The organism is Nocardia sp. NPDC004860, from assembly GCF_040609015.1.
In the GTDB taxonomy this organism is placed as follows: Bacteria; Actinomycetota; Actinomycetes; order Mycobacteriales; family Mycobacteriaceae; genus Nocardia.
In genome coordinates this window covers 170,447-285,789 of the sequence record NZ_JBEXJI010000001.1, presented here as the reverse complement: position 1 = coordinate 285,789, position 115,343 = coordinate 170,447, and the positions used below count along the sequence as shown (strand labels likewise).

98 protein-coding genes (2 of these 98 running past the window's edge) are annotated in these 115,343 nt (G+C 67.8%); 63 read left to right on the top strand and 35 right to left on the bottom strand.

The window, feature by feature from the left end; all coding sequences use genetic code 11:
* From ABZV44_RS01285 to ABZV44_RS01270, 4 genes are all read right to left on the bottom strand, one after another.
* A protein-coding gene (locus tag ABZV44_RS01285) for an ADP-ribosyltransferase (protein WP_354830449.1) crosses the window boundary here: on the bottom strand, positions 1-4,181 show its beginning. The gene continues 4,684 nt to the left of window position 1, outside the view; the window shows 4,181 of its 8,865 coding nt (coding positions 1-4,181); the start codon lies at positions 4,179-4,181; its stop codon lies off the left edge, out of view.
* 3 nt (positions 4,182-4,184) lie between these two features.
* A complete protein-coding gene (locus ABZV44_RS01280; protein ID WP_354830447.1) occupies positions 4,185-4,694 on the bottom strand; it encodes a YbaB/EbfC family nucleoid-associated protein in 510 nt (169 codons plus the stop codon).
* Positions 4,695-4,710: 16 nt separating this feature from the next.
* Positions 4,711-5,031 carry a type VII secretion target gene (locus tag ABZV44_RS01275; RefSeq protein WP_354830445.1) on the bottom strand — a complete coding sequence of 107 codons (321 nt, stop codon included), beginning with the start codon at positions 5,029-5,031 and terminating at the stop codon, positions 4,711-4,713.
* An 83-nt stretch (positions 5,032-5,114) separates the two neighbouring features.
* Entirely contained in the window at positions 5,115-6,254 is a 1,140-nt protein-coding gene (locus ABZV44_RS01270) for a hypothetical protein (protein ID WP_354830444.1), read from the bottom strand.
* Positions 6,255-6,425: 171 nt separating this feature from the next.
* Between ABZV44_RS01270 and ABZV44_RS01265 the strand changes: the two genes are divergently transcribed.
* The 16 genes from ABZV44_RS01265 (at position 6,426) to ABZV44_RS01190 (ending at position 22,645) form a co-directional block, all read left to right on the top strand.
* Positions 6,426-7,634, top strand: coding sequence for a hypothetical protein (locus ABZV44_RS01265; protein WP_354830443.1), 1,209 nt, complete (start codon positions 6,426-6,428; stop codon positions 7,632-7,634).
* 125 nt (positions 7,635-7,759) lie between these two features.
* Positions 7,760-9,568 (top strand): hypothetical protein, encoded by a 1,809-nt coding sequence (locus tag ABZV44_RS01260; RefSeq protein WP_354830442.1) that lies wholly within the window; start codon positions 7,760-7,762, stop codon positions 9,566-9,568.
* Positions 9,565-10,356: an ESX secretion-associated protein EspG gene (locus ABZV44_RS01255; RefSeq protein WP_354830440.1), complete on the top strand. Its 792-nt coding sequence runs from the start codon at positions 9,565-9,567 to the stop codon at positions 10,354-10,356. Before ABZV44_RS01260 ends, ABZV44_RS01255 begins: the two co-directional genes overlap by 4 nt.
* 111 nt (positions 10,357-10,467) lie before the next feature.
* Positions 10,468-10,833, top strand: a complete 366-nt coding sequence (locus tag ABZV44_RS01250) for a hypothetical protein (protein ID WP_354830439.1) — start codon at positions 10,468-10,470, stop codon at positions 10,831-10,833.
* Between the two features lie 23 nt (positions 10,834-10,856).
* Complete coding sequence (locus ABZV44_RS01245; RefSeq protein WP_354830437.1) at positions 10,857-11,144, top strand: YbaB/EbfC family nucleoid-associated protein; 288 nt, start codon at positions 10,857-10,859, stop codon at positions 11,142-11,144.
* A 110-nt stretch (positions 11,145-11,254) separates the two neighbouring features.
* Entirely contained in the window at positions 11,255-11,569 is a 315-nt protein-coding gene (locus ABZV44_RS01240; RefSeq protein WP_354830435.1) for a hypothetical protein, read from the top strand.
* A complete protein-coding gene (locus ABZV44_RS01235; RefSeq protein WP_354830433.1) occupies positions 11,566-12,900 on the top strand; it encodes a hypothetical protein in 1,335 nt (444 codons plus the stop codon). Before ABZV44_RS01240 ends, ABZV44_RS01235 begins: the two co-directional genes overlap by 4 nt.
* Positions 12,901-12,933: 33 nt before the next feature.
* The gene (locus ABZV44_RS01230; RefSeq protein WP_354830432.1) at positions 12,934-13,248 is read left to right on the top strand and encodes a PE family protein; all 315 of its coding nucleotides are present in this window, start codon (positions 12,934-12,936) and stop codon (positions 13,246-13,248) included.
* 18 nt (positions 13,249-13,266) lie between these two features.
* Entirely contained in the window at positions 13,267-14,295 is a 1,029-nt protein-coding gene (locus ABZV44_RS01225; protein WP_354830430.1) for a PPE domain-containing protein, read from the top strand.
* Positions 14,292-15,080, top strand: coding sequence for an ESX secretion-associated protein EspG (locus ABZV44_RS01220; protein WP_354830428.1), 789 nt, complete (start codon positions 14,292-14,294; stop codon positions 15,078-15,080). Before ABZV44_RS01225 ends, ABZV44_RS01220 begins: the two co-directional genes overlap by 4 nt.
* Before the next feature lie 92 nt (positions 15,081-15,172).
* The gene (locus tag ABZV44_RS01215; RefSeq protein WP_354830426.1) at positions 15,173-15,484 is read left to right on the top strand and encodes a WXG100 family type VII secretion target; all 312 of its coding nucleotides are present in this window, start codon (positions 15,173-15,175) and stop codon (positions 15,482-15,484) included.
* 46 nt (positions 15,485-15,530) lie between these two features.
* Entirely contained in the window at positions 15,531-15,863 is a 333-nt protein-coding gene (locus ABZV44_RS01210; RefSeq protein WP_354830425.1) for a hypothetical protein, read from the top strand.
* Positions 15,864-15,981: 118 nt separating this feature from the next.
* Positions 15,982-17,493, top strand: coding sequence for a type VII secretion protein EccB (eccB, locus tag ABZV44_RS01205; RefSeq protein WP_354830423.1), 1,512 nt, complete (start codon positions 15,982-15,984; stop codon positions 17,491-17,493).
* Positions 17,494-17,655: 162 nt separating this feature from the next.
* Complete coding sequence (locus ABZV44_RS01200) at positions 17,656-18,846, top strand: hypothetical protein (protein WP_354830421.1); 1,191 nt, start codon at positions 17,656-17,658, stop codon at positions 18,844-18,846.
* Positions 18,843-20,720, top strand: a complete 1,878-nt coding sequence (locus tag ABZV44_RS01195) for a serine/threonine-protein kinase (RefSeq protein WP_354830419.1) — start codon at positions 18,843-18,845, stop codon at positions 20,718-20,720. The genes ABZV44_RS01200 and ABZV44_RS01195 overlap by 4 nt, the downstream gene beginning before the upstream one ends.
* Positions 20,720-22,645, top strand: coding sequence for a serine/threonine-protein kinase (locus tag ABZV44_RS01190; protein WP_354830417.1), 1,926 nt, complete (start codon positions 20,720-20,722; stop codon positions 22,643-22,645). The genes ABZV44_RS01195 and ABZV44_RS01190 overlap by 1 nt, the downstream gene beginning before the upstream one ends.
* 60 nt (positions 22,646-22,705) lie before the next feature.
* Here the strand turns inward: ABZV44_RS01190 and ABZV44_RS01185 are convergent, their stop codons facing one another.
* The 7 genes from ABZV44_RS01185 to eccA form a co-directional block, all read right to left on the bottom strand.
* Positions 22,706-22,912 (bottom strand): DUF397 domain-containing protein, encoded by a 207-nt coding sequence (locus ABZV44_RS01185; RefSeq protein WP_354830415.1) that lies wholly within the window; start codon positions 22,910-22,912, stop codon positions 22,706-22,708.
* Positions 22,905-23,147: a hypothetical protein gene (locus tag ABZV44_RS01180; protein ID WP_354830414.1), complete on the bottom strand. Its 243-nt coding sequence runs from the start codon at positions 23,145-23,147 to the stop codon at positions 22,905-22,907. The genes ABZV44_RS01185 and ABZV44_RS01180 overlap by 8 nt, the downstream gene beginning before the upstream one ends.
* Positions 23,148-23,472: 325 nt before the next feature.
* A complete protein-coding gene (locus tag ABZV44_RS01175; protein WP_354830412.1) occupies positions 23,473-23,799 on the bottom strand; it encodes a hypothetical protein in 327 nt (108 codons plus the stop codon).
* The gene (locus ABZV44_RS01170) at positions 23,792-24,091 is read right to left on the bottom strand and encodes a hypothetical protein (RefSeq protein WP_354830411.1); all 300 of its coding nucleotides are present in this window, start codon (positions 24,089-24,091) and stop codon (positions 23,792-23,794) included. The genes ABZV44_RS01175 and ABZV44_RS01170 overlap by 8 nt, the downstream gene beginning before the upstream one ends.
* A gap of 146 nt (positions 24,092-24,237) precedes the next feature.
* Complete coding sequence (locus ABZV44_RS01165) at positions 24,238-25,815, bottom strand: ATP-binding protein (protein ID WP_354830409.1); 1,578 nt, start codon at positions 25,813-25,815, stop codon at positions 24,238-24,240.
* Positions 25,816-25,897: 82 nt separating this feature from the next.
* Positions 25,898-28,045 carry a type VII secretion protein EccE gene (eccE, locus tag ABZV44_RS01160; protein WP_354830407.1) on the bottom strand — a complete coding sequence of 716 codons (2,148 nt, stop codon included), beginning with the start codon at positions 28,043-28,045 and terminating at the stop codon, positions 25,898-25,900.
* Positions 28,046-28,059: 14 nt separating this feature from the next.
* Entirely contained in the window at positions 28,060-29,895 is a 1,836-nt protein-coding gene (eccA, locus tag ABZV44_RS01155; RefSeq protein ID WP_354830406.1) for a type VII secretion AAA-ATPase EccA, read from the bottom strand.
* Between the two features lie 210 nt (positions 29,896-30,105).
* On the opposite strand from eccA, the gene eccD (ABZV44_RS01150) reads away from it, so the two are divergent.
* The 4 genes from eccD (ABZV44_RS01150) to ABZV44_RS01135 are packed head-to-tail and all read left to right on the top strand — an operon-like array spanning position 30,106 to position 37,351.
* Positions 30,106-31,527, top strand: a complete 1,422-nt coding sequence (gene eccD, locus ABZV44_RS01150) for a type VII secretion integral membrane protein EccD (RefSeq protein ID WP_354830405.1) — start codon at positions 30,106-30,108, stop codon at positions 31,525-31,527.
* Positions 31,524-32,996, top strand: coding sequence for a type VII secretion-associated serine protease mycosin (gene mycP, locus ABZV44_RS01145; RefSeq protein WP_354830404.1), 1,473 nt, complete (start codon positions 31,524-31,526; stop codon positions 32,994-32,996). The genes eccD (ABZV44_RS01150) and mycP (ABZV44_RS01145) overlap by 4 nt, the downstream gene beginning before the upstream one ends.
* Before the next feature lie 17 nt (positions 32,997-33,013).
* Complete coding sequence (gene eccCa / locus ABZV44_RS01140; RefSeq protein WP_354830402.1) at positions 33,014-37,036, top strand: type VII secretion protein EccCa; 4,023 nt, start codon at positions 33,014-33,016, stop codon at positions 37,034-37,036.
* A gap of 24 nt (positions 37,037-37,060) precedes the next feature.
* Positions 37,061-37,351, top strand: a complete 291-nt coding sequence (locus tag ABZV44_RS01135; RefSeq protein WP_354830400.1) for a hypothetical protein — start codon at positions 37,061-37,063, stop codon at positions 37,349-37,351.
* A 19-nt stretch (positions 37,352-37,370) separates the two neighbouring features.
* Here ABZV44_RS01135 and ABZV44_RS01130 read toward each other — a convergent pair whose 3' ends face one another.
* Positions 37,371-38,054: a GNAT family N-acetyltransferase gene (locus tag ABZV44_RS01130; RefSeq protein WP_354830398.1), complete on the bottom strand. Its 684-nt coding sequence runs from the start codon at positions 38,052-38,054 to the stop codon at positions 37,371-37,373.
* Entirely contained in the window at positions 38,051-38,890 is an 840-nt protein-coding gene (locus tag ABZV44_RS01125) for a GntR family transcriptional regulator (RefSeq protein ID WP_354830397.1), read from the bottom strand. Before ABZV44_RS01125 ends, ABZV44_RS01130 begins: the two co-directional genes overlap by 4 nt.
* Before the next feature lie 331 nt (positions 38,891-39,221).
* Here ABZV44_RS01125 and ABZV44_RS01120 point away from each other — a divergent pair, with 331 nt between their 5' ends.
* Complete coding sequence (locus tag ABZV44_RS01120; RefSeq protein ID WP_354830395.1) at positions 39,222-39,575, top strand: DUF4254 domain-containing protein; 354 nt, start codon at positions 39,222-39,224, stop codon at positions 39,573-39,575.
* Positions 39,576-39,669: 94 nt separating this feature from the next.
* On the opposite strand, the gene ABZV44_RS01115 is transcribed toward ABZV44_RS01120, so the two are convergent.
* The 3 genes from ABZV44_RS01115 to ABZV44_RS01105 form a co-directional block, all read right to left on the bottom strand.
* The gene (locus tag ABZV44_RS01115) at positions 39,670-41,499 is read right to left on the bottom strand and encodes a serine/threonine-protein kinase (RefSeq protein WP_354830394.1); all 1,830 of its coding nucleotides are present in this window, start codon (positions 41,497-41,499) and stop codon (positions 39,670-39,672) included.
* Positions 41,496-42,632 carry a hypothetical protein gene (locus ABZV44_RS01110; protein WP_354830392.1) on the bottom strand — a complete coding sequence of 379 codons (1,137 nt, stop codon included), beginning with the start codon at positions 42,630-42,632 and terminating at the stop codon, positions 41,496-41,498. Before ABZV44_RS01110 ends, ABZV44_RS01115 begins: the two co-directional genes overlap by 4 nt.
* A gap of 221 nt (positions 42,633-42,853) precedes the next feature.
* Positions 42,854-46,582: an AAA family ATPase gene (locus ABZV44_RS01105; protein WP_354830391.1), complete on the bottom strand. Its 3,729-nt coding sequence runs from the start codon at positions 46,580-46,582 to the stop codon at positions 42,854-42,856.
* A gap of 369 nt (positions 46,583-46,951) precedes the next feature.
* Here ABZV44_RS01105 and infA point away from each other — a divergent pair, with 369 nt between their 5' ends.
* From infA to ABZV44_RS01035, 14 genes are all read left to right on the top strand, one after another.
* Positions 46,952-47,173: a translation initiation factor IF-1 gene (infA, locus tag ABZV44_RS01100; RefSeq protein ID WP_040804562.1), complete on the top strand. Its 222-nt coding sequence runs from the start codon at positions 46,952-46,954 to the stop codon at positions 47,171-47,173.
* A gap of 118 nt (positions 47,174-47,291) precedes the next feature.
* Positions 47,292-47,405, top strand: a complete 114-nt coding sequence (gene rpmJ / locus ABZV44_RS01095) for a 50S ribosomal protein L36 (protein ID WP_033085975.1) — start codon at positions 47,292-47,294, stop codon at positions 47,403-47,405.
* 236 nt (positions 47,406-47,641) lie between these two features.
* Entirely contained in the window at positions 47,642-48,013 is a 372-nt protein-coding gene (gene rpsM / locus ABZV44_RS01090) for a 30S ribosomal protein S13 (RefSeq protein ID WP_354830389.1), read from the top strand.
* 9 nt (positions 48,014-48,022) lie between these two features.
* Positions 48,023-48,436, top strand: a complete 414-nt coding sequence (rpsK, locus tag ABZV44_RS01085) for a 30S ribosomal protein S11 (RefSeq protein WP_040855472.1) — start codon at positions 48,023-48,025, stop codon at positions 48,434-48,436.
* Between the two features lie 22 nt (positions 48,437-48,458).
* The gene (rpsD, locus tag ABZV44_RS01080) at positions 48,459-49,064 is read left to right on the top strand and encodes a 30S ribosomal protein S4 (protein WP_040855473.1); all 606 of its coding nucleotides are present in this window, start codon (positions 48,459-48,461) and stop codon (positions 49,062-49,064) included.
* 106 nt (positions 49,065-49,170) lie between these two features.
* On the top strand, positions 49,171-50,229 hold the full coding sequence (locus ABZV44_RS01075) for a DNA-directed RNA polymerase subunit alpha (protein WP_040855475.1): 1,059 nt from the start codon (positions 49,171-49,173) through the stop codon (positions 50,227-50,229).
* 53 nt (positions 50,230-50,282) lie between these two features.
* Positions 50,283-50,783 carry a 50S ribosomal protein L17 gene (rplQ, locus tag ABZV44_RS01070; protein ID WP_354830387.1) on the top strand — a complete coding sequence of 167 codons (501 nt, stop codon included), beginning with the start codon at positions 50,283-50,285 and terminating at the stop codon, positions 50,781-50,783.
* A gap of 66 nt (positions 50,784-50,849) precedes the next feature.
* Positions 50,850-51,764: a tRNA pseudouridine(38-40) synthase TruA gene (gene truA, locus ABZV44_RS01065; RefSeq protein WP_354830385.1), complete on the top strand. Its 915-nt coding sequence runs from the start codon at positions 50,850-50,852 to the stop codon at positions 51,762-51,764.
* A gap of 306 nt (positions 51,765-52,070) precedes the next feature.
* Positions 52,071-53,027 (top strand): hypothetical protein, encoded by a 957-nt coding sequence (locus tag ABZV44_RS01060; RefSeq protein WP_354830383.1) that lies wholly within the window; start codon positions 52,071-52,073, stop codon positions 53,025-53,027.
* Between the two features lie 113 nt (positions 53,028-53,140).
* The gene (locus ABZV44_RS01055) at positions 53,141-54,106 is read left to right on the top strand and encodes a helix-turn-helix domain-containing protein (protein WP_354830381.1); all 966 of its coding nucleotides are present in this window, start codon (positions 53,141-53,143) and stop codon (positions 54,104-54,106) included.
* A 249-nt stretch (positions 54,107-54,355) separates the two neighbouring features.
* On the top strand, positions 54,356-55,336 hold the full coding sequence (locus ABZV44_RS01050) for an AraC family transcriptional regulator (RefSeq protein WP_354830379.1): 981 nt from the start codon (positions 54,356-54,358) through the stop codon (positions 55,334-55,336).
* A gap of 83 nt (positions 55,337-55,419) precedes the next feature.
* Positions 55,420-56,274 (top strand): nitrilase-related carbon-nitrogen hydrolase, encoded by an 855-nt coding sequence (locus ABZV44_RS01045; protein ID WP_354830377.1) that lies wholly within the window; start codon positions 55,420-55,422, stop codon positions 56,272-56,274.
* 111 nt (positions 56,275-56,385) lie between these two features.
* Positions 56,386-57,348, top strand: coding sequence for a helix-turn-helix domain-containing protein (locus ABZV44_RS01040; RefSeq protein ID WP_354830375.1), 963 nt, complete (start codon positions 56,386-56,388; stop codon positions 57,346-57,348).
* Between the two features lie 79 nt (positions 57,349-57,427).
* Complete coding sequence (locus ABZV44_RS01035) at positions 57,428-58,387, top strand: nitrilase-related carbon-nitrogen hydrolase (RefSeq protein ID WP_354830373.1); 960 nt, start codon at positions 57,428-57,430, stop codon at positions 58,385-58,387.
* Positions 58,388-58,390: 3 nt separating this feature from the next.
* Here ABZV44_RS01035 and ABZV44_RS01030 read toward each other — a convergent pair whose 3' ends face one another.
* Positions 58,391-58,660, bottom strand: a complete 270-nt coding sequence (locus tag ABZV44_RS01030) for a metal-sensitive transcriptional regulator (RefSeq protein ID WP_354831600.1) — start codon at positions 58,658-58,660, stop codon at positions 58,391-58,393.
* 183 nt (positions 58,661-58,843) lie between these two features.
* Between ABZV44_RS01030 and ABZV44_RS01025 the strand changes: the two genes are divergently transcribed.
* The 3 genes from ABZV44_RS01025 (at position 58,844) to ABZV44_RS01015 (ending at position 61,733) form a co-directional block, all read left to right on the top strand.
* Positions 58,844-59,659: an S-methyl-5'-thioadenosine phosphorylase gene (locus ABZV44_RS01025; protein ID WP_354830371.1), complete on the top strand. Its 816-nt coding sequence runs from the start codon at positions 58,844-58,846 to the stop codon at positions 59,657-59,659.
* Positions 59,660-59,909: 250 nt separating this feature from the next.
* A complete protein-coding gene (locus ABZV44_RS01020) occupies positions 59,910-61,145 on the top strand; it encodes an NAD-dependent epimerase/dehydratase family protein (protein ID WP_354831597.1) in 1,236 nt (411 codons plus the stop codon).
* A 24-nt stretch (positions 61,146-61,169) separates the two neighbouring features.
* Complete coding sequence (locus tag ABZV44_RS01015; RefSeq protein ID WP_354830369.1) at positions 61,170-61,733, top strand: NAD(P)H-dependent oxidoreductase; 564 nt, start codon at positions 61,170-61,172, stop codon at positions 61,731-61,733.
* On the opposite strand, the gene eccE (ABZV44_RS01010) is transcribed toward ABZV44_RS01015, so the two are convergent.
* On the bottom strand, positions 61,730-63,370 hold the full coding sequence (gene eccE, locus ABZV44_RS01010) for a type VII secretion protein EccE (RefSeq protein ID WP_354831595.1): 1,641 nt from the start codon (positions 63,368-63,370) through the stop codon (positions 61,730-61,732). The genes ABZV44_RS01015 and eccE (ABZV44_RS01010) overlap by 4 nt on opposite strands.
* A gap of 134 nt (positions 63,371-63,504) precedes the next feature.
* Between eccE (ABZV44_RS01010) and eccB (ABZV44_RS01005) the strand changes: the two genes are divergently transcribed.
* Positions 63,505-64,992 (top strand): type VII secretion protein EccB, encoded by a 1,488-nt coding sequence (gene eccB, locus ABZV44_RS01005; protein WP_354830367.1) that lies wholly within the window; start codon positions 63,505-63,507, stop codon positions 64,990-64,992.
* A 31-nt stretch (positions 64,993-65,023) separates the two neighbouring features.
* Here the strand turns inward: eccB (ABZV44_RS01005) and mycP (ABZV44_RS01000) are convergent, their stop codons facing one another.
* Together mycP (ABZV44_RS01000) and eccD (ABZV44_RS00995) are read right to left on the bottom strand one after the other, a co-directional pair.
* Positions 65,024-66,493: a type VII secretion-associated serine protease mycosin gene (mycP, locus tag ABZV44_RS01000; RefSeq protein WP_354830365.1), complete on the bottom strand. Its 1,470-nt coding sequence runs from the start codon at positions 66,491-66,493 to the stop codon at positions 65,024-65,026.
* Positions 66,494-66,504: 11 nt separating this feature from the next.
* On the bottom strand, positions 66,505-67,965 hold the full coding sequence (gene eccD / locus ABZV44_RS00995; RefSeq protein ID WP_354830364.1) for a type VII secretion integral membrane protein EccD: 1,461 nt from the start codon (positions 67,963-67,965) through the stop codon (positions 66,505-66,507).
* Between the two features lie 79 nt (positions 67,966-68,044).
* On the opposite strand from eccD (ABZV44_RS00995), the gene eccCa (ABZV44_RS00990) reads away from it, so the two are divergent.
* Positions 68,045-72,100 (top strand): type VII secretion protein EccCa, encoded by a 4,056-nt coding sequence (eccCa, locus tag ABZV44_RS00990; RefSeq protein WP_354830363.1) that lies wholly within the window; start codon positions 68,045-68,047, stop codon positions 72,098-72,100.
* A gap of 77 nt (positions 72,101-72,177) precedes the next feature.
* Complete coding sequence (locus tag ABZV44_RS00985) at positions 72,178-74,484, top strand: serine/threonine-protein kinase (protein WP_354830362.1); 2,307 nt, start codon at positions 72,178-72,180, stop codon at positions 74,482-74,484.
* A gap of 126 nt (positions 74,485-74,610) precedes the next feature.
* On the opposite strand, the gene ABZV44_RS00980 is transcribed toward ABZV44_RS00985, so the two are convergent.
* The 5 genes from ABZV44_RS00980 to ABZV44_RS00960 all read right to left on the bottom strand — a co-directional run bounded on the left by ABZV44_RS00980 (position 74,611) and on the right by ABZV44_RS00960 (position 79,490).
* Positions 74,611-74,913, bottom strand: coding sequence for a WXG100 family type VII secretion target (locus tag ABZV44_RS00980; protein WP_354830360.1), 303 nt, complete (start codon positions 74,911-74,913; stop codon positions 74,611-74,613).
* 49 nt (positions 74,914-74,962) lie between these two features.
* A complete protein-coding gene (locus ABZV44_RS00975) occupies positions 74,963-75,292 on the bottom strand; it encodes a WXG100 family type VII secretion target (protein ID WP_354830358.1) in 330 nt (109 codons plus the stop codon).
* Positions 75,293-75,391: 99 nt separating this feature from the next.
* Positions 75,392-76,594, bottom strand: a complete 1,203-nt coding sequence (locus tag ABZV44_RS00970; RefSeq protein ID WP_354830357.1) for a hypothetical protein — start codon at positions 76,592-76,594, stop codon at positions 75,392-75,394.
* A 36-nt stretch (positions 76,595-76,630) separates the two neighbouring features.
* Positions 76,631-77,866 (bottom strand): hypothetical protein, encoded by a 1,236-nt coding sequence (locus ABZV44_RS00965; protein WP_354830355.1) that lies wholly within the window; start codon positions 77,864-77,866, stop codon positions 76,631-76,633.
* A gap of 49 nt (positions 77,867-77,915) precedes the next feature.
* Entirely contained in the window at positions 77,916-79,490 is a 1,575-nt protein-coding gene (locus ABZV44_RS00960; protein WP_354830353.1) for a serine/threonine-protein kinase, read from the bottom strand.
* Between the two features lie 269 nt (positions 79,491-79,759).
* Between ABZV44_RS00960 and ABZV44_RS00955 the strand changes: the two genes are divergently transcribed.
* The gene (locus ABZV44_RS00955; protein ID WP_354830352.1) at positions 79,760-81,103 is read left to right on the top strand and encodes an FHA domain-containing protein; all 1,344 of its coding nucleotides are present in this window, start codon (positions 79,760-79,762) and stop codon (positions 81,101-81,103) included.
* Positions 81,104-81,272: 169 nt separating this feature from the next.
* Here ABZV44_RS00955 and ABZV44_RS00950 read toward each other — a convergent pair whose 3' ends face one another.
* Positions 81,273-82,712 (bottom strand): metallopeptidase, encoded by a 1,440-nt coding sequence (locus ABZV44_RS00950; protein WP_354831593.1) that lies wholly within the window; start codon positions 82,710-82,712, stop codon positions 81,273-81,275.
* A gap of 148 nt (positions 82,713-82,860) precedes the next feature.
* Here ABZV44_RS00950 and ABZV44_RS00945 point away from each other — a divergent pair, with 148 nt between their 5' ends.
* Both ABZV44_RS00945 and ABZV44_RS00940 read left to right on the top strand, forming a co-directional pair.
* Positions 82,861-85,590 (top strand): ATP-binding cassette domain-containing protein, encoded by a 2,730-nt coding sequence (locus ABZV44_RS00945; protein WP_354830351.1) that lies wholly within the window; start codon positions 82,861-82,863, stop codon positions 85,588-85,590.
* Positions 85,591-85,669: 79 nt separating this feature from the next.
* A complete protein-coding gene (locus ABZV44_RS00940) occupies positions 85,670-88,258 on the top strand; it encodes a hypothetical protein (RefSeq protein WP_354830349.1) in 2,589 nt (862 codons plus the stop codon).
* Here the strand turns inward: ABZV44_RS00940 and ABZV44_RS00935 are convergent.
* Positions 88,175-88,804, bottom strand: coding sequence for a hypothetical protein (locus ABZV44_RS00935; protein WP_354830348.1), 630 nt, complete (start codon positions 88,802-88,804; stop codon positions 88,175-88,177). The genes ABZV44_RS00940 and ABZV44_RS00935 overlap by 84 nt on opposite strands.
* A 302-nt stretch (positions 88,805-89,106) precedes the next feature.
* On the opposite strand from ABZV44_RS00935, the gene rplM reads away from it, so the two are divergent.
* The 3 genes from rplM to glmM all read left to right on the top strand — a co-directional run bounded on the left by rplM (position 89,107) and on the right by glmM (position 91,667).
* A complete protein-coding gene (gene rplM, locus ABZV44_RS00930; protein WP_326309446.1) occupies positions 89,107-89,550 on the top strand; it encodes a 50S ribosomal protein L13 in 444 nt (147 codons plus the stop codon).
* The gene (gene rpsI, locus ABZV44_RS00925; protein ID WP_354830346.1) at positions 89,547-90,062 is read left to right on the top strand and encodes a 30S ribosomal protein S9; all 516 of its coding nucleotides are present in this window, start codon (positions 89,547-89,549) and stop codon (positions 90,060-90,062) included. The genes rplM and rpsI overlap by 4 nt, the downstream gene beginning before the upstream one ends.
* A 228-nt stretch (positions 90,063-90,290) precedes the next feature.
* Complete coding sequence (glmM, locus tag ABZV44_RS00920) at positions 90,291-91,667, top strand: phosphoglucosamine mutase (protein ID WP_354830344.1); 1,377 nt, start codon at positions 90,291-90,293, stop codon at positions 91,665-91,667.
* Between the two features lie 48 nt (positions 91,668-91,715).
* Here glmM and ABZV44_RS00915 read toward each other — a convergent pair whose 3' ends face one another.
* Positions 91,716-93,359: an ABC-F family ATP-binding cassette domain-containing protein gene (locus ABZV44_RS00915; protein ID WP_354830342.1), complete on the bottom strand. Its 1,644-nt coding sequence runs from the start codon at positions 93,357-93,359 to the stop codon at positions 91,716-91,718.
* A gap of 117 nt (positions 93,360-93,476) precedes the next feature.
* Here ABZV44_RS00915 and ABZV44_RS00910 point away from each other — a divergent pair, with 117 nt between their 5' ends.
* The 4 genes from ABZV44_RS00910 to ABZV44_RS00895 all read left to right on the top strand — a co-directional run bounded on the left by ABZV44_RS00910 (position 93,477) and on the right by ABZV44_RS00895 (position 96,380).
* The gene (locus ABZV44_RS00910; RefSeq protein WP_354830341.1) at positions 93,477-93,683 is read left to right on the top strand and encodes a PspC domain-containing protein; all 207 of its coding nucleotides are present in this window, start codon (positions 93,477-93,479) and stop codon (positions 93,681-93,683) included.
* A gap of 105 nt (positions 93,684-93,788) precedes the next feature.
* The gene (locus ABZV44_RS00905; protein ID WP_354830339.1) at positions 93,789-94,100 is read left to right on the top strand and encodes a DUF6802 family protein; all 312 of its coding nucleotides are present in this window, start codon (positions 93,789-93,791) and stop codon (positions 94,098-94,100) included.
* A gap of 46 nt (positions 94,101-94,146) precedes the next feature.
* Complete coding sequence (locus tag ABZV44_RS00900) at positions 94,147-94,467, top strand: hypothetical protein (protein WP_354830338.1); 321 nt, start codon at positions 94,147-94,149, stop codon at positions 94,465-94,467.
* Entirely contained in the window at positions 94,464-96,380 is a 1,917-nt protein-coding gene (locus ABZV44_RS00895; protein WP_354830336.1) for a hypothetical protein, read from the top strand. The genes ABZV44_RS00900 and ABZV44_RS00895 overlap by 4 nt, the downstream gene beginning before the upstream one ends.
* Positions 96,381-96,608: 228 nt before the next feature.
* Here ABZV44_RS00895 and ABZV44_RS00890 read toward each other — a convergent pair whose 3' ends face one another.
* On the bottom strand, positions 96,609-97,472 hold the full coding sequence (locus tag ABZV44_RS00890) for a dienelactone hydrolase family protein (protein ID WP_354830335.1): 864 nt from the start codon (positions 97,470-97,472) through the stop codon (positions 96,609-96,611).
* A 96-nt stretch (positions 97,473-97,568) separates the two neighbouring features.
* Between ABZV44_RS00890 and glmS the strand changes: the two genes are divergently transcribed.
* On the top strand, positions 97,569-99,437 hold the full coding sequence (gene glmS / locus ABZV44_RS00885) for a glutamine--fructose-6-phosphate transaminase (isomerizing) (RefSeq protein ID WP_354830334.1): 1,869 nt from the start codon (positions 97,569-97,571) through the stop codon (positions 99,435-99,437).
* Between the two features lie 8 nt (positions 99,438-99,445).
* On the opposite strand, the gene ABZV44_RS00880 is transcribed toward glmS, so the two are convergent.
* Positions 99,446-99,871, bottom strand: coding sequence for a plastocyanin/azurin family copper-binding protein (locus tag ABZV44_RS00880; RefSeq protein ID WP_354830333.1), 426 nt, complete (start codon positions 99,869-99,871; stop codon positions 99,446-99,448).
* Between the two features lie 131 nt (positions 99,872-100,002).
* Between ABZV44_RS00880 and ABZV44_RS00875 the strand changes: the two genes are divergently transcribed.
* Entirely contained in the window at positions 100,003-101,535 is a 1,533-nt protein-coding gene (locus tag ABZV44_RS00875; protein WP_354831591.1) for an NAD(P)H-hydrate dehydratase, read from the top strand.
* Between the two features lie 82 nt (positions 101,536-101,617).
* On the opposite strand, the gene ABZV44_RS00870 is transcribed toward ABZV44_RS00875, so the two are convergent.
* Positions 101,618-102,493, bottom strand: a complete 876-nt coding sequence (locus ABZV44_RS00870; RefSeq protein WP_354830332.1) for a LysR substrate-binding domain-containing protein — start codon at positions 102,491-102,493, stop codon at positions 101,618-101,620.
* A 34-nt stretch (positions 102,494-102,527) separates the two neighbouring features.
* Here ABZV44_RS00870 and dapA point away from each other — a divergent pair, with 34 nt between their 5' ends.
* The 6 genes from dapA (at position 102,528) to tsaD (ending at position 107,516) form a co-directional block, all read left to right on the top strand.
* Entirely contained in the window at positions 102,528-103,469 is a 942-nt protein-coding gene (dapA, locus tag ABZV44_RS00865) for a 4-hydroxy-tetrahydrodipicolinate synthase (RefSeq protein ID WP_354830331.1), read from the top strand.
* A 128-nt stretch (positions 103,470-103,597) separates the two neighbouring features.
* The gene (gene alr, locus ABZV44_RS00860) at positions 103,598-104,734 is read left to right on the top strand and encodes an alanine racemase (protein ID WP_354830329.1); all 1,137 of its coding nucleotides are present in this window, start codon (positions 103,598-103,600) and stop codon (positions 104,732-104,734) included.
* Between the two features lie 11 nt (positions 104,735-104,745).
* Positions 104,746-105,177: a tRNA (adenosine(37)-N6)-threonylcarbamoyltransferase complex ATPase subunit type 1 TsaE gene (tsaE, locus tag ABZV44_RS00855; protein ID WP_354831590.1), complete on the top strand. Its 432-nt coding sequence runs from the start codon at positions 104,746-104,748 to the stop codon at positions 105,175-105,177.
* A 94-nt stretch (positions 105,178-105,271) separates the two neighbouring features.
* A complete protein-coding gene (gene tsaB, locus ABZV44_RS00850; protein WP_354830328.1) occupies positions 105,272-105,982 on the top strand; it encodes a tRNA (adenosine(37)-N6)-threonylcarbamoyltransferase complex dimerization subunit type 1 TsaB in 711 nt (236 codons plus the stop codon).
* Positions 105,979-106,488 (top strand): ribosomal protein S18-alanine N-acetyltransferase, encoded by a 510-nt coding sequence (rimI, locus tag ABZV44_RS00845; RefSeq protein WP_354830326.1) that lies wholly within the window; start codon positions 105,979-105,981, stop codon positions 106,486-106,488. The genes tsaB and rimI overlap by 4 nt, the downstream gene beginning before the upstream one ends.
* Positions 106,485-107,516 (top strand): tRNA (adenosine(37)-N6)-threonylcarbamoyltransferase complex transferase subunit TsaD, encoded by a 1,032-nt coding sequence (tsaD, locus tag ABZV44_RS00840; RefSeq protein WP_354830324.1) that lies wholly within the window; start codon positions 106,485-106,487, stop codon positions 107,514-107,516. The genes rimI and tsaD overlap by 4 nt, the downstream gene beginning before the upstream one ends.
* 144 nt (positions 107,517-107,660) lie before the next feature.
* Here the strand turns inward: tsaD and ABZV44_RS00835 are convergent, their stop codons facing one another.
* Complete coding sequence (locus ABZV44_RS00835) at positions 107,661-109,052, bottom strand: Hsp70 family protein (protein ID WP_354830322.1); 1,392 nt, start codon at positions 109,050-109,052, stop codon at positions 107,661-107,663.
* 635 nt (positions 109,053-109,687) lie between these two features.
* Between ABZV44_RS00835 and groES the strand changes: the two genes are divergently transcribed.
* Together groES and groL are read left to right on the top strand one after the other, a co-directional pair.
* A complete protein-coding gene (groES, locus tag ABZV44_RS00830; protein ID WP_040855536.1) occupies positions 109,688-109,990 on the top strand; it encodes a co-chaperone GroES in 303 nt (100 codons plus the stop codon).
* Between the two features lie 141 nt (positions 109,991-110,131).
* A complete protein-coding gene (groL, locus tag ABZV44_RS00825; RefSeq protein WP_354830320.1) occupies positions 110,132-111,739 on the top strand; it encodes a chaperonin GroEL in 1,608 nt (535 codons plus the stop codon).
* A 375-nt stretch (positions 111,740-112,114) separates the two neighbouring features.
* Here groL and ABZV44_RS00820 read toward each other — a convergent pair whose 3' ends face one another.
* Entirely contained in the window at positions 112,115-112,354 is a 240-nt protein-coding gene (locus tag ABZV44_RS00820; protein ID WP_354830319.1) for a hypothetical protein, read from the bottom strand.
* Between the two features lie 159 nt (positions 112,355-112,513).
* Between ABZV44_RS00820 and ABZV44_RS00815 the strand changes: the two genes are divergently transcribed.
* Complete coding sequence (locus tag ABZV44_RS00815) at positions 112,514-112,819, top strand: hypothetical protein (protein WP_354830317.1); 306 nt, start codon at positions 112,514-112,516, stop codon at positions 112,817-112,819.
* On the opposite strand, the gene ABZV44_RS00810 is transcribed toward ABZV44_RS00815, so the two are convergent.
* Both ABZV44_RS00810 and ABZV44_RS00805 read right to left on the bottom strand, forming a co-directional pair.
* A complete protein-coding gene (locus tag ABZV44_RS00810) occupies positions 112,794-113,333 on the bottom strand; it encodes a sigma-70 family RNA polymerase sigma factor (protein WP_354831587.1) in 540 nt (179 codons plus the stop codon). The genes ABZV44_RS00815 and ABZV44_RS00810 overlap by 26 nt on opposite strands.
* A gap of 423 nt (positions 113,334-113,756) precedes the next feature.
* Positions 113,757-114,050, bottom strand: a complete 294-nt coding sequence (locus ABZV44_RS00805; RefSeq protein ID WP_040855647.1) for a WhiB family transcriptional regulator — start codon at positions 114,048-114,050, stop codon at positions 113,757-113,759.
* Positions 114,051-114,660: 610 nt separating this feature from the next.
* On the opposite strand from ABZV44_RS00805, the gene ABZV44_RS00800 reads away from it, so the two are divergent.
* On the top strand, positions 114,661-115,343 hold the 5' portion of the coding sequence (locus tag ABZV44_RS00800) for a hypothetical protein (RefSeq protein WP_354830315.1). It continues 262 nt past the right edge of the window; only the first 683 of its 945 coding nucleotides appear in the window; it begins with the start codon at positions 114,661-114,663; the stop codon falls past the right edge of the window.

Here is a 115,343-nt window from a genome sequence, read left to right as displayed (position 1 = left end):
TTGTAGTGCGACGCCATTTCCCGGCTGTCTTCGCCGTGTGAAGCGGTATCCGGCTGGTGCGCTTCAGGATCCGACCTGCTGACCGCCGGTGAAGCTTGGTCAGGATCCTTCGCGACACCGTGGTTTTTGGGAGCGCTGGCCACATGTTCGCCAGGCTGGTCTTTGGCGACGCTCGTTGCCTGTCGGGATTGCTTGGTTACCGTCGCCATTTCAGGCCTCCGGGCCGACGGGGTGTCCGGTTGGCCGCGTGTCTCTTTCGCAGGCTGAATAGGCTCGGCCGAATTGTGAGAAGCGCTGCGTTCTTCGACCTCGGTTGTCAGACCGGTCGACTGCTGCTCGGTCTCCTTCTGGTTCTTGGCCGACGATTCATGAGTCTCGAGCTCCGGTTCGTGGGGAGACGGACGTTCCCGCGACTCGACGTGATCGCCTGCGCGATCATGCAACTCAGATCTGCCGTCTTCACGGAGGAGGTCAGCCCCGCGCTCGGATTCGTCTAGTACTTGTGGATCAGGTGTGCGGGCCAGATCCCGTTCTTCCGGTTGGCGACCACCCAACCCATCGCCTGGCTTGCTGGTTCCGGCATCCCCTCCACGTTCGTCCGAGCGTGGAGGGTTTCCTTGTTCACGATCAGCTGGAGTTCCGTGGTCGGCGCCGGGGGTTCGGTCAGAGACTCCGCGGTCACCCGGTATTCGATCTCGGTCTGATCCTCCCGCGTCCGTTGGATGTTCAGCTTCCACCGGTGCGGGTAGATCTGTCCGCCCGCGGGCATCGGTTCGCCCGTCCGAATCGACTGGTCGTACATCCTGCCCCAAGTGATCGGTGGCCTCGCGCTGCCGTAGCCCGTCACCACTCCCGTCCGGGCGTCCACTATGCAGCATCCCCCCGTTCCCGGACTCTGCCTCGCTTCGGCCTGTTCCGCCGGAGTCATCGGCTTCCAGCAGACCCATGCGAACTCGGTCTGGTAGATGTTGATCTCCCGGTCCGGCGGGAAGATGCGAGCCTGCCGGAGATACTCCGCCACCTGCTCCCGAGTGCGCAGCTCCTGCACCTGTGATGCCTCCGTTCGGGTCGATAGCGATGAAAGACAGCGAAGCCGAATCTAGCTGCATGTCCAGCGGAGGTTTATCCGACATGGTTCCCATTTGGGGGTCCCACCAGACCGGACCCGATGCTCCACGCGGGTAGACGACCACCGTTGCGTGAGAACCGTCGAGCGTAGGTGTCCCATCGGGTTCATACAGGAGGTTGCCGTTGGCATCGCGCGCATGCCACGTGTTGACGACCAGAGCGGCGGACATTTCGCCCTGCTGACTGATGTGATCATGGAGCCAGGCGAATTGGTCGATAACAGGAGTCGGGCTGTTGAGAGGCCACGACAATTCGTGGTCCCCCAGCCAGTACATCGCTCGATTCATCCCACGGTGTTCGCCCGCCGGATTGAACTCGCCACTGGGCAGTTTGTCTTCGTAACGCGGAAGACCAACTTGGGGCTCGCCATAGAACGACGACAGCGCCGAGAGGCTCTGGTCGAGACAGTTGTATCGGCGTACATCGGTGTGTGGGCCGCCGTCATTGATCAACTTGCCGTACGGATTGGTTCGAGGGTCGGCTCCGACCAGGAATCGGTCGCCGTCGCGCAACGCATCCTCTACGTCCCACTGGTACTGCGGGTCTTCCAGATCACCCAGCCGCCTCGGCCCGATTGTTCGAGTCTCGGGCAGTCCGGTCAACAGATTGTCGGTATTGGCGTGCGCGATGTCATTGCTGATGTGGCGCAGGTCGATATCGGTCAGTCCGCGGTCGTCCTTGCGCAACCCGAGGTGTTCGCGCAGTCGCTCAGCGAGTACATCCGACGGGGTCTCGCGATGCCAGACATGCGGATCGGCGTTCTCGTGCGGGTTGCCGACAGTGGCCTTCAGATGTGCCGCGGCGGGGTCATCGACGAATTCGAGTTCGACGCGAAGACGATCTCCGCTGAGCAACCGTTCACCGGTGTTGAAGGCGCGGTCGGATGTGCTGTGCAGCTGGCCGATGATCTCCCGCAGATGTTCCGGCGGCACGCTCCCGATTTCTTCGAGATGCACCTTGACGGTGAGAGTCGTCAGCTTCTCGTCGGGTCCATAGCTGAAGCGGCGTGCCTCGTATGCCGTTGTGGGGGTGGGTGATCCGCCATCGCGCGGGCTGACACCAGTGGGCTTGGCGGCTTCGGCGTTCTGTTCCTTGTAGAAATCCTCGAAATCGGCCTTTGCCCTGGCAACGGACGGATCACGTTCGACGCCGGTGATCTTGTCGATGCGACTGCGTACCTCGAGCGGATGCTCGGCGGCCGGATGTGGCATCGGGGTGACGAGGAGCGCCGGTGCGTCCGGCCCAGGTTCGTCGTGCTGCGCCGCATGATCCGATCCGGTATTGCCCGGTTCTTCCTTCGGCACTTGATGATCGCCATTCAGTGGCTGTGTGCCGGGTTTTCCGTCGCTAGGGGAGTGGCCGGTGATCGGATCCGGGCGGTCAGCGCTCGGCGCGTTGTCGGTGGGGGCAGCGCGAGTGGGTGTGCCGTTGTCTGGCGGGACTTCCGTCCGAGTCGGATGTACCTCGGTGGGGCGTATTGCAGTCGGCTGTGCAGCGGGCTCGGCGCGCACTGCCGATTCCGGGGCACGTACCTCCGGTGTCCGTGCTGTCGGAGTGGGTGCGGGCTTGTCCTGCGTGCCCGCGACAAAATTCGACTTCTGTTCGGCAGGGGCGACATTGGCCGCTCTCGCAGGGCTGTCTACCGTCGGACGTGCAGAGGTGGTGTCCTTGGGGGCAACGGACTCGCCAGGACGGTCGCTCGGGGAGACCGGGCGCGTTCCGCTGTCCGCCAACTTGGACCCGGTATCGACGGGCCGACCGGTGCTATCTGGTGTCCGGGTGGCTGTGTCGGCTGGACGGCTGTGGTCGACCAGACCAGAACGCGGCTGCTCTGTTGCCTGCGGAGTCGTATTCGCCGGTGCGGCACGGTTTTCCGTGCCCGTGGCCAGATCGGCCTTCGCCGGTTGCTGCCCGTTCTCGCGGGCGCTCGTGTCGTGTGCCGCGGCCGGGCTGTCGTGCGTCGGATTCGCTTCCGGTGTGAGCTTGGTCGGGGCGTCGGCTGGAACGCCTTTCGCCAGTGAGCCACTGGGTTCGCCGGTGCTGGGAACACCGCCGTGTTCCTTGCCCGCTGCTTTCATGCCACCCAGGCCGCCCATGGCGAGGCCACCCGCCAGCAGCTGTGGGCTCAGGGATTTGTCGACGTCGTGCCAGTTTCCCTTGTCGTAGTACTGAACTCCGAGGCCGGCCCCGTACATGCCGAAGGCCCCGGCAACTCCGCCGATGCCGCCGGATACGAACCCACCGAGCCGCGGGGTCAGGCCGGGGAGCGTTCGTTTGAGTGCTGCGTCCGCCAGCGTGTGGGCGGGTGCGCCGACCAAACCGCCTACGCCCCATTCGATACCGGTCGTGAACGTCTGCTTGAGGTCGAATCCGTCGTCTCGGTGCCCCATCCCCAACTGGATCGCCTGGATACCGGCATCGAGACCCGCGCCCATGCCACCGGCGATCACGGCGCCCTTGCCGATCTGAAGGGCGGTCGGGGCGATCCGCTTGGCCAGCGGGACGACGATTTCCTTCGACAACGGCTTCGCCATCGACTCCAGGGCGGCCCGGCTGGCAAGCGCGGCAATGCGTTTCATCATCGATTCCGCGAAGACCGCCAGGCCCTCCCGGGCAAGGGCGAGGTACGCGGGGACGAGCACCTCGCCCCACAGCGAGACCATGAGGGATCCCACGGTCCACAGCGTGAGAAGCGCGAAGGCTTCTTCTTGAATCTTTGTGTACTCGATCGTGGTCGCCGTGGAACGGGTGTCATGCCCCAACGAATGCAGGTTCGATACCAGTTTCTGGATCGAATAGTCCTTGCCGTCGAACAGCGTGGCGAATTCTTCGGAGATCTTGGTCGCGCCATCGCCCTCGTAGTACTGCGGAACCTTGCCGGTAACCGATCTCAGCTCGGGTTCGAGCTTTTCGAGTTCGCTGGCCGCCTTGTTCCACGCGTCGCCGAGCGCGAACAGCGCCTCCTCATCACCTTCGGGATACGCCATTCCGAAGTTGAGGGCCTGCATGAGCCAGCCCGGCAGGAGGTCTCCGCCCTTGGTCCATAACGACATTGATCACCACTCGGGAGCGGCGATGCTCGATCGATTTCGAGCGTCGTGTTCCCAGTCCTCGACATCGGTGAATTCTGGTGCCGATCCGTCCGGAGCGTCGCGTTCCGGTGATCCGGGAGGCGCGGTCGAGATCTCGGGTGGCGTCGGGATCATTGCCTGGATATCGGGCATGGCCGGGAAGAACTCGGACATAGCGGGGATGTGCGCTTGCTCGCGCTGCAGGGCCGCCATGATCTCCTGAGATTTCTGGCGTACCTGGGCCGCGGCCTCTTGAGTGGCGGTCGTCACCGCCGCGGCGATCTCCGAGAACGGGAGATCGTCTACGTCGTCACTGAATTCGGTCTTGATGACCACTCCGTCGGCATTGACGGTGATGGTCACCCGCCGCCCGCCCGCTTGCGCGGTCGCGGTCAGCCGAGCGCGATCCTCTTGCGCCCGTGCGACCGACGCGAAGCCGCCTTGCACCATCTCGAGCAGCTCGGCCAGTCGGGACTTCTCCGCCTCGTTTGCCATACCTGATCGACGCCGCTCAGTACTTGAAACGGTCGGCGTTGTTCTCTTCGGTGGTCTCCAACGATGTGGCGCCGTCCCTGAGACCCTTCGAATACTCGCGCAGTCGCGCGGCCTTGGATTTCAGGACATCTTCGAGATTGGCCGACCGCTTCTTGTAGCCACTGTCCCCCTCGGCGAAGGGACGGCCGTACTCGTCGTCTCCCCAGCAGCCGTCATGGGCTTTCGAGGCGGCGTCGACAGCGGCCAGGATCGTATCGATCTGCGTGGATACGCTATCGAGCCCGTCTGCGGTCGAACGCATTCCGGCAACTTCGACCCGAACCTTGTCTGCTGTCATGGCAATCCCCCGATGTGCTGGTACCGACCAATGCACCGATGATCATATACGGCACTGGCGAGTGACCCGGTGGTGAAGTGTGGTCAGACCGACTGTGCTGAAACCGAACTCGCGGTACCGGCGAGCATCAGTTGGTAAAAGGCGTCATCTGTCTCGAATGCGCCATCGCCGAGTGCGTGCGCCAGCATTGGCCGCGTCACCTGATAGGTCTCTGCTGCGGACACCAGATTCGATATAGCGGAATTCCCGTCGGTGTCCAGTGCCTGGGCGATCATCTCGGCGGTGATCCTGCTGGTCCAGATGCCCGGCAACGCGGCGCCGATAGCGGTCGGATCCGGTGATTCGCCTTGATACCAGGCATTTCCGTCCCACCAGTAGCAGAACGACAGCAGACCGTTGCCCGCGCGTGGACTCAGGACCGGATCGGCCACCCAGTCAGGAGCACCTCGATAGAGAAGTGGCATCGCGGCACCGTGGTTGTACACGGCATTCAGTTCCGCGGAGTTCCACACACCGCCCGACAGAACCGCGCGGCCGCCGGGCAGCCGATGCAGTGTCGCACCGCTGCGTTTGGATCCCTCGAACCAGCCCACCGCCGCGGTGATCCGAGGTCCCCACTGGGAATTCGCAGCCACGAATGCGGCCGAGACTACGGCCCAGCGTGCCCACATCAGCGGGAACGGCGGAAGCGCCAGCGCTGTCGGAGTCGCGGTGACGCCAGCGGCCACATCCGCCTGTGCCTGCGCAACAGCCATTTTCGGTGTTCGAACCTGGCGACCCTGGTGTCCTACGTAGGCGGCGAGCCATACCGGCACGGTTTTGCGGGGATACGCCTGCAGATCCGCTTGATACGCGGCAGGGGGAAAGAGGTGCTCGTCAGGAAAGGGTTCGGAGCCATAGTCGTAGTCGACCGTTGCTTCACCGGTGTTCGTCACAGACACCAGGAACCGCCACCACGGCCCATCGCCGACTGACGCCGACCGATGACGATGCTCCCGTAGCAGCTCGACCACGCGCGCGGAAGGCCGTGTGGGAACGGCACGTTGACCGTCGGACAGAATGAGCTGCGCTGCTTCGTCACTCACGGTGAGCGCGAACGCCGCATCCAGCCGCGTCCAGGCCGGTGCGAGCAGCCGTGCCAGCTCGTCGGTGATCTCCCTCTCCAAGTCGAGAGGCGGTCGCACCGCCGTCTGCGATTCGTTGGGCAGGCGTGGAAAACTCACGAGTGCTCCTCCCTGGCCATGTGACGCCACACGCCGGAGAACACTAGGCGACCTCGCCCAGGTGCCGCATCTGGTATCGGCGCGGTGGGAGGTCGGCCACTGTCGGCAGTGGGCCGGGTGGTTTCACATGCGTTATCGTGCCGTGCAGAACACGACTGATCGGGGGCATCGATGGAACAGCCGCAACAGCCTTCTTCGGTGTCGAATGCGGCGGTATCCGGGCTGCCGATTGAAGTAACCGTTGTGTCGGATGCCGACACGACTCGGCGCTTGAGCCGAGTCCTGGCTCTGGCGCGATTGCGCTCCCCATACACCTGGGGATTTATCCTCCTGATTCCTCTGATCCTGATGTCCCGCCGCTTCATCGAAGTCTTCATCGCGGCCAACTCGCCAGGCTGGAGCGTCTCGAACCTGTTCGTGTCGTACTTCGGCTTGCTGGCGGTCACAATCGTTATGGGCCTGCTTCTCACCGGCATCCAGATGATCAAGCGCAACCCGAGCATCGCGGCCTATACGGCCCCCGGCACCCCGGTATCGGCCCGCTTCCATCAGGATTCGCTAGAACTGCTACTGGCTACTGGCACCACTTCCATCCCTTACGGCAAGATCAAGGACCTGTTCGGCATCGGCGGCGGAGTCTTCCTGCGCGAGCAAGGCACCCGCGGCTTGGCTCTCCCCCGGGAGCTGTTCCCCGACAAGGCGCTCGATGTGATGGGGCGTCAGCTTCCTGGCCATGTCGCGGACGGATTGTCGGGTCCCCTGGTCGAGCCGGCTCGAGCTCCCACGGCGGCGCAGTCGCATCCACCTGCCAAGCGCGATCGCAAACTGATGCTGGTGGCAGCGGCAGGCGGTCTGGTCGTCGTAGCTGTCATCGCGGTAGTTGCGGTGAGCCAGCGGAGTTCCGACTCTGCCGTGGATACCCAATCCAGGCAGCAGATTTCTCCGGCATCCTCGGCGCCGTTTGTTCCGCTACCCAACCCGTGCGCACTCCCCTCGGATCAGATGCAGCGATTCGGCTTCATACGGCAGGTTCTCAATGAGGATGCTCAGACACAACGACGCTGTGAGTGGTACACCAACCACAATTCCGATGACAGACAATACGACTCCGCCCGAGTGTTCCTCAGAACGAAACGAATGGCCGATCAGTCGTCACCACGGCCCGTTCGTATCGGAGACGCGATCGATGGCCAAGAGTTCGTCGAGGTCGACGATCCCGGTACCAACCACTATGTGATGTGTTACGTGGTGTGGCCTACCTCGTATGGCTTCGTTCGATTGGAGCTACACGGCTACAGCATCAAGGGAGTGGACTCCGGCCAACTCTGCAGGGACGCGGAGGAGTTGGCGAACGTGCTCTCCAAGGGCTTGTCGAACTGATCTGGCCGTTGGTCGTGGCAGGCTGGCGGTGGCGAACTCCGATGATGCTAGGCAAGATAAGGTCGCCTCGGGCTGTACCGCCTGCGGCGGTGCCGGTGTAGGTCACAGGTGGGGGAGGATCCCGGATGGTCGATACAAGCAAAGTGGACTTCGACCCGAAGGTGGCGTCGACGGCGATCAGCGCTTGCCAGACGTTGATCGAGCACCTGTTGACGGTTCAGTCGTTCCTGGGATCGCGACAAGTCGATCAATTCGCTGGCCCGCCTGAGCAATTCAACTCGGGAGAGGTGTGGGCCGAAGGGTTCCGGAAGCTTGACAAGGACCTGGGCGGGGCGCTCAACGGGCATATCACCGTTGTGACCGATCTGTCGGAAAAGTTCAAGACGGCGATCAAGGAATTCAAGAACGCCGAAGACGAGTCGATCGCCGGATTCTTGAATCAGAAGATGCCTGACAAGTTGACGAACCCGGCCGGTCTGGGGCCGGACTACTCCAAGGTCAGTAGCAAAATTCCCACGCCGAATCCTGTTGAGAAATATACTCAAAACGGTAAGAACCGTTCGCGAACGGATGCGTACAACTATAACGACTTGAAGTTGCCTGCTGGCAACGATCGCACTGTATGGCCGGAGAACCCCCACAGCAAAGACTGGAACGCTTTGCGTGGGCTGGGGGAAAGCATCAAGGGTGTGCCAGGTCGCCTAGCTGCCGATTGGGGCTGGATGAAGGACGAGCTCAACAAGGCTGTCGAAACCTTCAAATCGGCTACCAACGACGGTCACTTCCGAAATTCGTGGACGAGTGGATCCGGACCAATTGCGTTGGCTGCCGTCGACAGTGCTCGAACCGCGATAACCGACCTGACCGCCAAGATGGGCGATGTGGAGGATCGGCTGTACAAAGCCGAAGGGTGGTTGAAAGCGACCGCCGAGCGTATGCCGAAGGGTGCAGAGCCAGCTGTCAGCTTCTCCTCTGGTGGAACCCAGACGGGTGGTAGAACTACGCAACCTCGCTACGGGGCCACGGACAACAACCGCAATGTTACCTACACGGCGGCCACTGCCAACGACTGCATGGAGATGATTCTCAGCAAATACCGGCAGGATTGCGAAGCTTACTACGTTGCCGGAATCATGGAATACAACTCCTCGCTCGTAGCGGTTCCCCAGCCTCAGGTCCCGACGGCTCCGGCGCCGCCTGCTCCGCAACCCGAACAGCCGAAGAAGGACCAGCCCGCGGGCACACCACAGGTCAGTCCGTCCGGATCACCAACAGGCGGAAATCCATCAACCCCAACCACTCCCACAGATACCCCGACGACGCCCAACACGCCGACAACCCCGACGACACCGACAACTCAGAATCCGACGAACACCAACACCGACACGACGCTGTCCACCATTACCTCGGCCTTTACCACCCTGGCCCAGGACGGCGTGCAGATGGTGGAATCGCTTGCAACGCAGGGATCCAGCTTGATCCAGTCCCTGGTGTCCTCGGCTCAGAAGACCACGGATACCACTACACAGCAGCTGGAACAGCAGCTTACTTCGCTACTGAACCCGACGACTCCGACCGAAACCGCGTCGCCGGGCGGGACTCCTACCAGCCCCGGGGGCACACCGACCGGAGGCACCCCGAGCACCCCGAAGGTCGAAACTCCGAAGTCTCAGCTCTTCCCGCGAGCCACGGTGACCGCGGAAGAAGAGAAGACCGACACGGTAACCGCGTCACGTGCAGGCCTGGCCACCGGCACCACCACGAGCACAGGCACTTCCTCCGGAACCGGCATGAGCCCGATGGGGGCTGGGGCAGGTGCCGGACAAAGCGGTGGCAAAGAACACAAGCGGCCCGAGTTCCTGAGGTCCGGACAGAATCTCGATGACGTGTTCGATGCTGTTCCGGAAGCGGTGAGGCCGGTGGCAGAGAAGTGACCGCTGGTCTGCGTTTCGAGGACCTCGAGTTCGTGGTGCTGTGGGAGCAAGCCACCGGCGAGGCAATGCCCGCCCCGTTCCTGTACACCAGCCGCACGCCTATGTATTACGACTACCTTCGAGAGAAGCGGCAGGTATACGAAGGTCTGCAGGGCAGATGGACGAGGCGACTGGACCTGCTGACCGACGCGATTGCCGAACCGGATATCCGTATATCCGTCAATGGTTTTGACGGCCGCGATCCAGCTCGTGCCGACGGCCGGGTTCGGATGGTCGCGCTACGGCGAGGCTCTTATGGATACCTGGTCGAGCAGTTGCCGGGCGAAACCTACCTACATAGCGGTGGATTCACGGTTACCGAGTGTGATCCGGTGGCATTGGCGGAAATGGTCGTCGCGACCTTGCCGCAAGTGCAGGCCGGTCGCCAGTCGGATATCACTTTGCAAGTGCCCGATGAGCCGGATAGTGGCTACGACGAATACAGTCGATCGTTGATCGATGACATCTTCGAGGATCCGATCGGTCAGCGGGCGAAGCGTTTTCTAACCGCGCCGATGGCGTGCATGGGGACCATAGAAGTGGTCCAGGGCTCCTCGAAGTTCGGTCCGCGTGGCATAACCGCTCGCCAACTGGACTGGCGGGACGTCGAAGATGACGGTCGATATGTGATCGGCGGCGACGAGCTTCCGTATGTCGCGGTGTCAGCGGATCCCAAGCGGATGATCACCGCGATCAACAGTCGAGTCGCCGCGGTTGTTCAAGCCATACGGGAGGAACGCGGGCAGTGATTGTTCGATCGCGGAGCATTCCGCGCCGGTGGCCGACTGCCGAGAATCTCGGTGGCACAGGTCGGCGCCGTATGGTACTCATACGCAAGGCAACTGGGAGGGGGTTCGCAAATGTCTGAGGCGGGGACGGTGAATGGTGGTGCTGCTGAGGGGGATTGGGCTTCGCTGGTTGTTGCCAACACGTCCGGGTCGATTCGGGTGCGGGCAACCAACCAGGGACTGCCATTGGCCGTGAAGGTCGAATCGGCTGAGCTGCATCGGGATCCGACGCAGCTGGCAGGAGAGGTCTTGCGCCTCTGTCAGAAAGCCGCCAACCGCGCCGGCCTCGCACTCCGAAAGCAGTTGGAGGAAGCCGGGCTTGGGGCGGAGGCTATCGCCCGTGCCAACCTCCCCACCGAAGCCGATGTAGCTCGGCAGGAAATCGTCGAGGAGCAGGACTACGATCATGAGCCGCAGAGCTGGCTCAGGTCGGTGTGAGAGGGGCGCACGTGGTTTCGTCGATGGATGAGTTGCAGGAGCAGGTTCGGCGGCAGCTGTATCGGTTTCAGGATCTCGCGGATCAGATGAAGGCTGTCAGGGGGCGGGAGACGTCTGAGGATGGCGCTGTGATGGCCGAGGTCGACGGGAACGGGGCGCTGACGGATCTGCAGTTCAGTAGCGCTGTTTCGCGGATGTCGACGGGGGAGTTCGAGCAGGCCGTGGTGACGACGGCGGCGCAGGCGGCGCGGCGGGCGTTCGAGCGGCGGGCCGAGATCATGAACCGGTTCAATGAGGAGATGGCCGGGTAGCGTCCGCTCTGTTAACAGAAGTTTGAGCCAGAGTTTGCGCCTTGCGGTCTGGCACAAGGAAATTCGCACTTGTAGTCTGAGCAGGATCATAGGTAGTGGGAGGGACACTGATGGCTGATCACGTGGCGGCGGATTTTCCGCCGATCTTGGCTTACGCCACCGAGAAGGCCGGTATCGCCACGCAGGTCGCGGGGACGGCCGCGGCGGATGTGGGTACCGCGCTCGCGCAGGCCGTGCCGACGTTCGGCCTGATCGGGCAGCAGTTCCTCGCGGCTTTCGCTGTCGCGCAGGGGAACTTCCTGATGTCCTCGGCGGAGATCGCGGCGGTGCACGCGAATACGGCGACTACGGCGTACGCGGCGGTCGGCGCGTACGGCGCCAATGAGGTCACCTCCGCGGCCAGCTTCCTCTCGACGGTGCTGTGACCAATCCGTCCAACCCGACGGTGCTCGACGAGCTGCGCAGCAGTCCCCTCGGTGCCTACCTCGACACGCCGGTCACGGATGTCGTGGGCAACCTGGGACTGCCGCAGCTGCCGCAGTTGCCGTCCATCACCTTGCCGGATCTGTCGGGGATCCAGCTGCCGACGCTGCCGACGATCGATCTGACCACGCTGATCCAGCCGGTCGTCAGCATGCTGCAATCGTTCGGAAGCGGAATCCTGAGCAGCGGCTTCAATCCGGCGACCATCCTGACCTCGGTGATCAGTGCGCTGACTTCTTCTGCGTCGCAAAGCAAGTCCGCCACCAGCACGGTCATGAACACCTGGACCGGCGATGCCGCGACCGCCGCGGAGGCGAAGAGCCAGGCGGTCGAGACGCAGAGTGGCGAGGTGGCCGCGCAAGGAGCGAACCAGCACGCCATCCTGGGCGTGGCTCAGGGAGTCGTCGCCGCGGGCAACGCCCAAATGGTGGCTCTCATCAATAAATTCGTCCTTCAAGTAACCGGCAGCATCGCGCTGCTGGCCACTCCCGCCGGTATCCCATGGTTGATCGAAACCGCGATCGAGACGATCGGCGAGGGCATGGGCATCGTGGCCGATACCCAGGTCGCCTTGGCGGGCCCCACGACCGACATCATCGCGGCCGGAACGAAGATCATGATCGCGGGCGCGCCGATCGCGTCCAATATCGAGTCGCTGGTCAACATGGTCGGTACGGCGCTGCAGCCCATCAGCAGCGTTGCCCCGACGGTCGCGGAGAAGGTGGTCGAGAAGGGCGCGTCGGTCGTCTCCACCGGCGTCAGCGACATCAGCTCGGCCCTGAGCAACAGCAACAGCAATACGAACACCAACACCAACACCAATACGAACACCAAGACCACCACGCCGGTCACCACCAAGACCGACGACGACAAGAAGACCGACAGCACGGACACCAGCAAGACCACCGACGGTGGCGGCGGCAGTCCGCTCAGCACGATCTTCGGTGGCACACCCACGACCGCGACGCCGTCGAGCCCGTTGGGCACCAGCCGGATTCCATCCGGTGAAGTGAGCAACACCGGCGCCGGGATCCCCAAGACCACCACCGAGGCGAACGGCCGCACCACCGCGACCACCTCGCCGAGCATGGGCGCCGCGGGTGCGGCGGGCCGCGCCGGGGCCGCCGACGAAGAGTCCACTTCGGACCGCTCCGGTCTGGTCACCGCCGCGCACGGCGACGAGGTGGTCGGCGTCATCGAGGGTGTGGTCCTGCCGGTCGTCGGCGCCATCGAAGCCATCGAAGAGCCGCCGGACAAGGCGCTCACACTCTGAACTTGATTTGCCAGGGGTAACAGGAGGATTGGCATGAGCACCAACGCATTCGACGGTCTGCGCTTCGACGCCTCGACCGCGCGCGACGCCGCGGCCCAGCTGGACGCGCTCGCCGACCGCATCGCCAACGGACTCGGGATCGAGCAGGCCAAGCTCGACTTCGCGCCCGCCGGAGCGGACGAGGTGTCACAGCGTGCCGCGCAGACGCTCAACGCGGTGGCCGCGTCCTTCGTGACCTCCGGTAGCGACGGCGTCACCGAACTGCGCAATCTCGCTTCGACACTGCGTAGTCAGTTCGATGCCTTCGGGCAGGTCGAGGAGCAGTCCGTCCTCGGCTTCGCCGGCTGACCTGAGAGACTTCCCCCGATGCTGGAACCGACGAAACCCGGCTTCACCGAGACGGTTTGGGAATCCCGGCCGCCCGAACAGCTGGCGCGCGACCTGGTGACGGGCGCCGGTGCGGTACCCGCCGCCGAGGCCGGTCTCGCGTGGACGCGATTGAGCGCGGGTTTCGCGGCTGCCGCCGTCGAATACGAGCGGATTCTTGTAATCCTGGACAGCGCTTGGGAATCCAAGAACAGCGGGCCGTTCATCGAACGCATCAAGTCGTTGCGGGACTGGCTCGGTGCGTCCGCGGCCGCCGCCGCCGGTAACGCCACCCAGGCCGAATCACACGCTGCGGCATATGAACTCGCGAAGCTGACCATGCCGGACGTCGACGAGGTCGAGAAGCTCAAAGACCTCCAGCAGCTGATGCAGCAGCTCGGTCTGGCCGCTGGCCTGCCGCTGCTGGGCGGACTGGCGACGACCGAGACCGACGCCGAGAAAGCGAAAGCCGAGGCAGCCCGGGTTATGCGGACATACGAGGCTGCCACCGAATCGCTGGCCAGACCCTGGGAACACCAGGCGCCGCCACAGGTCACCGCAGGGCTGACGCCTACAGAGCAACCGGCCGAACCTGTGGAGAACCCGGAAACGCCGTCGATCGCGCCGACCTCGCTGCCGACCCTGTCCCTCGACTCGCTGAACCTGCCGCCGATGCCACTGACCCAGGTGCGCGCGACAACGGTCGAGGCCAAGGAGGCGACGACGCAACGTGTTGTGACGCAGCCGGTTACGGTTCAGCAGGCCGGCGCGTCGATGGCGCCCACCGCCATGGGCAGTGCGGGACAGGACAACGACGAAGAGCACATCCCGCGCGCGGGACTGGTGGGTGCACCCACCAGCGACGCCGAGCTGGGCCTCACCTCCGGCATGCAGGTCGCGCCCGCCGTGCTCGGCGGAATCGACCCGGCCGCGCAGCGCGCCCCGGTCGACATCGCGTTCAACGCGGGTAGTACTGGATCTGAAAGTGCCTCTGGCGCCAAGGAATCCGGTCAAGAGGCGGCCTCATGACGACCCTCACCAACGACGGCGTGATCGCGCTCGCTGGACACCTAGGTGTGCAGACCCTACCTCTGGTGCTATCGATAGGCCCGCAGCAGGATACGTACCAGGAATGGGAACAGGCGCAGGAGCTAGCCCGCGCCGACCTACGCGCCCGCCGCATAGTCGACGTCCACGGTGATGTCGACACCGACACCGCCACAGCATTTTTCGTCTTAGCTCAGCCCGACCGTGAACTGGCCATGCGTGTCCACACCGCCGACGGCCCGATCCGAGTCTGCGTCACTCGCCGCGCCGAAGACCACGCCGTCGCCATCCGCCGCGGCGACACCTTCGACATCCACCCCCTGTGGTCCGACGGTTCCGGCGCCTCCCTTGCCCGCCCCCTCCTCGACGCCCTCGGCCCCTGCCCGCCCGCCGACCTCGCCGCCTTCAGCGCCGAGTCCGCCGATCTGGCCGAACGCCTCGACACCGCAACAACTTCCGCGGACTACGCGAGCACCGTCTACAGCCTGGGCGTCCCCGATACCGACGCCACCACCTACGGCCTCGCCCTGTCCGCCACCCACGCCTACGCCGAAATCGTGGCCTACGCCTACGCCGACGGCCTCACAGACCGATCGCCCGGAGCCGTCGCTGTCTACGACACCGCACGGGGCCGCATCGTGGCCGCACCGGGGGTCGCCCCGGACCAGCAACTCTGGTCCACGCTGACACCGGGCAGTGATCACCGTATCGCGCAGTCGATTTCAACTCTGATCGACTCGCTGCCTGGGGGGAGGTGGCTGTCGTGAGTCCCGCGTGACCCACCTACAGCTGATCTACCCCGAACCGGTGATGCACAGCGCATCGCCTATCTATTCCGAGAAAAGGCAAGGTACAGACGATGACCGGATCTATTTCAAATGACGCGGCAGTTGCGAAGGCCGCGCAGAGCCACATGGCTGACGTAGTCGCGTCCGTCAAGGACATCCTGCGCAAGATCACCGACCGCGTGGACTCGTCCAAGGACAGCTTCCAGGGTGACGCTGCTGATTCGTTCAAGGCTGCGGCGGTCGCGTGGGATGACGAGTCCGTGAAGCTGAACGCCGCCCTGGACGAATTCGAGAAGAAGGTCGGCCAGGGTACCGACGTGTTCAGCAACGTGGATATCTCCAACAAGGACGACTTCAGCAAGGCTCTCACGAACCTCGGCTAGTCGGTCACCGCTCACCCAGCTTCTCAACACTGCAAAGGAATACGCAATGCTTTACGACGCCGCAGGGATGACCTCCCTCGTCCAGGACCTCCGTCAGTTCCACAAGGACCTCGTCGCCGTTGCCGGTGACGGTCAGTCCAAGGTTGATACCTCCAGCGATCTCGGCCAGGCTGTCGAGCGCCTGAAGCAGGCGTGGTCGAACCCGAACAGCGGCGCGGAGAACGGCGCACTGGAAGGTGTTACGGCCGCGAAGTCCGACTGGGACAACGCGTACGCCGAAAAGTGCCTGTCGACGTTGGACGCCGTTGCCACCGCGGTGGAGAGCGCGCTGCACAACGCCCTCAGCGCGGACAACAAGGTCAAGAACGCCTTCATGTAACGAGGACGTCGGTGCCGATCCGACAGCGCACGCCTCCAGCTAGGAGGGGTGCGCTGTCGTCGGTCGCGGCCAGTAATCTCTACGCCCGTAGTTCCCGGCTCGACGGAGGATTTGGTTAGTGCCAGCACAATTGAGCACGCGTGCCCAGGTCAATGGGTACCGCTTTCTGCTGCGCCGACTCGACCACGCGTTGATCCGTCGGGACGTTCGAATGCTGCACGATCCCATGCGGTCGCAGTTTCGATCTCTGATGGTCGGAGCGGTTCTCGCGTTGCTCGTGGTCGCCGGTGCGGCAATCATGGCTTTCATTCGCCCGCAGGGATCCATCGGTGACGCGAACATCGTGATGGGCAAGGACAGCGGAGCACTCTACGTCGTGGTGCGGGACAAAGACGATAAAACCAAGATGACCTTGTACCCGACGCTGAATCTCGCATCGGCGCGGTTGATCTCGGGTACCAGCGAAACTCCGAAATCAGTCAAGGACAGCAAGCTCAACACGGTTCCGCGCGGACCGATTCTCGGCATCCCCGGTGTGCCTGCGGCTTTGCCCGGCACTGGGCAGGGCGAGCGGTCCCAATGGACGCTCTGCGACAAGGTGCCGCTGTCGGCATCCGGTGGCGCAGCCTCGTCCTCCGGCGCAGAAACCACGATCATCTCCGGCAGCCTCGAGCTCAGTGATCGCGTCAAGGCGGTCGATTCGAGCTCGGCTATTTGGGTGAGCAAGGGCGGCAAGGACTATCTGATCTACGACGGCAAGGTTGCCGAGTTCGATCGCACGAAGGACTCGATAGCGCAAGCGTTGGGCTCGAGCGGCAAGCGATCGCGGCCCGCTACTACCGACCTGATCGGTGCTGCGGTCAAGGTGCCGCCTCTGGTTCCGCCCACCATCCCTCGCATCGGGGAGAACGGCCTGGGCAAGCTGAACAATGTGCCGGTAGGCGGCATCGTGAAGGTGGCGGCACTGGACGGTTCCGATCGGTCCGACTTGTATGTCGTGTTGGCTGACGGTGTGCAGCGCATTTCGGCGTTCACCGCGCAGGTCATCGGCTCCGACAACTCTCAGGGCATGAACGGCTTCAAGTCCGTGACACCAGACGTGCTGAACGGAATCCCGGTTGTGCATTCCCTGCCGGTCGACGACTTCCCAAACGCCACACCAAAGATCATTACCGCCGAGGACAACCCGGTTGCCTGTGTCACCTGGGCGAAGAAGAGCGGTCTCGGGAAGGAACAGCCGGACGCAACAGAGGGACCCGCGGATCGGGCTACGGTCCAACTGCTGCTCGGCACACGTCTGCCGCTGCCCGACTCACAGAAGCCGGTGGACCTGGCTACCAAGGATGGGGCAGCGGGCGACCGTGTCGACGCTGTGTACGTGCCACCCACTACGGGTGAGTTCGTCCGTACTACTGGTGTCGAACCGGGTAGTCAGCGACGCGAGAATCTGTTCTACATCTCTGACAACGGAATCCGTTACGGCATCCCGGATCTCGCAACCGCACAGATCCTCGGGCTGGGTGCTACGCCACATCTGGCACCGTGGGAGATCATTGGCCAACTCGTTCCAGGTCCCACCTTGTCCAGGCAGGACGCCTTGAAGAACTGGGACACTCTGCCGACGCAGTAGCGACGACTGCCTGTGCTCCTACCCGTTCGATGCTGAATGGTCTTGCCATCCGTCCAGTGTTAGGTTGTCCTGTGCCTGGGCGGGTCCGCACCACGGACAGTACGGCTCGGAGTTCGAATTTGGAGGGGTCCGCCGAGAGCGCGCGGAGTCGGGGAGGGATGTATGCGGTTCAGGCTGAGGAGAGCCGCCGCTGCCGCGGTCGGGCTCGTCGTACTGGCGGGGATGGCGGCTTGTGGTGGAAGTGGCGGGGATACATCGGATTACGGACCGTATTCCGGCAAGCCGAGCCCGTCGGATTTCGACCAGAAGCCCAGCAAAGCTCGGGGCATGCTCGTGGAATCGTTGCGATTGGGCGAACACATCATGTATGCGACGGACATCGATCCGGAGATCGGAATGGGTCGGGGCGGAGGCGTTTTCGCCGACCGTCTCGGCCTCGGCCTCGGCGATTCGGTTATCTCCGCGCCGGAGACGCGCGCCGCTAACGGTCACGACCCGCTCGCGGCCTTCGGGGCGATGGCAGCGAGTAAATCTTATGCGGACTATGCGGCCGGGAAACCACAGAAGTTCCTAGCGACGTCGCTGGTCGAGTTCCCCGACGAGGCGGCGGCGAGTGCGGCGGCAGCCGATATGGATCGGGCCGACTTCGAGGCGAATGCCGATAACGTGCCTGTGGCGGTCGATGCTTTTCCGGCCGCGATCAGCCATTGGCGGCCAGGCATTCCCACGCTCGGGAGCACCATGGCCTACAAGTCGCTGGTTATCCGGGTGTACGTACAGTCGCTGGATCCGGATCTCGGAACGCTGGTCGACATGGTCACCCGGTCGTACCGGCGACAGATCGATCTGCTCGCGAACTACACGCCGACCCCGTCGGCGGATCTGCCCAAACTGCAACTCGATCCGGACAAGCTGTTGCCCCGGATGGTGTTGACCGACGACCCCATGCCCACCGCCATGAAGTTCGCCGTCTGGGGAGTGCATGCCTACTCGGCGCTGCTGGACAGTCCCGCGGAGGATGCGAAGGCGAATGCCGAGCACGGCATCAACACAGTGGCGGTCTCCTATAACAAGCGCCTGTTCAAGATGCGCGACGCCACTGCGGCCAAGAACTACGCCGGATATCTCGACGGGCAACCGGGCGACACCGAATACATGCCGATCAGGGGAGTGTCCGGACTGCCCGATGTGGCCTGCCGCCAGCTCTCCAAGCCCTCGAAAAATCTGGAAGCCAGGCGTTTCCGTTGTGTGATGTTCCGCGGTGAGTACGTCGCGACGGTGTACAGCAATACCGATATCGATTTGAGGCAGCTGGCTGGCGCGCAGTATTCGGTCATGGGAGGGACGGTATGAGGGCGCTGACGCCGCAGGATCCGAAATGGCTGGGGCGCAATCGCACTATCGCGGTTATCGGGCGGGGTGGCATGGGCCGAGTGCTGCTGGGCCGCACGCCGACCGGACGACTGGTTGCGATCAAGCAGATTCACCCGCACCTGGCCGGAGATCCGCAATTCCGAGACCGGTTCGCTCGCGAGGTGGAGGCCTGTCGGCAGCTCACCGGTGCCTACACCGCAGCCGTGATCGACAGCGACACGGAATCCGAGAGTCCCTGGCTGGCCACCGAGTACATCAATGGTCCCGATCTGAAGACGGTCATCGACGAGTGCGGGCCGTTGAACCTCGGTGGGCTGCGGCTGCTCGCCACCGGGTTGGCGTCCGCGTTACTGGAGATCCACCGCGCCGGGCTACTGCATCGAGATCTCAAGCCGGGCAACGTTCTTCTGACCGGCGAAGGCCCACGGATCATCGACTTCGGCATTGCCCGTGCCCAGGACAGCGACGCACTGACCGCTACCGGCACAGTCTTGGGATCCCCGGCGTACATGTCGCCCGAGCAGGCCGAGGGGCGGCCCCTCACGGCTGCCGCGGACGTGTACTCGGTGGGCGCGATTCTGGCCATGGCGGCGACGGGTTCCAGTCCGTTCCCGGGTGTTTCGACACCGCAGGTCCTTTACAGCGTCATCCATACCATGCCCAACACCGAGGGCGTGCCGGTTGCGCTGCGGGAGTCGGTGGACGCCTGCCTGTCGAAGGATCCGGCCCGGAGGCCGACAGCGGAAGAGTTGCTGGACGCGGCGAGCCGGATTCAGCCCGAGCCCATGTGGCCCGCTCCGGTGACGGCCCGGATCGACGCGCACCGTGCGGACTCCGACTGGTGGGTCCATACCTCAGAAAGGGAGTCGAAGCTCGAGGAGGAGGTGGAACAGGCCAAGTCCAATCGACGCAGGATGCTGAGATTGGTCGCGGCGGCCGCGGCGACTCTGGTGGTGCTCGGCGCGGGAACCTTCGGGGTGCGCGAAATATCCATGCAGAGCGGGCATTCGCAGGCGATGGCCGATCCCTCGCTGACGGTCACGACCATGGAGTTGCAGCAGCTCGATACTTGCAAGGTGCTCGATCTCGTGACGCCGAAGCTGGGCACGCGGGTCAAGGCTCCGAGCATGCAATACAGCGGATGCGAGACAACGGTCACCGACTCGGACCAGCACAAGATCAGTGTGGAACTGGATAACTTCACCTCGGCCGGCGAAGTGGAGCAGACCACGGAGGCCACCGGCCAGACTGTGGGCTGGGTACCGATCCTTCGTAACAAGAGTGGGTACAGTGCGTGTGATCGCTATGTTCTCACGCAGAGTGGTGGCCACAATGCCCTGAAGATCCAGATCTACGCACCCAACGGCGGTGACGGCTGCGCGATGGCGGACAAGGCGATCACGGCCGTCGTGCAGCAGCTCACCGTGTACGCACCCCAGTTGAAGCTTCCGCAGAACTCGATTCTGCGCGTTGACCCGTGCTCGTTGCTGGACCCGACGCTCGCAGGTGGCCTTGCTGGTGACCCCGCCCGGCGCGTTCGTGGTGCCGGTGACTGTTACTACCAAGGCGGCACCGGAACCGTCGAAGTCACACTGCAGGACACTGATCGGCTCGACAAGGACAACACCCGGTACGAGACCATTCAGATCGGGCAAACCACGGCCTACATCGAGAAGCTCTGGTTGAAGGCCTCGAATGGCAACTGCGAAGTGAAATACCAGGCCCGCCTGACCACCAACGACAAGGCCGAAATCGTCAGGACCCGGATCAGCGACTGGGGAACGGCCGACACGGGTTCATGCGAGAAGGCCAAGAAGCTCATGGCCGATGTGCTACCGAGGCTGCCGAAGTAATGGCGGTCAAGCCACTCGATCCCGCCGAGCCCCGAGTCATCGGCCGCTATCGAGTTCTGGGAGTGCTGGGTTCGGGCGGAATGGGCCGGGTACTGCTCGGTATCGGGCCCGACGGGCGATTCGTGGCGATCAAGCAGATTCATCAGCACCTGCTGGGCGAACACGAGTATCGGGCCCGGTTTCGGCGTGAGGTCAACGCCAGCACCCGGGTGTCGGGTGCCTTCACCGCTCCGGTGGTCGATTTCGACGTGGACGGTGGAAACCCCTGGCTCGCTTCGGTATTCGTGGTTGGCATACCGCTGGACAAGGTGGTGGCCGAGTTCGGGCCACTACCGGTGCCCGCGGTCAAGGCGTTGGCCGCCGGTCTGGCGGTGGCCCTGCAGGATATTCACCGGCTCGGGCTGGTGCATCGAGATCTCAAGCCCGCCAATGTGATGCTCACGGCGGAGGGGCCGCGCGTGATCGACTTCGGAATCGCGCAGCTCCACGAGAACCCGAGCGGATTGACCGAAACCGGTTCCGCCTTGGGCTCTCCCGCCTACATGTCTCCGGAGCAAGCTTCGGCAGAGCCGATCAGCCCGGCGAGCGACATCTTCTCCCTGGGTGCGCTGCTGGTCATGGCGGCGACCGGCAAGAGCCCCTTTGCCGCCCCCTCGATGGCGTACACGCTGTTCAATATCGTGCACGCGGAACCGGATTGGGATCAGATGGCACCGGAGCTGCGGCATCTGATCGCCCCCTGCTTGGCGAAGAGACCGGAGTATCGCCCCACTCCTGCGCAATTGCTGGACCAGATCGGATGGCTGGCGGAAGGTGCCGCGCCGTGGCCGGGACCGGTACACGCTGGAATCCAGCGGCAGCTCGCCGGGCTCACCGCTCTGACCTCGAACCCTGACGCGACCGTCATCGTCTCGGGCAACGGCCATCAGGCCACCGTCATGGGCACGGGGTTCGAGGTGGCCGATGTGCCGGGGTCGGGCAAGGCCGGGTTACGTGGAAGCAAGATGGCCCGGCATGTGGGCCTGGCCGCGCTGCTGGTGCTGCTATTGGTCGCGGGTGCGATCACCTGGGTTCGACTGTCGGACAAGCCAGCCGGAACGAATACTGTCGCCGCGATGCTCGATCGATTGCGCAATGCCGATGCCTGCGCGTGGCTCCGGCAGTCGATGCAGGGCTCGGTCCCGCCGGATTCGGACTGGCCCAGCGATGTCTCGACGTGGAATCCCGATACCTATCTGAGCTGGGAATGTGCGGTCCACAAATCAGGCGGCCAATACATGACGGTCAAGCCCGGCGCCAGCACGGACCTGCTGCAGGGGACCGGTCGAAGCGTGGACAGTTTGCCGATCCTCGCCGACGACGACGCCGCCTTTTCGGAGTGCCGACGGGGCGTCGACCTCTCCGGCACGAACCAGAAGTGGGGCATTGTCGTCACGTTGGGCAAAGCCACGTCATGCGACCTTGCCGAAAAGGTACTCGCCCGGCTGGTCGCCACACGGAATACGCCGCCGCAGCGGTCCGATGCCGTATCGCTGGGCCGGATCGATCCGTGCGGGCTGGTTTCCGACAAGCGGTTGAACGATGCGGTCGGACCGGTTGCGGCCGCGCCGACTGACGTTTCCGCGCATGAATGCCACTGGCAGGGAACGTCCGAGGTGCGACTTCAGCTGAATTTCGTGAATTCCACTGAAGTCGCCGTGAACGAACCGATCGACCTCGGCAACGGCAAGACGGCCATCCCGCACAACCATGTCGTGGATACGATCTGCACGCTCGAATATCCCTATCGCTCCGTCGGCGACAAGATCGAACTGGTCCAGCTGTCATTGCAAGGCGAAGGCGAAGGCGGCGACCTCTACCAGAAGATCTGCTCCGCAACGAAATCCATCATGCAGGAAGTAATCGCCAACTTACCCAGGCGCTGAACTGCGGGGGCCGAACCGACTGAGGCAGCTCGGCGTCCTGCTTGTTCGCGAGTGCCGGCCTCAAGGGCGGTCGAATGTTCCGTCCTGTACCCCCGTAAAGAAGATATCCCAGGCACCCGGGGCGAAGACATGAGCGGGGCCATCTGGATTCTTGGAGTCCCGCACACCGATCTCACCGCTGCCGAGGAAAGCGATCTCGACGCACTCACCCTGAGCTTGGCTGTAGGTGCTCTTGAACCAGTTCGCCACGGATAGCTCGTTATTCACGTTCGTACTCCTTTGCCACCCTGGTGATCAGGGCCTGACTTGCCTTGGGGCCAAGGCTGGCTTGCGCGATGCTTCGGAAGGCCCGGTCGTAGAATGCGACGTCGTCAGGCTTCCTGAGGACGCAGTGTTCGGCGGCTGTCTCGCGGATCTGCTGACGCAGCTCTGCAGGCAGTTTCAGCGAGGTGGTGACCATGCCGGTTTCGATCTCGTCATTAGTGGGCGGCAGGGACGGCACGGCAGTGGTGTCGTCGAAGGTGAGCCCGTTGAGGAAGGCGTCGCAACGGTGCGCGGGTAGCCATGGTCTGGCGTGTTGTTCTCAGTCGGCCTCCCATGCGGTGTATTCGGCGAGCTGGTGCGGTCCCATCGGCACGGCCATCAGGATCTGCCAGCGTGTGGCGGGCGAGGGCAGGTGCCGCAGGACGATCTGGATCGGCGTGTCACCGGGTGCCGACAGCGTAGGTCAGCCAGGGCCACACGAGAACGCCGCAGGGCAGCCCCGAGGTCACGCGCGACACGAGCCATCGCACCCCGCGCCTCACCCTGCTCACGCGCGGGGCGGGTTACGCCGCTTGGGCGCGAACGAGTTTGACGATCAGCGGTAGATCCGCCAGCGTCAGGGGGCGATCCACCGGCTGGTTCAGATCATGCTCGACGAGCCACCGCAGGTATTCCGACTGACTCATGCCCCGTTCCTTGGCGCGGGCCTTCAGCCGGCGGTCCTGGGTGGGGGTCAGCTTCACTGACCGTGGAATATTGGCCAGCTCGGTTTCGGCATCGGCCGGGGGTGGCAACAATTGCGCTTGGTCGGTCTGAATGCGCAAGCGCTGCATCATCTCCAGGATTTGGTCGGGGGTCATGTTCTCGAAATCGTTTGCCGGATCAGTCATGGCGGGCCTCCCATGCTTCAAAGTCGGCGACCAGCTCACTGGACGGACGGCTTGCGTTGATGATGTAGATATCGCGGCGATCGATTCGAGCGAGGAGCACCAGCACCTCGCCCGAGTCGCTTCGGCCTATCAGCACCGAGGGCTTCAACCCGGTTGTGTCATCGACTGCGGGCATGAAACAAATCCGACGCTCGCCTCGAAGCCAGGCGTAGAGCATATCGGCGACATCGTCGAAGTCGATCCCCGACACCGCCAACAGCCGTGCTAAACCCCAGTAATAGGTTATCGCCACCATTTAAGACTACCATGGACTACAGGCGACTACCTGGCTGGTAATCAGGGCAGACCGGTTACCGGCTGAGGTCGGCCGCTGTTAGCCGATGCCGAGGTAAACGCTGCCCGGCCCGGCTATTGGAGGGGTACGCCGGTTGCCGGAACTTACGCGCGGAGCACTGTGACGGTGCGGCCGGATGGAGTGTGGGCCTCGTTGAAGGCGGTGCGGTCGGCGATCGGCGCTGCCTGGGGGCTTCGGTCGAAGATCACCAGGACGCCGGTCGCAAGGCCGAGGCGGTCGAGATAGCCGTCGAGTTGGGTGAGGCCCTCGGGCAACGGGTCGGGGCGGCCGGTGGCCCAGACCTTCAGCTCGAGTGCCTCGCGTTGTTCCGCGGGTCGTCCGTCGGCGTCCTCGTACGGCTGGCGCACCAGCAGGTCGATGCGGCCTCGGCCTACACCTACCTCGCGGTCGATGTGCCCGGCGCCGTTGACGATTCGATGCAGGTACGCCATCAATACCAATTGCGCGGCGGCCTCGTGGTAGTTGTCGCGGGCGGCCAGGATATCGCCGTGCTGAATCCAGAACACCGTGAATTCCCGCAGCAGACGCGGGAAGTCGATGCGACCGTCGGGGTAGCGGAAGCTCGGCGGCTCGGCGGTGATCACCGCTTCGGTGCGCTGACCGAGCACCCGGACGATGACCTCCTGGTAGATCGGATTCGCGAACCGCAACTGCCTGCCCTGCGCGATCAGTCCCAGATCCCGTACGTAGGCCACGTCGTCGTCGAAACTGGCGTCTAGATCGGGGATTTCGCCAGTGATGACGGGCTCGAGCACCCGTTGTACCCGCGGTTGGTTCAATTTGTCGATCAGCGAATCGAGGTGCGTGGCGCGCGCCAGGATCAACCGCTCCTTCGCGGTCTCGACGTGTTCGAGGGTGATGGTCTCGCGAACCCGCATCTCGCCGATGATCTCCCAGGCCAGTGCGTTCACCAGCCTGGGCTGGCCCTGGGTGTAGTAGAACGCGAGATCGATGGCCTTGTCATCGAATTCCTGCCCGGTATCGGTGGTGTGCTGGCCATACAGTTGGCGCATTTCGACCTCGTCGAAGTCGCCGATCCGGATCGAGTCGATCGTGATGTTGAACGGGCTCGCGGTTCCCTGCCGCTTCGAGTCGTCGCCAGAGGCCGCATGGTCGTCCCGCACATCCTGCCGCCCGCACAGCACCACCGAGTGCATGAAATTCTCGCGGTCTTCTGTGTATCCGGCGCGCAGTTGCTGCAAGACATTGAACAGTCCGTTACCACGCAATGCGTCGATCTCGTCGAAGAAGAACACCAGTGGGCGTGGGCATTTGGCCACCCAGGCGTCCAGTCCTTTCTTCAGGCGGGTGCCGGGCTTGGCATCGGGCCACTGGTCCGGAGGCATCAGTTCCGGCGGCCAGTGCTGCCGTTCGGCCTTCTGCCGCAGCTCGCTCAGCAGTATGCTCTCGACCGCCCCGACGTCGTCGCCGATGACCTGCGCGGTCTCGCAGGAGATCGACATCGCCAGGTAATGCCCCTCAGCGGTCAGCTCACGCGCCAAGCCCAGCAGTGCGGTGGTCTTGCCGGACGGCTGGGGTACGTGGACGACGAAGTAGGACCCGAATTCGATGTACTTCCGGGCGCCGGGCAGCCGCTCCGCGGCGGACAGCATGTAGTGCAGGTCCGGGTAACACGGACCCGCCGTGTTGAAGTACCTCACCTGCACACCGTATCCACCCGAGTAGCAGGCTGCCGCAGGTTATCTCCGTCGACCGGGGTAAATCGGCACGAACAACTATCGATCAGCGCCGAGCCGTGGCCCCGCTCAGGTAGTGCTGTTCGGCCGGCGTGGTGACCATTTGCGCGGTGGTCATGGTGGCGGGGGTGTGCACCGAGATGGTGTGTGGGGCATCAGGGTGCTGGACGATCGTCACGTCGGCGTCGGGTTGGTAATCGGCGGAGATGGATTCGTGGATCGTGACCACCGTGGCCGAGCCCGGGGGAGCGCTGGCCGGGACACCGTCGAAGACGATGACCGTGGCGGCCGGGTTGGGGAGGCGGCCGGTGATGGCGGTGCCGCGGGAGCTGTGGGTTACCGAGGAGGCCAGGGAGAGTGCGTGCGGGGCGGCGACATTTGTCACCATGCCCTGCCAGGCTCCCGGGCGGGAAGTGTGGACCACCGCGCCGGCGCCGAGGGCGATAGCGCGGAGGATGACCTGTTGGGCCAGTTGGAGGCTGGCGATGATGTCGATGCGGCGGGAGCCGTCGCCGATGAGGGGGACCGCGATGCCGCTGCCGGTGGCGTCGGCGCCGATCAGCTGGCCGCAGCCGGCTGTCGGCATGGTGATGTCGGTGAGGACGTCCACGGGGCCGCGGTAGCCGCTGGGGCGAATCTCCTGAGTGCCATAGGCGAGGATGTCCATGAGCGCCCACATTTGGCGGCGGGGTAGTTCCTTCAGACCCGCGACCGGGGGTTCGCCGTGCTCGTACGGGGTGTCGTAGCGGACTCGGGCGTCCACCTCGATGATGCTCGCGGGCTGACCGGGCTTCGCACCCGGCTCGGGGACCGGTTGCAGGCGGACGGTCACGGTGGTGGCGAGGCTGCGCACGGCCCAGATCTTGGCCAGGCCATCGGAATTGAACAGCTGGGGATCGATCTGGTAGCTCGTCAGGTGAACCCCGTTGTGCTCCAGGTTGTCCGGGTGCTCGGTGAATTCGCCGACAGGAATACCGCGGGTGAGCTCACGCACTGCGGTCGTCATCTCGGACGTGGTCAGTACCGACGCCGTAATGCCGTGCCCGGCAAGGCGATTCGCGACCCGTCGGGTGGCGACCAGCGCCGAGCGCAGGGCGCCCTCGGGACCGCCACCGCGATTGTCGACGGCCTTGGCGTTGTCGAGCGGGTTCAGGCGCAGCACCAGCCACATGGTGCGGTGTGCGATGGCGGGCAGCGGGCCCAGGATCTCGTCGTAGAGGCGGCCCAGCGGTGCGATGCTGGCCGCGTAGCCGGAGATCACCGCCTCGGTGCTGGCGGTGCGGGTGCCGGTGCTGATGACATCGACCGAATGCAGCTCGACATCGTATTGCCGCAGGCAGGCCGCGATCTCGTTGAGCGGCAACAGCTGATCGGTACTCAGTGAACCGCGCCGCAGCAACGTCAGCGTGTCCGGCGGCGGATCGATGCGCAGCATGGTGGTCAACAGCGTGCCGTCCCAGCGCAATCCGCAGCTGCCGCCATCGGGCAGCGGGACGTCGACCAGGGCGTTCTCGTCGAGACTCGCGCGCCGTGCCTGCTTCCAGCGATACCCGACCCATCGACCCAGCCGCAGCCCGATCGGCGTGCCGGCCACCGGGACCAGTCCGATGAGCGCGGGCACCAGCCCGGCCACCAAGGCCGCCCACCAGGGTGCGCGCAGCGCCACCACGACCAACGAGACCGCGACGCCGATCAACGCCACCGGAATCACCAGGCGCAGCGGCAGATTCCGCAGCAGCCACAGATCATCCGAACGCAGCTCGGCCGCAACGGCATCCGCCGCGGGTCGGTGCGCTGCGGGCTGTGAGCGCTGCCCCTGAGGCTCCACGGGCTCCGGTGCGGACTGCGCCGCCGGGGGACGCGGTTGCGGCGGCGCCGGTCGCGGCGGCGCGGCTACGGGCGAGCCGCCGTGCGAGAACGCGTCGAACCCGCCATGCCCGAAATCGCCGTCCCCGCTGCGTGAATGGCCGCTCGCCGCACCGCTCGGCGCGAAGTTGCCGCCGGGCCCGAAGCCCGGCTCGCCCTGTTCGTATTCTCGTGGTTCGCCCGGACCGTAGCCGCCCGGACCGCCCTGCGGGTAACCGCTCGGCGGCCGGCCGTGCCGACCGTCTCCGGAGTAGCCCCCATCCCCGACTTGGTTCCCACCACTTCCGCCCGGCTGATAGCCGCCCGCTCCCCGCGGAAAGTCGTTCACAGTTCAGTTGCCCCTCAGTCGGCGGCCGACGATAGGTTGAGTGACGTGAGCAGGGTGCTCAGCGCGGCCTTCATGTCGGGGCCCTCGATCCGCATGAGCACCGACTCGTCGACGGCGCTCAGATCGATGGATTCGTCATTGGCCAGCCGGAATTCGCGTTCCTCCTCGGCGGCCTCGATCAGGTTGCGGATGAAACGGCCGTTGCCGGCCACGTCGACACCGCGGCGCGGTTGCCCGCTCTGGTCGGTGCTCTCCATGGTGTAGAGCTTCTCGCAGGTCGTGACCAAGGCGCGCAGTGCGTCCTCGGATAGTTCCGAATCCCGCTTGGACGCGACGACCTCGCCGATCCGGCCGAGCTCTTCCGCCGTGTAGGACGGGAACTGGAGCCGCTTGGCGAAGCGGGAGGCCAGACCGTCGTTGGCGGCCAGGAAGCGGTCGATCTCGCCGTCGTATCCGGCGATGATCACCACCAGGCGGTCGCGGTCGTTCTCCATGCGGGCCAGCAGCGTGTCGACGGCCTCGCGGCCGAACGCGTCACCACCCGAAAGACCCTGCTGGATCAGGGTGTACGCCTCGTCGATGAACAGCACGCCGTCCATGGCGGTGTCGATCAGCGCGTCGGTCTTGATGGCGGTGGAACCCAGGTGCTGGCCGACGAAGTCGGAACGCTTGGTCTCGACGACCTTGTCGGTCTTGAGAATGCCCAGGCCGCAATAGATCTTGGCGACCACGCGCGCGATAGTGGTCTTACCGGTTCCGGGCGGGCCGGTGAACGCGAGATGCTGACCGCGCGCGGAGCTCGAAAGTCCCTTCTCCGCACGGATCTTCGCGAGCTGCGCGCTCGACTGCAGCTTGGCCACCTGCGTCTTCACCGCGGCCAGGCCGATCTGCTTGTCCAGCTCGGCGCGCGCCTGCGCCAGGATCTCCTTGGCCCGGTCCTCGTGCTCGGCGGCCTGCTTCTCCTCCAGCGAGGGCGCCGAGGCCGGATCCCACCTGTCGGTGCGGGCCTCGATCACCTCCTTGGTGGTGAGGGTGATCCGGTAGGTGCGGTCACGCATGGCCGCGGTGTTGGCGTCGAAATCCGGTGCCTGCGAATACACCTTCTCGAACAGCGACTGCGCCTCATCGGCCTGACCCTGTTCGCGCAGGCACAGGCCGCGGCAGAACATGGCCGCGGTGCGCGCGGCCGGAATCGGGCCCGCCTCTGCGGCTTCCATCCGGCGAATCGCCTCACCGAACAGACCCAGCTGCGCACACGCTGTGCCGACCATCACATGCGCGCCGGCCGCCAGATACGGGTCTTCCCAACCCTCGGAACCGGCCAGCACGGTCATCACATCCGGCCAGCGCTGAGTGTTGTAGTGCAGGATGCCGCGCACGTACTTGGCGATGCGGCCGTCGATTTCGAAATCCGGCTCGGAAGCCCGTGCCCGCCGGTGCTTTTCGAGTTCGCCGAGCACCTGCTCGGCCTCGTCGTACTGCTTCTCGGCGATCAGATGCGCGGCCCACGCCAGATGGATCTCGGTGAAACCGGCCAGCGGGTAATCGATGTAGAGGCCCGGCAGGAAACGTCCGGCAAGCTGTCGCGGCGCCAGCCCCAACCGGCGCTGTTCCCGCCCCAGCGAGACGGTGCTGCACTTGTACAGATTGCTCAGAACATCCTTGGTGACCTCGCCGGCGGCGGCCCGGCCCAGCCAGGCGTCGGCCATGGTGGGGTCCCATTCGGTCGCGCGCTGGAAGGCGAGTTTGGCGTAGTCGAGGTCCCGGTTCGACTCCTGGCCCTCGATGCTCAACCCCAGTGACAGCACTCCCGCATCGAAGGCGCGTTGGGCCTGGCGAGTGTCGATCATCCTAGTCGAACCCCGAATTCGTCGAGCCTGGTTGGTCTTTCGTTCACAATCCCCACCCACACCATGCGAATCGCACGGCTGCGGACAGTCGGATACATTATGGTTAACCGCCCTGGGCGGGCAACTGTTGAGAGCTACAGGGGAGCAGTTCAGCTAGTGACAGCACAGTCGATCAGTGGCCCGCGGGCGGCTGAACCCGAATTGTGCCGTGTGTCCGTCATCGGGGGGAATACCCAGCTCGACGTCGGTCTGCCGGCCAACGTTCCGATCGCCGCCTTCATCGGTGATCTGGTGCGCCTCATCGAATCCCGCAATCCGGACCCGATCGGCGGCGAGGAGGGGGGAACACCACTCCAGTCGCAGCATTGGACGCTGGCCAAATTGGGACGCGACATGATCGCGCCCAGTCAGACGCTCAATGACGCCGAGATCTACGACGGCGAATTGCTGGTGCTGCGGGCGGTTTCCGCCAAGGAAGCGCCCGCGCTGTTCGACGACGTCATCGACGCCGTGTCGAGGCTCACGGCCGAGGAGTTCCGCAGCTGGTCCGTGACCGCCGCACGGTGGACCGGACTGGTGGCCGGGGTGGCCGCGGTCGCGTTCGCGGTTGTGCTGGGGCTGATCTCGCGATCCGGGGGCGACAAGTTCGTGGCGTCGCCGCTGCTGCTGGGTGGCGCCGTCGCCGCGCTGGTCGCCGCCGCCATCGCCATGCGCAAGTACGCCGACGAGCTGACCGCGACCGTGCTCACGCTGTGCATGCTGCTGCTCACCTTCGGCGGCGCGGCGCTGGCCGTGCCCGGCTCGGTGGGCAGTCCGCACCTCATGCTCGGCGCGGCCGCGACCCTGCTGCTCGCCGTGGTCGGCTACCGCATCATCGGGGCCGGCGCCGCGGTGGTGTCCGCTGTCGTGACCGTGGTGATCCTCTCCGGAATCGGCGCGGCCGTGCGGATGATCTGGGATGCCGGAGTGCCGAAAGTGGCTGCGGGCGTACTGGTCGCGTCGATCATCGTGCTGTCGATGGTGCCGCGGCTGGCCGCCATGCTGGCGCGACTACCCGTGCCGCCGGTGCCCACCGCCGGCGCCGCCATCGATCCGGCCGACCACGAACCTCGCCCCACCATCGAGGGCATCGGCGCCATCGGCGCGACCGTGCTGCCCTCCGCGCACGGACTCGGGCAGCGTGCCCGCACCGCCAATCAGTTCCAGACCGGCATCGTCATCGGCAGTGCGCTGGGCGCCGTCGCCGGTGCGCTCGGCACGGCCGACCCACTGCACTCCGACCGCTGGCAGGGTATCGCCCTGGCCGTCGTCATCTCGATCATTCTCTGCCTGCGCGGACGCTCGTTCGCCGATCTCACCCAGGCCGCCACGCTGATCGCCAGCGGCTGTGTCACTTTCATCGGTCTGGCGGTGCTGCTGGCACTGTCCGATGACGGGATGCTGCTCGTCTCCGCCGGACTGCTGCTGGTATTCGCGGTGGGAGCCGTCGGATTCGGCGTCATCGGCCCGCACGTCGAGGTCACCCCGGTCACCCGGCGCTTCAACGAGCTGTTCGAATACGGCCTGATCGTGTCGATCGTCCCGTTGGTGCTGTGGATCATGGACGTCTACTCGACGGCTCGGAACATATGATTCGGCGTCCCGGAAACTGGGCGCGAACACTGTGTGCGGGGGCGATTCTCGGCGGTGCGCTGCTGGGGCCGCAGGGCACCGCGGCGGCCACCGTCACCCAGCCCGATCCCGACCTCTCCCATATCGGGGATGCGCAGGCGCTGGCCGGCAAGCCCGCGCCACCGGTGCCGACCCAGAAGAACGCGGTCTGTGTCGAACAGTCGCTGAAGGGTGACACCCCGCGCGATGAACCCGTCGCGCAGAAGGTGCTCGACCTGCCCGGGGCCTGGCAGGCCAATCCGGGGCCGAACCACAGGGGCGCGGGGCAGAAGGTCGCGGTGATCGACACGGGTGTGAATCGGCATCCGCGGCTGGCGAACCTGCAGGGCGGCGGGGATTACGTCTCCGACGGAGACGGCACCACCGAGGATTGCGACGGCCACGGCACCCTGGTCGCGGGCATCATCGCCGCTCAGCCCAGCGCGGACGACGCGTTCGTGGGAGTCGCGCCGGACGCGGAGATCCTCTCGATCCGTCAGCTCAGCGACGCCTACAAGGCCAAGGACTCCAATGGCGGGGACACGCCGGGCAGCATGAGCAAGTCGGGGTACGGCAATATGCAGACCCTCGCCGCGGCCGTGGTGCGCGCGGTGAATATGGGTGCGACCGTTATCAATATCTCCGAGGACGCCTGCACGGCCGCCGGTGGCGACACCGCGGACAGCGCGCTCGGCGACGCCGTGCGGTTCGCCTACGAACAGAACGTGGTCGTGGTCGTCGCCGCCGGCAATGTGGACCAGGCCAATGGCTGCGGAACGCAGAACGACCAGTACAGCAATACCAAGACCAGCTGGGACAAGGTGAAGACCATCTCCAGCCCGGCCTGGTTCAACAAGTACGTGCTGGCGGTCGCCTCGGTCGATCCCAGCGGCGGACCCTCCAGCTTCTCGCTCTACGGCCCGTGGGTCGGTGTCGCGGCGATCGGGACCAACATCGTCTCGCTCGACAACAAGCCCGGCGGAACCGGGCTGGTCAACGCCACCGGTATCGACTCGGGCCAGAAGGCCATCAACGGAACCAGTTTCGCGGCGCCGTACGTGGCGGGCCTGGCGGCGCTGGTGCGGGCGAAGTACCCGGACTGGACCGCGCGGCAGGTGATGAACCAGATCATGCTCACCGCGCATCAGCCCGGCACCGGCCGCGATGACCGCGTCGGCGCGGGCCTGATCGATCCGGTCGCCGCCCTCACCGCGCAGTTCCCGGCGAGCACGCTCACGGCGGACACGCCCGAGCTGCCGATCCATGTCGGGGCCGCGAAATCCCAGGCCTTCCCCACACCGCAAAAGCCTGTCGGCCCAGCGCGATTGCCGCGGCTGGTCGCCACCGTCGGAACCATTGTCTGTCTGTCCGCGCTGGGAATCGGTCTCGCCGTGTCGATTCCGTTCCGGCGACGCCGCCGCGACGACGAGCTACCCGACCTCGATTCCTAACGACCGGAGAAATACCCATGGCTACCGAAGGTTTCGTGCGCCGGCCCCGCATCGCCCCACCCCGCGCCCCGGGCGGTGAGATGGCGCTGACCGCGCCGCCGGAGATTCCGCGTCCGGTGCCCGCGCCGCTCATGAGCAAGCTCATGCCGGTCGTCATGGTCGTCGCCATGATCGGCATGCTCGCCATGATGAGCTTGATGGGCCGGTCGATGCTGTCCAACCCGTACATGATGATGATGCCGATGATGATGATCATGTCGATGGCCGGCATGCTCATGGGTCAGCGCGGCAGCAGCAAGAGCTCCTCGGAGCTGAACGAGGAACGCAAGGACTACTTCCGGTACCTCGACCAGACCCGCCGCGAGGTCCGGCGCACCGGGCAGAAGCAGTTGGAGACGCTGGTCTGGAGTCATCCGGAACCGGCGGACCTGCCGTCCATCGTGGGCACCCGGCGCATGTGGGAGCGGCGGCCCAACGATCCCGACTTCGGGCATGTGCGCGTCGGCATCGGCACGCATCGGCTCGCGGCCAAGCTGGCGCGGCCGGAAACGGGTCCGCTGGAGGATCTGGAACCGGTGTCCACCGTGGCGTTGCGGCGTTTCGTGCGAACGCATTCCGTGGTGCACCACCTGCCGACCGCGGTGTCGCTGCGCGCCTTCCCCGCCATCAATGTGGAGGGGCCGGCCGAGGATACGCGCGGGCTGGTGTGGTCGATGCTCATGGAGCTCACCGCGTTCCACGGCCCCGACAACGTCGCCGTCGCCATCGTCACCGCCGAACCCGACTGCGAGGTCTGGGCGTGGGCGAAATGGCTGCCGCACGTGCAGCATTCGAGCCAGCGCGACGGCATGGGCGCGGCCCGCATGATCTACGGCTCGCTCGGTGAGCTGGAGACGGCGCTGGCCGACGATCTGCTCGAACGCGGGCGGTTCATGCGCAATCCGCAACCGACGCAGGGGCGCATGCACCTGGTCGTCATCATCGACGACGGATATGTCAGCGGCAGTGAGCGTTTGATCAGCGAGTCCGGTCTGGACGCGGTCACCGTCATCGATCTGAGCGCCGCCGAGAACAGCCTGGCCGCGCGGCGCGGGCTGCAGCTCGTCGCGGCGGGGGGAGAGGTGTTCGCCAAGAGCGCGGCGGGCACCGAGAAGTTCGCCAATGCCGACAGCGTGACCCTCGCCGAGGCGGAGGCGTTCTCGCGCAGCCTGGCTCGCTTCCGCCTCGCCACCGCGGCGCAGATCGTCAGCCTGGGCGACAACACCTCCGCCGCCGACCCCGGTCTGATGAACCTGCTCAAGATCCCGGACGCGTCCCAGATCGACCCGGCCAAGGTGTGGCGGCCGCGCGCCGGACGCGAGCGACTACGTGTGCCCATCGGCATCACCCCGGACGGGACGCCCGTCGAGATCGACATCAAGGAATCCGCCGAGAACGGCATGGGGCCGCACGGCCTCTGCATCGGCGCCACCGGTTCGGGTAAGTCGGAATTCCTTCGCACACTGATTCTTTCGATGGTCACCACGCACTCGCCGGATCAGCTCAACCTGATCCTGGTCGACTTCAAGGGTGGTGCGACGTTCCTCGGTATGGACCCGCTGCCGCACGTGGCGGCGGTCATCACCAACCTCGAAGAAGAGCTCTCGCTCGTCGACCGTATGCGCGACGCGCTCGCCGGTGAGATGAACCGGCGGCAGGAACTGCTGCGCTCCGCGGGCAACTTCGCCAATGTCAACGAGTACGAGAAGGCCCGCGCGGCGGGCGTGCCGCTCGACCCGCTGCCCGCGCTGTTCGTGGTCATCGACGAGTTCTCCGAATTGCTCTCGCAGAAGCCGGATTTCGCGGATCTGTTCGTCATGATCGGCCGACTGGGCCGCTCGCTCCACGTCCACCTGCTGCTGGCCTCGCAGCGGCTGGAAGAGAACAAGATGCGCGGCCTCGACTCGCATCTGTCCTATCGCATCGGTCTGCGTACGTTCTCGGCCAACGAATCCCGCGCGGTGCTCGGCATCACCGACGCCTATCACCTGCCCGGTGTCCCGGGTTCCGGCTACCTCAAGAGCGACGCCTCGGATCCGTTGCGGTTCAACGCTACCTATGTATCGGGTCCCTACGTCGCGCCCCGGGCCGCCCGGCAGGCCGCGGACGGCACCACCGTCGTCGAAGCGCCGCCGCGCGAATTCACCGCCGCGATGGTCGAAATCCTCGAGCAGCCCGAACCGGAGAACCCGCTCGATCCGCTCGACCTGCTGCCGCCCCCGCCGCCGACGGGCGACGAAGGCCTGCCCGACAGCCTGCTCCAGACCGTCGTGAAACGCCTGACCGGTCACGGTCGCCCGGCCCACGAGGTCTGGCTGCCGCCGCTTGACGAGTCGCCGACCGTGGACATGCTGCTGCCGGATCCGGACTGGCGGTCGCCGGTCAACCGGCACGGGCAGCTGTGGATGCCGATCGGCATCATCGACAAGCCCTATGAGCAGCGCCGCGACGTGCTCACCATCAATCTCGCCGGGGCGCAGGGCAATGTCGCCGTGGTCGGCGGCCCGCAGTCCGGCAAGTCCACCACGTTGCGCACCATCATCATGTCCGCGGCGGCCACGCACACGCCCGAACAGGCGCAGTTCTACTGCCTCGACTTCGGTGGTGGCTCCATGGCGGGTCTGGTCGGCCTGCCACACGTGGGTTCGGTCGCCGGCAAGCTCGACTCCGACAAAGTGCGGCGCACCATCGCCGAACTCGCCACCCTGCTGCGCGAACGCGAAGAGCGCTTTGCCGCCCAGGGCATCGAATCCATGGCCGAATTCCGGCGGCGCAAGCACGCCGCGCTGGCCTCGGACCGCGCCGACGACCCGGTACTGGCCGATCGATTCGGTGACGTGTTCCTGGTGATCGACAACTGGCAGGTCGTCCGCGAGGAATTCGACAGCCTGGAGCCGGTGGTCGGACAGCTTGCCGCCCAAGGTCTTTCGTACGGCATCCACGTGATCCTGGGCGCGAACCGCTGGGGCGAGATCCGCGCCTCCGTGAAGGACATGATCGGTACCCGCATCGAGCTGCGCCTGGGTGATCCCTCCGACTCCGAGATGGGCCGCCGCGTCGCGGTCAACGTCCCGCTCAACCGGCCCGGCCGCGGTCTCACCCCGGACCAGCTGCACATGCTCATCGCCATGCCGCGCCTGGACTCCGACACCAACGTCCAGAATCTGGCCGAGGGTGTGGCCGCCGCCCGCACCGAGATGCAGGCCATCTGGGGCGAACGCCGCGCACCCGCCGTTCGCACGCTGCCCGGTAGCGTGCCCCGCGAACAAGCGCTGGAACTGGCCCGCCGCCACGGAATTCAGCAGAGTCCCACCAAGGTCGTCATCGGCATCGGCGAATCCGAACTGCAGCCGATCGTCCTGGATTTCAGCTCCGACCCGCACTTCATGGTCTTCTCCGAAGTCGAATCGGGTAAAACCACGGTGCTGCGCAACATCATTCGCGGCCTGGCGGAGAGCTCCAATGCCGACACGGCCCGCGTCATCCTCATCGACTACCGCCGCACCCTGCTGGGGGTGCTGGAAGGCGACCAGCTGGCCGGGTACTCGACCTCCTCGCAGACCTGCGGCGGCATGATCAAGGAGGTAGTCAACTACCTCTCCAAGCGCATCCCCGGCTCCGACATCACCCCCCAGCAGCTGCGCGATCGCGACTGGTGGACCGGTCCGGAGATCTACGTCGTCGTCGACGACTACGACATGGTCGTCGCGGGCGGAAACCCCCTGGGCGCCTTGGTGGAACTCCTGCCGCAGGCCCGCGACATCGGCCTGCACGTCATCATCTCCCGCAACATGGGTGGCATCTCCCGAGCCCTCTACGACCAGGTCCTGGGCTCGATGAAGAACCTGTCGGTCCCCGCCCTCCTCATGAGCGGTTCCCGCGACGAAGGCAAACTCATCGGCGACATCCGCCCCATGCGCCTCCCACCCGGCCGCGGCATCCTCTGGTCGCGCTCCCGCGGCGACGAAATGATCCAAATCGCCGACCTCCCCGCGCTGTAACCGGGTGGCGCACAAGGAAGTCGCATGAACATCGGCCCCGGCTCGATATCCGGCGGCCACCGCATCGAACGCGCGCGCTCGGCAGCGGCGGAATGGGCACGGTCTACCTGGCCGCCCACCCCGCCCTGCCCCGCCGCTACGCCGTCTGGCCCTCTCACCGAGGACCTCGAATTCCGTGCCCGGTTGGACCGCGAAGCGAATCTCGCCGTGACCCCCGACCCTCCGAGCATCGTCGCCGTCCACCGCACGCTGTCTGCGGACGCGCGACCTGCCGAAAGCGTCTATGCCAGTGACGATCCGAAACTGCGCCGCTGAGATGCAATAGCCACAGGGATCACGTGGTTGCCGGGCCCGGCTCGGTGATCGCGCCGGGGAGGGCGCGCAGGAGTGGGTTGTGGGTGAGGGACCAGATGGTGGTGGGGTCCGGGTTCAGGGTGAAGCGGGTGGTCTCGCCTGCTGCCAGGGTGAGGGTTGGGCGCGTCGCGACTGGGTGGGGCCAGGCTGCGGTGGGGCGTTCGAAGAGGGCTCGGGAGGGGCCGGTGGCTTCGGGGCCGGCTATGCGGGCGAGGTGGAAGCCGGCGCGGAGGTAGTAGGCGTGGAGGTCGGTGTTGGTGGTCCAGGCGTCGAGGCGGACCCAGGTGCGGTGTTGTTCGCGGGCCAGGTGGGCGGCGTGGGCCAGGAGGGTTTCGCCGACGCGGATTCCGGCGAAGCGCAGGTCGACGATCATGTAGTGGATGATCACGGCGTCGGCGAGTTCGCCGGGAGACCAGAGGTTTTCGTCGGCGCGGTCGTTGACGGTGATGGTGCCGGCCGCTTCACCGTCCACCTCGGCGATCCAGGTCTCGTCCTGGCGGACCGCGTGGGCCACGGACCGGACGAAGGTCTCGATGGGGAGTCCTCGCCCCGCCCGCGTCCACTGGTCACTGCCGCGCGCCGCCAGCCAGCTCGTACGTTGCAGCCGGAACCGGGTGATGGTCCCAAGATCGGCAATACGGGCGCGGCGCAGGTGCGGTTTCATGGCGAACCGGGTAGCCGGGAATTACCGAAGGAATGGGAATTTCCGGACGGAAATGGAGCGCCCAGAGTTTTACGAATTATGTCCGTTCCTTCGTCATCGCCCAATTCGTATGCCAATCGGTTGCGGGCCGCTGTGGAACGATGGCGCGTCACTCGAGTGACGCGATCGTGATTCGCTCCGATGCGGAGATGGTCGAGCAGTAGCGTACCCGGGCCCACGCCCAGCAGCGCCGCCTCCTCGGCCGTGGCGGGTCGGGCGACGATGGTGTCGCGATGGGCGGTCTCGGCGAATCCGCGTTCGGCGAGCCGCCGCGTGGTGCCCTCCGGGATGTCGTATGGTGCGTCGATTCCGGTGGCCTCGGCCAGATCTCGCGGATAGAAGCTGACCTCCCACGACCACGGCTCGTTGTCCAGATACTGCATGATCGTGCGCGACACGACCCACTCGTCGCGCGCGACACCCAGCCAGTGCGCCACTTCCGGACTGGCCGGTTCCATTCTGGCGCTGAACTGTTTGGACGGCTCCCGCCCCGCGGCGCGCGCGATCTCGGAGAAGATGTCGTGCGCGGCCTTCGGCCGGTCCGGCCGAATATGGTTGGTGACAACGGATTCCAGCACTTCCTGACTGCGCACGATGGTGCCCCGGGAAGTGGCTGTGTAAACCAGGTTTTCGGCAACCAAGAGTTGAATTGCGTTGCGAGCTGTCGTAATCGAAACCTGCATCTGGTCGGCCAGCTCATTGTGACTCGGCAGTCGATCGCCCGGTTCCCACTTGCCGGCGCGGATCTCCTCGCGGAGGAGGTCTGCGATCCGTTGATATCTCGGACCGTCCGCCATCTCGCTCCTCGGTTGTTGCTTCAAGGCTCAGAAGTCTACTCCGGTAGTACTACTGCCGTGTAAGGCTTGACACCAGCATTCTGAGGTTTATTGTAATGAACGTCCTGAATGCGGTGTTGTTATACGTCGAAGAACGCGAGGCAACGTGGCAGGTTCGGAGACAACAAACACGGTCGTTGTGGCATTGCCCGACGTGTCCGCTTCGTATGCGGATATGGAGGCGCAGCCCTTGGCTGCCGGCCTATTGCCGACCTCCGACCTACTACTGCGCGCTTGTCGCGGTCACCGGGTGATCGGCGGACCCCTGCTGTGGTTCGCCCACGATCTCGCGGTGCTGCACGAGCGGCGGCTGGTCGGGCGCGGCGGTATCGGTCCGGAAACCGATCCCACCTCGATCGTCGAAACAAAGCGCCGCCGAATCGAATTGGTCATGGCCATCGACGACTGGATCGTGCGCTCGGTTCCCCAGCATCGGCTGGGTGCGACCCTGCACACCGAAACGGTCGGTTCGGTCATCGATCGCCTCGCAGAGGCTTCGGTTCGGGCTCATCACGCGTTGATGACCCTTGACGCGAATGATGAAATGCTACACGGCGCTTGGCACCATTTAGCCGAATTGTCGGACGCTTACGACGATCTCGTTCGTGATGTGCTCGCCGGTCGGCGGCGGCTCCCCGCCTGGTAAATAACGCAACAACTGTGCGGTCCGGGCCCGAGGGCGGCCCGGACCGCCATGTTCCGCGCGAAAGATCATTTGCAATTGCAGTGCGCGGAGTTGGCTACTTCGGCAGTTGCCGGATGGCCTCGTCGAGCAGTTTCACGGCCTTGCCGCACGCATCTGGTGAATTCGACAGATCGGACACCGTGAGCTTCAGTTGCTCGGCGTTGCCTTTATCCGTGGGCCGCACCGGATAACTGAGGTAGCAGTCGTTGCTGGAACGTGCGCCGGTGACGTACGCGGTGAATTCGCCGGCCTGCAGGGTCTCGTAGGTCCACTCGCCCTGATCGGGGCGGCTCTGGTCGACCAGGTCGACGCGGACCCAGCCGTCCCTGCCGATGGTCGCGCAGGCGTGCGGGGAGCGCTGATGGTCGGCGATATCGCCGACGATCTCCCGAATCGTGCTGTCCTGCACCAGCGAACACGGGTCCACGCGCAGAATCGAACTCGACGGGACCGTCCGCTGCGGCACGTACGAGGTGAGCTGCTGCGCGACGGCGGTCAGCGCGTCCTCCGCCGCGGTGCAGGCGGTTCCCGGCTGGGCCGCGGGGTCCAGCTCCTCGGCCGACATCCGCAGCGGCACATTCCCGCCGGACTGGGTCACCAGCACGGTGTCGCATTTGTTGTCCGCGGCTCCGGCGCTGAGGATCGGGCCCCAGCCGGCGGTCCGGCCCGTCGGCGTCAACTGGTCCACACCGATGGCGTGGTCGGGAATGTCCAGGTTGTAGTGGACCTTTCGCTGCGTCGAATCGACCACGGTGGTGCCGCAGCCGCCCTCGGGCGAGGCTTGCGGATCACCGGTGCGGGTGCCGAGCTTGCCGGGCACCGCCTTGTCGATGACCGCGCAGAAGTCCAGCAGCCGCAATTCCATGGCCGTCAAGTCCAGTGACGGGTCCGTGCGCGGCTGCGCATGGCCGTCGGTCTGCGACGACCGGCTCAGCCCCGCCAGCGTGCCGCTCACCACCACCAGTCCGGTGACGGCCGCCGCCGCCCAGCCGATCGTGCGCCGCCGCCGACCGGCCAAGCGCGCCAGCTGATCCCGGTAGCGGGTCTCCTGCTCACCGCTGGACGCCCACCATTCGGCATCTGCTCGATGCGTCTCGATGAACTCCAGCACCGGCTGCGGCCACGCCGATTCCGCGGGAATCCGCTCCGCCTGCTCCAGCAGCTGACGCGCGGACGGGCGATGCGCGTGATCGGGCGCCAGGCAGGACTCCACCAGTTTGCGCAGCGCATGCGGGACGGCCTGCAGATCCGGTGTGGCGGACATGGATCCGGTGGCGGCCAGGACCAGCAGCATACCGACCGCGTAGATGTCGACGGCGGAGGTCACCGGCTCGCCCCCGGCCTGCTCGGGGGCCACGTAGGGCGCGGCGTCGGCGACGGCGGCCGAAGCGCCCTCGCCGTCGCGTGCCCGGGTGATGCCGAAATCGATGATGCGCGGGCCCTCGGGCATCAGCAGGACATTGCCGGGCTTGAGATTCCGGTGCACCAGCACCGCCCGGTGCACCTCGATCAGGGCGGTGGCCAGGCCGGTCGCCAGCAGGCGCAGCGCCGGCAGCGGCAGCGGACCGCAGGCCGCGACGACCGTCGCGAGATCCGGCGCCGGCAGGTATTCGGTGGCAAGCCAGGGGCGTTCGGCATCCGCGTCACTGTCCACCACGGCCGCCGTATAGGGTCCGGTCAGCTGCTTGGTGGTCTCCAGCTCCCGCTGGAAGCGCGCCCGGAACTCCATATCCACGCTCTGCGAGCGGTGAATCTGCTTGACCGCCACCAGCTTTCCGGTGGGGGTGCGGCCCAGCAGCACCCGGCCCATATCGCCGGTGCCGATGACGGCGATCATATGGTGCGGGCCGATCCAGCGCGGATCGTCGGGCAGCAGTGCCTTCATCGCGGACCTCCCATGATCGCGTACTGCGCCGCCGCCAGCTGCCGGACATCGGTCTCGGTATTGCTGTAGACCACCGCCACATACCCGTCGCGCACCACCACACAGCGATAGCGGCGGGCCGGCACGGATTTCGGGTCCGGGCGGGTCGCCTGCGAACAGGTTGCGGCGGTCAGGCCGCGGACATTACGCATCCAGGTGTACTCCGAGTTCTCAGGGTCGGCGGCGAGGTCTCGGCCGTACTGTGCGGCGGCCTTCGAATCCCGCATCCGATACAGGTACTTGTTGTGGGACACCGCCAGCGTCGTCACGCCGCTGCCGGAATATTTGCCGAAAGTGTGCGGTGGCTCCGGTGAGAGTGCCGAGAAGGCGCGGACCCCGAAGGCGGCGAACGTCTTCGGGTCGGCCAGCGGATCACCGGTGCGCACCAGCCGGGTCAGCAGGCCGTCCGGATCGAGCGGCACCGTGGCCGGATCCGGAACGGGGGAGGCGTCGAAACCGGCCAGCCCGGCCACCTGCTTGCGATAGGTGGTGGTGACCATGTCGACCAGCCGGTTCAGATCGGGATCCGGCAGTTCGGCGTACACCCGGATCACCACGTTCTTCCACGCCATGAGACTGCCCAGCGACGGGACGCCCGGCCGCCAATGACTGAGCGCGGCCGGGAAGGCATCGACCCCGACCGGCGCGTTGTCGGGACTCGCCTCGAAATCGACCCGGGCCATCTCCGCCGCGGCCGCCGTCGCCGACCGCTCATCGCGAAATGCCGTGAGCGACACCGCCAGATACTTCTGCGGCGGACCGTCACCGGCCGGCCGGTTCGCGGCCGCGATACCGAAGGAGCCGGCCACCCCGAAGGGGCGCGCCGCCGCCCGCTGCTGCGGCGAGAGCGCGGTCTCGTGGAAGCCGCGATCGTCGGCCGAGATCCCGCCGCCGCGCACCGTCGTCAGGTCGGGATCGATATCGGTCGCGAAAATGATGTGATCGGCCAGCCGCACCGACTCGGCGAAGATCCCGCGGATCCGGCTCGGCTGCCGATCGAAGTCATCGACGCCGTGAATCGCGTACGGCCCGTAATCCGGTGCACCGCCGTCGTTCCCGCACGCGGCGGCCAGGACCAGCACGGCGGCACCCATTCCGGCGGTGCACCATCGCCCGGACCTCAGACGCATCCGTTCCCCTCACCCACCGGTCAGTGGCGGGCCGGCCGTACGTGCAAAACCCGCATCGCGCCGAGGCGAGCGGCGCGATCGAGCCACAAACTAGCACCCGGCCGGTGCCATGTCATGCGCAGCCTTCCCGGCCGAAGCCACTGCCCGCGAACGGATTCGGAACCGGTGCCGGAACCGGCCCAGGCTCAGCCCCGATAGTGCCGGTGGTCGGCCCCGAAATCATCGGCGACGGTGGCCGCCAGCTCGACATACGCGCGTTTGGCGGGCTTGCTCAGGCGGTGCAGATCGATCTCAGCGCCCTCACCCAGATGCGCGTCGTAGGGAATGATGTGCACTGCGCGGCAACGCGACAGGAAATAGTCGCGCAGCTGATTGATGCCGACATTCGGGGCGCCCGGGCGCGGCAGGTTGATCACCACCACGGCATTGCGGACCAGATGATCGTGGCCGTGCAGCGACAGCCAGTCCAGGGTGGCGGCGGCACTGCGCGCGCCGTCGATGGCCGAGGACGAGATGAGCACCAGGGAGTGCGCCAGATCCAGCACACCCGCCATGGCCGAATGCATCAGGCCGGTACCGCAGTCGGTGAGGATGATGTTGTAGAAGCGCTGCAGGATGCGCGCGACCGCGCGGTACTCCTCCTCGCTGAACGCCTCCGACGCCGCCGGATCCCGCTCACTGGCCAGCACCTCCAGGCGGCTGCTGCCCTGCGAAGTATGACGGCGTACATCCGAATACCGCTGAATCTGTTCGTCCAGCAACAGATCCCGCACTGTCGACCGCGTCTGCAGCGGCACCCGCTGCGACAACGTCCCGAAGTCCGGATTCGCGTCGACCGCGATCACCCGGTCCCCGCGAATCGAGGAGAAGATCGAGCCCAACCCCATGGTGGTCGTCGTCTTCCCGACGCCGCCCTTCAGCGACAGCACCGCGATCCGGTAATCCCCGCGCACCGGCTGCCGGATCCGCGCGACCAACTCCTGCAGCCGCCGCTCCTCCGCCGACATCCCGGGATTGATGGCGCCACCGGACATATGGTGCACGGCTCGCCGCCACCCCGACTCCGGAGCCTTCTTGGCCCGCCGCATCGGCACATCATCCAGCGACGGCACAGACCCGCCGGCAAAACCGCTCGGCCCGCTCGCACCCCAGGTGCCCGGCCCACGAACCCCCGGCTGCGCGGAAGCCATGCCGTATTGCCCGAAACCGCTGGGCCCGGGCTGCCCTGCGCCACCCGGCCCCGGAGCGCCGGTGCCGTACCGGCCAGGAGCCACTCCGTACTGCCCGGGGACACCCGAGTGCCCGGCTGCTGCCATGTCAGCCGGCTGTCCCGGGCCGCCGGGCATCGCGCCCGCGTCAGGCGCGGAACCGTTCGGCTGAACGGCACCCTGTTCCTGTCCCGGTGCGGCCGAAGGCATTTGCCCGCCGGGACCCGGGCCCTGAGACCCGTCCGCACCAGGTTGTCCTGGCGTGCCCCAAACCGGCTGTCCCTGCGCGTGTTCGCCGGGCGCGCCCATCCCATGCGGCCCGTGGCCACCGGCCTGCGGACCGGTCAGACCGGCAGCGGCCGCCTCGGACATGGGGGCGTTCGCCCACGGATTCGCGTCCGGGTTGGCATCCGCGCCACCCGACATCGGACCGTCCGGTCCTTGCGCCCAGGGATTCAGCTGCGGCGGAACAGCACCCGCCGGGAAGCCCGAGGTCTGCCGCATCGGCGGCATTCCCGAGTCGGTCCGGCCCGGGCCACCTGCCTGAGGTCCGCTGAAACCGGCAGCGGCTGCCTCGGACATGGGTGCGTTCGCCCAGGGGTTCGCACCCCCATCGGGGTTGCCGTACTGGACATCCGCATTGGTGGAATCCGGACCCTGTGCCTGCGCCCACGGATTCGGCTGCGGCGGAACTAGACCCGCTGGGAAGCCGGGATGCGGGTGCATCACCGGAACTCCGGAGTCGGCTGCGGGCGGCATTCCTTGCATGCCCGGCATCGGTCCCGGAACCGGTGGCGCGGGCGGCATCCACTGGCCGTCATTGCCGGACATCTGTGCCCCAGGCACAGGAACGTGAGGCAGCGGGCCGGCTCCAGCGCCCTGCGCCAGCGGGCCCGCTCCCTGTGGACCGGGTGCGGGGACCTGGGGTATCGGTCCCGTGCCCTGCGGTGCGGCGCCGGGGATCTCGCCAATCGGGCTGGGGCCCTGTGGGCCCGCCGCGGAGGGCGGCGGTGTGGTGCCGTGCCTCGCGGGCAATGGCGGGCGGCCGTCGCGTTGGCCGTGCGCGGACGCCGCGGAACTGCCCTGCTGTTCAGGAGGTATCGGGCCGCCGAGCTGGGGGTCCGAGGGCAGCGGGAGGGGGCCTTCGACGGCGCGGTGGCGGCCCGGCACCATCGACTGGTCGAAATCGGCTTTCGGGTAGGCCTGTTCGCCCTCGGCGGGTGCGCCGGTCAGGCCGGCCGGCTGAGCCTCGAGCAGCTCGTGGGTGGCGGCCGTCGTGTTCGGTACGGGCGCAGCGTCATTCGCGGCAGACGGGTTGGGAATGCGTGTGGTGAGGTCGGCGGGCGGACGCTGACCGCCAGCTTCCTGAGGGTCCCCGAGGCCATTGTCCGTGTCGCGTCGACCCGGGATGGCGGCCTGATCGGAGTCCGTCCGGTTGGCGTCATCTGGCTGATGGGAATCCGATTGACCTGCGGCGGGGCCGGTTTCGTGGGCCGGGGGGATCGGTGTGCGCGTGGTCGGGGCGGCCGGGGCGATGATGCCGGAGCCGGTCGCGTCCAGGTCGCCCGGGGCCGGGGGCAGGGGCGGGTGCGCCATCTTGGTGGTGGCGTCGGCCGGATCGGCTGCGGTGCCGGCTTCGCCGGGGGACGGGGGCAGCGGCGGACGTGCGGCGCGGAACGCCGGATCGTTTGCGGCCGAGTCGACTTCACCGGGGGAGGGCGGGAGCGGCGCCCGGGTGGCCGGATCCGCCGGGGGACGCGCGGGGTTGGCCGGGCCGGGAGTACCCGCGGCCGATGCACCGGCGAGGGAGGCGCCCCTCGGATGCGTCTCAGCGGCACTCGGGCCCTGGGGTGAGTTCGGCGAAGACGGCAGTGGCGGCGGGGTGAAGTCGGGTTTGGCCTGCTGCGGTGGCGCCGGAGCGGACAGCGCGGCCGGATCCATGGGCTCGGCGGGCGGCGTGGGCGGCGTCGAGAATTGCGGACTCTGCACCGGTCCCAGCGGACCCGGATGCGGGGCCGGCCGAGCCGGTTCGGCACTGGGGATGCGCTGTGTCGGATCAACCGGGGGCGTCGGCGGGGGCGAGAACTGCGGACCGGGCGTGGGTCCGATCGGGCCTGAATGAGGGCCCGGGCGAGCCGGTTCCGGGGCGGCCGGGTGTCCGGGTTGTCCGCCATTGGCCGGAGGGATGTCGAAGCGAGGCCCCTGCGGAAGGTTGGGCGCCTGGCCGGGATGCGGTGTACCGCCGAAGCCTTGACCGTTGGGGCCTTGCCCATTGTGCGGCGCGGGCGCAGGGCGCTGGCCGTTCTGCGGGAGCTGGGTCGGGGTTTGGCCATTCGGCGGCTGTGCCGGGCCGTGGCCACTGGGCTGTGGCGGTCGCGTGTTGTGTCCGTTGGACTGCTGATTCGCGCTGCCCGACTGGTCGCCGCGGTGCGGGAGGTTGAAGTGGGTGCCGGGGTCGCGGGTCGGCATCGGGGTGGCCGGCTGCGAGGCCCACGGATTCGGCTCGGCGCCACCGGAGGTGGGGGCGGGATTCGCGGCGGGCGGGGCGGTGGGCTCGCGTGGCGCGTCCTTGCGTGGCCTGCGCCGGCCGAAGAGGCCGCGGCCGCCCTTCTGCTCGGGGATGACCTCGTCCTGGGGGAGGTTCTCGACGGGAGCCTCGTAACCGGTTGCGGCGACTTCGCTCTCGGAGAGCCAGGGCGGGAGCATTGGGAGTCCGTCGTTCTCGCGACTCACATCTACCCCCGGTGTTCGATTGAGCGTGCAGGACAGCGCGTAGTTTAACGATCTCCGACGGGTGCGCGCCCGGCGTATCTCGTCCGCCCGGTGGCGTGCTGCACCCAACCGGTGGCATCGGCTGTGCACAGCGGGGCACGTCACGGCACCCGTATTTGGTCGGGTCTGGGGAAACGGGTAAGCTAGGTCGCTGGTGACTTACATAGTGGTTGTGGCATGTCCTAGTGCCGCCTCCAGTGAGTATGTCACCGGGTTGGCCGCAATGCACCACCAACTTCGGGGCCGACCTGCCGTAATGAGCTTGAACCAACCAGGTTCAGCCTAACCGGGATCGCGGAGGATATGGCGAAGAAGGAAGGGGCCATCGAGGTCGAGGGCCGGGTTATCGAGCCGTTGCCCAACGCGATGTTCCGGATCGAGCTGGAAAACGGTCACAAGGTGCTGGCCCACATCAGCGGCAAGATGCGGCAGCACTACATCCGCATCCTGCCCGAGGACCGCGTCGTCGTGGAGCTGTCGCCCTACGACCTGACCCGCGGCCGCATCGTCTACCGCTACAAGTGAGTCACCCCCGCGGGTGCCAAAGACTTCCGGGGCGCGAGTCCCGGGTTTTCCCCGGTCAAACCGGCCGGGGAAAAGCTGTGTTCACGGCCAGTGAACACCGACCCAGATTGGATCTGACGTGAAGGTTCAGCCGTCCGTCAAGCCGATCTGCGAGAAGTGCAAGGTGATCCGCCGCCACGGTCGGGTCATGGTGATCTGCGAGAACCTGCGCCACAAGCAGCGTCAGGGCTGATTGCGGCCTCGTGCCGTGATCGCCGGGACAGTGGATTCTTCACGCCCCCGGTCGCTCACCGCCAAGCACCGAACGCAGTTCGGATTGGCAACAAAGAAGAAACTCCCAGCGCCAGTCGCCGTCGCCGAGTCCCGTAGGGGACGGATGGCGGCCCACCCCCGGTACGGAGGCCGGGGCCCCACTCACGAGGGGACGGACAGGGAGCAGACCTCCGCAAAAGTAAGGAATCGCCAACCATGGCACGTCTGATGGGCGTCGACCTCCCGCGCGAAAAGCGCATGGAGATCGCGCTGACCTACATCTTCGGCATCGGCCGTACCCGCGCCAAGGAGATCCTGGACGTTACCGGCGTCAGCCCGGACCTGCGTTCCAAGGACCTCAGCGATGACGACCTGACCAAGCTCCGCGACTACATCGAGACGCAGGACTTCAAGGTCGAGGGTGACCTGCGCCGCGAGGTGCAGGCCGACATCCGTCGCAAGATCGAGATCGGCTGCTACCAGGGCATCCGCCACCGTCGTGGCCTGCCTGTGCGTGGCCAGCGGACCAAGACCAACGCCCGCACGCGCAAGGGTCCGAAGAAGACCGTCGCCGGCAAGAAGAAGTAGGGATAGCGCATGCCTCCGAAGAGCCGGGCCTCGGGCCCGAAGAAGACTCAGAAGTCGCGTCGCCGGGATAAGAAGAACATCCCGCACGGCCACGCGCACATCAAGAGCACGTTCAACAACACGATCGTGTCCATCACCGACCCCGAAGGCAACGTCATCTCCTGGGCGTCCTCCGGCCACGTCGGTTTCAAGGGCTCGCGTAAGTCGACTCCGTTCGCCGCGCAGCTGGCCGCCGAGAACGCTGCCCGCAAGGCGCAGGAGAACGGCGTCAAGAAGGTCGACGTCTTCGTGAAGGGCCCGGGTTCGGGCCGCGAGACCGCGATCCGTTCCCTCCAGGCCGCCGGCCTCGAGGTCGGCACGATCTCCGATGTCACCCCGCAGCCCCACAACGGCTGCCGTCCGCCCAAGCGGCGTCGCGTCTAGCGGGAAGGAAGAGTAGAAAACAATGGCTCGTTATACCGGCCCTATCACCCGCAAGTCGCGTCGTCTGCGTGTCGACCTCGTCGGAGGCGACCAGGCGTTCGAGCGTCGTCCTTACCCGCCCGGCCAGCACGGCCGCGCGCGGATCAAGGAGTCCGAGTACCTCATGCAGCTGCAGGAGAAGCAGAAGGCTCGCTTCTCGTACGGCGTCATGGAGAAGCAGTTCCGCCGCTACTACGAAGAGGCCAACCGCCAGAAGGGCAAGACCGGCGACAACCTGCTGCGTCTGCTCGAGTCGCGGCTGGACAACGTCGTGTACCGCGCCGGCCTGGCCCGGACCCGTCGTGGCGCCCGTCAGCTGGTCTCGCACGGCCACTTCACCGTCAACGGTGTGAAGGTGGACGTGCCCAGCTTCCAGGTCTCGCAGTACGACATCATCGATGTCAAGCCGAAGTCGCTGGCCATGTACCCCTTCCAGGTGGCGCGTGAGACCGTCGGCGACCGCCCGATCCCGGGCTGGCTGCAGGTCGTTCCCGGCCGTCTGCGGATCCTGGTGCACCAGCTTCCCGAGCGTGCGCAGATCGATGTTCCACTGCAGGAACAGCTGATCGTCGAGTTCTACTCGAAGTAATAGGTGCGCGTACGCGCGCCGCTGGTTGCGGCCCCGGTGTAACCGCCAGGGCCGCAACAGTTCCCAATCGTGAGCGTCAAATGGTGGGCGCTCGAAGGAGGAAGAAATGCTGATTTCACAGCGACCGACGCTGACCGAAGAGGTTGTGTCCGAGAACCGGTCGCGGTTCACCATCGAACCGCTGGAGCCGGGCTTCGGCTACACCCTCGGCAACTCGCTGCGCCGCACGCTGCTGTCGTCGATTCCTGGTGCCGCTGTCACCAGCATTCGCATCGACGGCGTGCTGCACGAGTTCACCACCGTCCCGGGCGTGAAGGAGGATGTCACCGACATCATCCTGAACCTCAAGGGCCTGGTCGTGTCGTCCGAAGAGGACGAGCCGGTCACCATGTACGTGCGCAAGCAGGGTCCGGGCACTGTCACCGCCGGTGACATCGTCCCCCCGGCGGGCGTGACCGTGCACAACCCGGACATGCACATCGCCACCCTGAACGACAAGGGCAAGCTGGAGATCGAGCTCGTGGTCGAGCGCGGTCGCGGCTACGTCCCGGCCGTCCAGAACAAGGCGTCGGGTGCGGAAATCGGCCGGATTCCGGTTGACTCGATCTACTCGCCGGTTCTCAAGGTGACGTACAAGGTCGAGGCCACCCGTGTCGAGCAGCGCACCGACTTCGACCGGCTCATCCTGGATGTCGAGACCAAGAACTCGATCTCCGCGCGGGATGCGCTGGCGTCGGCGGGCAAGACCCTGGTCGAGCTGTTCGGTCTCGCGCGCGAGCTGAACGTCGAGGCCGAGGGCATCGAGATCGGCCCCTCGCCGGCCGAAGCGGACCACATCGCTTCGTTCGGCCTGCCGATCGAGGACCTGGATCTCACCGTGCGGTCGTACAACTGCCTCAAGCGTGAAGGCGTGCACACCGTCGGCGAGCTGGTCGCCCGCACCGAGTCGGACCTGCTGGACATCCGCAACTTCGGTCAGAAGTCCATCGACGAGGTCAAGGTCAAGCTGCACTCGCTCGGCCTGTCCCTCAAGGATTCTCCGGCTTCCTTCGATCCGTCCTCCGTCGTCGGCTACGACGCGGCCAGCGGCACCTGGAGCGACAGCGGTTCGTTCAGCGACACCGACAACGGCGAGCAGGACTACGCCGAGACCGAACAGCTTTAGGTCATTCGGGGTGTAGCGCCCCGAATCGGCCTTCAACACAGGAGATTCAAACAATGCCCAAGCCCAAGAAGGGTGCCCGCTTCGGCGGGACGGCGTCGCACCAGAAGGCGATCTTCGCCAACCTGGCGACGGCGCTCTTCGAGCACGGTCGCATCACGACCACCGAGGCCAAGGCCAAGGCGCTGCGCCCCTACGCCGAGAAGCTTGTCACCAAGGCGAAGGGCGGCAGCCTGGCCGACCGTCGCGAGGTCATGAAGGTGATCCGCTCCAAGGACGTCGTGCACGCCCTGTTCGCGGAGATCGGTCCCTCGTTCGAGGGCCGTGAGGGTGGCTACACCCGCATCATCAAGACCATCCCCCGCAAGGGTGACAACGCTCCGATGGCGATCATCGAGCTGGTCCGCGAGAAGACCGTGACCAACGAGGCCGACCGTGCCCGTCGTGTCGCCGCTTCGCAGAAGGCTGCCGAGGCTCCGGCCGAGGCCAAGGCCGAAGAGGCTGTCGCCGAGGCTCCGGCCGAAGAGGCTGCCGCCGAGGACAAGGCCGCGGAGTAAATCCGGTCCTTCGGACTCGACAAGGGGTTTCAGGGGCATCCCCGGAAACCCCGAGGGTGAGATTCCATGAGTGAGCCCGCCGTCCCCTCCGGGTCGGCGGGCTTTCTCCATGTTAACCAGGAGATCGCTGTGACCGTGGAGGATCCGACGCCCGAACCGGTTTCGATTCGGGTACGGCTGGACATCAGTTACGACGGCACCGATTTCACCGGCTGGGCGCGCCAGCCCGGCCTGCGCACCGTGCAGGGCGTGCTGGAGGACGCTCTGAGCAAGGTGCAGCGCGAGCCCATCCAGCTCACCGTGGCCGGGCGCACCGACGCGGGCGTGCACGCGGAAGGTCAAGTCGCGCACTTCGATACGCACACCGAGGTGGACGGCCCCAAGCTGGTGCACCGGCTGGCGCGCTTCCTGCCGAAAGATGTGCGCATCAAGGCGGCCCACCTCGCGCCGCCCGAGTTCGACGCCCGCTTCTCCGCGATCCGCCGCCACTACGCCTACCGCCTGACCACGGCTCCCTTTGGCGCGGAACCGCTTCGGGCGCGCAGTGTCGTCCCCTGCCGCCCGGGCCCCGATGTCGAGGCCATGCGTGAGGCGTCCCGAAAACTGTTGGGCCTGCACGATTTCGCCGCCTTCTGCCGCCGCCGTGAGGGCGCGACCACCATCCGCGAACTGCAGCGCTTCGACTGGGTCCAGGACGGCGACCTGCTGACCGCCTATGTCAGCGCCGACGCCTTCTGCTGGTCCATGGTCCGGAGCCTGGTCGGCGGTGTCCTGGCCGTGGGGGAAGGCCGCCGCACGCCCGCCTGGATCGCCGGTTTGCTGAACGAGCGTGAGCGTTCGAGCTCTGTCACCGTGGCCCCGGCCCACGGCCTGTCGCTGATCGCGGTCGACTACCCGGACGACGCCGACCTGGCCGCCCGCAATGCCCAGACCCGCGAGGTCCGCACCGTTCCTGACCCCGAAGGTTGCTGCGGCGACTGACTCGTCCTGAACCCGTGTGGCACACGGCAACTGGCCGACCGAACGCTGACAAGCGACCGCGCTGACGCAGCGTTCCACCAACTGGCGTGCGGTCTGGGCCGTTTCGGGCTTTCGGAAGCACCCGCGCACCCGGGCCGGACCACATGCGTCGGCTGCACCGGTTCAACCACCGGCCGGTCGCCGGCGGCGCGCTCGGTCGCAGCGTGAATGAGCACGAAAAGTAAAGGGCGAACTTCTTTTTGGTTCGGGGGTGCGAAGTTTCGCTTTGCGATGTGGCGGCCGGGGCGCGGGCGGATAGTCCTCGGTATGGGGAAATCGAAGCGGGGCCGCGGGGGTCGAAAGCACAAGGGCGGACGTGGCGGCGGGCGACGGCCGGAGCGGGCGCTCGCATCGCACGAGGATGAGTTCGCCCGGTTCGACGGACAGGGGTTCGATCTGCGGGAGCCGATCGACCGTGTGCTGGCGGATGCTGCCGAGCTTGGGAATGACACCGATCCTCTGGAGGTCGAATTCCTGGTCGCCGATCTGCTCGCCGGGGGCGACGAGGATCTAGGGTTCGCCAAGCTGTTCGGCGCGTGGGCGGTGCTCGTGCTCGAGGAGCGGGCGACCTCGGATGCCTTGGGCACGCTGCGCGCCCTGGCCCGGCTCTCGACCGCCGAGCTGTCGCGTGCGGCGCGAGCCGCGGCGGATCGGCTCGAGGCGCAGGGAGTGAGCGTGCCGGGCTGGTCGGTCCGCTCGGCCGCCCCGCTGCGGGCGGTCGCGTGCACCCGCTCGACTGCCATGGGCGCTTCGGTGCTCGTGGGAAGTTTCGAACGCGCGGACCGCATCCATACCTTCCTGGTCTGGATCCTCCATGACGGTGGGGAGATCGCGGAGGTCATCGACCTGCTCCCGGGCGATCGGACGGCCGTGGAACGGCAGTTGGCCGGCGCGGACCTGCCCGGCGTCACGGAGCGACTGTCGCCGTGGGAGTTTCGCCGGCAGGTGGAGGCGGCGCTGGATCGGCGGGCGCGTCGGGAGCGTGCGGCGCTGATGGCGGATCTCGACGTGTTCGACGACCCGGATGACGACGGCCCGGAAGCGGATCTGCCGCCGTATGCGCTCGCCGCGACGGTACTGCGCGCGCAGCTGCGGACGATCGACTCGACCGTTCGATGTGGTCCGGCCTGCACGGCGGACAGGGCGGCGAATTCGATGTCGGGTGGAAATGACGGCCATGTGATTGTGGAAGGGGGTATGGGTGAAAGTGCAAGTCCGGGATGAAGATTCGTGGTGCGAGTTGCGGGGAATGGGGAAATCCGGGCGATGTGATGAAAGTTGGACGTTGTTAAGGGAATTCGCGGATCGGGGCGGTCGTGGGGTGCGAGAATCGGGCGATGAGGGGCGGCGTCGAGCCCGCGGTGATGGAGGTTCGGTCCACACCGGAGGTTTCGCAGCAGGAGACTTTCGAGGAATGGGAGGCCGTTGTCGCAGCGGCCTACGTTCCGCTGGTGGTGACACCGGTGCGGTCGGGGGAGTTCCGGGCGCGCATCGTGCAATCGCGATTCGACGGCATCGATGTGTCCATGGTGACGGCCAGCGGTCAGCACCTCAGCCGGATACCGCGGCTCCTCCACGAGCCCCAGGAACCCATTCTGTTCGCCAGCGTGACCACACACGGGCACGGCTGGCTGGAGCAGGACGGGCGGGTCGGGGAACTCGCCGACGGCGGGCTCACCCTGCACGTCAGTTCCCGGCCCTTCAGCGCGCATTTCGAGCAGTCCTGGGGCGTGGTGGCGGTGCAGGTGCCGCTGGCGGAGGTGGTGGGGGCGTCGGGGGTGCCGGCGGACCGGTTGCCGACCGCGGTGCGCTTCCCGCCCGAGGGGGCGGCCGGCATCGTGGGCCGATTCTTCTGCGGCCTGGCGCAATTGCAGTACACCGCACCGGACCAGGCGGCGGTGCTGGCCAAACACGGTACGGGACTGCTCGCTTCGGTGGTGCAGCTGGCGGCGGGCCAGCTGCCGCGCGACGAACCCGCCCAGACGCTGGCCAAACAGCGGGCGCTGGCGTTCATCCAACGCCATTACGCCGACCCGGAACTCACCATCGATCAGGTGGCCGGCGCCTGCGCGGTGTCACGCCGCACCCTCTACCGGTTGTTCGAGCACGGCGAGGACGGTGTGGCGGCCATGCTCCGGCGCATGCGGATCGAGCGGGCCCTGGCCCTGATCCGCACCGATCCGGCTCGGCCGTTGCTGTCCGTGGGCCGGGCATCGGGCTTCGTGTCCGAGCGGCAGTTCTATCGGGCCTTCAAACGCGAGATGGGGATGACCCCTGGCGAATTCCGGTCGAGTCATGCCTGATCAGGAGGTGCGTCGGGGCTGACGTCAATTGGCAGTGATCTGGCACGCCCGGGCAGTCACAGCGGCGCGGCGGATGGGAATACTGGTGAGGCGCCGCCCGGTCGCCGCCTTCGAGCCGCCGGCGACCGGGCAGGCGGCCTATCCGGATCGACTTGATTACCAGGATAATCCGGACGACTGGTCCGTTTTGTCGCATCGGTCGGCTTCATTCGCAGTTTCCCGGCGTCCGGTAGTGGAATGATGCACGGTGTGGGTATTGCGTCCACTGCCAGCGCCGAAGTCCGTACGACCTCAGAGGTTTCCGCGCGGCAGGCATTCGAGCAGTGGGAGGCCATCGTGGCCGACGCGGTGCTGCCGTCGATCTGCGAGCCGCTCGGCAAGGGTCAGTGGCACGGCAAGCTGCGCTTCACCCAGTTCGATCACTCCAGTCTCACCATGATGACCTCCAGCGCGCAGCGGGTGGTGCGTAACAAGCGCCAGCTCGATCAGGCCGCCGGGGACTTCCTGCTGGTGAACATTGTTGTGGAGGGCGCGAACTGGACCGAGCAGAACGGCCGGATCACCGAGGGCGGCGCGGGGACCATCGCCTTCTACGACAGCGCTCGTCCGATCGAGAGCCGCACCACCGAGAACGCGGTGTCCACGATCGTGCGCGCGCCCATGAGCGCGGTGCTCGATCATGCCGGGCTGGTGCGCGACGAGCTACCGATCGCCAAGGCGCTACCCGCCACCGGCGCGATGGGCGTGGTGGTCGACTTCTTCCGCGGCATGGCGGCCCTCCCGGTCAAGGAAACCGACCGGGCCGCGCATGCCCTCGAATCGCAGATCACGGCCATGCTCTCCTCGGCGGTGCTGCTGGCCAAAGGGCAGAACTCGCCGGCGCCGGCCGATTCGCTCTACACGCGCCAGCAGGTGCTGTCGGTGCTGCGCCAGCGCTACACCGATCCGGATCTGACCGTCGATGAGGTCGCGCACGCCTGCCTGGTATCACGCCGCACGCTCTACCGGGTGTGCGAGGACATCGGCGGCCCCGCCGCACTGGTGCGCCGCATGCGGGTCGAGCATGCCCGGCGGCTGCTGCGGGCCGACCCGGCCCGGCCGCTCTCGGCGATTGCCGCGGCTTCCGGATTCTCCACCGATCGCCATTTCTACCGCGCATTTCGCCAGGAAACCGGGGTGACGCCCGGTCAATTTCGGTCACAACTGGACGCAGGCACGCGCGGTCGGTAGCCCGGCACAGGATGTCGCTGTGACCGGTTCACGTTCGGCGAAGGGTGATTGCACATCATCCGATACCCGTCGAAGGAGCCGACGTGCCGACCAAGGTGCGAGTCGCAGCCGTCCAAGCCGAGCCACGATGGCTGGATCTGCGCGCCGGTGTCCAGCAGACCATCGAGTTGATCGAGGACGCGGCCGCGGGCGGCGCGCAGCTGGTGGCCTTCCCGGAGACCTTCCTGCCCGGATATCCGTGGTGGTTGTGGCTGGAATCGGTGAGCTGGGGGCAGGGGTTCTTCGCGCGGTACCGCACGCATTCGATGACGGTGGGCCGCACCGAGTTCCGGCGTATCGCCGACGCCGCGCGGCGGCATCGCATTCACGTGCTGCTCGGCTTCAGCGAGCGCAGTGCCAGTGCGCTCTACATGTCGCAGTGCCTCATCGATGATCGCGGGGTACTGCTCGGAATCCGTCGCAAGCCCGCGCTGACGCCGCTGGAGCACAAGATCTTCCGCAGTGGCGAGCCGGGCGAGTCGCAGGTCTTCCGCACCGGCATCGGCCGCATCGCGGTGCAGGGCGGCTCCGAGCAGTTGCGTCTGCCGGCGCGGCGGGAGCTGCAGCGCACCGGCGCGCAGATCCACGTGGTGTCCTGGCCGGGGTTCATCGTGGCGCGAGACGTGGATTGGGGTGTGCGCGTGAACAATGCGGCCACGCTCTGGTACGCGGTGGTCGGGCAGTTGAACGTGATCGCGGCGTGTGCGGTGATGGATGTGGCGGGCGGCGAGAGCCGCCGGGGATCGGAGCCGGCCAAGCAGCTGGTACCCGGGCCGGGCGGGCATGCGCGCATCTTCGCGCCGGGCGGTGAGGAACTGGCGGCGCCGCTGGCCGGGCACGAAGAGGGTTTGCTGTACGCCGATCTGGAACTGGACCTGAGTTTCGAGTCCGCGGCCTAGTGGTATCACTGCGTACCGCTCCGGGGTATTGGCTCGAATTCCCCTGATCTGACACACTCTCCCGAGTATTCGGCCGTACATCGGCCGACCATTGTCATCGAGGGATGGGGAGTGGAACGGTCAGAAGCGGTCGATCGGATCGAGGTGCGGTCCGGACCGGAGCAGTCGGCGGCGGAGGCGTTCGAGCGCTGGGAAGCGCACGTGAGCGATGCCTATGTGCCCTTGGCGGTTTCACCAAAACCGACCGATCGTTTTGTTGGCTATATCGAACACGCTCGATATGGCGACCTCGATCTGACCGTTGCCGGATCCTCCGCTCAGTTCATCCGCCGCACCGATCGGCTGATAGCGCAGGCGAATGACGAGTATCTGATCGCGAGTATTCCGCTTTCGGGTCACGCGCGCTTGCAACAGGACGGCCGTGTAGCCGATGTCCGTCCCGGTTCGATCGTGTTCTACGACACCACTCGCCCCTATCGGTGGGACCTGCAGCAGGAGTGGGAACAGGTCGTGGTGCAGGTCCCGCTGAGCCGGCTGCGCGATCACTACGGCGTTTCCGATCCCGAAGTCCCCACGGCCACCGTGTTTTCCAGTGGAACCGCGCCGGGAATCGTGGCGCAATTCTTCCGGGGTGTCGCGGGATTGCAGCGCACCGATCCGGCCGGGGCGGCACTGCTGGCCGAACCGGGGATGGATCTGCTGGCGGCGGCGGTGCTCGCGGCGTCCGGGCGCACCCCGCACGACCAGTCCGCGGACGCCCTGAATCGGCAGCGGGTGCTGGCCTTCATGCGCAGCAACTGTGCGGATCCGGATCTCGGAGTCGATCGAATCGCCGAGGGCTGCCGCATGTCGCGCCGTACTCTCTACCGGGTGTTCGGCGAGTTCGAGGGTGGACCGGGAACGGTGCTGCGCCGCATGCGAATCGAACGTGCTTGCGACCTACTACGAAATGCGCCACAGTTGCCGCTTTCGGCCGTTGCGAAAGCGTCGGGATTCCTCACCGAGCGTAGTTTCTACCGAAGCTTCCGTTTGGAAATGGGAACGACTCCGGGGGCTTTTCGTACCCTGGCATGATCAGTCGGTGATTCGGCACTCGTCGCCATTGTCTGGCCGGAAACTCTTGGCAAGCATCACGTTCCATGAGGGAACAGCGATGAGGATTACGGTGCGAGTCGCCGCCGTCCAGGCCGAACCCAGCTGGCTACGGCTGTCCGAGGGCGTGGAGCAGGTCGTCGAGCTGATCCGAGCAGCAGCGACGCGAGGCGCCCGGCTGATCGCATTCCCGGAGGCGTTTATCCCGGGATATCCCTGGTGGCGCTGGATCGATACCAATCAGTGGAATGTCGAGTACTCGACTCGGTGCCGCGAGAATTCGATGACTCGGGACGGCGTGGAAATGCGCGCGATCACCGGGGCCGCCGCCGCGCACGGCATTCACGTCGTCCTCGGATTCGGTGAACGGCAGGATCGGCGAATCTATATGTCGCAGGCCGTGATCGACGATTCCGGCGAGTTGCTGTCCGTACGCCGCAAAGCCGGGTTGAACAGCGTGGAGCGCAAGATATTCGCCTCCGGAACTCCGAATCTGCCTGCGGTGCACCACACTCCGATCGGCAAGTACGGCGCGCTGTCCGGGCAGGAGAACCAGCGGCCGCTGCTCACCCGTGCGCTACGCGCCGACGAGGAGCAGATCCATGTGGCCGCCTGGCCCGGCAGTCCGTACGCCGATGCGGCAGGACCTGATTCGAGCATCACGGTCAGCCGGATGTACGCGCTGGAGGCCGGCGCCTTCGTGCTCGCGCCCACCGCGGTGGTGGGGGAGCCGGCGTTCGACGGTATGGGCGGCGCCCCTCGGATCAGCGGCCCCACCGGCCGCGCCCGCATCTACGCCGCGGACGGCAGCGAAGTGGTGACCCCGCTGGGGGACGGCGAGGAGGGCATTCTCTACGCCGATCTGGACCTGGACGCCGGCAGCGGCGACACCCAGCAGCGCGACTCCGTCCCGGTCCGCCGCGGGTCCCGTCGGGTCGCCTCCGGCTGGCAGTCCGGCCCGGACCGCTGGGCGCTGCCCGTGTCGTTGGGTACGTATCCCGGCGGCATCGCCGCCTGCTGAGGGCTAGCTCCGTACCAGGCGGGCGATGGCGTCGGTGGCCTCCTTGATCTTGGCCTCGGCCTCGGGGCCGCCGGCGATGGCCGCGTCGACCACGCAGTGGCTGATGTGATCCTCGAGCAGGCCCATGGCGACGGCCTGCAGGGCCTTGGTCATGGCCGAGACCTGGGTGAGGATGTCGATGCAGTACTTCTCCTCGTCGACCATGCGCTGCAGGCCGCGGGCCTGGCCCTCGATGCGGCGCAGGCGCTTGAGGTAGTCGTCCTTGGCGGTGATGTAGCCGTGGGTGGCGTGGTCGTGGCAGGACTCGGCGGCTTCGGCGGGTGCAGCCGGGTCTGTGGTCGCGGTCTTGTCGTTGGTCACCTGCGCTGTCCTCACTCCCGGGCATTAATACCCCCCTAGGGTACATGGTTTGCCCTGGTCCCACCACTCGTGCGCGCATGCGCGAGAATCGTGGACATGAGTGAGGATCCACGGGCAACGCTCGCCATCATCGGAGGCAGCGGGTTCTACGACTTCTTCGGCGATGATGCGACCACGGTCGAGGTCGAGACCCCCTACGGCGCGCCCAGCGCGCCCATCACCATCGGTCAGGTGGAGGGGCGGGCGGTGGCGTTCCTGCCGCGGCACGGCCGCAAACACGAGTTCTCGCCGCACACCGTGCCCTACCGGGCCAATATGTGGGCCCTGCGTTCGCTGGGCGTGCGCCGCATCTTCGGTCCGTGCGCGGTGGGCAGCCTGCGTGCCGACTGGGGCCCGGGCACCGTGTCCGTGCCGGACCAGCTGGTGGACCGCACCTCCGGTCGCGCCCAGACCTTCTACGACACCGGCGGGGTGCACGTGGCCTTCGCGGATCCGTACTGCGAAGAGCTGCGTTCGTCGGCGATCAGCGCCCTGGGCGACGAGCTGCCCGCGCACGATCACGGCACCATGGTCGTGGTGGAGGGCCCGCGCTTCTCCACCCGCGCCGAGAGCCGCTGGTACGCCGGACAGGGCTGGGCGCTGGTCAATATGACCGGGCACCCGGAGGCCGTGCTCGCCCGCGAGCTCGAAATGTGCTACGCCGCAATCGCTCTCGTGACCGACCTGGACGCCGGCCTGGAGACCGGTGAGGGCGTCAGCGCCGCGGCCGTCTTCGCCGAGTTCGAGCGCAACCTGGTCCCCTTCAAGGCGCTGGTGCGCCGCGCCGTCGCCGCCGTCGAGGGCGACGACACCTGCGACAAGTGCCGCGTGCTCACAGGCACTGGCGTCCAGCTCCCCTTCGAGCTGCCCTGAGCTCCCCCGCCTCCCCGCGCCTTCGGCGGACGGCTGAGAGCCGTCCGCCGTTGGCAACCCGTGCCGTCGGTAGGGTGCGAAACCGATTCTGGGCGTCCCCGGCGAGTTACCCTGACCGGCGCGAAATCAGTTGTTGCGTCTGATTCGAAGAGATCTGAATGAGAATGTGGTCGCGACGTTGTCCAGCGGACCCGAGCGTCGGAGGCCGGTCGAATAGGCTGGAACCATGAATGCGGGCAGTCCCGACCCCGTGCGCGTGTTGCTGACCGGCGCGGCCGGTTACTTGGGCTCCCATGTGCACCGCGCACTGCTGGCGGCCGGTCACGAGGTTGTCGCGATCGATGTGTTGCTCGAGAGCGTCCACGGTGCGAATGCTGCTGGCCCCGATGATGTTTCCCGCCTCGATGTGCGTGATCAGGACGCGCTCGAGCCCCTGCTCGCCGATATCGACGTGGTCTGCCACCTGGCGGCGGCCGTGCCGCTGCCGCAGCAGCGGGGCACGATCGAGCTGGTGCCCGCCGACTCCTCGAATCTCTCGGCCCCGCAGGACGTTCCGCATCTGCGCCGCGGCTCGGTGGCCGGACAGCATAGTCGCGACGATGCCGCCCACGGCGCCGGTCCGTGCGTGCGCGCCCCGCTCGGCGCGGACCGGGCCGGCGCGGCGCGGCCGGGCGCGGAGGGCATGCGCTGGGCCGCGCTCTACGGCGCGCACAATGACGTCGGCACGGCCGTCCTGCTGGCCGCCATGGAGCGGGCGGGGGTGCCGCGGCTGGTGCTCGGGTCCTCGGTGGCCGTGTACGGCGAGGGCCGGTATCGGGGCGTGCGCAGCGGACCGTTCTATCCGGGGCTGCGGCGGCGCGGTGACCTGGATCGGGGATTGTTCGATCATCGCGCGCCGCGGTCGGGGGAGGTGCTGACCTGGGAGCCGATGGGGGAGGACGCGCCACTGCGGCCCCGGAGCGCCTATGCGGCAAGCAAAGTCGCACAGGAGCACTACGCGCTGGCGTGGGTCGCCAATACCGGCGGGGATGCCGCGGTGCTGCGGTATCACCAGCTCTACGGCGAGCCGGTGGCGGACGGCCGCAGGGTGCGCTCGGCGGAATCCGGTGTGGTGGCGCGTTTTCGGGCCGAACTGATGGCGGGCCGCCCGCCGCAGGTGTTCGAAGACGGCGGTCAGGTGCGGGATTTCGTGCACGTGCGGGACGCGGCGGTGGCCACCGTCGCGGCCGTGGAACGCCGGCTGCCCGGTTTCGTGCCGTTGAATATCGCCTCGGGGCGGCCGCTCACGCTGTGGGAGGTGGCCTCGGCCATGGCCAAGGCGGTGGACGGGCCGACCCCGGTGGTGACGGGGCAGTGCCGCGTCACCGATATCCGCCATATCGTCGCGCATCCCGAAAGAGCCCGGCTCGCGCTGGATTTCACCGCGCGTACCCAGCCCGCCAAGGGGCTGGCCGACTATGCCGCGCGCGGGATCGGACGGCGCTGACCGCCCAGCCGATAGGCTCCCGGCATGGACACCCCGCTGCGGCTCGAGGTCATCATCGCCAGTGTGCGTCCCCAGCGGTTCGCGCCGGTGGTCGCGGACTGGTTCCTGCGCCGCGCCCGCGCCGACACGGATTTCGAGGTGGGCGTCATCGACCTCCTCGACACCCCGCTGCCGCTGAACCTCACGGATTCCCCGGAGGTGCAGGCGTTCCGGCAACGGATCGGGGCCGCGGACGCGTTCGTGGCCGTCACCTCCGAGTACAACCACGGCTACCCGGCCTCGCTGAAGACCGCCTTCGACAGCGTCAAGCGCGAATGGCGCGGCAAGCCCATCGGGTTCGTCAGCTATGGCGGCCTGTCGGGCGGGTTGCGCGCGGTCGAGCAGCTGCGGCAGGTGGTCGCCGAGATCCATATGGTCTCCATCCGCGAGACCGTGAGTTTCCATGAGGCCAAACGCAAGTTCGATGCCGAAGGCGAGACTCGGGACGGCGCGGCCATCGACGCCGCCGATCGCATGCTGCGCCAGCTCGCCTGGTGGGCGGCGGCGTTGCGCACCGCCCGCGCCGCGGATCCGTATCCGGGCAGCTAGCGCGCGAGCGCGACGGCGGCGCGGGGCTGTCCGATGTAGGTGGACTCGCGGGGGATGGAGACCAGGGTCAGGGGCACCTCGGTGGTTCCGGTACGCAGGACGATCCGGTTGCCTGCGGCGGCGGGCTGGCGGATGGACAGGTCGGGTCTGGTGCCGGGCCAGCCGAGCGGGTCTCCGGTCAGGTAGATGGTGGTGACGCCGGCGTGGGGCGCGGGGGCCAGGACGCCGTCCACCAGGGTCGCGGTGAAATCGGCGTCGGATTGGTGGGTTTCGACGGCGACGGTGAGGCGTTCGGGATTGCCGATGGTGGTGACCAGCTGCTGCCAGGCCTCGGGGCGGTCGGTGCGGATGAGGATGCGTTCGCCGACGGCCAGGGCGCGGAAGACGATCTGCTGGGCGAGATAGAGCTCCCCGGCCAGATGGACGCTCGAAATACCCTGCCCGACAAGTCGGATGGCGACGCCATTGCCGTCGTCGTCGGAGCCGAGCAGCTGGCCGCATCCGGCGGAGGGCAGCTGCAGGGCCCCGATGCCGGCGATATCGCGGATCTCGGTCGGCACGGTGTCGTCCAGGCCCGGTACGGCGAAGGGGAGATGCGCGAGCAGCCCTTCCCGGTGGCGGCCGTTCATGGAGATCATGTGCTGCTGCACCGGTTCCGCGGGCAGCTCCCGGGCGGTGAGCCGCCAGGCCGCGCCGATGCGCACCGTGTCGGCGCTGCGGCCCGGCCGCAGCCGCACGGCCACCGTGGTGCCGCGTGAGGCGGGCACCCACAGCTGGGCGAGCAGATCGGAGGCCAACTGCCGGGGATCCACGGCCGCACCGATGTTCACGCCGTTGCCGAGTTCGGCGTAGCGCCAGCGCTGGGTCAGCGCGCCCGGGTCGACGCCCGCGGTGACCTGCAGGGCGGCCTGCCGGATCTCGGGCGCGGTGAGCAGCCGGGCCGAGCAGCCGGCGTCCTCGAGGGTGCGCATGATGCGCTGGGTGGCGATGGTGACCGCCCGGCCCGCGCCGGTCAGCCCGCCGCCGCGCCGGGTTGCGGCCTCGGGGCAGGTGATCGGGTCGAAGGCGATGGCCAGCCATACCGTGCGGTGCGCGGTGGCGGGCAGCGGGCCGAGCAGGGTGTCGTAGATCGCGCCCGCGGGTGTGCCGGAGCGGCTGCGGAAGCCGTGCGAGACGATGTCGATGCCGGACAGCAGAATGTCGTGCCGGCTCAGGCTTTTCGCGAGTTCCGGCAGTGGCACCAGGTGGGTGGACTGCACGGTGCGGCGCCCGAGCCGGGTCAGTCCGCCCTTGGGTGCGAGCACCTCGACGACCGCCACCACGCGGCTGCCGTCCCGGTAGATCCCGAGCGAGCGCCCGTCGGGGGCGCGGAAATCGATGAGGTCGGCGGGCGGGTGGTCGCGCCGGGCGCGGAAGCGGCCGCCGGTGGCTATCCAGTCGGAAACGGTTCGTTTGCCAAGGGGTAACAGAAGAACCAGACCGACCACTATGCCGAGAGTGAGTGCGCCCCACCATGCCAGCCCGCACGGTATGCCGAGGACCAGAACGACCAGTCCGGCAACCTGGGCCCAGATCAGGTTCGCGAGGGAGATCCGGCCGAGCAAAGGCCGCGTCGCCGTCTCCCCGGATTCGATCATCATCGTCGGTCCCCCGGTTCCCCGATATCGGCCGCGCGCGCTGCCCGAGTGCGCTCGCGCGGCGGCCGAGTGCGAATGAATGTCCTTGTCAAGGTACTGTGTTCGGCGAACGCAACGACTTGCGGGGGACTTGAATGCCTTCGAAACCCACGACCCGATGGCAGGTGAGCGGCTATCGCTTCCTGGTCCGTCGCATGGAGCACGCCCTGGTTCGCCGGGACGTGCGAATGCTGCACGATCCCATGCGTTCACAGTCGCGGGCGTACGCTGCCGGACTCGTCCTCGCGTGCGTCGCGCTGGCGGGTTGCGGAGTGTTGGCTCTGCTGCGGCCGCAGGACCGGATCGGGTCCAACAAGATCCTCATCGGCAAGGACTCCGGCGCGGTCTACGTGGTGCTCGGCAATGTGGTGCATCCGGCGCTGAACCTGGCCTCGGCGCGGCTGGCCGCCGGCGACGCGGTCAAGCCCGCGACCGTGCGGGAGTCCGAGCTGGACGAGAAGCCGCGCGGGCAGCTGATCGGCATACCGGGAGCGCCGACCTCCTTGAACTTCACCGGCGGCGACGGTCGCAGCTGGGCGGTGTGCGACATGCTGTCCAATGACGGCAGCCGCTCTCTCACCACCTCGGTGCTGGCCGGCGATACGGGCCGGGCGGACAAGGCATCTCCCATGGCGTCCGGCACGGCGCTGCTGGTGCAGGGCCGGGACCACACCTACCTGATCTACGACGATCGGCGCGCCCGGATCGATCTGCACGATCGGGCCGTGGTCGATGCCCTCGATCTGCGCGGCCGGACCCCGCGCCCGATCAGCGACGGCCTGCTGAATGCGATTCCCGAAGTGCCGCCGCTGATTCCGCCGCGCATCGAGAATGCCGGCGCCGCACCGGATTACCCGCTCGGTGACCATCGGATCGGCGATGTGGTGCAGGTGCGGACCGACGGCAAGTACTACGTGGTGCTGCCCGACGGCCTGCAGCCGGTCTCGGCGCTGACCGCCGACATCATCCGGAATGCCCACCGCGCCAGCGCCGCCGACGACTACATCGCGCAGGCCGACCGCACCGGCGCGCCGGTCTCCTCTGCGCTGCAGGTGTCGAAATATCCGGACCGGGCCCCGGTCCTGGTGGACGGCAAGGATCAGCCCGTCGACTGCCTCTCGTGGAAACCGGTTGGTTCTGCCGATACGTCCGATGGCAGCAAGCATGCCGAGCTGGCGGTGCTCACCGGGCACGCGGTACCGATTCCCGACCGCGCCATGCTGGTTCCGCTGGCGCAGGCCGACGGCAGCGGCCCGAATGTGGACAGCTTCTATATGAATCCGGGCTCGGGGGCGTACGTGCAGTCCACCGGTATCGAGCCGGACAGCCGGCGCCACGACAGCCTGTTCTTCGTGTCCGACTATGGAGTACGGTTCGGGATCCAGAATCTGGATTCCGCCGCGGCACTGGGCATGGACCCGGAGCGGGTGCGGCCGGAACCGGTGCCGTGGCAGATTCTCGGCTTGCTCGCGCCCGGACCGACTCTCAGCCGGGAAGCGGCCATGGTCGCCCACGACGGGGTCGCGGCCGATCCGAATCCCGCCAGGGAACCGGTGAAAACGCCAGCGCCGAACGGGAACTGAGCTCAGGCGGCGGTCTCACAGTCTCACCGAGTCAGGCGTCGGTATCGCGCACGCCGAACCGGCGGCGCAGCGGGAACGAGGCCAGAAAGCCGAGCACCAGCAGCAGCGCGACGACGCCGGTGCCGATCAGGGCGACATTGCGCGGTGTGCGGTCGGGCGCGGGCGGCGGCGTGGGCAGGGCGAGCTGCCGATTCCGCGGACCGGCGGGACGCTTGGGCGGCACGGTGTTTCGCACCTGGGCGGTGAGCGCGGCCACAGGATCGACCGTGCCGTAACCGATGGCCGGATTCCAGCCCTCGCCCGGCGCGTGTGCGGTGGCCTCGATGCGCTCGATGACCTCGGCGGCGCGCATATCCGGGTAGCGGGCCCGCACCAGCGCGGCCACGCCCGAGACCTGCGGTGCGGCGAAACTCGTTCCGCTGTAGGGGACGACCTGGCCCTGATTGGTCACCTTGGCCGTGGTGAGCCCTGTGTCGCGGGGATCCAGCGAGACGATGTTCTCGCCCGGCGCGGCCACCCCCACCCACGGCCCGGGGACGGTGAACTTCGACGGCTGACCGAAGGCGTCCACCGAGCCGACCGACAGCACATAGGCGTCCCACCACGCCGGCACCACATACGACGTGACGTGATCCCACGGATCGTCGGCAGGGTGCAGGGGATCCAGGCCCGGATTGCTCGCCTTGCAGGTATCGGTATTGCCCGCCGAAGCCACGATGACCACGTCCTTCTCGACGGCCGCGTACTGCACCGCCGCGCCGAGCGCGCCCATTTCCGCGCTGGCGGGCTCGGTGGTCGGGCAGGCGACCAGGGAGATATTGATGACCCGCGCGCCCGCGTCGGCGGCTCGGCGCACCGCCGCGGCGAGCGCGGAGATCTTGCCGTAGCCGTCGGGCATATCGTCGGGGCCCTTCTCCCGGGCCGCGCCCTTGGTTTGGTACAGCGCGCTGGTCTGGCGGATGGTCATGATCCGCGCCTCGGGCGCGACCCCGGCGAAGCCCTGGCCGCCGACCTCGGAAGCGGCGATCAGGCCCGCGACGACGGTGCCGTGAGCGTCGCAGTCCTCGGTGCCGTCGCCACCCGCGGCCACATAGTCGCCGCCGGGAATCAGGCCTGGCAGCCGCGGGTGCGGGGACACCCCGGTATCGATGACTGCCACCAATTGCCCTGCGCCCCGCGAGAATTGCCACGCTTCGGGAAGGTCGAGGGTGCGCTGGGTGGGCGGTATGGTCGACCCGCCACCGCCCGCCTGGGTGCTGGAGCACGGCGAGTTCGCAGGGTGTTCGGTCTCGGTCGGCGGCCCGGCCGGACCGCCGGGAGGCAGCAGGCCCCCGTCGATGGGCGGCGGCCGGTCCGCGAACGCGACACCCGGTGCGGCTCCCGTTCCGGCTGCCGTACCGAGCGCCAGGACCGCTGCGGCTGCCGCGACCCGCAATCCCCGCAGGCCGCGAGACGCCGCGTGATCGCGGGAACCGTTGGCGCTCAGTGTTTTATCCGGCATGCCGTCGACGATCACAGTCCGCGTGCGAGGGCGTAGAGATCGGTCACCCAGAACACCAGCGGCATCACGGCTGCCACGAAACCGTACTCGAGCAGTTCCACCGCCCGCCGCGCGGGCGGGGGCGCCTGCCGGTGGGGCACGATGATGCCCAGGACCAGCGCCGCCGTGAAAAGCACCAGTGCCACACCGAAAATCGTGAGTGGCTGTCGCTGGGTGAGGGCCGCGCCGAGCAGCACCAGCAGGACGATGGTGGCGCCGCCCGCGATCAGGACCACGGCTTGTTCCGCGCCCGCATAGGTGCGGCTGCGGAACATCAGCACCACGGCGCACACCAGCGCGAGGGCCAGGCCCGGCCAGTACGGGGTGCCGGCGCTCGGATTCACGGCGGCGACCGCCCCGGCCACCACCACCGCGGTGGTCGCCGCGACCAATCCGGCCAGATAGTCGCGCGCCCGTTCGGATTTCGCGCGCAAGACCTCCATCGTGGGCATGGCGCGATGGTCGTCGGGGTCGTCCTCGGTGGGGTCGATCGGTGTGCCGGGTGCGGGGACGGGTGGCAGCGGCAATCTGGCCAGCAGCATGGAAAGCCTTGGGGCCAGGGATAATCCGGCCAGGCCCAGCGCCGCCGCTCCGGCGCCGATGGCGTGCACCGGCAGATCAGTCAGCAGGCCCACCAGCGTCGCGGGGATGGCGAAGAACGCCAACGCGGTCGCACCGATGAACAGACCCGGCCCCACGCCGCTCACCCGCCAGGCCAGCATCGCGGTGGCCCCGGCCAGGACCGCGCCCAATAACATGTTGGCCCAGCCGTAGTGGCTGGGCACGAACAGCAGGCCCGCGCTGAAGGCGGTGGGCAGTGCGCAGCCGCCCAGCACCAGTGCGCTCGCGCGGTCGCGGTACATGTGGCTGAGCACCGTGCTCGCGGTGACCAGCAGCAGAGTGACGACGGTGGCCACGATCGCGCTCACCCAGCCGGGAAAGGCGGCGGGCGCGGTCAGCAGGGCCAGACAGCCGGTCAGCATGATGGCCACCGCCAGCGCCGATCCGGTCAGCCGGGCCGTGCGCGGCGTCCAGCCGCGGACGTGGTCGGCGTCGGCGATGGCGACGTTGTCCATGATGTCGTCGAAAAGCGGTGTGGGCGCGATGTGTTCGGCGCTCTCCAGCATGAGCAGCTCCCCGTCGCGCACGCCCTGCTCGGCCAGGCTCAGGGAGTTGGAGAAGGGCGGCTGCCCGACACGGGCCAGCACCCACTCGTGCGCTTCGAACGCTTCGCCGTCGTGGTCGAAGTCGTTGACGCGATTGTGCTGATCGACCATGTCGACCACGCTCGGGATGACCAGTGCCACCGGCACATCGACGGGAATGGCCATGTCGGCCTGAGTGTGCTTGGCCAGAATGGTGACTCGCGCCAGATCGGGCGCGCGGACCGTGCCGCGAAGTTCCTCGAGGTGATCGGTCCGCGACTGCGCCACGCCCGCACTGTACGGCATGATGGTTGCCGTTCGTACACTGAGCCGCAATTCAATTCGAATTCGTGGGGGACTTTCCGCGATGAGCACCATACGGTTCCAGCGCCGGCCGCGCCGGGTGATGCCCCGCTCACCCGGCGGCGAGGTGACCCTGCAACCGCCGCCGGAGATTCCGCGGACGGTTCCGGCCAATCTCTTCACCAAGCTCATGCCGGTGGTGATGGGCGTGGGCATGCTCGGAATGGTCGCGCTCATGATCACCTCCGAGAGTGGTCCGGCCGGCAATCCGATGAGCCTGATGTTCCCGATGATGATGGTGTTCTCCATGGTCGGGATGTATGCGGGGCAGGGTGGCAAGGGGCAGAAGGCGGCCGAGGCCGACGAGGATCGCAAGGACTATCTGCGCTATCTGGACCAGGTCCGCCGGGATGTGGAGGAGACGGCCGCGCAGCAGCGAGCGGCCGTGGAGTGGAGTCATCCGGAGCCCGGGCTGATCTGGATGCTGGCGGGGACCACGCGGATGTGGGAGCGGCGGCCGGGGGACAGGGATTTCTGTCACGCCCGCATCGGGGTTGGTAGCCAAAGGCTTGCTACGAGACTGGTCGCCCCGGAAACTGGGCCCGTCGAGGAGCTCGAACCCATTGCCGCGGTCGCGCTGCGGCGCTTCGTGCGCACCCACTCCACCGTGCCCGATCTGCCCACCGCCCTCGCCGTCAAGGGCTTCGCCGCCGTCCAGCTCACCGGCGACCATGCCCAGGCTCGCGACATGTCGCGAGCCATGCTGTTGCAGCTGGCCATGTTCCAGGGCCCCGACCAGGTACTGATCGCCGTGGTCTGCGGACCGGACACCGTCCGCGAATGGGAATGGACGAAGTGGCTGCCCCACACCCAGCACCCCGAATCCGAGGACGGCGTCGGCAGCGGGCGCATGGTGTACGGCTCCATCCGTGAGGCGCACGCCGATCTGAATCCCCTGCTGCACAACCGGGTTCGGTACTCTCGCAATCAGCCGCCCGATCCGAACCTGACCCAGATCGTGCTGGTGGTGGACGGCGGACTGCTCGAAGCCGAGGAAGATCCCCTGCGGGAGCACGGTTTCGAGGGCGTGACGGTCATCGACCTGTGCGGGTACGCGCCGCGGCTGGCCGGCTCCCGGGGCATTCAAATGGTGGTCGAGAACGGCGAGTGCGCCGGACGCGGGGTCTCCGGAACGATGGAGCGCTTCGCCGTCGTCGACCGCATCACCGCCCGCGAGGCCGAGCAGGCCGCGCGCCGGCTCGCGCCGTATCGGGCCGCCGTCGCGCGCACCGCCGAGGCCACCGCTGAGGAGGGCGAGGTCCTCTCGAGCTGGTCGCAGCTGCTCGGCCTGGGCGATATCGGCGCCTTCACCCCCGAGACGGCGTGGAAGCCGCGCTACGGCCGGGAGCGGCTGCGGGTGCCCTTCGGTGTCGGGGCCGATGGGCTGCCAGTGGTGCTCGATATCAAGGAGGCGGCCGAGGGCGGCATGGGGCCGCACGGGCTGTGTATCGGCGCTACCGGGTCGGGTAAGTCGGAATTCCTGCGGACGCTGGTACTTTCGCTCATCGCCACGCACTCGCCGGATCAGCTGAACTTCGTGCTGGTGGACTTCAAGGGCGGCGCGACCTTCCTCGGGCTGGAGGGGGTGGCGCATGTCGCGGCCATCATCACCAATCTGGAGGAGGAGGCCGATCTGGTCGACCGGATGCGCGACGCGCTGGCCGGTGAGATGAACCGCCGCCAGGAACTGCTCCGCGCGGCGGGCAATTTCGCCAATGTCTCCGAGTACGAGAAGGCGCGGGCGGCGGGCGCGGATCTGGATCCCCTGCCCGCGCTGTTCGTGGTGCTCGACGAGTTCTCCGAATTGCTCTCGCAGCATCCGGATTTCGCGGAACTGTTCACCATGATCGGCCGCCTGGGCCGCTCGCTGCATGTGCATCTGCTGCTGGCTTCACAGCGGCTGGAGGAAGGGCGGCTCAAGGGGCTGGAAAGTCATCTGTCCTACCGCATCGGTCTGAAGACGTTCTCCGCCAATGAATCCCGGCAGGTGCTGGGCGTGCCGGATGCCTACAACCTGCCCAATAGTCCCGGCGGCGGCTACCTGAAATCCGATTCCGGGGAGATTCAGCGGTTCCGGTCCGCCTATGTCTCCGGACCCTGTGCCGGCGGCGGATCACGACGCGATGCCGCGGTGGCCACCCGGTCCGGCGACGTCGATGTGACCGCACGCCCGTTCACCGCGGGCCGCGTGGACTTCCGTGCCGCCGACCGGATTCCGCTGCCCGACCTGCCGGAACCGATGACCGCCCCCGCCGACGCGGATCAGATCTCCAACCTGCAGATGCTGGTGTCGCGGGTACGCGGGCACGGCCGTCCGGCCCACCCGATCTGGCTGCCGCCGCTCGGCGCGGCATCCACGCTGGATCAGCTGCTGCCGCGCTCGATCCTCACCGGGGACTGGAATCCCATTGCGGCCCTGCGCGCTCCGATCGGCATCGTCGACCGGCCCTACGATCAGCGCCGCGACCCCATGGTGGTGGACCTGTCCGGCTCGCGTGGCAATGCGGCGATCGTCGGCGGCCCGCAGTCGGGGAAGTCGACCGCGCTGCGCGCACTGGTCGTGGCGATGTCCTTGACACACACCGCCGAACAGGTGCAGTTCTACCTGCTGGACTTCGGTGGCGGCACCATGATCGGCCTGGAGGGGCTGCCGCACGTGGGTGCGGTCGCCAGCCGCATGGAGGAGGACCGAGTGCGGCGCACGGTGGCCGAGATGGTGGGTATCGTGCGCCGCCGCGAGGCCACCTTCCGGCGGCTCGGCGTGGAGTCCATGGCCGAGTTCCGGCGGTTGCGCGCCGACCCGGGGACTGATGATCGCGCAGCCGGCCAGGGAGCCGGTCCCACCGCCGCGGGCGTGCACGAGGATTCGTTCGGCGACGTGTTCCTGGTGATCGACGGGTACGGCGCGTTCCGGCAGGAGTTCGAACTGCTGGATCAGGCCGTCATGAACCTTGCGGTGCAGGGACTTTCGTACGGCGTGCACGTGGTGATGTCGCTGAACCGCTGGGCCGAGGCGCGGCCCGCGCTCAAGGATCAGGTCGGCACCCGCGTCGAACTGCGGCTCGGCGACCCCATGGACTCCGACCTGGGGCGCAAGTTCGCGGCGCTGGTGCCCATGGGCCGCCCGGGCCGCGGCATGACCGCCGACGGGCTGCACATGCTGACCGCGCTGCCGCGCGTGGACGGCGACCCGGATCCGGCGACGCTGGGAACCGGCGTAGCGCACGCTGTTTCGGGCATCGTCCGGTTCACCCCGGGACGCCGGGCACCGGCGGTGCGCATGCTGCCCGACCGGCTGCCGCGCGCGGAACTGCTGCGGCTGGCGGGGGACTGGCCCGCCGAGGTGGACAACAACCAGCCGTGCCTGCGCTTTCCGCTCGGCATCAATGAATCCGGGCTGGCCCCGGTGTATCTGGATCTGGCGACGAGCCAGCATTTCGTCGTCATCGGCGATTCCGAGTGCGGCAAGACCACCCTGCTCCGGGCGCTGGTGCAGTCCATCTGCGCGTCCAATACCACCGATCAGGCGCGCATCATCATGGGCGACTACCGCCGGACCATGCTCGGCACCGTGCCACAGGGCTATCTCGCCGGCTACGGCACCACCGCCCCGCAGTTCACCCGCAACATGGCCGACCTGGCCGCGTACGTCACCCAGCGCATGCCCGGCCCCGAGGTGACGCCGCAGCAGCTCAAGGACCGGTCCTGGTGGCGCGGCCCGGAACTCTACGTCGTCGTCGACGACTACGACCTGGTCGCCACTGCCGCCGGCAACCCGCTGCACGCCCTGGTCGACCACCTGGCCCACGCCCGCGACCTCGGCTTCCACCTGATCCTGGCCCGCCGCTCCGGCGGCGCCGGCCGTGCCATGTACGAGGCCACCCTCAACCGCCTCAAGGAACTCAACTCCGCATCCCTGACCATGAGCTGCAGCCGCGACGAGGGCACCCTCTTCGGCAACACCCGGCCCGCCCTCATGCCCCCGGGCCGCGGCACCTACGGCACCCGCGCAAGCGAGGATCTGATCCAAACCGCCTGGCTGCCCGCGGCGGATTTGTGACTGCGAGCTGCCCGGGACACCACCGGTGGCCCCTCGACCGCGGACGTCGTCGTTTGATAACTTGAATTGGTTACTCGTTGAACACGAGGTGGTTCCATCGCAATGGTCCGCGCAACGTGATAAACGTCGGCTGCGACAGTCCGGAAAACGCCGCACTGTTGATAGCGGGGGTCATCGACCGATTCGCTTCCGCTTGGAGGGAGCGGGGTTCGCCGCCGGATCCACACGCATTCCTCGCGGAGAGTGGCGGATATCGCCGAATTCTGCTGATCGAACTCATCAAGGTCGACCTCGACTACCGTTGGGTCCACTACAGATTTCCGAAACGGCTGGCCGACTACCAAGCCGAGTATCCCGAGCTCAATACCGCCCCGCTGCCACCCGATCTCGTTTACGAGGAGATTCACGCTCGCCGCAAAGGCGGCGACGCCCCGGATCCGGACGAGTACAGCGCACACCCCTCTTTTCAGGCGACTCGGCCGACGCCGAATCTCGCGGAACCCGAATACCACAGCACATTGATCGTGCAGCCAGGCATTCTCGACGCGCTCGAAGAATTCGAATCGGGCGGCCGAATCGACGATTTCGACTTGCTGATGAGATTGGGCAGCGGTGCTTTTGCCCGCGTTTTCCTGGCGAGGCAGCGGTCTTTGCAGCGGTTCGTGGCCGTGAAGATCTCACGCAATCACGGGAGGGAGCCGGAAACCCTGGCCCAGCTCGACCACGACTACATCGTCCGGGTATTCGATCAACGAATCCTCCACGACGGTGCCCTGAAACTCATGTACATGCAGTTCCTGCCGGGAGGCACGCTTCTCGACGTGCTGCGTCATATAGAGGCCACGCAGTCCGGGCGGCGGAGCGGTCGACTATTGCTGGAGGCAATCGACGGCACGCTATCGCGTCGGGGCATCGTCGAGCCGGCGGAATCCGCGCTCCGGCGTGAGATAGCCGAACTGAGTTGGCCGGACACCGTCGCATGGCTCGGGGTTCGACTGGCGAGCGCGATCGACTACGCACATCGCTGCGGCATTCTCCATCGCGACCTGAAGCCGGCGAACATACTGTTGACCGCCGAGGGCATCCCCAAGCTTGCGGACTTCAATATCAGCTTCAGCCGGCACATCGCGGGAGCCAGCCCCCTCGCCTACTTCGGCGGCTCGTTGGACTATATGTCCCCTGAGCAGCTGCGGGCATGTCATCCCGACATGTCGACGACTCCTGCCGACATCGACACCCGCAGCGATCTGTATTCGCTTGCGGTCGTGTTGTTCGAACTGCTGACCGGGCGTCGACCATGCAGTGACCCACCCGACGCCGGGCTTTCGACGACATCTCTGGAGCAGATGATCGCGGTTCGCAACCGTGCCATCACCGGCGAGGTCCTGGCGGCCATCCCCGCGGATTGCCCGGCCGTACTGCGCCACACGCTGCTGAGGTGCCTTGCACCGCAACCGGGCGATCGCTATCCCTCCGGAGCCGGACTCGCGCGTCAGCTCGAGCTCTGCCTCGATCCACGCGCCCGCGACCTGGTCGATCCGCCACCAGGGACGTGGCGCTCCAGGCTCGCCCCCTGGGTCCTGATCGCGCCTGTCGTGTTGTTCGTGGCCGGCGACGCGATGGGAATGCTGTACGACTTCTTCCACAACTCGCCGATTCTCAACAAGTACCTGTCATCGACGCAGTGGGACTACCTGCGAAACGTCGCCTGGATCATCATCCTGGCAATCATGCCGCTCGCGACCGGCCTGTATCTGTTCACATGCCGGTACGCGATCCGAGTTCCGCACGGGCTCCGCCGGGGCAGGCGGTACGACCGTGCGACCATCGTTCGCGCGAGAGTGGACCTGCTCCGGCTCGGCGACCGGGTCGCCCTCATGACGCTGGGCGGCTGGGTCCTCGGAGCCGTTGTCGCGACCGTCGCCGTCGCCGGGCTTTCGACACTGCGGCCATCATTGATCGCGCATCTGGTTTTCGCGAACATCCTCGGCGGGCTGGTGGCCGTGAGCTACACCTTCCTGTTCCTGACCTTCTACCTGGTCAGGTGTGTTTATCCGCCGCTGCTGCTGCACAGCGACATCACGGCCGCCGACGTGCGCCAGCTCCGCGCCCTGTCCCGTCGTTGCCCGAGCTACCTCGCCATCGTGTTTTCGATCCCGCTCCTGAGCGTCTTCTTCGGGTTGTCCTTTGTCGATTCGGCCGATGCGGTGGCTGTTATCAGTCCGACTCGGTGGTTGAGTGCGGGTGCGGTGCTCGGCTCATTGGGTTCGTATCTGCTCTTCCGCCGGTTGGAGGGCGACTTGTCTGCGCTCACCCGAGTGGTAGAACGCTTCTGGTTCGACAGTTCTGATCGCCATGTCAGCTCGTCGGCCCAAAGATCCTGAGGGACAAGACGTTCAGGTTTCAGAGCCCGGCGTGGCAATGCGTTCGGATGGCACACGGTGGAATCCGGCAGTCAGCCCGCCGCGCGGGCCGACTGCCCTGCCCACAACCCGGAAACCAAAGGCGGGTCAGAACAGGCCGGCCAGGGCGGTGTCCTTGGCCTGGAGTTCGGCGTTGCCGGTGCGGACCAGGGTGGCCGCGCCGTTGAGGGTGGTGTTGAGCTGGAGGACGTGCTGGTTCCACGTGCGCTGGAGGTCGGCGAACGCGTCGTTGGCGTCACCCTTCCAGTTGTTCTGGACGAACTCCTCCACGCTGCGGTGGAAGGCCTCGAGTTGGTCGCGGATGACCTCCGCGCGGCGGATGATCGAGTTCGCGCCGTCGGCGACGCCCTCGAAATGGGCGGAGATGATCCGGCCGTCTACTGCTGCCATGGTGAATTCCTTTGCCACTGGTCCGAATAGCGGGGGGAGATCGAATCGGCTAGACAGCCGGGAGGTCCAGGCTCGAGATCTGCGCGTTGACCTTGGATTCGTAATCCTTGTCGTGCTCTTCGTAGTTGGAGCCGACCTTGATCAGGGTCTCGGCGGTGTGTACCAGCTTGTCGTTGAGCTTGTCGGCCTGGAAGTAGTACCGCTGCATGAACGCATTGAAGGCGTCGGCCGCGCCGCCCCTCCAGTTCGCACCGGCGACCATGCCGTCCTCATCGCGTTTCAGATCGGCGATGGCATGCATCAGCATGTCGTGGGTCTGCTGGAACTCCTGGGCCTTGGCCTGGATGAGCTCATTGCTGGCTTCGAATGCACCGGCCACGGTGTCTCCTCTCGATTCGCGGGCGGACGACCTCTCAGTGCTATTGGACGTAGGTCATGACCCGCCGGTTCCACCCGGCTCAGCTCGCCACCGAACCGACTACCAGGTGCTGTTCGCCAGCAAGGCGTACTGGGCGGCCGCCCGCTGATGGGCGTCGGCGAGCTGATTCGACTCGACCGCACCCGTGTAGCGGCGGTAGCTGACCATGCACCGAAAGCGCTTGGCGCCACTGTTCTGGTTCTGGTCGCTGGTCTCCCCGCATTTCGCGTTCGGCACCCCGGCGGGCGCGTCCGCGACGGCGGAATAGCCGTGCGCGAGAATGGCCCCGGACAGACGCTCGGCGGCCTGCGCGTCCCGCGCGCGGAAGAGCATGCTGACGCCGTCGTAGGACGCACCGGAGGTGGTGAATAGGTCCATGCCGCTGTCGGCGACCAGCCGCCCCCAGAAGTCCTGGTCGCTCACCCGATTCAGGAATCCGCGCGGTTCGGCGACCGCCTGGTTGGCGAAGTCGGGTCCGAAATAGACCTGTGTGTCGAGGGTCCGCCGCAGCATTCCGTCCGCGTCGAAGGGCAGCCGCAGGACGCCCTCGCGGTCCAGAGGCGGCAGCGAATCCAGCAGTGGCAGTTGCGCGTCGTAGACCTTTTCGGCGAGGGCCGTCAGTTTCGACAGGTCCGGTTCCTCCACCCCGAGATAGGTGTCCACGACATAGCTGCCGTGCGCCAGGGTCGACCCGATGCTGGCCACGCCGGGACGCCAATGGCTGTGGGCGTCAGGGTATTTCGAGAGCGACACGTGCTGATTCACCTCGGCCGCCACCCCGAAATCGGCATTCTCCAAGTCCGCGGCGGCCTTCGATGCCGCCGCGGCATCGGGGAATTGCATCACCGTCACCGTGGTGAACGCGCTGTCGTCGGGGGTCTTGCCGTACTTGTCCGGCTGTTTCACGCTGTGCCCCACCGCGACACCGAACATCATCTTGGCGGCGTCGAGGATGGGTGCGGTGACCTTGGCCAGTACGGCGGTGGCGCCGTCCGAATCCTTGAAAGGCTGAACGCCGGTGCTGTACTTGAATTCCGGATCGACATCCGCGGCGTTGACCACGTGGTCGGCCAGTCGCTGCTCGGCCAGTTCGAAACCCTTGGCCATGTCGGGGAAGTACTCGTAGCGCAACTCCAGTGGATCGGTGGAGTACGTGCCGACATCCAGTGTGCGGACGTCGATTTCCCCGGGACGGGCGCCGCCCTGGACGGTCGTGCCGCACCCCGCCACCGCGGCTGCGATCAGCGTGAGCAGGGCGGTCACTCGAAGTTTGTGCGAGAGCATGGTTTCCGTTCCCCCTCAATGTTCCGCATTGACCAGCAGGGCGTACTGCGCCGAGATGCGCTGCTGGGCATCGAGGAGCTGGTTTGCCGAAACCTCGGCGGCGAAGCGACCGTGCCTGACGTAGCAGTAGTGGGAGATCGCTAACTTGTCGGGACCGGTGTACTTGCGGCACTGGGCATTCGGCAGGTTCACCGGAGATTCGGCCGGCCGGAAGGTGCGTGAGGTCTCGCTGCGCGCGGCGACGATCGCGTCGGCGCCCGCGGCGTCGCGGGCGCGGAAGACGGTGCCGCCGTTGAACGCCACCCGGTCGACACCCGCCTTGTCGAACAGTGCCGCGTTGTCGTCGCCGGGGAACAACTGCAGTCCGCCGTGCCGGTCGTAGACGCCGGGAATGCCGCGCTCGGATCGATCGTCGTACACGGTCGGCAGCGTGCGCCCGAGGACTCCGTCCATATCGACGGCCTGTTCGGTCAGCTGGTCCTGGGGAATGACCGGGAACTTGGCGAGGGCGGGCGGGATGGCGTCGAGGCCGAGCTGCGCCCGGGCAATGAGCTTGGCCGGATCGCTCACCCCGGTCTCGGCCATCACGTCATCCCAGACATAGGTGAAGAGGACGAATCTGCCGGTGGCATACCAGGATCGGACGGTGGCATTGAAGTTGTACTGGGTGTCGAGGTAGACGAACGCGTCCGGATACTTGTCGATCCGCAAGCGCTGGCTGCCCGGGACGGCATCGAAGTCGGTCTGGCCCAGGGCCCGAGCGGCAGCGCTCGCCGCGGCCTCGTCGGTGAACAGCAGCACGACGTTCGAGTGCTCGTAGGCCAGGGTTGCCTGTTTGTCGGAGTTGCCGGTGGTGACGAAGCCCGAGATGAACCCTGGGGCCGCGGCCTTCAGCGCATCGGCTTTGGCGTTGGTGCGCAGTGTCATGGCGCCCGAACCGAAATCGATGAACGGGCGGATGGCGCCGTTCACTGCGGCTGCCGGGTACCTGACCTGTGGATTCACCTCGGACGGCAGGGGAATGTAGTTGGCCAGCCGCTCGGCCTGCACGACGCGCGCCAGGTCGGGGTTGGCCGCCTTGTCGTAGTGCTTGGGCTGGGTGGGCAGATTGCCGGTGTCGAGCTTGCTCAGGTCGATCACCGGTTCGGCGGGCGTCGCCGGGGCCGCTTCGGTATCCGAGCCGCAGGCGGCTGTCACCACCGCCGATACCACCAGGGCGACGGCCACGGCCGCCCGTCTCACCGTGCGCATGCTTCCCCCTCCATCAGCAACAATCGGTACGAACTATCGGTCGTAACCGCTACTTGATTCTGTTGTGCAGCACCGGAACCAGTTTGTTGATCAGGGTCTGCGTGGAATCCGGGGTCCAGCCGCGCAGCGCGGCCACCGCGGCCGGATCATCGAGCGGGACGACAATGGCGCGCGAGCTGGTGATCTCGTTCGGCAGGCCGAGCAGCCCACCGCCACCGGCCTTTTCGTCGCTGCGCACCGCGATGATGTAGGAATCGTCGGGCACGGTCAGCGATCCGTAGCCATCGGAGGGGCGGGGAGAGGTTTCGTCGCCCTTGGGCTGGTACTCGTTGTTGTAGACGAAGCCGAGGCTCTCCAGGAACTTCGCCTGCGGGGTGCCGGCCAGGTAGATGCTGTATTTGGTGTTGAACTGCGCACCGGTCACGTCGACCATGGTGACGGTCTTGCCCGCCAAGGCGGGATTGTCCTTGCGCGCCTTGTCCACCGGGCTCAGATTGGGATCCACCGTGGTGGTTGCGGCGGGTCCGGCGCTGGAAGCCGTGGTGGCGGAGTTGGTCTCGCCGCCGGAGGCCACGATCGCGATGCCCACGGCCAGCGCGACCGCCACCACCGCCGCGCCGATCCCGATGTAGAGCCGGTTGCGGTTGCGCGGGGCCGGCCCCGTCTCGGTCGGCTCCGACGCGGAAAGCGGTATGCCGCCTGTGGTTTCGCCGCCGGATCGCAGCATGCTCGGCGGTGCGACCTGGATCGGATAGGTCGGTGAGGTGGTGGTCGACACCGGGTTGTAGCCGGGCACCAGGGCGGCCGTGGCGGCGTCGGTGAACTCGCGGCAGGAGTTGAAACGCTCGGCCGGGTTCTTCGCCATGACCCGCGCGAAGATCTCGTCCAGCGCCGCGGGCAGGCGCGGGTCGACGTCGGTGGCGCGCGGCGGCGGCTCGTGCAGATGACCCATCATGACCAGCGCCGGTTGCGTTGCGGGATAAGGGTTCCGGCCGGTCAGCAGCTTGAAGAAGGAGCAGCCGAGGCTGTAGATGTCGGCGCGGTGGTCCAGCGGCCGGCCCGACAGCTGTTCCGGCGGCGCGTAGGCGATGGTGGCCACGAAGCTGCCGGTCTGGGTGAGCTCGGTGGTGTCCTCGGTGGACTTGGCGACGCCGAAGTCGGCGAGCAGGGCGCGCTCGTCCTCGCCGTCGACGCTGGAGAGCAGGAAGTTGGCGGGCTTCACATCCCGGTGCAGCAGGCCGCGGCGGTGCGCGTAGTCCAGGCCGCGGCCGATCTGGGTGACGATGGACAGCGCGCGCAGCGGCGGCACCGCGGCCGGATCACGCTTGAGTTCGGCCGCGGCGTCGGTGCCCTCGACATACTGCATGGCGATCCACAGCCGGCCGTTCTCCTCGCCACGGTTGTGGACCGAGACGATATTCGGGTGGTCCATGCCCGCAACCACATTCGCCTCGCGTTCGAAGCGGCCGCGGAACTCCTCGTTTGTGGTCAGATCGGAGGAGAGCACCTTGAGCGCGTCCATGCGTGGTAGTTCGGGATGTTTGGCCAGGTAAACCGTGCCCATGCCGCCGGACCCGAGTACGCGGACGATCCGATACCCGCCGACGATGGTGCCTGGACTCATCACAACGCCGCCTCCCCGAGACTTCAGCGGGCGGCTGAGAGCCGTGGGCCGTACTGCACCCGTGCCGGCGGCCCGGTGCCGAACCGATTTTGGACGTACCCGGGGAGTTACCCCAATCGGTACGAGATCAGTGGCCACTTTGGCATACGAAAACTCCTCAGTCGAATGGACCGAGGGATGGGGCGGCTCTGTGGTCCGGGGCCGGGACGTAACCTGGGTGCTGTGTTGAACAATCCCTGCCGTGTGCTCCTCGGGGGTCGGTTCCCTTGATGGATCGGCAGGTCGAGGTGGTCGCGGGCAGCCATGTGGTGAGCCGGGTGGCGGGTGCGGTCATCCTGGTGGCGCATCGGGAGCCGGGGGCGCTCACGCCCGGATCGCGGGCCGTGGTGGCGGCGCGGGCGCTGGGCGAGCTGGTCGCGGACGCGACGGATCAGGCACCGGACGGGCCGGGCCGGTTGGTCGCGCGGCAGGCCACCCGCTGGCTGATGAAGGAGGCCGAGCGCATTTCGCCCGGCGCGCCCATCGAATTCGGCATCCTGACCGCCGCCGACACCGGTGGCCTGGCGATCTTCCTGCACGGATCGGTGACGGCGCTGCTGGCCGGGTCCGCGGTCGAGTACTACCGCGGCAGTGATGCCGCCTTCACCGTGGACCGGGTGGCCGAACGGCCCGCGCGGGCCGCCGCCCTGTTCATCGACGGGAACCGGCCGCCGGAGCTACCCGGGCGCGGAATCGGTTCGCTCATCGAGGGACTCGCGCCGGCGGCGGGCGCGGTGGTGTGGTTCGAGGGCGAGCCGGTGGTGTCGCGACGACCCGGGCGCCCGGCCGGGGCGCGGCAGCGGGCCGTGGAACCGCCGCCGCCGACCGCGGCGTTCGACGCGGAGCGGGATCCGCAGCCGGAAGCGATTCCCCTGGACCCCAACCTGATTCCGACCCGCACCTCCGATCGCATTCCGGCGAGCCTGGACCCGGAGCCCGGACCCGCCCAGGATGATCCGGATACCGAGGGCATCGACCTGCACCGCGCGCCGACCGAGATGGGCGGCGCCCGGGAGGCGAACGGCACCAACCCCGCGCCCAAACCCGACCCGGACCTGCAGCGCCGCCTGGAGGCCACCGCCAAGGCCACCGCGCTCACCGTGAAGGTGCTCGGATTCAAGTGCGCACGTGCGCATCCCAGCGATCCGCGGGCGGCTTTCTGCACCGTGTGCGGCATGCCCGTGGATCAGACCCAGCAGCCCGCCGAGGTGATCCGGCCGCCGCTGGGCATGCTGGTACTCGACGACGGCATGACCTACATGGTGGCCGCCGACGCCGTGGTCGGGCGCGACCCCGAGCACTCCGATCCGGTGCGAGCGGGCCTGCTGCCCTTGCGCATCGACGACAACTCCGGCGGCATGTCCCGCGTCCACGCCGAGATCCGCCTGGTGAACTGGGACATCGCCATCGTCGACCACGGCTCCACCAACGGCACCCGGGTCCGCCCACAGGGCTACCGGGATTGGATTCGGCTGCAACCGAATCAGCCCTTCACCCTGGCCGCCGGCACCGAAATCATGCTCGGCAACCGGGTCCTCCGCCTCGAGCCGGTAGCGCCTCCGCCCTTCGGGTAATCGTTCTTGCTTCTTCGTATCCCAGCGTGACAACTGATTTCGCATCGTCCGGGTAACTCACCGGGTACGCCCAGAATCGGTTCGGCTCTCAACCGCCGGCACGGGTGCACGACTGTTCACGGCACCCGGCCGTCCGCTGAAGGCGCGGAGAGGCGGAACTGCGAGGCGGCTATGTGTAGCGCGAGTAGCAGGTGTCCTGGGTGCCGAGGACACCGGCGCGGAAGGCGTCGACTCGGGAGAATCCGCTGGGGACGGTCCTGCCGTCGGTGTCGCTGGCGGCCAGGCCGTCGGAGAGCAGGCCGGAGACCGCCTCGTCGAGATCGCCCGCCGACAGCGAGATGTCGCCCTGGGACTTGCTTCGGTTGGGGCCGGCCAGCTTTCCGGAGATCACGCCCGACAGGCAGGCCGCGCGCAGGCCGGTCTTCGCCCCCTTCAGCGGCAGTCCCGCGGCATGCTGCACGGCCAGGGTGTAGCGCGAGATGAAGACGATGTAGGCGGTGAAATCGCCGGTCACATCGGCGGGCAGGGCGTCCTGATCGTCGGCGTTGGAGACGCCGCGATCGTGCAGCGCGGGCACGTCGGTGCCGATCAGGTTGGTGGCGGGGCAGTAGGTGACCGGGACGGTGTCGGCGCCGTTGCGGCAGTTCAGTTTGGCCGAGTCGTAGCTGTACCCGGGCTCGTCCCGGATCGGCATGATGGCGGCCATGGCCTTGGCCAGCTCCTGGAGGTTGGCCTTGTTCACGTCGGACTGGCCGTGGCCGGAGTCGTTGCCGAGGGTCTGCGGCAGATCGCCGCGGCGGCGGTCGATCTCGTTCTGGTCGATGGCCTTGCAGCCCTTGGGCCCGTCGGTGAAACCGATCTGCACCGCGGTCACCCGCTCGAACGCCGAACCGTGCACGTTCTGCGGATCGTCCGGGTCCGCGTCGCGGAAGGCGACGGTGGCGGCCAGCACCGCGTTCAACCCGTCGGAGGTGTTGATGGTGAAGTGCTTGGCCTTCCCCTCGGCCACATTCCGGATGAACGCCCCCGCGAAGCAGTCCGCCTGCTGCTCCTTGACGATGGTCGGGGTGCGGCGGCCGACGAGCTTGGCCATCTCCTGGATGGCGTGCCCGTACTCGTGGGCCAGCACCATCACCACCGACATCTTCCCGAACTCGTCGGCCACCGCGGGCAGCAGCACCCCGCGATCCCAGCCGACGGATCCGTCCAGGCGGCAGTAGGCGGCATTGACGAGCCGGTAGCTGGACTCCCCGCAGAACTGCCCGGCCTGCGAGCGCGGCGTCTTGGCACTCCACGAGATGAACTTGCCGATCGGGCTGAAGACGCCGCCGAACTCCAGCGGGAACTCGCCCTGCCAATAGGTCTGGATATCGTCGAGCGCGTTGAGAACCAGGTGGTCGACCTGGCCGCCGTCGGAATCCTGCGCGGTCAGCGTCGAATCCGGGGCGCCCGCGCGCGGACCGCTGGGGCCGCTGGTGGTGGGCAGACCGGCCACCTTGAACGGGTCGTCGTAGATGGAAACCGCGCGACCGTGAACAGTTCGTGTACATCCGGACAAGAGCGCGACCGCGAGCACCAGTACCCCCGCCACCACGACCACGCGGCGAATCCCCCCGGACCGGCGCGTGCGCACCGCCTCCCCCTGGCGTCTCGCCACGTGCACTCCCTCGCAGGCTGATTCGATCTCTGTCCCGTTATCGGGCCTGCGGCCGATGAGCGCAACGCCGGACTCCGGGGGCTTCGCTTATTATCCAGCCATGTCTTCACCGGGGGCGCAGCAGATCACCGTGCGTCATGAAGGAACCGAACGGGTCTTCGACGCGACCCAGCAGATCACCATGGGCAGGGCGCCGGAGGTGATGCTGTTCGTCGACAGCCCGCTGGTGTCCCGGGTGCACGCGACCCTCAGCTACGAGGCCGGGTCGTGGATGCTCAGCGACAATGGCAGCACCAACGGCGTCTTCGTGGACGCCCGCCGCCTGACCACGCCACTGGTCATCAACCGGCCCACCCAGGTGCGGCTCGGCGATGCCATCACCGGGCCGCTGCTGCACCTGCTGCCGCAGACCAGCCGCGGCGGTGGCACGCCGCCGCAACAGCAGCGTCCGGGCATGATGCCGCCGCCGAACCGGCCGCCGTCGCGGCCGATGCCGCAGGCGGGTCAGCCGCAGCAGGCCCAGCAGCCGCCGGTACAGCCCTTCGCGCAGCGCCCGCCGGTGCAGCAGCGGCCCAATCCGCAGCAGGCCTGGCCCAACCCGGCCCAGGCCAACCCGAACCTCGCGCAGCGGCCGCCGGTGAACCGGCCCGCGTCCGGGCCGCAGCATCAACTGCCGCACCCGGTACCGCACCAGCAGCCGAATCCCCTGCAGCAGCGGCAGACTCCGCCTCCCGGCACCTCGGCGACGCCGAATGTGCCGCGCCCGCCGGTGAATACGCCGCCCCCGGCCGCCGCTGACAACATCAATATGACCACCAAGGCGGACACCTCCTTGCTGCCGCCGATCCGCGCCCGCGCCTCCACCGCGGCCATCGCGCGCGCCGACCGGATTCCGCGCGACGGCCTCAACATCGGCCGCACCAGCGACAACCAGATCGTGGTCAACGACCCGATGGCCTCGCGCCGGCACGCCCGCCTGGTGCCGGACCGGCAGGGCCTGGCCATCGAGGACCTGGGCTCGGCCAACGGCACCTTCGTCAACGGCCGCCGCGAGCAGCGGGCGCTGCTGCGTGAACGCGACATCGTCACCATCGGTAACGTCGACTTCGTCGTGCAGGAGGGCACGCTGGTCCATCGCCAGCGGCCGGTCGCCGAGCAGGGCCTGCACGTGCACGGCGTCTCGTTCACCGTCGAGGGCAACAAGCAGCTGCTCATCGACGTGAACATGCAGGCCGGGCGCGGCTCCCTGACCGCGCTGATCGGCCCCTCCGGCGCGGGCAAGTCGACCCTGTCGAAACTCATTGCGGGAACGACGCATCCGTCCGCGGGCGTGGTCACCTTCGAGGGCCGCAACCTGCACGCCGAGTACGAGGCGCTGCGCTCTCGTATCGGCATGGTGCCGCAGGACGACGTGCTGCACCGGCAGCTGACGGTCAAGCAGGCGCTCAACTTCGCCGCCCAGCTGCGCCTGCCCCCGGACACCAGCAAGGCCGACCGCCAGCAGGTGATCGCCGATGTGCTGAAGGAACTTTCGCTCACCCAGCACGCCGACACCCGCGTGGACCGGCTCTCCGGCGGTCAGCGCAAACGCGCCTCGGTGGCCATGGAGCTGCTCACCGGTCCCTCGCTGCTGATCCTGGACGAGCCCACCTCGGGCCTGGACCCCGCGCTGGACCGCCAGGTCATGACCATGCTGCGGGAACTGGCCGATGCCGGGCGCACCGTCATCGTGGTCACCCACTCGGTGGCCTGCCTGGACATGTGCGATCAGGTGCTGCTGCTCGCGCCGGGCGGTAAGACCGCCTTCTGCGGGCACCCGGGCAGCGTCGGCCACGTCATGGGCACCAGCGACTGGGCCGAGATCTTCGGCCGCGTCGCCACCGATCCGGACGGGGCCTTCGCGAATTTCCGCTCCCGCCAAGCGTTCGCGGAGCCGCCCGCGCCGGTCAAACCGGTGGAACGGGCGAAGGCGCCGAAATCCAGTCCGCTCAAACAGTTCTCCACGCTGTCGCGGCGGCAGCTGCGGCTCATCTTCGCCGACCGCGGCTATCTGGCGTTCCTCGCGATCCTGCCGTTCGTGCTGGGCGGCCTGTCGCTGGTCGTGCAGGGCAAGAGCGGATTCGAGTCCGTCGGCTTCGTGCAGGCGCCCGACGGCAGTTTCGTGCGCGCCAACAATGGCGAGGCCCAGCAGCTGCTGGTGGTGCTCATCCTCGGCGCCTGCTTCATGGGCGCCACGCTCACGGTGCGTGACCTGGTCGGCGAGCGGGCCATCTACTACCGGGAGCGTGCGGTCGGATTGCGTTCCGGCGCATACCTGATGTCGAAGGTCGTGGTCTTCAGCCTTGCGGCACTGCTGCAGTCGGCTGTGATGATCGGCATCGTGCTGGCGGTGAAGAAGCCGCCGAGCAAGGGCGCGGTGATTCCCTACGGCCCGGCCGAGCTGTATCTCGATGTCGCCCTCACCGCGGTGACCTGTGTGGTGCTGGGTCTGGCGCTGTCCGCGCTGGCCAAGTCCAACGAGCAGGTGATGCCGCTGCTGGTGGTGATCATCATGGCGCAGCTGGTGATGGCGGGCGGCATGATCCCGGTGACGGGCCGCGTTGTGCTGGACCAGCTTTCCTGGCTGTTCCCCTCGCGCTGGGGCTACTCCGCGGGAGCGTCCACGGTCGATCTGCCCAATCTGTCGGCCTCGGCGGCGGCGCAGCAGGACCACTTCTGGAAGCACACCGTCGGCGCGTGGGCACTGGATGTCTCCGTGCTCGCCGTGATCGCCGTGCTGCTCGCCCTGTTCACCTGGTCGCGCCTGCGCTTGAAGAAGTCGGCTGCGTGATCGGCCATTCGCGCAGGCGGGGGTGCGAAGTGTGGATTCGGTCGCGCGCACTGCGAAGCGAGCAGGCAGACTGATGACTGTGACGGCTCGAGTTGGTGCAGTGCATCTCGGCTGGGACGTGGTGTCGGTGGCCGCCGGTGGCGGCGGTTCGCCCATTCGCCCGGTCCAGGTCGAAAGCACATACACACCACCCGCATACCTGCTGGCGGATTCGTCCGGCCGGCTGCACACCGCCGGCGTGGACCGGCGTCCCGATGTCGGCATCGCCATCTCCGATGTGCGCGACATCATCGGGCACCCGCAGATCGTGGTGGCCGGGGCGACCTGGCCGGCCGAGCTGGTCTTCCGGGCCCGCCTGCACAATCCGCTCGCGTCCATCGTCGAGCACCTGGGCGGTGCGCCGGATGTGCTCGCGCTGCCCTTCCCCGATGAATGGCCCGACCCCAAGGTCGACGAATTCGTGCGCCTCGTAGAGCAACTCGGCGTGCCCGCCGAGCCGCTGCCCGAATCGGTCGCGCTCTCCGGCTATGTCCGCGCCCTCGGTCTGGTGCGCGCGCCCGGTCGCGGTCCGGCGGTCGGCGCGGTCGGCGTCTACTCCGACGGTCGTGAATGCCTGGTCGTCGCCGTCCACGGCAATGACGATCAGCCCACCGAGTCGGTCAGCGTCGCCATCACCGCCGAGGCGCTGCACGAGGCCCACGCCGCCGACAATGTGGTCATCGAGGTGATGGCCGCGGCCCGCGCCATCAATGCCGACACCTCGACCGTGCTGCTCACCGGCAATGTGTGCTTCAACGACGCACTGCGCCTGGCCTTTCAGAACCATCTCGGCCACCGCTTCCAGGTCGCCGACCACCCGATGCACGCCCTGGTCCTGGGCGCGACCCATCTGCTGGTCGCCGACAGCGAGGGCGACCCGGCCTACGACCGGCCCGCGGCCGCCGCGCCGCAGCCGGCCGGCGCCGATGCGCGCCCGATCGAGCAGGGTCCGCGTCATGTCACCGGCGGCCCGGCCGCCGGGCAGCCACTGCAGCGTCAGCCCGAGCCGCTGGCCCACCAGCCGGAATTGATTCCCCGGCACATGGATTCACCGCCCACACCCGAATCCGGTGCGCAGCGACCGGATTCCGCGCGCGGCACCGGCCCGCAGCCCACGGTCGATCCCGCCGCCGCGCCGGATCACTCGGGTGCCGACCCGGCGGGTGCGACCGTCCGCCTCACCGCCGAGGAGGCCGCGGCCATCACCGCCGCCGCCCAGGCGAAGCAGGCAGCCGGGACCGGCCCACAGGCCGTCGCCGATCCCGCGGCAGCAGGTCTCACCAGGAGAATCACCGCGCAGGAGGCCGCATCTCAGAGCGGTGGCGCGGGCACGCCGACCGGACCCGGCGGCCTGACCCAGCGAATGACGGCCGAGGAGGCCGCGCGGCTCACCGCGCAGGCGGCGGGGCAGTCGCCGAGTGGCGATGCGGGCCAAGGGGTTCCCCGTGGCACCGAGAATCCGAGCACCGGGCCGCAGCCGGTGGCCGGCGGCCGCGGCACGCTGCCGCCCGGGCTGGAGGGCGTGGGTGGCCGGTTCATGCGGCCGCCCGGGTCGCCGGCCGATGATCAGCTGACCACGGTCATGGGCCAGGGCGGCGCCGGGGCGGGCCAGCAGGGATTCGGTCAGCCGGGCACGCCCGCCGCCGATGCCGGGCCGGGCTCGGGTGCAGGTGCGCCACCGGGCACGGGTGCCGGAGGCGCGCAACAGGGTTCGGGCGGTGCGCCCGCCGGACCGTACGGCTCCGGCGGTTACGGGCCGGCCGGCGGCTACGGCCAGGCGGCCGGGCAGCCGGGCTACGGCCAGCCCGCCGGCCAGTACGGACCCGGTGGTTCCTACGGTTCCGGTCAATCCGGACCGGGCGCCGGGTCTTCCGGCTATCCGGCTGCTGCGGGCTACGGTTCGGCGAATGCTCCGAGCTCCGACGCGGCCGCCCGGGGCGGCTACGGTCCGGGCGGCGCGCAGCCGAATGCGGGTGGCCAGTACGCCCCGCAGCAGGGTGCCGCCGGACAGTACGGTCAGGGCGGATACGGCTCGGGCGGCTATGGGCAGCAGGGTGGGTACAACACCGGCGGCTACCCGGTCGGTCCCTATGTGCCCGAGGGGGATACGTCCGGTTCTGGTCGCGGGGGTTTTGCTGGATCCGGTGGAAATGCTCCTGGTCAGTCCGGCGGGATGTACGGTGGGTCGATGTCGACGGGGGCGCCTGGGGCGAATCCGCAAACGCCGGAAGATGCGGCTGGGCAGCCGGATTCGGAATCCGGCTCCGAGAGCGACCGCAAGCAGCGCAAGGGCAAGCTGTGGAACAAGATGCGCAAGCCCTTCGGCGCTCCGATCATTGTCGGCGCGGCGGCGCTGTCGCTGCTGGGCGCGCACTCCGACCAGCGGTCCGACCCGGTCGCGTCAACCACGCCCGCCGACACCGTGATTCGGGTCGGTGGCGGGACCGTGAGCCCGGTCAACGAATCCTGCGCCGTGACCCCGTTCGTGTCCGGCCTCCCGCATGCGGGCATCGCCACCGTCGGTGATCCCAGGGATCAGGACTGTCTACGCTTCGGCATCGACACGCTGCGCTACACCATTCCCGGACCCGCGCGCGGCGCCGATCCGGGCCCGCCCCTGCACATCTGATCCGTTCGCCGCGAGATCGTCGAGCCGCAGCCAGTTGGTGGCGGTCAGCAGCTCGACCCTGGAGACCCGGGGCGCGGGTCCGGTGTGACCGGTCAGCGCCCAGGCGCGTTCGATGGTGAGTCGCAGCAGCCGCCGGGCCGCGTAGAACAGCAGCGCGGCCAGCGGCAGCTCGCCGATGCCGGCGGAGAGCAGGGCGAACCACAGATCCGGGCTGTTCCAGTCGAGCACGATGTCGAACCAGGCATCGCAGATCAGCAGGGTCCCGGTGATCATCGCCCACGGAATGAAGACCTGCCGGCGTCGCCAGGCGTGCCAGGCGGTCATGCCGATCGCGCCGACCAGCGCGAAATCGAAGCCCACCCACGCGATGTCCCACTGGCTCACCTGCCGTTCGGAGGGCAGGCTGACCGAGAGGTACGCGATCCAGGGGATCAGGAAGACCAGACTGCCGGTCACGACGGTCAGCAGGATCCGGCGCATGGCGGCCGCATGCGGGTGGGGCGTCGCTGCTGCGCGCGAATAGGTCGGCTGGGTGCTGATCGCCATGGCGGCCTCCATTGGCAGGACGGCTGGACCAACCGTCGCGATGGTTCCCGTTCTCCATACAATGCCCGTACCGGAGGAACTCATTCCGCTTAGCCTGTGAGATGAATCACTCTTCGATCGGGTGTTCCCAGCCCGCCGGGACCGATTCGGGAGACGGCCACCCCCGCTGGTAAGGTGGCTCGTTGGCGTGCGGTACGGCCGGGTAACCGGTTGTCCGACGAGCCCCGGGTCTCCACCGGCCGCCGGGAATCAGCTCGACCTCACGCTTGGCTGGCAAAACCTACGACAGACAGGGATGCACTGTGCCTACGTACAGCCCCAAGGGCGGTGACGTGACCCGCAAGTGGTACGTCATCGACGCCACTGACGTAGTGCTCGGCCGTCTTTCCGTGCAGGCTGCCAACCTGCTGCGCGGCAAGACCAAGCCGACCTACGCCCCGAACGTGGATGGTGGCGACTTCGTCATCATCATCAACGCGGACAAGGTCGCCGTCTCCGGCAACAAGCGTGAGGACAAGGTCCTCTACACCCACTCCGGCCACCCCGGTGGTCTGAAGGGTCGTACCGTGGGCCAGATCCTGGACACCCGCCCCGACCGTCTGGTCGAGCGCGCCGTCAAGGGCATGATCCCGAAGAACAAGCTGGGCAACCAGATCATTCGCAAGCTGAAGGTCTACGCGGGCCCGAACCACCCGCACGCCGCCCAGCAGCCCATCCCCTTCGAGATCAAGCAGGTGGCCCAGTGACCGCTCCTGAGGAATTCAACGACGACTACGTCGTCGAGGACACCACCGTGGAGGTCGTCGAGGAGGGTGACGGTTACGAGGCCGAGGCCGAGTACGCCGAGACCTTCTCCGCCCCGGTCGTCATCGATCGCCCGGTGCAGACCGTCGGCCGCCGCAAGGAGGCCGTGGTCCGCGTGCGCCTGGTGCCGGGTTCCGGCAACTTCGTGCTGAACGGCCGCACCATCGAGGATTACTTCCCGAACAAGGTGCACCAGCAGCTGGTGAAGTCCCCGCTGGTCACCGTCGAGCGCACCGAGACCTTCGACGTGCACGCCCGCCTGGTCGGCGGCGGCCCGTCCGGTCAGGCCGGCGCCCTGCGCCTCGCCATCGCGCGTGCCCTCATCGAGGTCACCCCGGAGGACCGTCCCGCCCTCAAGCGTGCCGGCTTCCTGACCCGTGACCCGCGTGCCACCGAGCGCAAGAAGTACGGCCTCAAGAAGGCCCGCAAGGCGCCTCAGTACTCGAAGCGCTGATATTGCGCCGTCGGGCTCTACCGTGCCCGGTCCTTCCGGGGCCGGGCGCGGTACGGTCTACACGGCAACCTGTACGAGAGCAGGCTCCCCGCAACGGTTTTCACAACTGTTGCCCCTTATTTCCTGGACGCACTCCGCCGCGGAACGCGGCGGAATGCGAGAGTCCGGGAGAGGGCCGGAAGCCTGCTCTCGTGCTGTATCGACCGAACCAGCAGGGGTGTTGAGGTAATGGGACGTTTGTTCGGCACCGATGGCGTGCGCGGGCTCGCCAATGAGTCTTTGAGTCCGGAACTGGCGCTGCAGGTTTCGGCCGCCGCCGCCCAGGTTCTGAGTCGAGGGAAGAAGCGCGCGCTGGCCGTCGTCGGCCGCGACCCGCGCGCCAGCGGCGAGATGCTGGAGGCCGCCGTCACCGCGGGCCTCACCGCCGCCGGTGTGGACGTGCTGTCGGTCGGCGTGCTGCCGACACCCGCCGTCGCCTACCTGACCGGCCTGTACGACGCCTGCCTGGGCGTCATGATCTCCGCCTCGCACAACCCCATGCCGGACAACGGCATCAAGATCTTCGCCGCGGGTGGCCACAAGCTGGACGACGCCATCGAGGACCGCATCGAGGCGCTCGTCGCCGAGGGCGCCTTCACCCGCCCCACCGGGGCCGCGATCGGACGGGTGCTCGGCCGTCCCGGACTCGGTGGGCACGTCTACGACGTGCACGACCGCTTCAGCCTGGAAGGCACCCACGAGCGCTACGTCGAGCACCTGGTCCAGGCCACCGGCCGCGATCTGCGCGGGCTCACCGTCGTGGTGGACTGCGCGAACGGGGCGGCCTCCGAGGTCGGGCCCACCGCCTACCGCGAGGCGGGCGCCACGGTCATCGCCATCAATGCCGAACCCGACGGCCTGAACATCAATGACGGATGTGGCTCCACGCATCTGGAGCAGGTCCAGCGCGCCGTGCGCGAGCACGGCGCGGACCTCGGCCTCGCGCACGACGGCGACGCCGACCGCTGCCTGGCCGTGGAAGCGACCGGCGCGGTCGTCGACGGCGACGCCATCATGGCCATCCTCGCCCTGGCCATGCGGGACTCCGGTGACCTGGTGCAGAACACCCTGGTCGCCACCGTCATGAGCAATCTCGGCCTGCACATCGCCATGCGCGAGGCCGGAATCACCATGCGCACCACCGCCGTCGGCGACCGCTACGTCCTCGAGGACCTGCGCGCGGGCGGCTACACGCTGGGCGGCGAGCAGTCCGGCCACGTGGTGTTCCCTCGGTTCGGCACCACCGGCGACGGCGTCCTGACGGGCCTGAAGCTGATGGCCCGTATGGCCGAAACCGGCCGCGGCCTGGCAGAATTGGCGAGCATCGTGCAGACCGTCCCGCAGGTGCTGGTGAACGTCCCGGTCACCGACAAGGCGGCGGTCGCGGCCGCGCCGTCGGTGCTGGAAGCCGTCGCCGAAGCCGAGCGCCTGCTGGGCGATACCGGCCGAATCCTGTTGCGCCCCAGTGGAACCGAACAGCTGGTCCGCGTCATGGTGGAGGCGACCGACTCCACCCGGGCCCATGACCTGGCCGACAGTCTCGCCAAGCTGGTCGCGGCCGTCTGAGTAGCCCCTGTCGCCCCGGCATGCCGAATCGCATGCCGGGAGCACGGGTCAGTGCGTTTCGGTGAGCTGCCCGCCGTCCATGTGCCAGCGGCGGGTGGCCCGGACATTGTCGAGCATGCGACGGTCGTGGGTGACCAGGAGCACTGTGCCCTCGAAGGATTCGACGGCCTGCTCCAGCTGCTCGATGGCGGGCAGGTCCAGATGGTTGGTGGGCTCGTCCAGGACGAGCAGGTTCACGCCCCGGGCCTGCAGCAGGGCCAGCGCGGCGCGAGTGCGCTCGCCGGGGGAGAGAGTGTCGTTGGAGCGCAGCACATGTGGGCCGCGCAGGCCGAACTTGGCGAGCAGGGTGCGGACGTCGGACTCGTTCCAGTCGGGCACCTGGGCGCTGAAAGTGTCTGCCAGGGTGGCGGTTCCGCGGAACAGGCCGCGCGCCTGATCGACCTCGCCGATCGCGACGCCCGAGCCGAGGGCGGCGGATCCGCTGTCCGGCTTCGTCTTTCCGAGCAGCAGGGACAGCAGCGTGGACTTGCCGGAACCGTTGGCGCCCGTCAGCACGATGCGGTCGCCCCAATCCACCTGCACCGTCACCGGTCCGAGGGTGAAGTCGCCGCGGCTCACGGTGGCGCCCGACACGGTCGCCACCACCGAGCCGCTGCGCGGGGCGGCGGCGATGGACATGCGCAGCTCCCACTCCTTGCGCGGTTCCTCCACCGTGTCCAGGCGTTCGATGCGTTTGAGGGTTTGCTTGACCTTGGCGGCCTGCTTCTCGGTGGATTCCGCACGGGCCTTGCGACCCATCTTGTCGGGGTCCACCTTCGACTTGCGGCGGGCGTTGCGGACGCCGTGTTCCATCCAGTTGCGCTGCATGTTGGCGCGCGCTTCCAGACCTGACCTGGTGTCGGCGTACTCGTCGTAGGCCTCGCGCGCGTGCCGGCGCGCGATCGCCCGCTCCTCCAGGTAGGACTCGTAACTGCCGTCGTAGACGCCGACCTGCTGCTGCGCCAGATCCAGTTCCACGATGCGATTCACGGTGCGCGCCAGGAACTCCCGGTCGTGGCTGATCACCATGAGGGGCTCGCGGACGCCGGTCACGAACTGCTCGAGCCGGGCCAGGCCGTCGAGATCCAGATCATTGGTCGGCTCGTCGAGCAGCAGGATGTCGAAGCGCGACAACAGGACCGAGGCCAGCCCGGCGCGCGCGGCCTGACCGCCGGAGAGCACGGTCATGGGGGTGTCGAGGCCGTGCGGGAGGCTCTCGGCCAGGCCGAGATCGGCGGCCACTTCCTCGGCGCGCTGTTCCAGGTCCGCGCCGCCGAGGGCGAGCCAGCGCTCCAGGGCGGGGGAGTACTCGTCGTCGCCGCCGTCGGCGAGGCGTTCGGCGGCGGCGTCCATGAGCTGCTGGGCGGCGGCCACACCGGTCCGGCGGCGCAGGAATTCGAGCACGGTCTCGCCGGCCAGGCGCTCGGGTTCCTGGGCCAGGTAGCCGACGGTGGCGTCGGGCGGGCTCAGCACGATCTCGCCCTCGTGGGCGCGACCATCGGCGAGCATGCGCAGCAGGGTGGACTTCCCGGCGCCGTTCACGCCGACCAGCCCGATCACGTCGCCCGGGGCGAGGATCAGGTCCAGGTCGGAGAACAGAATCCGCTCACCGTGTCCGGCGGCCAGGCCGCGCGCATGCAGAGTGGTGCTCACCAGGGCGATTCTGCCGTGTTCGGGGTGGCACCCTGACTCCGGCCCTCGGAAAGTTCAGGGTCGTATTGGGGCGTGCGACCGATGTGCGCCGAGATCGAACTCGGCACAGTGGGAGACATGACGACACAGTTTCCGACTCCGGCCCCCAAGCGACTGACCCGCTCCGCCAACGACAAATGGATCGGCGGCGTGTGCGGCGGCCTCGCCCAGTACTTCGGCTGGAACGCCAACCTCGTTCGCGCCCTGTTCGTGGCGTCCTGCCTGCTGCCCGGGCCGCAGTTCCTGATCTACATCGCGCTGTGGATCGTGATCCCGAAGCAGTGAGTTGTGCACAGGCCGCGAGTTGTCCACATCCGTGATCGAGGGTGATGCGGGTGCCTCGGCAAAGTGACAGGATGAGAGCCACGTCACAGCGGAGGAGTGCACATCATGGTCACATCGGGTGATCTGCCCGGATTGGAGCTGCCGGATCTCGACGCGCACACGGAGCTCGGCGGGCTCGGCGCGGTCGAGTTATCGCACCCCACGCAGGATCTCGACGGTGACGGCCTGCTGGATACCGTGACCACCAGCACCGATCACGCCATGCAGGTGTGGACGGATCTGGATCACGACGGCTACGCCGATCATGTGACCGTGGTGGACAGCGGCGGGGATTACTCGGCCTGGGAGTTCCACCACAATCCGGACGGCACCACCGAGTGGGTGCGCATGGACGTAGGACACCTCGGCGGCACATAGCCGGGGCGGCGGGGGTTTTCACGGCATCGGGATTCGAGGGGGAGCAATGAGTGAATCCGGCGATTTCGGCGTGCGCATTGCGGCCCTGCGCGACGGGGCCACCACCTTGCGCGACAACGCGGCGGCCCTGGGGCGGCATGCCCGTACGGTCGGCGAACATGCCTTCGGCATCGGCAGGGACGAAGCCGGGCGGAACTATTCCGCGCAGGGCACTGCCGTGCACCAGGGCTTCGAGCGCGCGGCCGCCTGCCTGCGCTACTGGGGTGCGGCCGCCTCCGCGACCGCCGAGGTATTCGACCGCGCCGCAACCGAATACGCGCGCCTGGACCGTGAACACGCCACCGCACTCACGCGGGTGGGCCGATGAGCTTCGACCCGACCGGCAAGAGCGTCGACCAGATTCTCGACTACGGTGCGCCCGGCCTTCAGTACTGGGAACACTTTCTGCCCTTGTACACCAAGGCATTCGGTGCGCCGGTAGGGCTCGGCCTCGCCGACCTCTATGCCCGCTACGACGAGCAGCGAGGTGCGGATCTCATCGAATTCGACGCCGCCCGAACGGAACTGGACAGAGCGCTCACGGATGCCGAGTCGCGCTGGTCGTCGCACCAGGCGATCGCGCAAGCCTTGCCCACCGCTTGGACCGGCGCCACCGGCACCGAGGCGCTCACCATCGTGAACTCCCAACTGCGCCAGGCCCGCGACGATCTCGACACCATCCGCACCGCCTCCATCGCCATCGCCGCCGCCCTGGTCCCCCTCCGTGACTCGGTCCTCACCAAGGCCGAACACACCCTCACCCTGCTCGAACCCACTCCGGACGGCGAAGGCCGCCTCGCCATCGACGGCAAAACTCCGGACGACATCGAAGCCCTCGACACCACCGACCCCTGGCTCACCGGAACGTTCCGTGCCGACGTCGATCACAAACTCGCGGCCTTCACCGCCGCCTGCGCCGCCACCAACGAGACCTTCGAATCCCACTACCGCACCATCGTCACGGCCCTGGCCCAGGTCATCGACCATCCCTACCCGCAACCGGCCCAAGCCCTGCTGCCCCAGCCCGAGGAGAACCCGGCCCGGAGTATTCCCACGACCCGGCCTCTTCCAGCGCCGCAGCCCTACCCGGCGACAACGCCGCCAACATCGCACGCCCAGCCGTCACAGCCGGTCGTCCCGCCTGGATGCCCGCCGTCATCGGGTGGGGCAACGGCACCCGACCCGGCCCAGCCGCAGTCTCCTGATCGAGCCCAGCCGTCTACCGTCCCGCCGGAATCCCTGCCAGGCCGAGCGGGTTCCACCGCACCGGCCGCCGAGACGCAACCGGCCGGCGCTGCGGACCTCAGTGGTGTGGAGCCCGAGGGTTCCGCGGGCTCGGCGGACACTGGAACCGCAGCAGCCCCTGACCTGGCCGAGCAGCGGTCCGACCAGTTCGGCCGGACTCTGAAAGACACTCTCATACAACTCGAAAAGGGCCTCCAGCAGGGCATTTCCGGCGCCATCGAGAAGCTCGACTCGCTCACGGGCCAGACGTCGCCATCGCCCGGTGAACCCGAGGCCGCAACCGATCCCGAGCCCGAACCGGATCACTCGGATACCCCGGCTCTCCCGTCTGGCCGACTCGAATTCGACCTGTCCGGAAAGCATTTCGTCCTCGAACGTACCCCCGCAGGCGACCTGACCCTCGCCGTAACCGACGGGTCTGGCCAAACCAACACCTACACACTGTCTTTCGATCAGAACGGCAGCCCGGTCCTCACGACCGACGACCCGGCCCACACCCCCACCGCACCCGCCAGTGATGCCCACCCGGACCCGACCCCACCCACCCCGGCGGACGCACCACCCACCACAGATGGCGGCGCAACGCCCGGCCCAGACTGCGTACCCCGCACCTGCACAGTTCCCGACCCGCCGACCGCTCCACCGAATCCCTGCCCGGACCCCACCCCGAATCAGTCTGCGCCGCCAGAGGTTCCGCCCCCACCCGCCGCCGGGGACGGTGCGCCGCCGGGCTGCACCCAGCCGCCCACCCCCGATCCCACTCCGGACCAGACTGCAGGCGGTTGCGTGCCGCCGACCCCGCCCGTGCCGACCGACCAGCCAACCGTGCCCGCGCACCCGCTCGAGAACCCCGTGCCGCCGACAGTTGCGGGTCAACCCGGATCCGACACGCCATTCGCCGACGCCACGCCCTGGTCAACGGAGCCGCACACGCCGCTGGAGATCCCGGAGGGAGGTCTCGAAATACCCGAGACCACCGAACCTCTCGCGCCGTAATCGTCGTTCTGCCGGTACTGTCTGGGGCTCCGCGCAAGCACCAGTCCCGCATCCTGCGCTGCCGTAAGCGGGGAGCCGGTCGATCGTCGCTCGTGAATCCGGTTCCCGCGCTGGGAGTCCGGACGGACCGGCGGAGAGTGCCGAGGCAGGCGTCGAGCGACTCGGTGAGGGAACCGGCTGTGCCGCGCGCAGAATCGCCCGAGCCGAGCGTGCGTTGGCCGCCCCCGGTTACTTGCGGAGGGCCTGGATGAGTTGGAGGACCGGGAGTTTCTGGGGCTGCTCGGGCTCTTCCTCGATGGCGTTGGGGTCCACGAGCTGCGTGTGGGGGAGGGCGGCCTCGGGGTCGGCGAAGGGCTTGTACTTCTTGTCGCCGAGGACGGTGTAGTTGAGGTAGCCGACCAGGAGGGCTCGGGTGAGGCGTTCGGTTCTGGGTTCGTGTTTGCCGGCGCCGAGGGCGGCCAGGGCGCGGCGGCCCTCGATCATGCCGTTGTGGCCGGCCTTGTCGAGCGAGCGCAGGATCGCGCCCTCGCCCCAGGCGGCGGCCAGCGGGATGGCGTCGGAGCTGACCGAGTCGATATCGGTGGCGCCGGCCAGGATCAGGGCCGGAGCGTCGATCTTGGGGGCGAGGGCCTCGGCGGAGGGCGCGGTGGGGGACGGGTACAGGGCCGCGACGGCGGCGACGTCGCGCTGGGAGGCGGCGATGACGGCCGCGCCCGCACCCATGCCGTGCCCGGCCAGAGTCAGCCGCTTCGGATCCACGCTGACATTGCCCGCGCCCAGCCGCACCCCGGCGCAGATGTCGAGAGTGGTCAGCAGATCCGTCGCGAGGTTCAGGTGCGAGGGGATGGGTCCGCGCTCGGTGTCGGGCGCCGCGGCGACATACCCCCAGGAGGCCAGGTGCTCCAGCAGCCGGCGGTAGTTGCCGACCCCGGTCAGCCACCCGTGCCCGAACGCCACCGCGGGCAGGTTGAGTCCCTTCCCGGGCGTGTACACCACGCCGGGCAGCCCGGCGATGCCGAGATTCCCGCGCAGCACCTCGTGCGGGCCACGCAGGGTCAGAGTGCTCAGAAGCGATTTCACAGACGCCGACACGGAGATGAACTTAGTCGGTAATGGCCCGAGATGCTTCAAGCGAACCAGCCCGGAGCGAAGCGGAGGGCAAATCGGATACAGCTAGGCTAGGGGGCCATGTGCGGAATCGTGGGGTATGTGGGGTACCGGGATGCGCTCGGCGTGGTGGTCGATGCGTTGCGCCGCATGGAATATCGAGGTTACGACTCCGCGGGAGTGGCGATCCTGAACGGCGCGGGCGGCCTCGCGGTGGAGCGCAAGGCCGGGCGCCTGGCCAATCTGGAGGCGGAGCTCGCCGAGACCGGCCGGGACCGATTCGCCGGATCGACCGGCATGGGTCACACCCGCTGGGCCACGCACGGCGCGCCGACCGATCGCAATGCCCACCCGCACCGCGATGGCACGGGCCGGGTCGCGGTGGTGCACAACGGGATCATCGAGAACTTCGCCCCGCTGCGCCGCGAGCTGGAGACGGCGGGCATCGAGCTGGGCAGCGACACCGACACCGAGGTGGCGGTGCACCTGGTGGCCCGCGCCTACGCGGCCGGGGACACCGCCGGTGATTTCGTCGCCTCCGCGCTCGCGGTGGTGCGCCGCCTGGAGGGCGCGTTCACCCTGGTCTTCTCGCACGCCGACCACCCGGGCACCATTGTGGCCGCCCGCCGCTCGACCCCGCTGGTGGTGGGTGTCGGCCAGGGCGAGATGTTCATCGCGTCGGATGTGACCGCCTTCATCGAACACACCCGGGAGGCAGTCGAACTCGGCCAGGACCAGGCCGTGGTCATCACCGCCGACGGCTACCGGGTCACCGACTTCACCGGTGCGAGCGACGGTGTCCGGTTCCGTCCGTTCACCATCGACTGGGATCTGGCCGCCGCCGAGAAGGGCGGCCACGACTACTTCATGCTCAAGGAGATCCAGGAGCAGCCCGCCGGCGTCGCCGACACCCTGATCGGCCACTACGCGGGCGGCCGGATCATTCTGGACGAGCAGCGGCTGGCCGATCAGGAGCTGCGCGAGTTCGACAAGGTCTTCGTGGTCGCCTGCGGCAGTTCGTATCATGCGGGCCTGCTGGCCAAGTACGCCATCGAGCACTGGACCCGGCTGCCCGTGGAGGTCGAGCTGGCCAGCGAATTCCGTTACCGCGACCCGGTTCTGGACCGCTCCACCCTGGTGGTCGCCATCTCGCAGTCCGGCGAGACCGCCGACACGCTGGAGGCCGTGCGTCACGCCAAGGAGCAGAAGGCGCGAGTCCTGGCCATCTGCAATACCAATGGCGCGCAGATCCCGCGCGAGTCCGATGCCGTGCTCTACACGCGCACCGGCCCGGAGATCGGCGTGGCCTCGACCAAGGCGTTCCTGGCCCAGATCACCGCCAATTATCTGGTCGGCCTGGCGTTGGCGCAGGCGCGGGGCACCAAGTATCCGGACGAGGTGGCGCGCGAGTTCGCCGAACTGGAGTCCATGCCGAAACTCGTTGCCCAGGTGCTGGAGTCGGCCGACCGGGTGCGGGAGATCGCCCGCCAGTTCGCGCACGTCCCGACCGTGCTGTTCCTGGGCCGCCATGTCGGCTACCCGGTCGCCCTGGAGGGCGCGCTGAAGCTCAAGGAACTGGCCTACATGCACGCCGAGGGTTTCGCGGCGGGCGAGCTGAAGCACGGTCCGATCGCCCTCATCGAGGACGGGCTACCGGTCTTCGTGGTCATGCCCTCCCCGAAGGGCCGCGCGGTGCTGCACTCCAAGCTGCTCAGCAATATCCGGGAGATCCAGGCGCGCGGCGCGCGCACCATCGTCATCGCCGAGGAGGGCGACGACACCGTGCGCCCGTTCGCCGACCACCTGATCGAAATCCCGTCGGCCCCAACGCTGTACCAGCCGCTGCTGTCCACGGTTCCGCTGCAGATCTTCGCCGCCGAGGTGGCGCAGGCCCGCGGCTACGACGTCGACAAGCCGCGCAACCTGGCCAAGTCCGTCACCGTCGAATAGCCGCGCTGCTACTGGACGGTGACCGTGCCCTTCATGTCCGGGTGCAGCGGGCACAGGTAGCGGTAGGTGCCGGGCGTGGTGAAGGTGTGGCTCCACTCGCCCTTGTGGATGATCGGGCTGTTGATGCCCAGCGCGACGTCGCCGATGCCCTGCACGGCGTGCGGGGCGCGGTCGTCGAACTTCCAGGTCACGGTGTCCCCGGCCTTGACGGTGATGTCGGCCGGGGAGAACTTCATGTCCTTCACCTCGACGGTCACCGCGGCGGCCACCGCCGGACCGGTGGTGGTGGCCGTCGCGGAGGCGGCCGGAGCGGCCGTGGTCGAGGTGGCCGCGGTCTTCGAGCCTTCCGACGAGCAGCCCCCGGCCACCAGCGCTCCGGCCACGACGGCGACGAGAAGCAGGACACGCGAAGACGACTGGCGACGGATCGACATGCCAGCCAGGTTAGTACCCGGCGATAGCGCGCATTCGCGGGCACCGCGCTGACCTGCGCCGCGATCCGCCAGGCGTAGTCTCCTGAAGCGCAGGCAATCACACCCGGGAGGCGAGCATGACCGCACCGGCGGTGCGCGGGTACTACACGGCCGACGAGGTCCGGGCCGCGGAGGCCGAGCTGTTCACCAGGGTGCCCGAGGGAATGCCCATGCGGCGGGCCGCCTTCGGCCTCGCCGACGTGGTGGCGCGGGAACTGTGCGAACGCACCCGGGGCGTCGCCGGTCGCGCCGTGACCCTGCTGGTCGGGTCCGGCGACAATGGCGGCGACGCGCTGTGGGCGGGCTCGTTCCTGCGGCGGCGCGGGGTCGCGGTACGGGCGGTCCTGCTGGTACCGGAGCGTGCCCACGCGGCGGGCCTGACGGCCTTGCGCCGGGCGGGCGGTCGGATTCTCGCGGTCACCGCCACCGCCGAGGAACTGCGGGAAACGGATCCGCCCCGGCACGGGCTGCTGCAACACGTCTACCCCGGCACCTCCGTGCCCTATCGGGTCGGTCAGCTGCTTGGCGCACCGGATCTGGTGGTGGACGGCATTGTCGGCATCTCCGGTCGTGGCCCGCTGCGCCCGGTGGCGGCCGAACTGGTTGCGGGCGTGCGCTGTCCGATCATCGCCGCCGACCTCCCCTCCGGCGTCGATCCCGATACCGGAGCCGTGACCGGTCCGGCCGTCCGCGCGGACGTCACCGTCACCTTCGGCGCCCGCAAGCCGGTGCACGCGCTCGCCGCACCGCACTGCGGCCGAATCGAGCTGGTGCCCATCGGATTACGACTGCCCGAGGCGAATCTCATCGCGCTGGAACCGCGGGCGGTCGGCGCCGGCTGGCCGGTCCCGGGCCCCTCGGACGACAAGTACACCCAGGGCGTCACCGGCGTCTGCGCGGGCAGCGGCACCTATCCGGGCGCCGCCGTGCTGTGCACGGGTGGCGCGGTCGCCGCCACCTCGGGCATGGTGCGCTACGCGGGCACCGGCGCGGAACAGGTGCTCGCCCACTTCCCGGAAGTGATTGCCGCCGAGACCATTTCCGCGACCGGCCGGGTCCAGTCCTGGGTCTTCGGCCCGGGCGCGGGCACCGACTCCGCCGCCCGCGACCGGCTGGCCGAGATCCTGGCCACCGACCTGCCCGTGGTGGTGGACGCCGACGGCCTCAGCCTGCTCGCCGCCGAACCCGGTCTGGTCACCGGCCGCACCGCCCCGACCGTCCTCACGCCGCACGCCGGCGAATTCGCCCGCCTGACCGGTGCCGAACCCGGCCCCGACCGTGTCGCCGCAGTGCGCAAACTCGCCGAATCCTGGCAGGTGACAGTGCTTTTGAAGGGCCGCGCCACCCTGATCGCGGGCCCGGGCTTCCCGGTCTTCGTCAATGAGGCGGGCGGCTCGTGGGCCGCCACCGCCGGTTCCGGTGACGTCCTGTCCGGCATCGTCGGCGCGCTCCTGGCCCGCGGCCTCCACCCGTCCTGGGCCGCCGCGGCCGCGGCCCGCGCCCACTCCCTGGCCGCGAATCTCGCCGCCCACGCCACCACGTCCGCGGGAGCCCCGATCTCCGCCTCCCCGTTGCTCTCCCATGTCCGCGAGGCCATCGGCACCCTCCGGGAACTCGCCGCCTGATCCTCCGGCTCCGGTGATTCCCGGAATTCGGTGTCTTGGCGCGAGACCTTCGTCGGCTACGCGCTGTTCCATCCCGACGACTTCACGCAGCGGTACCGGTAGCGGCGGCGCGCAGGGCGGTCCGTGCGGCCGTGACGATCGGATGGGCGCCGGTGCCGCGGCGGTAGGCGAGGTGGGTGCGGCGGCGGGCCGGTAGCGCGGTGAGGGTGACGCCCGGGGGTGTCGAGCGGGCGCCCAGGTCGGGGACGAGTGCTACGCCCTGGCCCGCGGCGACGAGCGCCAGCACGGTGCCGAAGTCGTCGGCGTGGTGGCGGATGCGCGGGGTGAATCCCGCGGCGAGACAGGCGCGGACCGTCATCTCGTGGCAGAGGGTGCCTGGTGTGCCCGCGATCCACGGCGAATCGGACTGTGCGGCAAGCGGTCCGGGTCCGCGGGCGGCCAGGTGAACGGTTTCCTCGAACAACGGCTCGGTGTCCAGGCCGGGTTCGGGTGCGAGGGGAACGTAGTCGTACTCCTGCAGCAGCGCGATATCCAGGGTCTCGGCCCGCAGAGCAGCGGGGGCGGCCGCCGGATCCAGTTCGGTGACAAGCAGTTCCAGCCGCGGATGGTCGCGGCTCAGCGATACCAGCGCTGGGGAGAGGATGGCGTGCACAGCGGTCGGGAACGCGCCGATGCGCAGGGTGCCCGTGAGTTCGTTCCGGGCGGAGGCGAGTTCGGCGGTGGCCTCTTCCAGCACGGACAGGATGGTCTCGGCGTGCTCGACCAGCCGCAGCGCGGCCGGCGTGAGGGTGACGCTGCGCCCGGTGCGTTCCAGCAGCGGCACCCCGGCCTCCCGTTCCAGCGCGGTGAGCTGCTGGGACACCGCCGACGGCGTGTAGGTCAGGGCCTCGGCGACCGCGGCGATGGTATTGCGGTGCGCGAGCTCGCGGAGCAGGCGCAGACGACGGACATCCAGCATCAGCTGATCTTATGCTCGGGTGAAGAATCGTGAAATGGACCTGAAGCCCGGCATCGATCACGCTGGTCACATGACATTCACCGGCCTGTATGTGCCCCTGGTCACGCCCTTCACCGCCGACGGCGACCTGGCCGCCGACGCCCTGGAAGCGCTTGCCCACGAGGTCCTCGACGCGGGCGCGGCGGGCCTGGTCGCGCTCGGCACCACCGGCGAACCCGCCACCCTGACCGCGGCCGAGCAGGTCCGGGTCATCGATATCTGCGCGAGCGTCTGCCGCGAGCGCGCCGCTGCCCTCATCGTCGGCGCGGGCTCCAACACGACCCTCGACTCAGCCCGCGCCCTCACCGCCCTCGACCCGCGCGCCACCGCCGCCCTCGCGGTCGTCCCCTACTACCTGCGTCCGTCGGAAGCCGGTGTGGTGGAACATTTCCGGACCCTCGCCGCCGCCAGCCCCGTGCCGTTGCTGATCTACCACATCCCGTACCGCACGGCCCTGCCCCTCAGCGCCGACACCCTGCTCCGCCTGGCCGAACTGCCGAATATCGCGGGTTTCAAATACACCGCCGGCGGCATCGACGACACCACGATCGCCTTCATGTCCCGGGTGCCCGGCCACACCTCGGTGCTCGCGGGCGACGATCTGTATGCCGCCCCGCTGCTGGCCCTGGGCGCGTCGGGCGCGATTCTCGCCTGCGCCAATGTCGCCCCCGCCGCCTACGCCGACCTGATCGCCGCCTGGCGCCGGGGCGAACTGGAATCCGGCCGCGAACTGGGCAACCGCCTGGCTCCGCTGGCCGCCGCCCTGTTCACCGAACCCAATCCCGTTGTCGTGAAGGCGGTTCTGGCCGCCCAGGGCCGCATCCCCACCCCGGCCGTCCGGCTGCCGCTCCTCCCGGCAAGCGAGGGGTCGTTGTCCGCCGCGTCAGCGGCGATCGCCGCCGCGCAGGTGACAACTGGTTTCGTGAGGGCGGGATAACTCGCCGGGTACGTCCAAAATCGGTTCGGCACCAAACCGCCGGCACGGGTGCACGACAGTCAACGGCTCTCAGCCGCCCGCTGAAGGCTCGGGGAGGCGGGGGAGCGGAGCGTGGCAGTATCGAGGGCGTGAAGAAGCCAGACCCACAGGTGGAGATCGTCGTCGACCTGGATGCCATTGCCCACAATGTGCGAATCCTGGCCGAGCACGCCGGGGACGCCGCGGTCATGGTCGTGGTCAAGGCGGACGGGTACAACCACGGTGCGGCCGAGGTGGCGCGGGCGGCTCTGGAGGCGGGCGCGCGGGAACTCGGCACCACCACGGTCGGCGAGGCGGTGGAGCTGCGGGCCGCGGGGATCACCGCACCGATCCTGTGCTGGCTCAACACCTCCGACACCGACTACGCGAGCGCCATCGCCGCCGATATCGAAATCGGCGTCTCCGCGTTCACGCAGCTCGAGGGCGTGGGGCAGGCGGCGCGGCAGCTCGGCCGGACCGCCACCGTGAGTCTCAAGGTGGACACCGGGCTCAACCGCAACGGCATCCCCACCGCCGAATTCCCCGAGGTGCTCGACCTGCTCGGACGGCTGGTGGCCGAGGGGACGGTGCGCTTCCGCGCCGTCTTCTCCCACCTCGCACTCGCCGACGAACCGCAGCATCCGGTCAATGACAGGCAGCGCGAACGGTTCCTGGAGTTCATCGCCACCGCCAAGGAGCACGGCCTGCAGCCGGAACTGGTGCACCTGGCGAATTCCGCTGCCGCACTGACCCGTCCGGACCTCGCCTTCGACATGGTGCGTCCCGGCATCGCCGTGTACGGCCTGTCACCGATCCCGGAGCTGTCCGATTTCGACCTGCGTCCGGCCATGACCTTCCGGGCCCGGGTGCTCCGGGTGAAGCGGGTTTCGGCGGGGGAGGGCGTGTCCTACGGCCACGAGTGGACCGCCGATCGCGACACCACGGTCGCCCTCGTTCCGGCCGGCTACGCCGACGGCGTGCCGCGCCTGCTGGGCGGCCGATTCTCGGTGGCGCTGGGCGGCGTCCGCTACCCGCAGATCGGCCGGGTCTGCATGGATCAGATCGTGGTGGACCTGGGTGAGAACGAAGCCGGGGTCCGGGCGGGTGACACCGCGGTGCTGTTCGGTGGTGAGCCTGGTCACCCGCACGCCCAGGAGTGGGCCGACACGCTCGGCACCATCAACTACGAGATCGTCTGCTATCCCCGCGGCCGCGTGGTCCGTAGCCACGTCGGCGGTGACCGGTGACCGATCGCCGCATGCTCGCCACCGTCGAGGACACCGAGGCGCTGGGCCGCGAGCTAGCCGAACAACTGCATGCCGGGGATCTGGTGATCCTCGACGGCCCGCTGGGCGCGGGCAAGACCGCGCTCACCCGCGGCATCGCCGCCGGACTGGGTGTCGAAGGACGGGTCAGCTCACCGACTTTCATCATCGCCCGCCAGCACCGCGCCGGAACCCACCCGGGTGCGGTGGCGCTCGTGCACGTGGACGCCTACCGGCTCGGCGGCGACCTCGACGAACTCGACGCCCTCGACCTGGACACCGATCTCGACCACGCCGTGGTGGTGGTCGAATGGGGGCTGGGCGTCGCCGAACACCTGTCCGATCGGCATCTGCGCGTGCAGCTGCGCCGCGAACCCGAGTCCGATGTTCGCACCGCCGAATGGGAGTGGGTCGCCGCGAATTGAAACCGGACCGGAAAAGTCCCGGATGCGCCGGTAAGTTCCCGCAGGCAGACACCACGCCGAGTGGGCTGTACCACCCGGTATCGTAAAGACAATCATGCTGATATTGGCTGTCGACACCGCGACCCCCGCCGTCACAGCGGGACTGGTGGAACTGGAACCGGCGCAACCCGGGTCGAACGCACCGCAGATCACCACGATCACCGCCAAGGTGACCGTGGACGCTCGCGCGCACAACGAGGTGCTGACCCCGCAGATCCTGGCCTGCCTCGCCGAATCCGGCCGCTCCCGTGCCGATATCGCCGCTGTCGTGGCCGGTGTCGGGCCCGGGCCGTTCACCGGACTGCGCGTCGGCATGGCCACCGCGGCCGCCTTCGGTGACGCACTGGGCGTTCCGGTGTACGGGGCGTGCAGCCTGGACGCCATCGCCGCCGACACCGAGAGCTATCTGCGTGAGAGCGCCGACCCGATCGAGCTGCTGGTCGTCACCGACGCCCGCCGCCGCGAGGTGTACTGGGCGCGCTATCGCACCGCGGCCGGGGGCCGCATCCTGACGCGGTCCGAGGGACCCGAGGTGAGCAAGCCCGCCGATCTGGATCAGGCCGCCGCCACCGTGATCGCCGGATCCGCTTCGCACGTCGACTATTTCGATCTGCCGGTGCTGCCGGTCGAGACGCCGTCCCCGGCGGGCCTGGTGCGCTGCGCCGCCGCCGAGATCCTGGCCGGCGTCGTGCCCGCGCCGCTGGTGCCGCTGTACCTGCGCCGCCCCGACGCCGTCGAGAAGAGTTACGCGCAGGTGGGCCGATGACCATCCGCATCGAACCGATGCGGCCTGCCGACGTCACCCGCTGTGCCGAACTCGAGCAGGTGCTGTTCCCGGAGGACGATCCCTGGCACGAGGTTTCGTTCCTGTCCGAGCTGGCCGGACCGCACAACCGCTACATCACCGCGCGCGACACCGACGGCCGCATGATCGGCTACGCGGGCATCGCACTGCTCGGCACCGCCGAACACCCCGAGGCCGAGGTCCACACCATCGGCGTCGATCCCGCCGAGCACCGGCGCGGCATCGGCACCCTGCTGCTGGAGGCGCTGCTGCTGGAGGCCGGGCGCCGCGGCGGGCCGGTGTTCCTCGAGGTCCGCACCGACAACGCGCCCGCCATCACGCTCTACGAGAAGCACGGCTTTCACATCATCGGATTGCGCAAGAACTACTACCAGCCCAGCGGGGCCGACGCGTACACCATGCGGCGACCCGCCATGGCCGGCTTCCCGCAGGACGGATTCACCACCGACGCCGAGGTCTCGTCATGATCGTCATGGGTATCGAAAGCTCCTGCGACGAAACGGGAGTCGGCATCGTGCGCCGACTGCCCGACGGCAGCTGCGAACTGCTCGCCGACGAGGTCGCCTCCAGCGTGGACCAGCACGCCCGCTTCGGCGGCGTGGTGCCCGAGATCGCCTCCCGCGCACACCTCGAGGCCATCGTGCCCGCCATGCGCCGGGCGCTGGCCACGGCCGGCATCAGCAAGCCCGACGCCCTCGCCGTCACCATCGGCCCCGGTCTCGCGGGCGCGCTGCTGGTGGGCGTGGCGGCGGCGAAAGCCTATGCGGCGGCCTGGGATATCCCGTTCTACGCGCTCAACCACCTGGGCGGGCACGTGGCCGTGGACACCCTCGAGCACGGTCCCATGCCCCCGGCGGTCGCGCTGCTGGTGTCCGGCGGGCACACCCACCTCCTGCAGGTCACCGATCTCGCCCACCCCATCACCGAATTGGGCAGCACGGTCGACGACGCCGCGGGCGAGGCTTTCGACAAGGTGGCCCGCCTGCTCGGCCTCGGCTACCCGGGCGGGCCGGTGCTGGATTCCATTGCCACCGAGGGCGATCCGAGCGCCATCGCCTTCCCGCGCGGCATGACCGGCCCCCGCGACCCGCGCTACGACTTCTCCTTCTCCGGATTGAAGACCGCCGTCGCGCGCTATGTCGAAGCGGCGCAACGGGAAGGCCGCGAGCTGCCCATCCCGGATATCGCGGCGTCCTTCCAGGAGGCCGTGGCGGATGTGCTCACCATGAAGGCGGTGCGCGCGGTCCAGGACACCGGCGTCGACACCCTGGTGCTGGGCGGCGGCGCGACCGCCAACTCCCGCATCCGCTCGATGGCCGAAGAGCGCTGCACCGCAGCGGGTATCACCCTGCGCGTCCCCAAGCCGCGCCTGTGCACCGACAACGGCGTCATGATCGCCACCCTCGGCGCCCACGTGATCGCCGGCGGCGCAGAGCCTTCCGAACTCAGTGTCGCCACCGACCCCGGCCTTCCGGTCTCCACCAGCCACCTGTGAACGCTGCCTGCAAAGGCTCGTGGGCGGTTCGGCGAATGCCGAGGCGACAACCGATTTCGTGACGTTCGGGGTAACTCATCGGGTACGTCCGAACTCGGTTCGGCACCCAACCGCCTGGCATGGGTACGCGACCGTCGACGGCTCTCAGCCGGCCGCTGAAGTCTCGGCGAGGCGGGGGGACTCGGTCGGCGGCAGCGAGGTGCCGAGCAGCGGCCCGAACAGCCGGGGGAGATCCGCGGGGAACGGGATCTGGGGTAGGTCGGGATCCGGGCGCAGCGGCGGCTGGGCGGTGCTACTGGGCGCGACGGGCGCGCCGCCGGCCGAACCGGTGAGGGGCGCCGGAGCCGCGGCCGTGGTGCGGCGCTGGGTGGTCGTGGTGCTGGTGGAGCCGCCCGAAGGACCCGTCGGCGTGGTCTGCGGGACCGGCTGCTGCGGGCCGGTCGTGGACGGCGAGTAGTGGGTGTTCTGCGGCTCGGGCACCACGAATTCCTTGACCCCGTACCCGACGATCAGTCCGACCACCACGATCGCGCCCGCCAGCGTGCCCGCGAGCTTGGTGAAGGTGCCGATCGGCGCGTCCGAACCCAGGCCGATCACCGGGAAGGTGCTGCTCGGTGTGGTCGAATCCGCCACCAGCGCCGCGCCTTTCGCGATCGCGGCCTCCGGCTCCGGCACGGTGACGACCGGCACGTCGAGCTCGCGCTCCAGCCCCACCACCATGATCGGCACATTGGCGCCGCCGCCGATCACGGCGACCGCCTCCGGGAACTTCGGGGCGCGCGCGAAGACGGCACGGGAGAACACCGCCAGCTCGCGTAGCAGGTCGGCGACGATCTCCTCGAAGTCCACCCGGGTCAGTTTGAGCGGCTGCCCGGCCACATGGTCGATGGTGACCGCCGGAACCACCGATAGGTGCTCCTTGGCGGCGCGGCTGCGGTTGAGCAGGATGCCCCGGTTGGGGCGGATGCCGCGGCGGGACAGGTGACAGTCCAGCAGATGCTGCAGGATCAGCTCGTCGATGGCGTTGCCGCTGATGGCGGTGGTGCGCTCGGTGCGCAGCACGCTGTCGTCGGCGTGGTCGGCCACGGTGACCGTGGTGCCGGTGGCCCCGATGTCGATGATTGCCACCGTGTTCCAGCGGTCCAGCAGACCGGTGTGCCGCAGATAGGCCAGGGCCGCGGTGCTCTCCGGGATGAGCTGTACGCCGTGCCGCTGCCGGCCGATCGCCGAGCGGATGATCTGGGCCTGCTCCCGGTCCCGGTAGGCGACCGCGATGTCACTGGGCGGGGCCGAGTCGGGCTCGCGGTGGCCGTTGCCGCGGGCGATCGGATGGGCGCCGACCGGATGCACGCTGTCGCGCGGGATCTGGATGGTCATCAATTCGATCGAGGAGGCCACCAGATCACCGACGTCGGAGTGGGCGGTATCGGCTGTCACGACGCGGTAGTCGAAGTTCTGGGCGCCGTTGGGCGCGGTGGCGACCGTCGCCGAGCACACCACCTCGCTTCCGGCGGAGATGCCGAGGGATGTTCGCATGTTCACCTCCCTTCGAGCGGATGGTCCGGGTGGAGACGACCATCTCGAACGGACTCCGGACGCGTCCTACGGGTAGCGGACGTCTCCGAGCTTCGGATCGCGGCGGGCCCTTGTCCGATAGGGCATCCGGACCTGCCACTGATCACTTGCGGTCTTGCTCTCTTCTCGAGCCCGCGCGCAGGGTTGCCGCGCGGTTAGCGGGGTGAAGCAGTTGTGAAACTCTCGACGGTGCACGTGGCGGGACCGAGTCGGTCTCGTCGCGTGGCCGACGTCAATGGTGTCACAATCCGTTATCCGAACGTTACAGATTTTCGGATTTCTTTGGAAGCCCTCAGATTCCCGGGCCGTCGTGTCGGCGAGTCGCGTTGTCCAGCGGTGTTGCCATGCTGTCCAGCGGCGTTACAGATAACACCGGGTGTCGAGTAGCAGTGCCCGGCCTTGAGCGCTGGCACTCCCGTGTATAGAGTGCTAGTTGGCACTGGGTTAGTGCTGAGGTGCCAGCTGATGACTACTGAGCAGGGTCCCGGCACCCGCGACGACGGGGCTGATTGCGCAGGGTCACACACATGACCGAAACCGTGAGTCCGGGGAACAGCCCCGGACGCGACGAATCCCCTGAAAGTGGAGGGCTCAACGTGGCGAGCGTGAACATCAAGCCGCTCGAGGACAAGATCCTCGTCCAGGCCAACGAGGCCGAGACGACGACCGCCTCCGGCCTGGTCATCCCCGACACGGCGAAGGAGAAGCCCCAGGAGGGCACCGTCATCGCCGTGGGCCCGGGTCGCTGGGACGAGGACGGCGAGAAGCGGATTCCGCTGGACGTCAAGGAAGGCGACGTCGTCATCTACAGCAAGTACGGCGGCACCGAGATCAAGTACAACGGTGCGGAGTACCTGATCCTGTCGGCTCGCGACCTGCTGGCCGTCGTCACCAAGTAAGAACGCTCCAACTCTCGGGGCTCTCAGGGGCTTCCCCCTGAAACCCCATGGAGAGACACCGCCCCGGAGTCGCAGCTGCCAATACAGCAACCGGCCCGGGGCGGAGTGCGTTCCGACCCAACTCATTTCAGGAGTAGGTACATGGCAAAGCAGATCGAGTTCGACGAGAAGGCTCGTCGGGCGATGGAGCGCGGCGTCGACAAGCTCGCCGACGCCGTCAAGGTCACCCTGGGCCCGCGCGGCCGGCACGTGGTGCTGGCCAAGGCGTTCGGCGGCCCGACCGTCACCAACGACGGCGTGACCATCGCTCGCGACATCGACCTCGAGGACCCGTTCGAGAACCTGGGCGCGCAGCTGGTCAAGAGCGTCGCCACCAAGACCAACGACGTCGCCGGCGACGGCACCACCACCGCCACCGTGCTGGCGCAGGCCCTCATCAAGGGCGGCCTGAAGAACATTGCCGCGGGCGCCAACCCGATGACCCTGGGCAAGGGCATGAACAAGGCCGCCGAGGCGGTCGCCGCCGCCCTGCACGCCGCCGCGACCCCGGTCAACGGCGAGAAGTCCATCGCGCAGGTCGCCACCGTGTCCTCGCGGGACGAGGAGATCGGCGCGCTGGTCGCCGAGGCGCTGACCAAGGTCGGCAAGGACGGCGTCGTCACCATCGAGGAGTCCTCGGGTCTGCAGACCGAGGTCGCCATCACCGAGGGCGTGCAGTTCGACAAGGGCTACCTGTCGCCGTACTTCGTCACCGACCCGGAGACCATGCAGGCGGTCTACGAGGACGTCTGGATCCTGCTGAACCGCGAGAAGATCAGCTCCCTGCCGGACCTGCTTCCGCTGCTGGAGAAGATCGCGGAGTCGGGCAAGCCGGTCGTCATCATCGCCGAGGACGTCGACGGCGAGGCGCTGTCCACCCTGGTGGTCAACGCGATTCGCAAGACCCTCAAGGTCGTCGCCGTGAAGGCCCCGTTCTTCGGCGACCGCCGCAAGGCGTTCCTGGACGACCTGGCCATTGTCACCGGCGGCACCGTGGTCAACCCGGACCTGGGCATCACCCTGCGTGAGGCCGGCCTGGACGTGCTGGGCAAGGCCCGCCGCGTCGTGGTCACCAAGGACGAGACCACCATCGTCGAGGGCGCCGGCGCGCAGTCCGACATCGACGGGCGAGTTGCCCAGCTGCGCAAGGAGATCGAGAACACCGACTCCGACTGGGACCGCGAGAAGCTGGAAGAGCGCCTGGCCAAGCTGGCCGGCGGCGTCGCCGTCATCAAGGTCGGCGCGGCCACCGAGACCGAGCTCAAGGAGCGCAAGTACCGCGTCGAGGACGCCGTCGCGTCCGCCAAGGCCGCGGTCGCCGAGGGCATCGTTCCCGGCGGTGGCACCGCCCTGGTGCAGGCCGCGTCCACGCTGAACGCCCTGCGCGACTCGCTCTCCGGTGACGAGGCGGTCGGCGTCGAGGTCGTGCGTCAGGCCCTGCTGTCGCCGCTGTTCTGGATCGCCAGCAATGCCGGCGTCGACGGCGCGGTCGTCGTGTCCAAGGTGTCCGACGGCAAGCACGGCTTCAACGCCGCCACCCTCACCTACGGCGACCTGGTCGCCGAGGGCGTCATCGACCCGGTGAAGGTGACCCGTTCCGCGGTGGAGAACGCCACCTCGGTGGCCCGCATGGTGCTCACCACGGAGTCCGCGATCGTCGACAAGCCGGTCGACGAGCCCGCCGACGCGCACCACGGCCACGCCCACTGACCCAGCCCCGCTGACGTCAGCTCAGGCCCCCGGACAGCCCGCTGTCCGGGGGCCTCGCCGTCTCCGAACCCCAACCGCGCCATCCGACTTCCTCCGGCGCGATCCGGCCGTCGGCGCGACTGCGCCACGCCCCGCATCGCCATGGTGACGCCCGCACTCGCGATGGTCGCGCCCACTGCCATGGTGATGGCCGGGTTGCCGTGGTCAGTCCCGGACTGCTTTGCGCCACTGCCATTTTCGGGCCGCCGCGCCCTGTCCACCGAGGCACTGCCGGCCTCGTTCCATGAAAGTTCCAATGCGCGAACGGAATCCGACCGACGCGAGGTATCGGTCCGGGTATGCGGGCCCGCACCGGTTTTCGGATCCGCGCGGGAGTCAGCGCGCCGGGGAGTTCGTCAGCGTGGGCCAGGGGTAGGAGTCGGTCGGTGACGGCGTCAGCCAATTCGGGCCCAGCGGCCCGGAGACGGGCGGGAGCGGGATAACGGGGGATGGGTCCCGGAGATCGCCCGAATGGGAGTCGGTGAAGGCGTAGAGACCCCCGACGACGAGAGTGAGAGCGGCCAGTCCCGCGAGGCCACGGCGGTAGGAGCGAATGGAGATGCTGAGGAGTCGCATACGAATCGGTCTTTACCGGCAAAGCATGCAGCCGAAACCGGTCAGGCGACCTGAATCGGCGGCATGCACAGGGGCCTCGCGGGCGTGACGGGTTCAGGACCTCTTACTTCGGGAAATTAGCTCTCAGTCGTGGATCGGACTGGGGGAGCGGCCGTTTCCGTGGTGGAGACCGGGGTGGGAACGGTGGATCGTGTTCGGCGGTGCCTGGTCTGTGGCTATCGCGGCGAGAAGGCGGTCGCGGAGCGCGGGCGGTGGCGGTACGGCCACCGCGGACGCGGCCAGCATGATGGCTTCTCGGGTCTGCTGCACTTCCTGGGTGAAGGCGGCGCGCAGTACAGCGTCGTCGGTATCCAAAAGGTCCGCCACTGCGCGCTGATCTTCGTCGCCGATCGATCCGAGCGCGACAGTGTGCGCGAGATCGATCTGGCTTTCTTTCATCTCACGTCACTCCCAAACTTTTCTTGAGTCGTGTCAATCCATCCCGTATACGGGACTTAACGGTCGGTAACCCCACGCCCAGATGGGCTGCGACCTCGGCGTACGTGCGTCCGCCGAAGTACGCGAGGGAGATGGCTTCCCGCTGCGTCTCCGTCAACGTCGCCAGGCCGGCGAGCACCGCCTGCTGTTCCAGCCGGCGCCCGACCTCCTCGGTGACTTCGTCGAATTCGTTGCCGAGGGTGCTGGTGCCGTACGCGACCTCGCGCAGGGCGTGCGCCTGCTCGGCCCGAACCCGGTCGACCGCGCGCCGATGGGCCAGCGTCATCAACCAGGTGACGGCGGAACCCTTGGACGGGTCGAAGTTGGCTGCCGTGCGCCAGATCTGGAGATAGACCTCCTGCGTGGTCTCCTCCGCATAGCCCGGATCATGTAGCACGCGTAGAACCAGGCCGAACACTCTCGCGCTGGTGCGGTCGTACAGCTCGGCGAACGCCTGCTGATCCGACTGCCCGCAACGCTCGAGGAGTGCGGCTAGTTCCAGACTTTCGGCTGCGCGCGCCGTCACCGCAGAGTCCACGCTGGGCGTTTCCGCCCCTCCGTCCCTCGAGCTCTGGAACGAGTTGCCCTCTGCGGCAGGCGGCCGCGCTGTCACAACGCTCCGTTCTGTGTCATCGGCCACGAGGGTAGCGTGCCGCTATAACCTCCTCTCGCGTGGGGGTATCGGCAAAGAGACTGTGGCAGAGTGGCTTTCCATTGCACCGAAACGTCGCATACATGACATTCGAGACATGACGTGACGCCGGTCGTCGCCGACCCTCTCGAGCGGTGCCGGGTGTTTGCTAGACATTCGGCACGCCATCGCTGTCGGATGGGAGGAATCTCGAGCCCACCCGGTCGCCGTCCTCAGCGATACCGCTGGTGAACACCAGTCACGCGAGTTTGCCTGGAGCGCAGAACGGGTAGGTCAGGCGACGATGCGCCGGCGGTTGCGGCGGGCGTGTAGCTCACGCTCGGTCTCGGACATGCCGCCCCAGATGCCGTAGGGCTCGCTGACCTTCAGCGCGTGCGACCGGCACTGCAGCAGCACCGGGCAGGACTTGCAGATCTCCTTGGCGCGTAGCTCGCGCTGGGCCCGGGCGCGGCCGCGTTCGCCGTCCGGGTGGAAGAACACCGCGGAGTCCTGGCCGCGGCAGGATCCGCGCATCTGCCAATCCCAGACATCGGCGTTCGGACCTGGGAGGTGGGTCGGCATAGGCATGGTGAACTCCTCATGGTGCGAGCTCGTCGGCATTGTCGAGCGGTGCTGGTGGCAAACAGGTGGCCGCATCGCCGTGGCCCGGCGATCGCACTTCGTCGGCTCCGAAATTCGACACGACGCCAACGACGGCGATGACGTACGTTAGGTCGGACAACGAATTCGAGTCAATAGCTTCATTCGACTCGAGCCGAATACGTGCACATTAGAGAATTAACATCCTCGCTATTTACAAAACCGCCTGCCTGTGGTGATACTGATCGGTTGCCCAGTACCGTGACCAAGCTGTGATAGCCCATCCGACTGGTCGAAGTGCCTGGTAGCAGCAGCTTTTCGAGGGTCGATACCTGTCACTCGATCTATGCAAGAGTCTCGATCAGAGTGATCTCAGCCATTGGACATCTCGCGCTGAGTAGGGTAGAGATGGCCGATTCGCGGCCGTCAGGTTAATAGCGCGAAACGCTATACGAATTCCTTACGGGCGTGCTGGGCGATAGCGAGAACAGATTTACGGAGTGGAAACACAAAGGCGCTCGTGAATGCTGATCGATAGCTGGGGGCCTGTGGTATGTCGGCTGCCCTCACTTGCCCCGGCACTGGTTACAGTGCGGCTGTGCCTGTGCTCGAAGTGAACTCCGAACTCGCCGACGCCGCTTTCGGCGCCACTCCGGAACGTGCTGCCACCGGGTTGCCCGCGGCCGCCGATGCCGCCGAATCCTGGTTGCGAGCAGTCTCGCTCAGTGGAATCGGACACTACGCCGCCGCGCGCGCCGAGCTCGGCCGCGCCCGCCGCGCCACCACCGACCTCGCACTGCTGTCGCTCACCCACAGCACCGAGGCCTCGTTGCTGCGCCAGCTCGGCTGGCACGGCGACGCCGCCGTCGCCGACGGCCGCGCGGCCGCCCTCGCCCTGCCCGCCGTCGCCGGCGATCTTGCTCCCGTGGCCGCGCTGGCCGCGACCCCGGCGGAAATCAGGCGCGCCGAAGCGGTTTGCGATGCGTTGACCGGACTCGCCGCCGATGCTCTCGGCACCCTCCGCCCGGCGCTTGCCGCCCGGCTGCTGGATCGTTGCCGCAAATACCTCGACGTTCATCTGGCCGATGCCGCGAGTGTGTGGCGCCCGCGTGTCCGACTGCACTGGGTGGCTGCCGAGACGGCGCTGTCGGCCCCCGGCTCCGGTTTGATCTCCGCCCCCGCGGCCGAGCTCGCGGCGGGCGGTCGCCCGGCTCCGGCCGATCCCGCCCTGGCTCACGCCGAGGCCGCCCTCGCCCTCGCGGAAAACTCGCCCTCGCTGCG

Coding starts and splice junctions, on each gene's coding strand:
- ABZV44_RS01280 (WP_354830447.1), bottom strand. CDS start 4,694: ATGGCAAACGAGGCGGAGAAGTCCCGACTGGCCGAGCTGCTCGAGATG.
- ABZV44_RS01275 (WP_354830445.1), bottom strand. CDS start 5,031: ATGACAGCAGACAAGGTTCGGGTCGAAGTTGCCGGAATGCGTTCGACC.
- ABZV44_RS01265 (WP_354830443.1), top strand. CDS start 6,426: ATGGAACAGCCGCAACAGCCTTCTTCGGTGTCGAATGCGGCGGTATCC.
- ABZV44_RS01260 (WP_354830442.1), top strand. CDS start 7,760: ATGGTCGATACAAGCAAAGTGGACTTCGACCCGAAGGTGGCGTCGACG.
- ABZV44_RS01250 (WP_354830439.1), top strand. CDS start 10,468: ATGTCTGAGGCGGGGACGGTGAATGGTGGTGCTGCTGAGGGGGATTGG.
- ABZV44_RS01245 (WP_354830437.1), top strand. CDS start 10,857: ATGGATGAGTTGCAGGAGCAGGTTCGGCGGCAGCTGTATCGGTTTCAG.
- ABZV44_RS01240 (WP_354830435.1), top strand. CDS start 11,255: ATGGCTGATCACGTGGCGGCGGATTTTCCGCCGATCTTGGCTTACGCC.
- ABZV44_RS01230 (WP_354830432.1), top strand. CDS start 12,934: ATGAGCACCAACGCATTCGACGGTCTGCGCTTCGACGCCTCGACCGCG.
- ABZV44_RS01225 (WP_354830430.1), top strand. CDS start 13,267: ATGCTGGAACCGACGAAACCCGGCTTCACCGAGACGGTTTGGGAATCC.
- ABZV44_RS01220 (WP_354830428.1), top strand. CDS start 14,292: ATGACGACCCTCACCAACGACGGCGTGATCGCGCTCGCTGGACACCTA.
- ABZV44_RS01215 (WP_354830426.1), top strand. CDS start 15,173: ATGACCGGATCTATTTCAAATGACGCGGCAGTTGCGAAGGCCGCGCAG.
- ABZV44_RS01210 (WP_354830425.1), top strand. CDS start 15,531: ATGCTTTACGACGCCGCAGGGATGACCTCCCTCGTCCAGGACCTCCGT.
- ABZV44_RS01200 (WP_354830421.1), top strand. CDS start 17,656: ATGCGGTTCAGGCTGAGGAGAGCCGCCGCTGCCGCGGTCGGGCTCGTC.
- ABZV44_RS01195 (WP_354830419.1), top strand. CDS start 18,843: ATGAGGGCGCTGACGCCGCAGGATCCGAAATGGCTGGGGCGCAATCGC.
- ABZV44_RS01190 (WP_354830417.1), top strand. CDS start 20,720: ATGGCGGTCAAGCCACTCGATCCCGCCGAGCCCCGAGTCATCGGCCGC.
- ABZV44_RS01175 (WP_354830412.1), bottom strand. CDS start 23,799: ATGACTGATCCGGCAAACGATTTCGAGAACATGACCCCCGACCAAATC.
- eccA (WP_354830406.1), bottom strand. CDS start 29,895: ATGATCGACACTCGCCAGGCCCAACGCGCCTTCGATGCGGGAGTGCTG.
- mycP (WP_354830404.1), top strand. CDS start 31,524: ATGATTCGGCGTCCCGGAAACTGGGCGCGAACACTGTGTGCGGGGGCG.
- eccCa (WP_354830402.1), top strand. CDS start 33,014: ATGGCTACCGAAGGTTTCGTGCGCCGGCCCCGCATCGCCCCACCCCGC.
- ABZV44_RS01135 (WP_354830400.1), top strand. CDS start 37,061: ATGAACATCGGCCCCGGCTCGATATCCGGCGGCCACCGCATCGAACGC.
- ABZV44_RS01130 (WP_354830398.1), bottom strand. CDS start 38,054: ATGAAACCGCACCTGCGCCGCGCCCGTATTGCCGATCTTGGGACCATC.
- ABZV44_RS01125 (WP_354830397.1), bottom strand. CDS start 38,890: ATGGCGGACGGTCCGAGATATCAACGGATCGCAGACCTCCTCCGCGAG.
- ABZV44_RS01115 (WP_354830394.1), bottom strand. CDS start 41,499: ATGAAGGCACTGCTGCCCGACGATCCGCGCTGGATCGGCCCGCACCAT.
- ABZV44_RS01110 (WP_354830392.1), bottom strand. CDS start 42,632: ATGGGTGCCGCCGTGCTGGTCCTGGCCGCCGCGTGCGGGAACGACGGC.
- ABZV44_RS01105 (WP_354830391.1), bottom strand. CDS start 46,582: ATGCTCCCGCCCTGGCTCTCCGAGAGCGAAGTCGCCGCAACCGGTTAC.
- infA (WP_040804562.1), top strand. CDS start 46,952: ATGGCGAAGAAGGAAGGGGCCATCGAGGTCGAGGGCCGGGTTATCGAG.
- rpsM (WP_354830389.1), top strand. CDS start 47,642: ATGGCACGTCTGATGGGCGTCGACCTCCCGCGCGAAAAGCGCATGGAG.
- rpsK (WP_040855472.1), top strand. CDS start 48,023: ATGCCTCCGAAGAGCCGGGCCTCGGGCCCGAAGAAGACTCAGAAGTCG.
- rpsD (WP_040855473.1), top strand. CDS start 48,459: ATGGCTCGTTATACCGGCCCTATCACCCGCAAGTCGCGTCGTCTGCGT.
- ABZV44_RS01075 (WP_040855475.1), top strand. CDS start 49,171: ATGCTGATTTCACAGCGACCGACGCTGACCGAAGAGGTTGTGTCCGAG.
- rplQ (WP_354830387.1), top strand. CDS start 50,283: ATGCCCAAGCCCAAGAAGGGTGCCCGCTTCGGCGGGACGGCGTCGCAC.
- truA (WP_354830385.1), top strand. CDS start 50,850: ATGAGTGAGCCCGCCGTCCCCTCCGGGTCGGCGGGCTTTCTCCATGTT.
- ABZV44_RS01060 (WP_354830383.1), top strand. CDS start 52,071: ATGGGGAAATCGAAGCGGGGCCGCGGGGGTCGAAAGCACAAGGGCGGA.
- ABZV44_RS01055 (WP_354830381.1), top strand. CDS start 53,141: ATGAGGGGCGGCGTCGAGCCCGCGGTGATGGAGGTTCGGTCCACACCG.
- ABZV44_RS01035 (WP_354830373.1), top strand. CDS start 57,428: ATGAGGATTACGGTGCGAGTCGCCGCCGTCCAGGCCGAACCCAGCTGG.
- ABZV44_RS01025 (WP_354830371.1), top strand. CDS start 58,844: ATGAGTGAGGATCCACGGGCAACGCTCGCCATCATCGGAGGCAGCGGG.
- ABZV44_RS01015 (WP_354830369.1), top strand. CDS start 61,170: ATGGACACCCCGCTGCGGCTCGAGGTCATCATCGCCAGTGTGCGTCCC.
- eccE (WP_354831595.1), bottom strand. CDS start 63,370: ATGATCGAATCCGGGGAGACGGCGACGCGGCCTTTGCTCGGCCGGATC.
- eccB (WP_354830367.1), top strand. CDS start 63,505: ATGCCTTCGAAACCCACGACCCGATGGCAGGTGAGCGGCTATCGCTTC.
- mycP (WP_354830365.1), bottom strand. CDS start 66,493: ATGCCGGATAAAACACTGAGCGCCAACGGTTCCCGCGATCACGCGGCG.
- eccCa (WP_354830363.1), top strand. CDS start 68,045: ATGAGCACCATACGGTTCCAGCGCCGGCCGCGCCGGGTGATGCCCCGC.
- ABZV44_RS00980 (WP_354830360.1), bottom strand. CDS start 74,913: ATGGCAGCAGTAGACGGCCGGATCATCTCCGCCCATTTCGAGGGCGTC.
- ABZV44_RS00965 (WP_354830355.1), bottom strand. CDS start 77,866: ATGCGCACGGTGAGACGGGCGGCCGTGGCCGTCGCCCTGGTGGTATCG.
- ABZV44_RS00960 (WP_354830353.1), bottom strand. CDS start 79,490: ATGAGTCCAGGCACCATCGTCGGCGGGTATCGGATCGTCCGCGTACTC.
- ABZV44_RS00955 (WP_354830352.1), top strand. CDS start 79,760: ATGGATCGGCAGGTCGAGGTGGTCGCGGGCAGCCATGTGGTGAGCCGG.
- ABZV44_RS00945 (WP_354830351.1), top strand. CDS start 82,861: ATGTCTTCACCGGGGGCGCAGCAGATCACCGTGCGTCATGAAGGAACC.
- ABZV44_RS00935 (WP_354830348.1), bottom strand. CDS start 88,804: ATGGCGATCAGCACCCAGCCGACCTATTCGCGCGCAGCAGCGACGCCC.
- glmM (WP_354830344.1), top strand. CDS start 90,291: ATGGGACGTTTGTTCGGCACCGATGGCGTGCGCGGGCTCGCCAATGAG.
- ABZV44_RS00910 (WP_354830341.1), top strand. CDS start 93,477: ATGACGACACAGTTTCCGACTCCGGCCCCCAAGCGACTGACCCGCTCC.
- ABZV44_RS00905 (WP_354830339.1), top strand. CDS start 93,789: ATGGTCACATCGGGTGATCTGCCCGGATTGGAGCTGCCGGATCTCGAC.
- ABZV44_RS00900 (WP_354830338.1), top strand. CDS start 94,147: ATGAGTGAATCCGGCGATTTCGGCGTGCGCATTGCGGCCCTGCGCGAC.
- ABZV44_RS00895 (WP_354830336.1), top strand. CDS start 94,464: ATGAGCTTCGACCCGACCGGCAAGAGCGTCGACCAGATTCTCGACTAC.
- glmS (WP_354830334.1), top strand. CDS start 97,569: ATGTGCGGAATCGTGGGGTATGTGGGGTACCGGGATGCGCTCGGCGTG.
- ABZV44_RS00880 (WP_354830333.1), bottom strand. CDS start 99,871: ATGTCGATCCGTCGCCAGTCGTCTTCGCGTGTCCTGCTTCTCGTCGCC.
- ABZV44_RS00870 (WP_354830332.1), bottom strand. CDS start 102,493: ATGCTGGATGTCCGTCGTCTGCGCCTGCTCCGCGAGCTCGCGCACCGC.
- dapA (WP_354830331.1), top strand. CDS start 102,528: ATGGACCTGAAGCCCGGCATCGATCACGCTGGTCACATGACATTCACC.
- tsaE (WP_354831590.1), top strand. CDS start 104,746: ATGCTCGCCACCGTCGAGGACACCGAGGCGCTGGGCCGCGAGCTAGCC.
- tsaB (WP_354830328.1), top strand. CDS start 105,272: ATGCTGATATTGGCTGTCGACACCGCGACCCCCGCCGTCACAGCGGGA.
- rimI (WP_354830326.1), top strand. CDS start 105,979: ATGACCATCCGCATCGAACCGATGCGGCCTGCCGACGTCACCCGCTGT.
- tsaD (WP_354830324.1), top strand. CDS start 106,485: ATGATCGTCATGGGTATCGAAAGCTCCTGCGACGAAACGGGAGTCGGC.
- ABZV44_RS00835 (WP_354830322.1), bottom strand. CDS start 109,052: ATGCGAACATCCCTCGGCATCTCCGCCGGAAGCGAGGTGGTGTGCTCG.
- groL (WP_354830320.1), top strand. CDS start 110,132: ATGGCAAAGCAGATCGAGTTCGACGAGAAGGCTCGTCGGGCGATGGAG.
- ABZV44_RS00820 (WP_354830319.1), bottom strand. CDS start 112,354: ATGCGACTCCTCAGCATCTCCATTCGCTCCTACCGCCGTGGCCTCGCG.
- ABZV44_RS00805 (WP_040855647.1), bottom strand. CDS start 114,050: ATGCCTATGCCGACCCACCTCCCAGGTCCGAACGCCGATGTCTGGGAT.